General features: G+C 36.6%; 114 protein-coding genes and 1 tRNA gene (2 of these 115 running past the window's edge). 67 read left to right on the forward strand and 48 right to left on the reverse strand.

Features of this window, described 5'->3' with window-relative positions; all coding sequences use genetic code 11:
• Nucleotides 1-331: the 5' portion of an acyl-CoA thioesterase gene (locus PXG98_RS02285; protein ID WP_276388782.1), read on the reverse strand. It extends 152 nt beyond the left edge of the window; the window shows 331 of its 483 coding nt (coding positions 1-331); the start codon lies at nucleotides 329-331; the stop codon falls past the left edge of the window.
• Between the two features lie 110 nt (nucleotides 332-441).
• On the opposite strand from PXG98_RS02285, the gene PXG98_RS02290 reads away from it, so the two are divergent.
• The 4 genes from PXG98_RS02290 to PXG98_RS02305 all read left to right on the forward strand — a co-directional run bounded on the left by PXG98_RS02290 (nucleotide 442) and on the right by PXG98_RS02305 (nucleotide 3,842).
• Nucleotides 442-1,419 carry an NAD(P)H-dependent flavin oxidoreductase gene (locus tag PXG98_RS02290; protein WP_276388783.1) on the forward strand — a complete coding sequence of 326 codons (978 nt, stop codon included), beginning with the start codon at nucleotides 442-444 and terminating at the stop codon, nucleotides 1,417-1,419.
• A 120-nt stretch (nucleotides 1,420-1,539) separates the two neighbouring features.
• A complete protein-coding gene (locus PXG98_RS02295) occupies nucleotides 1,540-2,499 on the forward strand; it encodes a YheT family hydrolase (protein WP_276388784.1) in 960 nt (319 codons plus the stop codon).
• Between the two features lie 41 nt (nucleotides 2,500-2,540).
• Complete coding sequence (locus tag PXG98_RS02300; RefSeq protein ID WP_276388785.1) at nucleotides 2,541-3,023, forward strand: c-type cytochrome; 483 nt, start codon at nucleotides 2,541-2,543, stop codon at nucleotides 3,021-3,023.
• Between the two features lie 120 nt (nucleotides 3,024-3,143).
• Nucleotides 3,144-3,842, forward strand: coding sequence for an SIMPL domain-containing protein (locus PXG98_RS02305; protein WP_276388786.1), 699 nt, complete (start codon nucleotides 3,144-3,146; stop codon nucleotides 3,840-3,842).
• A 52-nt stretch (nucleotides 3,843-3,894) separates the two neighbouring features.
• Here PXG98_RS02305 and PXG98_RS02310 read toward each other — a convergent pair whose 3' ends face one another.
• Together PXG98_RS02310 and PXG98_RS02315 are read right to left on the reverse strand one after the other, a co-directional pair.
• Complete coding sequence (locus PXG98_RS02310) at nucleotides 3,895-5,421, reverse strand: SulP family inorganic anion transporter (RefSeq protein ID WP_276388787.1); 1,527 nt, start codon at nucleotides 5,419-5,421, stop codon at nucleotides 3,895-3,897.
• 81 nt (nucleotides 5,422-5,502) lie between these two features.
• Nucleotides 5,503-6,477 (reverse strand): phytanoyl-CoA dioxygenase family protein, encoded by a 975-nt coding sequence (locus PXG98_RS02315; RefSeq protein ID WP_276388788.1) that lies wholly within the window; start codon nucleotides 6,475-6,477, stop codon nucleotides 5,503-5,505.
• A 136-nt stretch (nucleotides 6,478-6,613) separates the two neighbouring features.
• Here PXG98_RS02315 and PXG98_RS02320 point away from each other — a divergent pair, with 136 nt between their 5' ends.
• From PXG98_RS02320 to PXG98_RS02335, 4 genes are all read left to right on the forward strand, one after another.
• Nucleotides 6,614-7,465, forward strand: coding sequence for an AraC family transcriptional regulator (locus PXG98_RS02320; protein ID WP_276388789.1), 852 nt, complete (start codon nucleotides 6,614-6,616; stop codon nucleotides 7,463-7,465).
• 100 nt (nucleotides 7,466-7,565) lie between these two features.
• Nucleotides 7,566-8,567: an NAD(P)H-dependent glycerol-3-phosphate dehydrogenase gene (locus PXG98_RS02325; RefSeq protein ID WP_276388790.1), complete on the forward strand. Its 1,002-nt coding sequence runs from the start codon at nucleotides 7,566-7,568 to the stop codon at nucleotides 8,565-8,567.
• Between the two features lie 55 nt (nucleotides 8,568-8,622).
• Nucleotides 8,623-9,657 (forward strand): formylglycine-generating enzyme family protein, encoded by a 1,035-nt coding sequence (locus PXG98_RS02330; protein WP_276388791.1) that lies wholly within the window; start codon nucleotides 8,623-8,625, stop codon nucleotides 9,655-9,657.
• Nucleotides 9,658-9,667: 10 nt separating this feature from the next.
• Nucleotides 9,668-10,999 (forward strand): Gfo/Idh/MocA family protein, encoded by a 1,332-nt coding sequence (locus PXG98_RS02335; protein WP_276388792.1) that lies wholly within the window; start codon nucleotides 9,668-9,670, stop codon nucleotides 10,997-10,999.
• A gap of 22 nt (nucleotides 11,000-11,021) precedes the next feature.
• Here the strand turns inward: PXG98_RS02335 and PXG98_RS02340 are convergent, their stop codons facing one another.
• Both PXG98_RS02340 and PXG98_RS02345 read right to left on the reverse strand, forming a co-directional pair.
• On the reverse strand, nucleotides 11,022-12,689 hold the full coding sequence (locus PXG98_RS02340; RefSeq protein WP_276388793.1) for a glycerol-3-phosphate dehydrogenase/oxidase: 1,668 nt from the start codon (nucleotides 12,687-12,689) through the stop codon (nucleotides 11,022-11,024).
• Nucleotides 12,690-12,842: 153 nt separating this feature from the next.
• Nucleotides 12,843-13,199 (reverse strand): hypothetical protein, encoded by a 357-nt coding sequence (locus tag PXG98_RS02345; protein WP_276388794.1) that lies wholly within the window; start codon nucleotides 13,197-13,199, stop codon nucleotides 12,843-12,845.
• Nucleotides 13,200-13,291: 92 nt separating this feature from the next.
• On the opposite strand from PXG98_RS02345, the gene PXG98_RS02350 reads away from it, so the two are divergent.
• The 6 genes from PXG98_RS02350 (at nucleotide 13,292) to PXG98_RS02375 (ending at nucleotide 18,076) form a co-directional block, all read left to right on the forward strand.
• Nucleotides 13,292-13,786 carry a CvpA family protein gene (locus tag PXG98_RS02350; protein ID WP_276388795.1) on the forward strand — a complete coding sequence of 165 codons (495 nt, stop codon included), beginning with the start codon at nucleotides 13,292-13,294 and terminating at the stop codon, nucleotides 13,784-13,786.
• A gap of 143 nt (nucleotides 13,787-13,929) precedes the next feature.
• Nucleotides 13,930-14,406: a CAP domain-containing protein gene (locus PXG98_RS02355; RefSeq protein WP_276388796.1), complete on the forward strand. Its 477-nt coding sequence runs from the start codon at nucleotides 13,930-13,932 to the stop codon at nucleotides 14,404-14,406.
• Between the two features lie 83 nt (nucleotides 14,407-14,489).
• The gene (locus PXG98_RS02360; RefSeq protein ID WP_276388797.1) at nucleotides 14,490-15,029 is read left to right on the forward strand and encodes a 3-hydroxyanthranilate 3,4-dioxygenase; all 540 of its coding nucleotides are present in this window, start codon (nucleotides 14,490-14,492) and stop codon (nucleotides 15,027-15,029) included.
• A gap of 10 nt (nucleotides 15,030-15,039) precedes the next feature.
• The gene (locus PXG98_RS02365) at nucleotides 15,040-15,402 is read left to right on the forward strand and encodes a DUF1304 domain-containing protein (RefSeq protein WP_276388798.1); all 363 of its coding nucleotides are present in this window, start codon (nucleotides 15,040-15,042) and stop codon (nucleotides 15,400-15,402) included.
• Nucleotides 15,403-15,493: 91 nt separating this feature from the next.
• Nucleotides 15,494-17,047: an L-piperidine-6-carboxylate dehydrogenase gene (gene amaB / locus PXG98_RS02370; protein ID WP_276388799.1), complete on the forward strand. Its 1,554-nt coding sequence runs from the start codon at nucleotides 15,494-15,496 to the stop codon at nucleotides 17,045-17,047.
• A 501-nt stretch (nucleotides 17,048-17,548) separates the two neighbouring features.
• Nucleotides 17,549-18,076, forward strand: coding sequence for a hypothetical protein (locus PXG98_RS02375; RefSeq protein WP_276388800.1), 528 nt, complete (start codon nucleotides 17,549-17,551; stop codon nucleotides 18,074-18,076).
• On the opposite strand, the gene PXG98_RS02380 is transcribed toward PXG98_RS02375, so the two are convergent.
• Both PXG98_RS02380 and PXG98_RS02385 read right to left on the reverse strand, forming a co-directional pair.
• Nucleotides 18,071-19,066, reverse strand: coding sequence for an acyl-ACP desaturase (locus tag PXG98_RS02380; protein WP_276388801.1), 996 nt, complete (start codon nucleotides 19,064-19,066; stop codon nucleotides 18,071-18,073). The genes PXG98_RS02375 and PXG98_RS02380 overlap by 6 nt on opposite strands.
• Before the next feature lie 65 nt (nucleotides 19,067-19,131).
• Nucleotides 19,132-19,857 (reverse strand): metallophosphoesterase family protein, encoded by a 726-nt coding sequence (locus tag PXG98_RS02385; RefSeq protein ID WP_276388802.1) that lies wholly within the window; start codon nucleotides 19,855-19,857, stop codon nucleotides 19,132-19,134.
• A gap of 161 nt (nucleotides 19,858-20,018) precedes the next feature.
• On the opposite strand from PXG98_RS02385, the gene PXG98_RS02390 reads away from it, so the two are divergent.
• Nucleotides 20,019-20,963: a carbohydrate kinase family protein gene (locus PXG98_RS02390; RefSeq protein ID WP_276388803.1), complete on the forward strand. Its 945-nt coding sequence runs from the start codon at nucleotides 20,019-20,021 to the stop codon at nucleotides 20,961-20,963.
• Entirely contained in the window at nucleotides 20,964-22,904 is a 1,941-nt protein-coding gene (locus PXG98_RS02395; RefSeq protein WP_276388804.1) for an amylosucrase, read from the forward strand.
• Here PXG98_RS02395 and PXG98_RS02400 read toward each other — a convergent pair.
• Genes PXG98_RS02400 through PXG98_RS02410 form a run of 3 tightly spaced genes read right to left on the reverse strand, consistent with a single transcriptional unit; the run spans nucleotide 22,901 to nucleotide 25,685 of the window.
• Complete coding sequence (locus PXG98_RS02400) at nucleotides 22,901-24,037, reverse strand: ATP-binding protein (protein WP_276388805.1); 1,137 nt, start codon at nucleotides 24,035-24,037, stop codon at nucleotides 22,901-22,903. The genes PXG98_RS02395 and PXG98_RS02400 overlap by 4 nt on opposite strands.
• Nucleotides 24,034-24,795 (reverse strand): SDR family NAD(P)-dependent oxidoreductase, encoded by a 762-nt coding sequence (locus PXG98_RS02405; RefSeq protein WP_276388806.1) that lies wholly within the window; start codon nucleotides 24,793-24,795, stop codon nucleotides 24,034-24,036. Before PXG98_RS02405 ends, PXG98_RS02400 begins: the two co-directional genes overlap by 4 nt.
• 14 nt (nucleotides 24,796-24,809) lie before the next feature.
• Nucleotides 24,810-25,685, reverse strand: a complete 876-nt coding sequence (locus PXG98_RS02410; RefSeq protein WP_276388807.1) for an aldo/keto reductase — start codon at nucleotides 25,683-25,685, stop codon at nucleotides 24,810-24,812.
• Between the two features lie 156 nt (nucleotides 25,686-25,841).
• On the opposite strand from PXG98_RS02410, the gene PXG98_RS02415 reads away from it, so the two are divergent.
• The 13 genes from PXG98_RS02415 to pheS all read left to right on the forward strand — a co-directional run bounded on the left by PXG98_RS02415 (nucleotide 25,842) and on the right by pheS (nucleotide 40,622).
• Nucleotides 25,842-26,843, forward strand: a complete 1,002-nt coding sequence (locus PXG98_RS02415) for an AAA family ATPase (RefSeq protein ID WP_276388808.1) — start codon at nucleotides 25,842-25,844, stop codon at nucleotides 26,841-26,843.
• A gap of 68 nt (nucleotides 26,844-26,911) precedes the next feature.
• Nucleotides 26,912-27,778 (forward strand): DUF58 domain-containing protein, encoded by an 867-nt coding sequence (locus PXG98_RS02420; RefSeq protein ID WP_276388809.1) that lies wholly within the window; start codon nucleotides 26,912-26,914, stop codon nucleotides 27,776-27,778.
• Between the two features lie 3 nt (nucleotides 27,779-27,781).
• Nucleotides 27,782-29,446: a BatD family protein gene (locus tag PXG98_RS02425; protein ID WP_276388810.1), complete on the forward strand. Its 1,665-nt coding sequence runs from the start codon at nucleotides 27,782-27,784 to the stop codon at nucleotides 29,444-29,446.
• A complete protein-coding gene (locus PXG98_RS02430) occupies nucleotides 29,446-30,444 on the forward strand; it encodes a vWA domain-containing protein (RefSeq protein WP_276389255.1) in 999 nt (332 codons plus the stop codon). Before PXG98_RS02425 ends, PXG98_RS02430 begins: the two co-directional genes overlap by 1 nt.
• A 2-nt stretch (nucleotides 30,445-30,446) precedes the next feature.
• On the forward strand, nucleotides 30,447-31,493 hold the full coding sequence (locus PXG98_RS02435) for a VWA domain-containing protein (protein WP_276388811.1): 1,047 nt from the start codon (nucleotides 30,447-30,449) through the stop codon (nucleotides 31,491-31,493).
• A 1-nt stretch (nucleotide 31,494) separates the two neighbouring features.
• A complete protein-coding gene (locus PXG98_RS02440) occupies nucleotides 31,495-32,340 on the forward strand; it encodes a tetratricopeptide repeat protein (protein ID WP_276388812.1) in 846 nt (281 codons plus the stop codon).
• Complete coding sequence (locus PXG98_RS02445) at nucleotides 32,337-34,124, forward strand: BatD family protein (protein WP_276388813.1); 1,788 nt, start codon at nucleotides 32,337-32,339, stop codon at nucleotides 34,122-34,124. Before PXG98_RS02440 ends, PXG98_RS02445 begins: the two co-directional genes overlap by 4 nt.
• A 1-nt stretch (nucleotide 34,125) precedes the next feature.
• Entirely contained in the window at nucleotides 34,126-34,887 is a 762-nt protein-coding gene (locus PXG98_RS02450) for an SH3 domain-containing protein (protein WP_276388814.1), read from the forward strand.
• Between the two features lie 61 nt (nucleotides 34,888-34,948).
• Nucleotides 34,949-35,239 (forward strand): hypothetical protein, encoded by a 291-nt coding sequence (locus tag PXG98_RS02455; RefSeq protein ID WP_276388815.1) that lies wholly within the window; start codon nucleotides 34,949-34,951, stop codon nucleotides 35,237-35,239.
• Between the two features lie 82 nt (nucleotides 35,240-35,321).
• Complete coding sequence (locus PXG98_RS02460) at nucleotides 35,322-36,902, forward strand: SulP family inorganic anion transporter (protein ID WP_276388816.1); 1,581 nt, start codon at nucleotides 35,322-35,324, stop codon at nucleotides 36,900-36,902.
• Nucleotides 36,903-36,934: 32 nt separating this feature from the next.
• Nucleotides 36,935-37,561 carry a carbonic anhydrase gene (locus tag PXG98_RS02465; protein WP_276388817.1) on the forward strand — a complete coding sequence of 209 codons (627 nt, stop codon included), beginning with the start codon at nucleotides 36,935-36,937 and terminating at the stop codon, nucleotides 37,559-37,561.
• Nucleotides 37,562-37,646: 85 nt separating this feature from the next.
• Entirely contained in the window at nucleotides 37,647-39,515 is a 1,869-nt protein-coding gene (locus PXG98_RS02470; protein WP_276388818.1) for a SulP family inorganic anion transporter, read from the forward strand.
• A gap of 87 nt (nucleotides 39,516-39,602) precedes the next feature.
• The gene (pheS, locus tag PXG98_RS02475) at nucleotides 39,603-40,622 is read left to right on the forward strand and encodes a phenylalanine--tRNA ligase subunit alpha (protein ID WP_276388819.1); all 1,020 of its coding nucleotides are present in this window, start codon (nucleotides 39,603-39,605) and stop codon (nucleotides 40,620-40,622) included.
• A 34-nt stretch (nucleotides 40,623-40,656) separates the two neighbouring features.
• Here pheS and PXG98_RS02480 read toward each other — a convergent pair whose 3' ends face one another.
• Together PXG98_RS02480 and PXG98_RS02485 are read right to left on the reverse strand one after the other, a co-directional pair.
• A complete protein-coding gene (locus PXG98_RS02480; protein WP_276388820.1) occupies nucleotides 40,657-41,133 on the reverse strand; it encodes a CYTH domain-containing protein in 477 nt (158 codons plus the stop codon).
• 3 nt (nucleotides 41,134-41,136) lie between these two features.
• Complete coding sequence (locus PXG98_RS02485; RefSeq protein ID WP_276388821.1) at nucleotides 41,137-41,832, reverse strand: Rossmann-fold NAD(P)-binding domain-containing protein; 696 nt, start codon at nucleotides 41,830-41,832, stop codon at nucleotides 41,137-41,139.
• A gap of 27 nt (nucleotides 41,833-41,859) precedes the next feature.
• Between PXG98_RS02485 and dinB the strand changes: the two genes are divergently transcribed.
• Nucleotides 41,860-42,963 carry a DNA polymerase IV gene (gene dinB / locus PXG98_RS02490; RefSeq protein WP_276388822.1) on the forward strand — a complete coding sequence of 368 codons (1,104 nt, stop codon included), beginning with the start codon at nucleotides 41,860-41,862 and terminating at the stop codon, nucleotides 42,961-42,963.
• A gap of 257 nt (nucleotides 42,964-43,220) precedes the next feature.
• Nucleotides 43,221-43,742 (forward strand): PAS domain-containing protein, encoded by a 522-nt coding sequence (locus PXG98_RS02495; protein WP_276388823.1) that lies wholly within the window; start codon nucleotides 43,221-43,223, stop codon nucleotides 43,740-43,742.
• Here the strand turns inward: PXG98_RS02495 and pyk are convergent, their stop codons facing one another.
• The 5 genes from pyk to PXG98_RS02520 form a co-directional block, all read right to left on the reverse strand.
• Nucleotides 43,743-45,185, reverse strand: coding sequence for a pyruvate kinase (pyk, locus tag PXG98_RS02500; protein ID WP_276388824.1), 1,443 nt, complete (start codon nucleotides 45,183-45,185; stop codon nucleotides 43,743-43,745).
• 3 nt (nucleotides 45,186-45,188) lie between these two features.
• Nucleotides 45,189-45,653, reverse strand: a complete 465-nt coding sequence (locus PXG98_RS02505; protein WP_276388825.1) for an IPExxxVDY family protein — start codon at nucleotides 45,651-45,653, stop codon at nucleotides 45,189-45,191.
• A 31-nt stretch (nucleotides 45,654-45,684) separates the two neighbouring features.
• Nucleotides 45,685-46,428 carry a ribonuclease III gene (gene rnc, locus PXG98_RS02510; protein WP_276388826.1) on the reverse strand — a complete coding sequence of 248 codons (744 nt, stop codon included), beginning with the start codon at nucleotides 46,426-46,428 and terminating at the stop codon, nucleotides 45,685-45,687.
• A 7-nt stretch (nucleotides 46,429-46,435) separates the two neighbouring features.
• Nucleotides 46,436-47,686: a beta-ketoacyl-ACP synthase II gene (gene fabF / locus PXG98_RS02515; protein ID WP_276388827.1), complete on the reverse strand. Its 1,251-nt coding sequence runs from the start codon at nucleotides 47,684-47,686 to the stop codon at nucleotides 46,436-46,438.
• Between the two features lie 109 nt (nucleotides 47,687-47,795).
• Nucleotides 47,796-48,029, reverse strand: a complete 234-nt coding sequence (locus PXG98_RS02520) for an acyl carrier protein (protein WP_009778413.1) — start codon at nucleotides 48,027-48,029, stop codon at nucleotides 47,796-47,798.
• Between the two features lie 265 nt (nucleotides 48,030-48,294).
• Between PXG98_RS02520 and purN the strand changes: the two genes are divergently transcribed.
• The 4 genes from purN to PXG98_RS02540 all read left to right on the forward strand — a co-directional run bounded on the left by purN (nucleotide 48,295) and on the right by PXG98_RS02540 (nucleotide 52,448).
• Entirely contained in the window at nucleotides 48,295-48,867 is a 573-nt protein-coding gene (gene purN / locus PXG98_RS02525; RefSeq protein WP_276388828.1) for a phosphoribosylglycinamide formyltransferase, read from the forward strand.
• Entirely contained in the window at nucleotides 48,867-49,499 is a 633-nt protein-coding gene (locus PXG98_RS02530; RefSeq protein ID WP_276388829.1) for a ribonuclease H family protein, read from the forward strand. Before purN ends, PXG98_RS02530 begins: the two co-directional genes overlap by 1 nt.
• A 79-nt stretch (nucleotides 49,500-49,578) precedes the next feature.
• The gene (locus PXG98_RS02535) at nucleotides 49,579-50,505 is read left to right on the forward strand and encodes a PfkB family carbohydrate kinase (RefSeq protein ID WP_276388830.1); all 927 of its coding nucleotides are present in this window, start codon (nucleotides 49,579-49,581) and stop codon (nucleotides 50,503-50,505) included.
• A 44-nt stretch (nucleotides 50,506-50,549) separates the two neighbouring features.
• Nucleotides 50,550-52,448, forward strand: coding sequence for an amidophosphoribosyltransferase (locus PXG98_RS02540; protein WP_276388831.1), 1,899 nt, complete (start codon nucleotides 50,550-50,552; stop codon nucleotides 52,446-52,448).
• 1,113 nt (nucleotides 52,449-53,561) lie between these two features.
• On the opposite strand, the gene PXG98_RS02545 is transcribed toward PXG98_RS02540, so the two are convergent.
• Nucleotides 53,562-54,170 carry a superoxide dismutase gene (locus tag PXG98_RS02545; protein WP_276388832.1) on the reverse strand — a complete coding sequence of 203 codons (609 nt, stop codon included), beginning with the start codon at nucleotides 54,168-54,170 and terminating at the stop codon, nucleotides 53,562-53,564.
• A gap of 117 nt (nucleotides 54,171-54,287) precedes the next feature.
• Between PXG98_RS02545 and PXG98_RS02550 the strand changes: the two genes are divergently transcribed.
• From PXG98_RS02550 to PXG98_RS02565, 4 genes are all read left to right on the forward strand, one after another.
• The gene (locus PXG98_RS02550; protein WP_276388833.1) at nucleotides 54,288-57,392 is read left to right on the forward strand and encodes a UvrD-helicase domain-containing protein; all 3,105 of its coding nucleotides are present in this window, start codon (nucleotides 54,288-54,290) and stop codon (nucleotides 57,390-57,392) included.
• Between the two features lie 7 nt (nucleotides 57,393-57,399).
• Nucleotides 57,400-58,593: a glycine C-acetyltransferase gene (gene kbl, locus PXG98_RS02555; protein ID WP_276388834.1), complete on the forward strand. Its 1,194-nt coding sequence runs from the start codon at nucleotides 57,400-57,402 to the stop codon at nucleotides 58,591-58,593.
• A gap of 113 nt (nucleotides 58,594-58,706) precedes the next feature.
• On the forward strand, nucleotides 58,707-60,071 hold the full coding sequence (locus PXG98_RS02560) for an OmpA family protein (RefSeq protein ID WP_276388835.1): 1,365 nt from the start codon (nucleotides 58,707-58,709) through the stop codon (nucleotides 60,069-60,071).
• A 60-nt stretch (nucleotides 60,072-60,131) separates the two neighbouring features.
• Nucleotides 60,132-62,885: a PD-(D/E)XK nuclease family protein gene (locus tag PXG98_RS02565; protein WP_276388836.1), complete on the forward strand. Its 2,754-nt coding sequence runs from the start codon at nucleotides 60,132-60,134 to the stop codon at nucleotides 62,883-62,885.
• 2 nt (nucleotides 62,886-62,887) lie between these two features.
• On the opposite strand, the gene PXG98_RS02570 is transcribed toward PXG98_RS02565, so the two are convergent.
• From PXG98_RS02570 to PXG98_RS02580, 3 genes are all read right to left on the reverse strand, one after another.
• Nucleotides 62,888-63,601: an SDR family oxidoreductase gene (locus tag PXG98_RS02570; protein WP_276388837.1), complete on the reverse strand. Its 714-nt coding sequence runs from the start codon at nucleotides 63,599-63,601 to the stop codon at nucleotides 62,888-62,890.
• Between the two features lie 50 nt (nucleotides 63,602-63,651).
• Nucleotides 63,652-63,728, reverse strand: a tRNA-Ala gene (locus PXG98_RS02575).
• Between the two features lie 72 nt (nucleotides 63,729-63,800).
• Entirely contained in the window at nucleotides 63,801-64,598 is a 798-nt protein-coding gene (locus PXG98_RS02580) for a universal stress protein (protein WP_276388838.1), read from the reverse strand.
• 48 nt (nucleotides 64,599-64,646) lie between these two features.
• Here PXG98_RS02580 and PXG98_RS02585 point away from each other — a divergent pair, with 48 nt between their 5' ends.
• The 5 genes from PXG98_RS02585 to PXG98_RS02605 all read left to right on the forward strand — a co-directional run bounded on the left by PXG98_RS02585 (nucleotide 64,647) and on the right by PXG98_RS02605 (nucleotide 68,777).
• Nucleotides 64,647-65,147 carry a GNAT family N-acetyltransferase gene (locus tag PXG98_RS02585; protein WP_276388839.1) on the forward strand — a complete coding sequence of 167 codons (501 nt, stop codon included), beginning with the start codon at nucleotides 64,647-64,649 and terminating at the stop codon, nucleotides 65,145-65,147.
• Between the two features lie 9 nt (nucleotides 65,148-65,156).
• Nucleotides 65,157-66,491 (forward strand): MATE family efflux transporter, encoded by a 1,335-nt coding sequence (locus tag PXG98_RS02590; RefSeq protein WP_276388840.1) that lies wholly within the window; start codon nucleotides 65,157-65,159, stop codon nucleotides 66,489-66,491.
• A gap of 19 nt (nucleotides 66,492-66,510) precedes the next feature.
• A complete protein-coding gene (locus PXG98_RS02595) occupies nucleotides 66,511-67,278 on the forward strand; it encodes an enoyl-CoA hydratase/isomerase family protein (protein WP_276388841.1) in 768 nt (255 codons plus the stop codon).
• A gap of 253 nt (nucleotides 67,279-67,531) precedes the next feature.
• Nucleotides 67,532-67,981, forward strand: coding sequence for a 6-pyruvoyl trahydropterin synthase family protein (locus tag PXG98_RS02600; protein ID WP_276388842.1), 450 nt, complete (start codon nucleotides 67,532-67,534; stop codon nucleotides 67,979-67,981).
• 25 nt (nucleotides 67,982-68,006) lie between these two features.
• Nucleotides 68,007-68,777, forward strand: a complete 771-nt coding sequence (locus tag PXG98_RS02605; RefSeq protein WP_276388843.1) for a UDP-2,3-diacylglucosamine diphosphatase — start codon at nucleotides 68,007-68,009, stop codon at nucleotides 68,775-68,777.
• A 1-nt stretch (nucleotide 68,778) separates the two neighbouring features.
• On the opposite strand, the gene recJ is transcribed toward PXG98_RS02605, so the two are convergent.
• Nucleotides 68,779-70,467, reverse strand: coding sequence for a single-stranded-DNA-specific exonuclease RecJ (gene recJ, locus PXG98_RS02610; protein ID WP_276388844.1), 1,689 nt, complete (start codon nucleotides 70,465-70,467; stop codon nucleotides 68,779-68,781).
• Nucleotides 70,468-70,540: 73 nt separating this feature from the next.
• Entirely contained in the window at nucleotides 70,541-70,972 is a 432-nt protein-coding gene (locus PXG98_RS02615; RefSeq protein ID WP_276388845.1) for an OsmC family protein, read from the reverse strand.
• A gap of 39 nt (nucleotides 70,973-71,011) precedes the next feature.
• Between PXG98_RS02615 and PXG98_RS02620 the strand changes: the two genes are divergently transcribed.
• A complete protein-coding gene (locus PXG98_RS02620; protein ID WP_276388846.1) occupies nucleotides 71,012-71,605 on the forward strand; it encodes a carboxymuconolactone decarboxylase family protein in 594 nt (197 codons plus the stop codon).
• Between the two features lie 34 nt (nucleotides 71,606-71,639).
• On the opposite strand, the gene rsmI is transcribed toward PXG98_RS02620, so the two are convergent.
• Together rsmI and PXG98_RS02630 are read right to left on the reverse strand one after the other, a co-directional pair.
• On the reverse strand, nucleotides 71,640-72,326 hold the full coding sequence (gene rsmI, locus PXG98_RS02625; RefSeq protein ID WP_276388847.1) for a 16S rRNA (cytidine(1402)-2'-O)-methyltransferase: 687 nt from the start codon (nucleotides 72,324-72,326) through the stop codon (nucleotides 71,640-71,642).
• A gap of 106 nt (nucleotides 72,327-72,432) precedes the next feature.
• On the reverse strand, nucleotides 72,433-73,122 hold the full coding sequence (locus tag PXG98_RS02630; RefSeq protein WP_276388848.1) for a hypothetical protein: 690 nt from the start codon (nucleotides 73,120-73,122) through the stop codon (nucleotides 72,433-72,435).
• Nucleotides 73,123-73,229: 107 nt separating this feature from the next.
• Between PXG98_RS02630 and PXG98_RS02635 the strand changes: the two genes are divergently transcribed.
• The 7 genes from PXG98_RS02635 (at nucleotide 73,230) to arfB (ending at nucleotide 80,282) form a co-directional block, all read left to right on the forward strand.
• Nucleotides 73,230-73,874: a thymidine kinase gene (locus PXG98_RS02635; RefSeq protein WP_276388849.1), complete on the forward strand. Its 645-nt coding sequence runs from the start codon at nucleotides 73,230-73,232 to the stop codon at nucleotides 73,872-73,874.
• Complete coding sequence (gene alr / locus PXG98_RS02640; RefSeq protein WP_276388850.1) at nucleotides 73,867-74,976, forward strand: alanine racemase; 1,110 nt, start codon at nucleotides 73,867-73,869, stop codon at nucleotides 74,974-74,976. Before PXG98_RS02635 ends, alr begins: the two co-directional genes overlap by 8 nt.
• 78 nt (nucleotides 74,977-75,054) lie before the next feature.
• A complete protein-coding gene (mscL, locus tag PXG98_RS02645; RefSeq protein ID WP_276388851.1) occupies nucleotides 75,055-75,459 on the forward strand; it encodes a large conductance mechanosensitive channel protein MscL in 405 nt (134 codons plus the stop codon).
• Between the two features lie 148 nt (nucleotides 75,460-75,607).
• Nucleotides 75,608-76,606 (forward strand): aspartate-semialdehyde dehydrogenase, encoded by a 999-nt coding sequence (locus PXG98_RS02650; RefSeq protein ID WP_276388852.1) that lies wholly within the window; start codon nucleotides 75,608-75,610, stop codon nucleotides 76,604-76,606.
• Nucleotides 76,607-76,689: 83 nt separating this feature from the next.
• Nucleotides 76,690-78,846, forward strand: coding sequence for a prolyl oligopeptidase family serine peptidase (locus PXG98_RS02655; RefSeq protein ID WP_276388853.1), 2,157 nt, complete (start codon nucleotides 76,690-76,692; stop codon nucleotides 78,844-78,846).
• Between the two features lie 45 nt (nucleotides 78,847-78,891).
• On the forward strand, nucleotides 78,892-79,866 hold the full coding sequence (locus tag PXG98_RS02660; protein ID WP_276388854.1) for an ABC transporter ATP-binding protein: 975 nt from the start codon (nucleotides 78,892-78,894) through the stop codon (nucleotides 79,864-79,866).
• A gap of 11 nt (nucleotides 79,867-79,877) precedes the next feature.
• Entirely contained in the window at nucleotides 79,878-80,282 is a 405-nt protein-coding gene (gene arfB, locus PXG98_RS02665; RefSeq protein ID WP_276388855.1) for an alternative ribosome rescue aminoacyl-tRNA hydrolase ArfB, read from the forward strand.
• Nucleotides 80,283-80,287: 5 nt separating this feature from the next.
• On the opposite strand, the gene PXG98_RS02670 is transcribed toward arfB, so the two are convergent.
• From PXG98_RS02670 to pdxA, 9 genes are all read right to left on the reverse strand, one after another.
• A complete protein-coding gene (locus PXG98_RS02670) occupies nucleotides 80,288-81,130 on the reverse strand; it encodes a fumarylacetoacetate hydrolase family protein (protein WP_276388856.1) in 843 nt (280 codons plus the stop codon).
• Nucleotides 81,131-81,204: 74 nt separating this feature from the next.
• On the reverse strand, nucleotides 81,205-81,666 hold the full coding sequence (locus PXG98_RS02675; protein WP_276388857.1) for a GreA/GreB family elongation factor: 462 nt from the start codon (nucleotides 81,664-81,666) through the stop codon (nucleotides 81,205-81,207).
• Nucleotides 81,667-82,779, reverse strand: coding sequence for an NAD(P)/FAD-dependent oxidoreductase (locus PXG98_RS02680; RefSeq protein WP_276388858.1), 1,113 nt, complete (start codon nucleotides 82,777-82,779; stop codon nucleotides 81,667-81,669).
• A 42-nt stretch (nucleotides 82,780-82,821) separates the two neighbouring features.
• Complete coding sequence (gene accC, locus PXG98_RS02685) at nucleotides 82,822-84,174, reverse strand: acetyl-CoA carboxylase biotin carboxylase subunit (protein ID WP_276388859.1); 1,353 nt, start codon at nucleotides 84,172-84,174, stop codon at nucleotides 82,822-82,824.
• A 76-nt stretch (nucleotides 84,175-84,250) separates the two neighbouring features.
• On the reverse strand, nucleotides 84,251-84,748 hold the full coding sequence (gene accB, locus PXG98_RS02690; protein WP_276388860.1) for an acetyl-CoA carboxylase biotin carboxyl carrier protein: 498 nt from the start codon (nucleotides 84,746-84,748) through the stop codon (nucleotides 84,251-84,253).
• A gap of 24 nt (nucleotides 84,749-84,772) precedes the next feature.
• Nucleotides 84,773-85,765, reverse strand: coding sequence for a beta-ketoacyl-ACP synthase III (locus PXG98_RS02695; RefSeq protein WP_276388861.1), 993 nt, complete (start codon nucleotides 85,763-85,765; stop codon nucleotides 84,773-84,775).
• A gap of 167 nt (nucleotides 85,766-85,932) precedes the next feature.
• On the reverse strand, nucleotides 85,933-86,130 hold the full coding sequence (gene rpmF, locus PXG98_RS02700) for a 50S ribosomal protein L32 (protein WP_276388862.1): 198 nt from the start codon (nucleotides 86,128-86,130) through the stop codon (nucleotides 85,933-85,935).
• Nucleotides 86,131-86,138: 8 nt separating this feature from the next.
• Nucleotides 86,139-86,672 (reverse strand): YceD family protein, encoded by a 534-nt coding sequence (locus tag PXG98_RS02705; protein WP_276388863.1) that lies wholly within the window; start codon nucleotides 86,670-86,672, stop codon nucleotides 86,139-86,141.
• A gap of 71 nt (nucleotides 86,673-86,743) precedes the next feature.
• Nucleotides 86,744-87,799 carry a 4-hydroxythreonine-4-phosphate dehydrogenase PdxA gene (gene pdxA / locus PXG98_RS02710; RefSeq protein WP_276388864.1) on the reverse strand — a complete coding sequence of 352 codons (1,056 nt, stop codon included), beginning with the start codon at nucleotides 87,797-87,799 and terminating at the stop codon, nucleotides 86,744-86,746.
• A 58-nt stretch (nucleotides 87,800-87,857) separates the two neighbouring features.
• Between pdxA and PXG98_RS02715 the strand changes: the two genes are divergently transcribed.
• Nucleotides 87,858-88,448, forward strand: coding sequence for a riboflavin synthase (locus tag PXG98_RS02715; protein ID WP_276388865.1), 591 nt, complete (start codon nucleotides 87,858-87,860; stop codon nucleotides 88,446-88,448).
• 17 nt (nucleotides 88,449-88,465) lie between these two features.
• Here the strand turns inward: PXG98_RS02715 and PXG98_RS02720 are convergent, their stop codons facing one another.
• Both PXG98_RS02720 and PXG98_RS02725 read right to left on the reverse strand, forming a co-directional pair.
• Nucleotides 88,466-89,554, reverse strand: a complete 1,089-nt coding sequence (locus PXG98_RS02720) for an acyltransferase family protein (RefSeq protein WP_276388866.1) — start codon at nucleotides 89,552-89,554, stop codon at nucleotides 88,466-88,468.
• Between the two features lies 1 nt (nucleotide 89,555).
• Entirely contained in the window at nucleotides 89,556-91,364 is a 1,809-nt protein-coding gene (locus tag PXG98_RS02725) for a sodium:solute symporter family protein (RefSeq protein WP_276388867.1), read from the reverse strand.
• 90 nt (nucleotides 91,365-91,454) lie between these two features.
• Between PXG98_RS02725 and PXG98_RS02730 the strand changes: the two genes are divergently transcribed.
• Entirely contained in the window at nucleotides 91,455-92,192 is a 738-nt protein-coding gene (locus PXG98_RS02730) for a sulfite exporter TauE/SafE family protein (protein WP_276388868.1), read from the forward strand.
• Here PXG98_RS02730 and PXG98_RS02735 read toward each other — a convergent pair.
• Nucleotides 92,189-93,046 (reverse strand): endonuclease/exonuclease/phosphatase family protein, encoded by an 858-nt coding sequence (locus tag PXG98_RS02735; protein WP_276388869.1) that lies wholly within the window; start codon nucleotides 93,044-93,046, stop codon nucleotides 92,189-92,191. The genes PXG98_RS02730 and PXG98_RS02735 overlap by 4 nt on opposite strands.
• 152 nt (nucleotides 93,047-93,198) lie before the next feature.
• Here PXG98_RS02735 and PXG98_RS02740 point away from each other — a divergent pair, with 152 nt between their 5' ends.
• Nucleotides 93,199-93,534 carry a tellurite resistance TerB family protein gene (locus PXG98_RS02740; protein ID WP_276388870.1) on the forward strand — a complete coding sequence of 112 codons (336 nt, stop codon included), beginning with the start codon at nucleotides 93,199-93,201 and terminating at the stop codon, nucleotides 93,532-93,534.
• Between the two features lie 7 nt (nucleotides 93,535-93,541).
• Here the strand turns inward: PXG98_RS02740 and PXG98_RS02745 are convergent, their stop codons facing one another.
• Both PXG98_RS02745 and PXG98_RS02750 read right to left on the reverse strand, forming a co-directional pair.
• On the reverse strand, nucleotides 93,542-94,504 hold the full coding sequence (locus PXG98_RS02745; RefSeq protein ID WP_276388871.1) for a sodium-dependent bicarbonate transport family permease: 963 nt from the start codon (nucleotides 94,502-94,504) through the stop codon (nucleotides 93,542-93,544).
• A 31-nt stretch (nucleotides 94,505-94,535) separates the two neighbouring features.
• Nucleotides 94,536-94,829 (reverse strand): hypothetical protein, encoded by a 294-nt coding sequence (locus PXG98_RS02750; RefSeq protein WP_276388872.1) that lies wholly within the window; start codon nucleotides 94,827-94,829, stop codon nucleotides 94,536-94,538.
• 322 nt (nucleotides 94,830-95,151) lie between these two features.
• Between PXG98_RS02750 and PXG98_RS02755 the strand changes: the two genes are divergently transcribed.
• On the forward strand, nucleotides 95,152-96,075 hold the full coding sequence (locus PXG98_RS02755; RefSeq protein WP_276388873.1) for a LysR family transcriptional regulator: 924 nt from the start codon (nucleotides 95,152-95,154) through the stop codon (nucleotides 96,073-96,075).
• Nucleotides 96,076-96,084: 9 nt separating this feature from the next.
• On the opposite strand, the gene PXG98_RS02760 is transcribed toward PXG98_RS02755, so the two are convergent.
• Nucleotides 96,085-97,191, reverse strand: coding sequence for an AI-2E family transporter (locus PXG98_RS02760; RefSeq protein WP_276388874.1), 1,107 nt, complete (start codon nucleotides 97,189-97,191; stop codon nucleotides 96,085-96,087).
• 188 nt (nucleotides 97,192-97,379) lie between these two features.
• Between PXG98_RS02760 and PXG98_RS02765 the strand changes: the two genes are divergently transcribed.
• A complete protein-coding gene (locus PXG98_RS02765; RefSeq protein ID WP_276388875.1) occupies nucleotides 97,380-98,684 on the forward strand; it encodes a YfcC family protein in 1,305 nt (434 codons plus the stop codon).
• Here PXG98_RS02765 and PXG98_RS02770 read toward each other — a convergent pair.
• The 4 genes from PXG98_RS02770 to PXG98_RS02785 form a co-directional block, all read right to left on the reverse strand.
• Nucleotides 98,637-100,856, reverse strand: a complete 2,220-nt coding sequence (locus PXG98_RS02770; RefSeq protein ID WP_276388876.1) for a peptidase domain-containing ABC transporter — start codon at nucleotides 100,854-100,856, stop codon at nucleotides 98,637-98,639. The two genes, PXG98_RS02765 and PXG98_RS02770, sit on opposite strands and share 48 nt — an antisense overlap.
• A gap of 117 nt (nucleotides 100,857-100,973) precedes the next feature.
• Complete coding sequence (locus PXG98_RS02775) at nucleotides 100,974-102,143, reverse strand: HlyD family secretion protein (RefSeq protein WP_276388877.1); 1,170 nt, start codon at nucleotides 102,141-102,143, stop codon at nucleotides 100,974-100,976.
• 129 nt (nucleotides 102,144-102,272) lie between these two features.
• Nucleotides 102,273-103,136, reverse strand: a complete 864-nt coding sequence (locus PXG98_RS02780; RefSeq protein ID WP_276388878.1) for a hypothetical protein — start codon at nucleotides 103,134-103,136, stop codon at nucleotides 102,273-102,275.
• Nucleotides 103,137-103,413: 277 nt separating this feature from the next.
• Entirely contained in the window at nucleotides 103,414-104,367 is a 954-nt protein-coding gene (locus PXG98_RS02785; RefSeq protein WP_276388879.1) for an aldo/keto reductase, read from the reverse strand.
• A gap of 117 nt (nucleotides 104,368-104,484) precedes the next feature.
• On the opposite strand from PXG98_RS02785, the gene PXG98_RS02790 reads away from it, so the two are divergent.
• From PXG98_RS02790 to PXG98_RS02810, 5 genes are read left to right on the forward strand one after another with little or no spacing between them, the layout of a single operon-like run.
• Nucleotides 104,485-104,814, forward strand: coding sequence for a YtxH domain-containing protein (locus tag PXG98_RS02790; RefSeq protein WP_276388880.1), 330 nt, complete (start codon nucleotides 104,485-104,487; stop codon nucleotides 104,812-104,814).
• 1 nt (nucleotide 104,815) lies between these two features.
• On the forward strand, nucleotides 104,816-105,163 hold the full coding sequence (locus PXG98_RS02795) for a hypothetical protein (RefSeq protein ID WP_276388881.1): 348 nt from the start codon (nucleotides 104,816-104,818) through the stop codon (nucleotides 105,161-105,163).
• Nucleotides 105,164-105,364, forward strand: coding sequence for a DUF6327 family protein (locus tag PXG98_RS02800; protein WP_276388882.1), 201 nt, complete (start codon nucleotides 105,164-105,166; stop codon nucleotides 105,362-105,364). It abuts the gene before it with no gap.
• Nucleotides 105,365-105,402: 38 nt separating this feature from the next.
• Nucleotides 105,403-106,221, forward strand: a complete 819-nt coding sequence (locus tag PXG98_RS02805) for a 3-keto-disaccharide hydrolase (RefSeq protein ID WP_276388883.1) — start codon at nucleotides 105,403-105,405, stop codon at nucleotides 106,219-106,221.
• 6 nt (nucleotides 106,222-106,227) lie between these two features.
• Nucleotides 106,228-106,974 carry an SDR family oxidoreductase gene (locus PXG98_RS02810; protein WP_276388884.1) on the forward strand — a complete coding sequence of 249 codons (747 nt, stop codon included), beginning with the start codon at nucleotides 106,228-106,230 and terminating at the stop codon, nucleotides 106,972-106,974.
• Nucleotides 106,975-106,987: 13 nt separating this feature from the next.
• On the opposite strand, the gene PXG98_RS02815 is transcribed toward PXG98_RS02810, so the two are convergent.
• The 3 genes from PXG98_RS02815 to PXG98_RS02825 form a co-directional block, all read right to left on the reverse strand.
• On the reverse strand, nucleotides 106,988-107,362 hold the full coding sequence (locus PXG98_RS02815; protein WP_276388885.1) for a c-type cytochrome: 375 nt from the start codon (nucleotides 107,360-107,362) through the stop codon (nucleotides 106,988-106,990).
• Between the two features lie 122 nt (nucleotides 107,363-107,484).
• Nucleotides 107,485-108,792, reverse strand: a complete 1,308-nt coding sequence (locus PXG98_RS02820; protein ID WP_276388886.1) for a PQQ-dependent sugar dehydrogenase — start codon at nucleotides 108,790-108,792, stop codon at nucleotides 107,485-107,487.
• A 91-nt stretch (nucleotides 108,793-108,883) separates the two neighbouring features.
• Nucleotides 108,884-109,990 carry a Gfo/Idh/MocA family protein gene (locus tag PXG98_RS02825; protein ID WP_276388887.1) on the reverse strand — a complete coding sequence of 369 codons (1,107 nt, stop codon included), beginning with the start codon at nucleotides 109,988-109,990 and terminating at the stop codon, nucleotides 108,884-108,886.
• A 144-nt stretch (nucleotides 109,991-110,134) separates the two neighbouring features.
• Here PXG98_RS02825 and PXG98_RS02830 point away from each other — a divergent pair, with 144 nt between their 5' ends.
• The 3 genes from PXG98_RS02830 (at nucleotide 110,135) to PXG98_RS02840 (ending at nucleotide 112,776) form a co-directional block, all read left to right on the forward strand.
• The gene (locus PXG98_RS02830) at nucleotides 110,135-110,311 is read left to right on the forward strand and encodes a hypothetical protein (RefSeq protein ID WP_276388888.1); all 177 of its coding nucleotides are present in this window, start codon (nucleotides 110,135-110,137) and stop codon (nucleotides 110,309-110,311) included.
• 158 nt (nucleotides 110,312-110,469) lie between these two features.
• On the forward strand, nucleotides 110,470-111,450 hold the full coding sequence (locus tag PXG98_RS02835; protein ID WP_276388889.1) for a sugar phosphate isomerase/epimerase family protein: 981 nt from the start codon (nucleotides 110,470-110,472) through the stop codon (nucleotides 111,448-111,450).
• A gap of 39 nt (nucleotides 111,451-111,489) precedes the next feature.
• On the forward strand, nucleotides 111,490-112,776 hold the full coding sequence (locus tag PXG98_RS02840; protein WP_276388890.1) for an APC family permease: 1,287 nt from the start codon (nucleotides 111,490-111,492) through the stop codon (nucleotides 112,774-112,776).
• Between the two features lie 15 nt (nucleotides 112,777-112,791).
• Here PXG98_RS02840 and PXG98_RS02845 read toward each other — a convergent pair whose 3' ends face one another.
• Nucleotides 112,792-113,472: a class I SAM-dependent methyltransferase gene (locus tag PXG98_RS02845; RefSeq protein WP_276388891.1), complete on the reverse strand. Its 681-nt coding sequence runs from the start codon at nucleotides 113,470-113,472 to the stop codon at nucleotides 112,792-112,794.
• 232 nt (nucleotides 113,473-113,704) lie between these two features.
• Here PXG98_RS02845 and PXG98_RS02850 point away from each other — a divergent pair, with 232 nt between their 5' ends.
• Entirely contained in the window at nucleotides 113,705-114,640 is a 936-nt protein-coding gene (locus tag PXG98_RS02850) for a sugar phosphate isomerase/epimerase family protein (RefSeq protein WP_276388892.1), read from the forward strand.
• 30 nt (nucleotides 114,641-114,670) lie between these two features.
• Nucleotides 114,671-115,343: the 5' portion of a Gfo/Idh/MocA family protein gene (locus PXG98_RS02855; RefSeq protein ID WP_276388893.1), read on the forward strand. Its footprint extends 527 nt past the window's final position; only the first 673 of its 1,200 coding nucleotides appear in the window; its start codon is at nucleotides 114,671-114,673; its stop codon lies beyond the right edge, outside the window.

Here is a 115,343-nt window from a genome sequence, read left to right on the forward strand (position 1 = left end):
CGCCCAGCATTTCCCCATGGGCTAGATTCTTTCCCTTAGCATCATAAAAATTATGTAGATATTCAAAGAATTTACCCTCCTCACTTAATCCGGTTAATTCCAAAGAGACCTTCACAGGCTCACCTAAATATACCTCTTGAAAATAATATATGTGCTCATATAGAACTACTGGTGCCAAATGAAGCTTGTTAAAATCCTGTAAAGACAAACCCCCAACATCCTTAAAAAAAGACATTCGGGTATGACCCATAAAATTAACATAAGCAGAATTGGCCAGATGTTTATTCGCATCTACATCACTCCATCTTATTTCAAAATCTTTAATGTACATAGGTAGTAATCTTTGAATTTATTTTTATGACCTAAAAATAATACAGTTTTACATTTAAGAGATTCTTCTTCCTATTTTTATTGTTATTTTTAGAGAAACAAGAAATTCATATGATGCCAAAACCTGCTTTTATCAAAGAGCTTTCCTTACCTGTAATAGCTGCTCCTTTGTTTCTCATTTCCGGCCCTCAATTGGTAATTGAATGTTGTAAGAATGGAATTGTCGGAACCTTTCCCGCACTTAATCAAAGAAGCAGCGAAGGTTTTGAAGAGTGGCTAATTCAAATTAAATCTAGCTTAGAACAATTCGAGAAAGAAACGGGTAAAAAAGCCGCACCATTTGGGGTAAACTTAATCGTCCATCCCACAAATCCAAGATTGGAAACAGATCTTAAGCTGTGTATTAAACATAAAGTTCCAATAATAATCACTTCTCTAGGGGCAGTTTCGCAGTTGGTTGATGCAGTTCACAGCTATGGCGGGTTAGTCTTTCATGATATCATTAAAAAGAGGCATGCTGAAAAAGCAGCAGATGCAGGGGTAGATGGATTAATTCTTGTCGCAGCAGGAGCAGGAGGGCATGGTGGCACAATAAACCCTATGAGTTTGGTGGCAGAGATAAAAAGCTTTTTTGACAAGACCATTATTTTATCAGGGTGTATCAGTACCGGGAGAGACGTAGCTTCAGCACTTCAAATGGGTGCAGATTTAGCATATATGGGAACCCGATTTATAAATACTTCTGAAAGTAAGGCGCCTAAAGAATACAGAGAAATGATAATTAATGCCGGAGCAAGTGATATTGTATACACTGCGGCTATTTCCGGGGTACATGCAAACTTTCTCGGATCTAGTTTAGCTGCGGCTGGAATTGGGGAAGAAGATCTAAAAAAAGATGTGAAAATTGACTTTGGGAAGGAATTAGATACAGAGGCAAAGGCATGGAAAACAATTTGGTCTGCCGGCCAAGGGGTAACTACCATTAAGAATGTAAGTACTGTGAAAGACTTAATTCTTAAATTAAAAGAGGAATTTAAAAATGCCATCCAGGAGCAGTATGCCAAACTAAAAGATTATCCTAAAGCATAATTAATAAATTCGATAGCGATAAAGTAACAATTAGAGTAACTACAAAAAGAATATTTGCCCAGCCCTATAAAGTCTTATCTCTTTATTTAAAAACTATTTTATAATTGAACATTTCTTTTCATGCCATTGGATCCATCTAATTATGAACCTCAATTTATCTTTAAAAATGGTCATATCGCTACCATTTATGCTGGCATTTTTAGGAAAGTAGAAGGAGTACAACAGATACGAGAACGTATGGAGCTAGAGGATGGCGATTTTCTAGATCTCGACTGGAGTTTTGCACGGGAAAAATCGGATAAAGTAGTTATTCTATTACATGGTTTAGAAGGACATGCGCAACGCCCCTATATATTGGGAAGTGCAAAATATTTTAATGCTAGAGGATTGGATTGTTGTGCCGTAAACTTAAGAGGATGCAGTGGAGAACCTAACCGTCTTTTTAGATCCTACCATTCCGGGGCAACCGAAGATTTAAACGAAGTAATTCTGTATATCTTAAACGATAAGAAGTATCAATCCATATACCTTAAAGGCTTTAGTTTGGGTGGGAATATGGCATTAAAATACCTGGGTGAAAGAAAAGTCTCTCCCTTTATAAAAGGAGCAATAGCGGTATCCGTTCCCTGTAATTTACACGATTCTCTGCTTCAACTTCTCAAACCTCAAAACCTTCTTTATGCTAGACGTTTTATGAAGCACCTACTTGAAAAGTTAGATGCCAAGAAGAAGGCCTTCCCTGAGTTAATCTCATCCTCTGAGATTATAAAAATAAAAAATTTAAAAGACTTTGATGATATTTATACTAGTAAGGCACATGGTTTTAAAGATGCGATGGATTATTATAAAACCTGTAGTTCGGATCAATTCTTAAAAGGTATTAAAACCCCGACTTTGATTATTAATGCCTTAAATGATTCCTTTTTGGGCAACAGATGTTACCCGGTATCAGAAGCCAAAAAAAACTCCAAGCTATTCCTTAAACTCCCGAAATATGGAGGCCATGTAGGATTTCCTGAAACACAAAATCTATCTTATCCGGAAAAAATTGGTTATAATTTTTTAAAGGAGACCTTTTAAAAGAAGCTATTTTATATCTTAGTAGTTCTAATTAATATGTTATGCGGAAAATAATTACCATTTTAGGAGTACTTGCACTTGTAATAGGATGCGGGGAAAAGAAAGAAGAAAAAAAAGACGGCGGTTTTGAAATGAATCGTACAAAAAAGGAAGTAAAACCTGAAGTTACTTCTGAAGAAGTCCCTGTAGATCTTAGTAACAAAGGTATTGGCCCGGTGACCTCCGTTAGCTTCGCAGAAGAAGTAGATACGGATTTGGCTGCAGCAGGAGAGGCAAAATTTAATGCTATCTGTACTGCTTGTCATATGGCAAATCAGCGTATGATTGGTCCTGCCCTTGCTGGAGTATATGAAAGAAGAAGTCCGGAATGGGTAATGAATATGATTCTTAACCCCGATGGAATGATTAAGGAAGACCCTATTGCGATAGCCCTGTTAAAAGAGTACAATAACGCTATAATGCTTAATCAAAATTTAAGTCAGGAAGACGCTAGATCTATTGCAGAATACTTGCGTACACTTTAAGCAATCAAATATTTAATTTAATAAGCCGTACTTTTTAAAAAGTATGGCTTTTTTTTGGCATTGTTATTGGTAATCTTAACCAAATAAAAGTTCTTAGAGATGACACACACTAATCAAATTATGAAAATTAAAAATATCCTGGTTCCATTTTTCTTTCTAATCTGTTTAAAGGGATTTACACAAGGAAAGAATTTTATAGATCAACCCTATTTGGAAACTACCTCCAGAGTAGATAGTCTTGTAATTCCGGATCGGATTTATTTATCCATAACTATTGCTGAACTTGATTCGAAGGGCAAGGTTTCATTAGAAAAGCAAGAGAATCAGATGGAAGCCAAGTTAAATTCGCTTAATATTGATCTTAAAAAACAACTTTCCCTGGCAGATCTCTCCAGCAATTTTAACCAATATTTTTTAAGAAAAAAAGATGTTGAAAAATCCAAGCAGTATATATTATTAGTATATGATGCAGAAACTGCAGGCAAGGTTATCCTTGGTTTAGAATCCATTGGAATCGCTAATGTATATTTACTTAAAGGCGAATATTCAAAAATTGAAGAATTAACAATTAAGCTAAAACAAGAAGCGGTAAAAAAGGCTAAGGAACAGGCCCAGATGATGTTAATCCCCTTAGAACAAACAGTCGGTAAAGCAATTTATATATCGGATTTAAATACTTCCGTGTATAATAGAATACAAGGCAAATCGCAGGTTTTAAGAACTTCTATGGAATCGGATAATTACGAACCTATTCCTATAGAATTTGAAAAAATAAAAGTGGAAACCGCAATTACAATTCGCTTTGCAATTTCTGAGTAACGCTTAATTGCTTCTGTTAAATTAGACTTTTCTTATTTTGAACGAAGTCCCGTTAAGTATCGGTCAAAACCTTATAGGTAGGATCTTCCATTACATTGACGTCTATGATGGAGTCTGCATTGGCCAATAATCCTCTGCAGTCTTTACTTAAATGTCTTAAATGGACTTTTTTTCCTACTTTATGATATCGTTCCGTAATCTTATTTAAGGCCTCTATAGCCGACATATCTACGACCCTACTCTCTTTGAAGTCGATAATCACTTCATTGGGATCATTGAGAACGTCGAATTTTTCATTAAAAAGACTTATAGAGCCAAAAAAAAGAGGCCCGTAAATTTCGTAATGTTTTATTCCCTCATCATCCACAAACTTTCTTGCCCTAATCCTTTTAGCATTGTCCCAGGCAAAAACCAAGGCCGAAATTATAACCCCAACTAAAACCGCCAAAGCCAAATTATGTAGGAAGATAGTAACCAAGGTGACTAAAACCATTACTAAAACATCCGATTTTGGCATTCTGGTAAAAGTTCTGAGACTAGCCCATTCAAAGGTCCCCAATGCCACCATAATCATTAACCCGGTTAAGGCTGCCATTGGCACTCTTTCAATTAAACCTGCCCCAAACATTATAAAAACTAAGAGCATTATGGAGGCAACTATACCAGATAATCTGGCTCTGGCTCCATTTGAAGTATTTATAAGACTTTGGCCAATCATAGCACAACCTCCCATTCCGGAAAACAGACCCGACAAGATATTTGCTGTACCCTGAGCAACTGCTTCTTTATTACCTCTCCCGCGAGTTTCCGTAATCTCATCAATTATATTAAGTGTTAGTAAGCTTTCAATTAAACCAACGCCAGCAACGATTGCCGAATATGGAAAAATGATTTTTAGGGTTTCTATATTAAAGGGAATTTCAGGAATGTGGAAAGGTGGAAAACCTCCTTGAATAGACGCAATATCACCAATAGTCTTAGTGTCAATCCCAAAAAGCATAACAATCCCAAATACCGATAGAATTGCCACTAACGATGCGGGGACTGCTTTACTTAGTCTGGGCAAACCCCATATGATTAACATGGTAAATAATACCAGCCCCAAGAATATAAATAGGGTTGTACCAGATAACCAAGCACCATCCGTAGTCTTAAATTGATCCAATTGGGACAGAAAAATAATTATTGCCAGACCATTGACAAATCCAAAAATTACGGGATGCGGTACTAAGCGCATAAGCTTTCCAAGCCGAAGAAATCCTGCAATTAATTGAAGTATTCCGGCTAATACGACCGCTGCAAATACATATTCCACACCATAGTCTATTGCTAAAGAAACAATAACTACAGCAACAGCTCCGGTTGCTCCAGAAATCATTCCTGGCCGCCCTCCCAGAATAGAGGTAACAAGTCCCATTACAAAAGCTGCATATAATCCCGTTAAAGGGGAAAGCCCAGCTATAAGCGCAAACGCTATGGCCTCAGGCACTAAGGCCAAAGCCACCGTTAATCCAGAGAGTACCTCAATTTTATAATCAACTTTTTGTGAAAAATCGAAAAGATTTAAATATTTCTTCAAAGCCTATTGTATTAAGGCGGCAAAAATAGCATTAAATCTGCCATTTAAGGTGTAAACTCCTGAGATTTATGAGATTCTCAATTACCAAGGGTCTAAACCTAATAATTTCTTTCCCAGTTCACTTAAACTTGCCGTATCGTATTTCGTTTGTTCCCAATTTCTCGGGTCGCCTGGAAAAGCATAACCTTCTGGAGCAATTCGATTTTTCCATGAGTTAATACGCCAATTACGCAACTCTGTATTCTCTTCTTCCGCTGGCATCATGGAAATATACTGCGCTATTCTAACCCTGTCCTTTGACTTATTTGGCCGAATCCCATGAGGCTGTGTACTGTTGAATATTAATAAGTCTCCGGCATTCAATTTTACTTTAACAAATTCCTTCTCTAATCCTGTAGTATCTGGCTGAAAATGATCTCTGTCTTCTGGCTGTGTTAATTTCCAAGTGTCATAATTTCTATAAAGCCACGGAATACATTGGAAACCACCCATATCTTCATCATTCTGATCCGCCAGAGCCAAAACCCCTTGTACGTTCTGCGGTCTTGTCTCGGGGTCGTAATCCCAATGGATAAAACCTTTTCTTTCATGCCCCGGACGTTGCGGGAAATTAAGATTTGCCCGATCTATAGTGACCCATAATTTCTCTGTCCCCCAAATATCAGCAAAGGCCTTATATACTCTGGGCATTTGTCTATTATTCCATAGTAATTGGTGGTTGTAAACCTCTACCATCCCTGTTCCGGTTAATTCTTTCATTTTCATTTCTGCACGTGAGGGGGCATACCATGTACTTGAATCGTCCGGATTTTTCTCATCAAACTCCCAGATAAAGTTAGCCGTTTGTTGGGCTTGTTCTTTGGGCACCGCATTTTTGATAACTATATAACCGTTATGTTTCCAAAACAACCAATCCTTTTCACTTAATACTTTTAGAGGTTCTCCATTGCTTCGGTCATTTAGTCTTTTCTGACTGCTTGTAGCCGTAGACGGATTACCTGGTATTTCTTCATGCGCCTTATTGGCCATTTCTAACTTCTGATCTGTTGCTTTCATTTCTTTTTAATTTATAATAACAATAGTGTAAAATTATTCACATGAAACAATATGAACCACCTTGATATTGATAAAAATTTGTATTATATTGACTTTATTGTACCGTTTTTTTAAAATAAAAGGCAATTTAGTAATAATGGGGGTGAAAATTCAATTAGAAAAAATACGAACAGATGAGCAAAGGTCTTTTCGTTTACTTCATAATCCAAAGCTTAATGACCTGTTTTATTGGCACTTTCATCCTGAATATGAATTGGTCTATATTGAAGGTGTTAAAGGAACTAGACATGTTGGCGATCATATTTCTACATTTTACGGGAGTGACTTGGTTTTAATTGGTTCTAATATTCCGCATTTAAATTTCGATTATGGAATGCAGGATGAATATCGAAAAGAGGTTCTACACATCAGTCCTAACTTTAAATCCAAAATATTTCCTGAAATACCTGAATTAGATAAAATTAATACGCTTTTTGAAAAATCTAAATACGGTATTGCATTTGGTTCTTCAACAAAGAAAGAACTTGGAAGTATACTTAAAAGACTTCATAAACTTTCATCATTTGCACAATTCATGGCCGTTCTCGAAATTCTGGAATGTTTAGCACAGAGCGATGACTATAGCCTACTTCATAATGAACCCGTAAAAAGCAGGTATAATCAAAAACAACAAAACCGCCTAAGGGAAATTTATGCCTATGTTGACGAAAATTATCAAAAAAAGATCGCAATTGTGGAAGTGGCCGAACTATGCCATTTAGAAAAAGCAACTTTTTGCAGGTTTTTTAAAAAGGCTACTGGCAATACTTTTATTTCTTTCCTTAACCAATATCGTGTTAGTCAGGCAAAGAGACTTATTCTTTCAGGAAAGAACATCACAGAATCATGTTATGCCAGCGGTTTCGAAAGTCTCTCTTATTTTAATCGTATATTTAAAAAAATAGCCAATGAGAAACCCTCTAGTTTTAGACAAAGAATTTTAAAGTAAAAATATCCATCAATAGGGCCGTTAATCTATCTTGTGCTTTTGCTCTTATATATTAGGGCAAGACCTTATTTTAATTACTTTTGAAATTATCCTTTACTATATGGAACAAGACATTAAAATTGCGGTAATCGGGGGAGGGAGTTGGGCAACGGCCATCGTAAAGATGTTAACCGAAAACTCCGATGATGTTATATGGTATATGCGAAACAGTGATGCTATTAGCTATATCCAAAAACACAGACACAATCCTAATTATCTGACTTCTGTTGAATTTCAGACGGATCAGCTTTCCTTGACCGATCAGCTTGATAAGGCTATCGAAGAAGCTAATCTCATCATATTTGCTATTCCCTCGGCTTTTCTTGAGGCAGAATTAAAAAAGCTCAGCATTCCTCTAAAAGATAAGATAGTTTTTTCAGCAATTAAAGGTATTGTTCCTGAGACCGGTCTTATTGTTGGAGAGCACTTTCATAAAAATTATGGAATACCAATGAGTAGCATAGGAGTTATAACAGGGCCTTGCCATGCAGAAGAAGTGGCTTTGGAGCGCCTCTCCTATCTAACAATTGCCTGTTCAGATACCACCAAGGCCTCTATGCTCGCCAAACATCTAAACAGTAACTACATAAACACTAAAATTTCAGATGACATTATAGGCACAGAATATGCTGCAATGTTAAAAAACATATACGCTTTAGCCGCCGGAATCGCTCACGGATTAGGCTATGGAGATAATTTTCAAAGTGTTTTAATGAGCAATGCTATTCGTGAGATGAAGCGCTATATCTCTAGGGTGCATAAAATGAAAAGAAACATAAATAATTCGGCCTATTTGGGAGATTTATTGGTGACGGGATATTCCACTTTTAGCCGAAATCGAATGTTCGGCAATATGATTGGAAAAGGATATCGTGTGCAAAGTGCCATGATGGAAATGAATATGGTTGCCGAAGGTTACTATGCCACAAAAAGCGCCTATGAATTGAAAAGTCAGTTTAAGAAAAAAGTCCGGACACCAATTATAAATGCCGTCTACAAGGTTTTATATAAAAATGCCAGTGCAAAGCAAACCTTTAAGGAGCTAGCGGATAAATTAGACTAACTATTTCCTTTTTTTTTGTAGCTTACTACTTCTTTATGGAAGTAGTTTAAATTTTATGAGCAGAATTATTCCCTTTTGTCTAAATCCAAGCATATTATTAATCCTTGTTTATATTCATTTATTTAGCTCTTATTTAATCTCTGGTGTTATAAAAGTGACCCAAGTACAGAAAAACTTGGCCCAAGACACTTTTGCAGACTATTCACAAGAAGTTTCCGGCACAGACATAGTCTTTGAAATGAAAGCTATTAAAGGGGGTATTTTTGCAATGGGCGATGATGAGCACAAGGCTGATGAAAGCCCAAGTCATAAGGTAGAGCTAAGTGATTTTTATATGAGCACTTATGAAATTACCTGGGATCAGTACGAACTGTTTTTAGAAAGGCAAATTGACGGAGTAAGAAATGAAGTAAAAGAGGATCAAATTGCATTAGATGTCGATGCCATAGCCTCGGCTACTCCGCCCTATGTAGATATGAGTCATGGCATGGGGAAAAAGGATTTTCCGGTGGTAAATGTTACCCAACATGCGGCCCTTACTTTTTGCAAATGGCTTAGTGCCAAAACCGGTAAGTTTTATAGACTCCCAACAGAGGCAGAATGGGAATATGCCTGTCGCGCCGGAAGCAACCAGGACTACTCTTTTGGAAATGACGAAAAAGAACTTTCGGCCTACGCCTGGTATGGAAGTAACAGTAATAACAAATACCAAAAGGTTGGAACCAAATTGCCAAATGCCTTTGGACTATATGATATGCATGGTAATGTAGCGGAGTGGACTATGGACGGGTATTCAAAAGATGGGTATTCAAAAACATCTGAAATTTTACAGAATCCATGGACAATACCAATTTCATTATACCCCAGAACGGTTCGTGGAGGTTCATGGATGGATTCTCCCGAAGCTTTAAGGTCTTCTGCTAGAAAAGCTTCAACTCCAGAATGGAAAAGAATTGATCCGCAGATACCGAAAAGTAGATGGTGGCATACGAATGCCCCGATGGTTGGCTTTAGAATAGTAAGCCCAAAAATTACTCCAAGCGAAGAAAAAATAGCCACCTATTGGTTAGAAGCCATTGATGATTTTTAAATACAACAACATGAAAAAACAGCCTAGTAAATTAACTCGAAGAAAATTTTGTAAAAATACAGCCCTTGCAGGAGGAGCTATAATAACCACCCCTTTAGATGCCATATCATCCGCTCATGTCCTTGGTGATGACAGCATAAAAATAGCCCTCATTGGTTGCGGCGGAAGAGGCACTGGAGCTGCGGCCCAGGCACTTAGTACTAAAGAAAATGTGAAACTCGTGGCAATGGCAGATGCCTTTCAAGATCGATTAGACAAATGTTTCAATGTGTTAAGTCAAAAATTTGCCAATACCGATAAAATCGCCGTAAAGGAAGCAGACAAGCATGTCGGTTTTAACGCATATAAAGAAGCCATAGATAAGGCAGACGTGGTTCTGCTTACCACCACCCCCGGTTTTAGGCCGATGCATTTTCAGTATGCTATTGAAAAGAATAAACATGTTTTTATGGAGAAGCCTCTAGCCACAGACGCCCCCGGAATAAGGAGTGTTCTAAAGACAGCCGCTGAGGCAAAAAAGAAAAAACTAAACGTGGTTGTAGGGCTTCAAAGACATTACCAACTAAGTTATCTTGCTTGCTTAGACCAAATTAAAGCGGGCAAAATAGGTAAAATAGTATCCGGACAGGTCTATTGGAATAGTGCTGGGGTTTGGGTTAAAGAAAGGCAGCCCAAACAGACAGAAATGGAGTATCAGATGCGCAACTGGTATTATTTTAATTGGCTTTGTGGGGACCATATTGTAGAACAGCATATCCATAATATTGACGTGGCCAATTGGTTTATTGGCGAATTCCCTATTCATGCTCAGGGCATGGGGGGTAGAGAGGTTCGTGTAGATAATAAATACGGACAAATTTTTGATCATCACTTCGTAGAGTTTACCTATCCATCTGGTGCTGTTATTTCCAGTCAGTGCCGTCATCAAAAGGGTTGTCTGGATAATGTTTCGGAGAGCTTTCAGGGAACCGAAGGGAAGATTTATACCGATTCACAAAACAAGGGAATAATTACTGGTTACGATGGTGAAACCATCTACGAACATCAGGGCGTGGATGATCCCAATCCATATCAGACAGAGCACGATAAACTCTTCGCCTCCATACGGAGCGGTGGTTTAATTAGTGACGCAGAATATTCTGCCAAAACCACAATGACGGCCATTCTAGGAAGGATGGCTACCTATTCTGGGCAACAAATTAGCTTTGATGATGCCCTTAATAAAGGGCGAAGTATTATGCCTGATACTTTCAGCTGGGATAGCTTGCCCAAAGTGGTTCCTGACTCGGAAGGAGCTTACCCTATACCTATTCCTGGTATTACGAAGGTTTTGGAATCTTAAAATGGAGTCTCGGGGTTTTGCTTTAGTCCCTTTCAATAGAGAAATCAGAGTGATCCTTTATTAGTGCTTCCAGTTCATTTTTATAAGATGCAATTTGGTTGGCATCAAGTTCAAATACTGTTTTAAACTCTTTCAGAATAGCTTCTTGTAGATGAGCAATGCTCTCAATATCGAAATACAATCTTCCGGTTCTTCTTACAAAATAGTCGATTGGAGTAGTAGTCATTTCATAACGGATACAGAAGTGAAGCTCGGCTTTGGCCAAACGAATTAGGATATCTTCGTCGGTAAATTGTTTATAGTATTCAAGAATTTTTTCCGCTTGTTTCCCATATGTTGTTACCAAATACCAGGCATCATATGGTTGAAAACCATCATTATTTAATTGGGAATAGACAGTATCAATGTATTTTTTTACATGCTTAAATTTTTTAAACCCGTTCCCGCACAACGGAATTTCTTCCGTAGAGCACTCCACATATGGCAAGCCTTCCTCTTCCTCTAGCTTTCTTGCAATTAGATTAACTGCCCGTTCTGCCATTTTTCTATACCCTGTTAGTTTGCCTCCTGCCATACTTATCAAACCAGTGTCAGAAGTAAAGATTTCATCCTTTCTAGAAAGTTCCGAGGCCGATTTACCTTCCTCGTGTATTAGTGGTCTTAAACCCGCCCAGGAGGACACAATATCTTGCATTTCCAAATTTATCTTAGGAAACATGTTATTCACTGCCGAAATTAAATAAATAGCATCGGCTAAGTCTGTGCGAACATTGTCTTTATCTTTATTAAAATTAGTATCTGTAGTCCCTACATAGGTTACCTTACCTCTTGGAATAGCAAAAATCATTCTACCATCAGGAACATCAAAATATACAGATTGTTTTACGGGGAGTTTATAATGTGGAAAAACAAGATGAACACCTTTGGTTAGATGAAGTCTTTTCCCTTTTTTAGACCTATTTATTTGACGCATTTCATCTACCCATGGACCTGCTGCACTTATCACATGTTTAGCCTTTATCGAAAAGGCTTCCTTAGAAAATACGTCTGTTACTTCTATGCCCGAAATCTTATCGGCACTATAAATAAAATCCTCTACTTTGGCATAGTTTAAAGCAATACTACCGTAGTGCAAACTGGTTTTAATATTTTCAATGGTCAATCTGGCATCATCTGTTCTATATTCTGCGTAGTATCCGGCTCCTTTTACTTTTTTCTTGGGCAGGAGAGGCTCTAATTCTAGCGCTTCTTTTTTCTCTAACATTTTTCGCTTGTCCTCCCCACTTACCTGGGCTAATACATCATAAACTTTCAGTCCTATAGATGTGAGCCATTTACCGTAAGAACCTCCGTCAATTAAGGGCAATAACATTTTCTCCGGAAGTACCAAATGTGGCGCTAGTTTATGTACAATTGCCCGTTCAGAGCCAACTTCCTTAACAAGCCAAAAATCAAATTGTTTTAGATATCGCAGTCCTCCGTGGATTAATTTAGTAGACTTACTACTTGTCCCTGAAGCAAAGTCACCCTTTTCTATAAGGGCAACTTTAAGACCCCTAGAGGAAGCATCCAAGGCAATCCCAGCCCCTGTTATACCTCCTCCAATAACTACTAGATCAAAAACATCCGTCTTTAATTTAGCTATAATCGAACTTCTGTTTTTATTCGTAAATTCTATATACTTTTCCATCCACTAGCAATTTAAAAGCATCGAATCGCTTTTTACAAATCTAAATGAATAAAAAATGGAGGCAAAATAAGGGATATCATTATTAGGTTAAGGGGGATGGTCAAAAATTGTATTCCCTTGAAAAAACCTAAAGAATGGTATTCAAAAATTCTTTTACTGAATATAATTTCGCTCTAAGAAGTAATTAACGATAGCTTCTTTCATCAGAACCGATTGCTCCCCCGCTTTAAGTGGTGGCAAATTTTCCTTTATCGTATAATGAGGCCATCCTTCCTCATCAAAATATTCAAATTCATAATAACCATAAGGTTCCAAAAGCTTGCAAATTGCAATGTGCATTAGATTGATCTTATCATCTTTTTTATAGCTCCTATGATAATTCCCCTTTTCTTGAACTCCAACTAAATAAATTATCCCGTCAAGTTCTAAAGGATCCCCATCACTAAATGTGGAAGATAGCTTCTGTACTAATTCTTCCCATCTATCTTTTAAGACTATATCTCTGCTCATTTACGCTCCACTTCGTTAATTGATAAAACCTTGGTCTTTTTAACCTTTTCAAAGGTACAAATCAATATTCTATCTTTACAAAAACTAATATAATGTCTTTTCTTGATATCCTTTTTGTAGTTTTTTTGGCCTATGGATTATTCAAAGGTCTAAAGAATGGTCTGTTTGTAGAAGTTGCCTCCCTTATAGCACTTATTGTAGGGTTTTATGGGGCAATAAAATTTTCTTATGTGATTGGCGAATATCTTTCGCAAAATATGAGTTGGGATCCAAATGCCATAAAGTTAACCGCCTTTATAATTACATTTATTGCTATCGTAATTGTTGTAGGTTTGGCTGGTAAATTACTTACACAAATTGCCAACTTGGCCATGCTTGGTCTTATTAATAAGATTGCTGGAGGTATTTTTGGATTATTAAAAACTGCCGTTATTCTCGGCACCTTACTCTTTGTTGTTGATGCCGTAGGAACATCTTTTAATCCGTCTGAGACAAATTTGGTTAAAGAATCTATTCTTTATACGCCCTTAAAAAATATTGGCGTGCTAGTCTTTGGAAATGTAATTGATGCATTTTCAGAACTTTAAAAGGTAAAATTGACATTTTGTCGATTTCTTCTCCTTTTTCTCTTACTGATTAAACAATTTTTATAATATTGAGGAGAATACCACCTGTGGTATTTCCCCATTTTATATTACCGTTTTTATCCTGCTTGCAAAGAATACACTATATGAAAATGAGAATAGCATTAGCTGTCTCTATTTTAGTTGTATTATTGGCAGGTTCTTGTAGCTCCGAGTCCCTCGATAATACTCCTATTCCAGAGGCTGTTAGTTTAACGAGCGTTGAACAAGACTTACTGAACATAGTAAATTCCCATAGAAGAAGTTTAGGACACGCAGACCTGTTGTTTAATGAGGTTGCATATGACTATGCGAATTTGCACAACGATTACATGATAGTAAATGGTAGTTTAAGTCATGATAATTTTAGTGCCAGAGCTTCGGGTATTACCAGTAAGGTAAATGCAGAAATGGTTGCCGAAAATGTAGCGAAAGATTATCCCTCGGCCGATTTGGCTTTAGAAAGTTGGCTTAATAGTCCAAGCCACAGAAAAACTATTGAAGGGGATTTTACACATACAGGTATTAGTGTAAAAAAAGATACGAACGGGAAGCTGTACTATACCCAACTATTTTATAGATAATACCAAAAAGAAAGTATTCTTTTTTACCTTTGATAAGATACGAGTAGCATTGTGACTGTCTCTGCTTTCCTAAATATTATCTTATGTCTATTAAAACTCCATTTAATCTCCAGCGGTGGATAGATCAAAATCGTCATCTATTGAAACCCCCGGTAGGCAATAAAAATCTGTACAAAGAATCCGGAGATTATATTGTTATGATTGTAGCGGGGCCTAATGCTCGTAAAGACTATCATTACAATGAAACAGAAGAGCTATTTTACCAAATTGAAGGGACAATCAATGTTCATATTCAGGAAGATGGTATTAAAAAAACATTTGAATTGGGCCCTGGTGATATGTATTTACATCCGGCGAAAATTCCACATTCTCCATCCAGAAGTGCTGGTTCTATTGGTTTAGTGATAGAAAGAAAGAGAAAAAATCTAAAAGGAAAAGATGGCCTCTTATGGTACTGTGATAATTGTAATAATAAATTATACGAGACCTATTTTGAACTAAATGATATTGAAAAAGACTTTCTGAAACATTTTAAACACTTCTATTCCTCCGTAGAGCTAAGGAGCTGTTCAAATTGCGGGGAGGTAATGGAAGTTGACGAAAGGTTTATCGGAAAAGATTAGCATTTATTTTATGGAATTACTGATTACCATCTTACTGATCTTCATACTTCTTATGCATCTGTACTTTTTATGGTTCGAGATGTTTGCGTGGACAACCAAAGGGCCGAAAATTTTCAAAGGCTTTCCAAAAGAACTATTTGTTGCCTCCAAATCTTTGGCTGCAAATCAAGGCCTCTACAACGGTTTCCTCGCGGCAGGTATATTTTGGTCTTTGCTTATAGAAGATGGGGACTGGCAGACCAATATTGCCCTTTTTTTTCTTTCTTGTATTAGTGTTGCTGGAATCTTTGGCGGATTAACCACAGACAAGAAAATATTTTTTGTGCAGGCTATACCGGCCCTGATAACTATTACCCTAATATTGTTCTTCTAATTTTTTATAACATTAGTGTTCTTTTGGATGACTTCATCACAAATATTTGTAATTTTGTGTCAAATATAACTAGACCTTTAAAAGAAGTATTATGACTGCAGTTGCTATGGATTTTGGTATTGATGAAGCCTTGAGGGCATTAGGGATAAAAGATATTAACGACGGGACTTCTACTGGAAGTGATTTTTTTTCCACCGGCGAATTAATTGAATCCCGTTCTCCAGTTGATGGGGCTCTTATTGCCAGTGTTAGAAGTACTACCAAAGAAGACTATAACAAGGTAATGGAAAAGGCCACAGATGCCTTTAAATCATGGCGTAAGAAACCCGCCCCTCAGAGAGGAGAAATTGTCCGACAATTTGGGGATAAACTTAGAGAATTAAAGGAGCCGTTAGGTAAATTAGTCTCATATGAAATGGGGAAATCTTACCAGGAAGGTCTTGGTGAAGTTCAGGAAATGATAGACATCTGTGATTTCGCTGTAGGCTTATCCAGACAACTTCACGGTCTTACCATGCATTCAGAAAGACCAGGTCATAGAATGTATGAACAATACCACCCTCTCGGTGTTGTAGGAATAATTTCTGCCTTTAATTTTCCGGTTGCGGTTTGGGCGTGGAATACGGCCTTGGCATGGATATGTGGTGATGTCTGTGTTTGGAAACCTTCTGAAAAAGCTCCCCTATGTGGTATTGCCTGTCAGAATATAGCTGCTTCCGTTTTTAGAAAAAATATGCTACCTGAAGGAATTTCTAATTTAATTAATGGAGACTTTACCGTAGGAGAATTCTTGTCTACGGATAATAGAATCCCATTATTATCTGCTACAGGTTCCATTAGAATGGGAAAAATAGTAGCCCAGACAGTGGCATCCAGATTGGGTAAATCCCTTCTAGAACTTGGCGGCAACAATGCCATCATAGTAAGCCCGGATGCAGATATAAAAATGACTGTAATTGGTGCCGTATTTGGTGCCGTTGGAACAGCAGGGCAGCGCTGTACTTCAACTAGAAGGTTAATCATTCATTCATCGATTTATAATGAAGTAAAAGATGCCCTGGTTTCGGCCTATAAACAACTTCGCATTGGTAATCCTTTAGATGAAAATAATCATGTTGGGCCCTTAATCGATAAAGACGCTGTAAACATGTATGAAAATGCTCTTACAGAGGTAGTTAAGCAAGGTGGTAAGTTATTGGTAGAAGGAGGCGTCCTTACTGGTGAAGGTTACGAAAGTGGTTGTTATGTAAAACCTGCAATTGCCGAAGCCGATAATTCATATGCTATAGTCCAAAATGAAACGTTTGCACCAATTCTTTATCTTCTAAAATATTCTGAGGACTTAGAAGAAGCAATAGCAATTCAAAATGGTGTTGTTCAAGGTCTGTCTTCCGCTATTATGACCAATAATCTTCGTGAAGCAGAAGCATTTCTATCTTGTGCTGGCAGTGATTGTGGTATCGCCAATGTTAATATTGGCACCTCCGGCGCAGAAATTGGCGGAGCTTTTGGAGGTGAAAAAGAAACAGGTGGTGGCAGAGAAAGTGGATCTGACGCGTGGAAAATATATATGAGAAGGCAAACCAATACCATAAATTATACTACTAGTTTGCCTCTGGCTCAAGGAATAAAATTTGATTTATAAAAAATCCCGTTGTTTCTTCTCAAGGAACAATCAACAGGATTTCCAAACTAACTCAAACTAGAAATAAGAAGAAAGAGCCCCATTTCAATGCCTCATCCTTGTAGGGAGAAATAGGGTGCTCTTTTTTTCGAAATCAAAGATCAAAAATTGAGCCGAATAAACCCAGTGATAGTATGTAGGTTGCCTATATAATTGTATAAACGTCTCTTATAAATGTATAAGTTGTGTTTTGGCCTAATTTTGTTTAATCTTGATATTAAGTTCCCAATATAGACCCGATCGACTAACGAAATATGGGTTTTTTTTAATACATTGTAGTAGATATGTTTTTGTTATGTCCAAAAAATGGACCAACATTCTGGGTTTAATAATATCCATAGCCGTGGGCATATATTTTTTTATTATGTATTGCAGTGCGTGTTACCATGGATACTAAATTAAATGGTTTGGCATGCGTTTAATTTTGTCACCACCAAAGAACAATCAATAATTTTTGAGATTATGGCTTTAGAAACTGTAAATATCTGGTGTTGGATAATCCCCTTATTAGTTGGTGTAATTTCTGCTGTTTTTGGGTTTCTTATTGGAAAATCGCAGCCTTCAAACAGCTTGGAATTAAATGAATTAGAAGCCCTGAGAAGGGAAAAAGCGAATTGGCATAGTAGCTTGGAAGATTGTAAAAGAAATCTGGAAGCTGCCAATATTGCGCTTCAAGAAAAAAAAGACTTTCCTTTCAATCAGGCCTTGGCAAAATCTATATTCGGGAAAAGTATTCGCAAGGATGACTTAAAAATTGTGGAAGGTATTGGGCCTAAAATTGAAGGTCTATTTCACAATTATGACATTAGGACTTGGCAGGAACTTTCCTTAACATCGGTTAAGAAATGCCAGGATGTTCTCGATTCTGGGGGAGATAGATTTAAAGTACACGATCCGGCATCATGGCCAATGCAAGCTAAAATGTGTTATGAAGGTAAATGGAAGGAGCTTTTTAAGTGGCAGGAAGAGCATAAACATGGAAAGCTATAGCATCCCATTCGCTTCTACCCATTTAAATCTAGTACTATCTTCACTTATTTTCATTCTTTCAGCAATACGCTGCAAACGCGAAGGCATAGCCAATAAATAATCTCTGGCTTTCTCCGCTTCATCATTTAGACCCCGCATAGACTCTAAACCCCAACTATCGTTCAATTTGTTAAAAATATCGATATAATCCTGAGAGGTATAAACACCAAGGCGTTGTGCGCAGTTTGAAAAATTTTCAAATGCAACTCCTATACTTTCACCAGATTCTCTTAAAAAGTGTGCTGGCATCACTATTTTTCTTTTCATAATATCGGCATATGCCAACATCATTCCATTGGGATCCTGTCCGAATATTGCCTGTACAAATTCTTTATACGCCAAGTGATGCCTCATTTCGTCTCCGGCAATAATAGAACACATCTTTCCCAATAAAGTGTTCCCTTTTTTCTTCGCCATAATTCCAACCCGCTTGTGGGATATGTTTGTAGCCAACTCTTGAAAACTGGTGTAAACAAAGTTTTTGTAAGGATCTCTATCTGTTCCGATATCAAATCCATCATTAATTAGGTGTTGGGTTGAAATTTCAACTTCGCGCATATTTACTCGTCCGGAGAGGTATAAAAACTTATTGAGAACATCCCCATGCCTATTTTCTTCAGCGGTCCAAGCCCTAACCCATTTAGACCATCCTGTTGGCTCTTCAGAATGTTGGTTAATTCCCTCTACGTCCATTAACCAAGATTCATAGGTAGGAAGTGCTTCTTCCGTGATTGTATCCGCTACCAATGTAACCCAAAAATCATAGCCCAATTCTTTAGCTTCTTCCCTTATCTTTTCTAATTCTTCATAAAAATCTTCACTCTGAGAATCCGGCAAGAAATCAGAAGGCTGCCATATTTTATCGATCGGAATTAAAAAAGAGTCGATAAATCCTGCAACTTTTGGTTCAATAGCCTGCATTACCTCAAGCCTTATATTCTTAGAAGACATATTTGTTTTTTTTTGCAAATTACGGCTTAAAAATGATTAAACAATTTAAGCACTGCTTTAAATTCCTAATTCCTTCCCCTTTCCTTAGGATATAACTGATAGACAGGATCACTTTGCCATATCGTTTTAGAGTCGACATCCATAGCAGAAAGTGGCCCCTTAAAGGCGGCTCCAGTATCCATATTCCATACGTTTGCAGCGAGTACTGGTTTTGTTTTATTAATTCTTGTCACCGGCGTATGTCCTATATATATTTCAAGATAGTTCTTAAGACGTTTTGGATATAAAGCATGTTGAGGGCCAATTGTTGTATCCAGACCTAAAACCATCTCCCAAAGTGTTCTATCCCAATAAAACATTTTAGAAAAATATTCGAATTCAACTCCATTAAGATTGGTAAAACCAGCATGTACAAACAACCTGTTTTTATCATCCAAATGGTAATTCTGAAGACTTTTATAAAAACCTTTATGCGCTTCAATTAGCTTATCACTCTGGCCGGTATAGGAACTTTTCGAAGCCTCTCCCCCGTGAGCCAGCCACATAGGTTTATCCAACCCGTCTTTTAACCAGTCGTAAACCAATTCATCATGATTTCCACGTAAGAATACACAATCAATTGTAGTACTTAGATCTAATAAGTAATCTACCGTTTCTACGGCGCTACTCCAGCCATCTACGTAATCTCCTAAAAAAATTAGTTTGTCCTCTTTTTCTACGCCAATTCGCTCCAAGAGTTGTTTCAGGGCAAGATATCCAGAATGGATATCTCCAATGACAATTGTTCTCATTAGACAAAAATCGTAAAAATGCCACATGAAACGCGTACATTGAGATCGATATTTACTATTATTTTACACTATTTTAAAATTGACTATTATCTTTTTAGCCTATTTCCTTGAGAAGCAAAGTATTTCTCATTATTTTGGGAAACTATTGAATTAATAAGTGCATGAAAGAGGTTTTTTGTATTGGTGAACTATTAATTGACTTTGTTGCCGAAAGACAAGGCAATAATTTATCCGAGGCCAACGTATTTACAAAGAAGGCCGGAGGAGCTCCTGCCAATGTTGCGTGTGCAATCTCCCGTCTTGGTGGTAAAAGTCATTTTATGGGCTGTGTTGGGGACGACCCTTTTGGGGATTACCTACTAAATATTTTATTGGAAGAAGGTGTAGATATATCCTTAGCACAGAGGTCTAGTGAATTTACAACACTGGCATTTGTATCTATTGACGAAGTAGGGGAAAGAGATTTTGTTTTTAGTAGAGGGGCCGACAAAGAATTTAAATACAATTCTACCCTTAAAAATAGATTTCATAAAAACATGGTACATTTTGGTGCGGCAACAGCTTTGTTGGGAGGTAGTTTGGAAGAGGCTTATGGACGCTTTTTATTTGACGCCATTACACACGATGCGTACGTTAGCTTTGACCCTAACTTCAGAGGAGACTTATGGAAGAATAAAGAAAATATATTTATAAAAAAATGTTTGCCCTTTATTGAGAAATCGAACCTTTGTAAATTTAGCCTGGAGGAGGCCAAACTTTTATCTGGTAAAGACGACATTGCAGACGCGTGTGCCTTTTTTCATGATTTAGGGACAAAAACTGTTGCCATTACCTTGGGGGCAGAGGGTACTTTCTTAAGTTCTAATGAGGAAGCCAAACTAATACCCAGTATACCGGTTAAGACCGTTGATACAACTGGGGCGGGGGATGCGTTTATCGGCTGTCTCCTTCAACAAATATCCAGTATAAAGGAGTCTCATGAGAAGTTAGAAGACTTTACGCTTTTAACAAAAATGGTAGAAATTGCGAACAAAGCAGGGGCCATAACTACGCAAAACTATGGAGCTATTCAATCCCTACCAACTCCCAACCAACTAAACGCTTAGATGAATCAAACTTCTCTTCACAAGTTGATGGCAGTACGGGAATTAGAAAGTCTGCCGGTTAAGGATGCCAAAATATTATTCGAGAAAAGGTTTAATTCAAATCTATCTTTAATCCAGAACCTATATGTAGACCTTTATGGAGAAAGAGCCCTAGAAACGAGCTTTCCACACTTATTAGAACTATTGCCAAAATTATTTGCTTCAAGACCAACCTCCCTAAAGCAAAGAGACTTAGAGCTCCTTAAAGACTGTGACTGGTACAAGGCAGAAAATATGGTTGGAATGCAACTTTATGTAGATCGCTTCAATAAGAACCTAAAAGGTTTGCATGAAAAACTACCATATTTTGAAGATCTCGGTGTAAACCTTCTACATATAATGCCAATAAATACCCGGCCAAAAAATGCAAACGACGGAGGCTACGCAGTGAATAGCTATACAGAAGTTTCCAGGGAATACGGTTCTAAAAAGGATTTACACACCCTAATACAAGAAATGCACTCCAGGAAAATGTATCTCATGATGGATTTCGTTGTGAATCATACTTCAGATGAGTTTATTTGGGCGCAAAATGCAAAAAAAGGGCAAGAAAAATACCAGTCATTTTATTACATTTTTCCGGATCGGTTAATCCCGGATGCTTATGAAGAATCTCTCCCAGAAGTCTTTCCTGAAACTTCCCCAGGTAACTTTACCTACAACAAGGAAATGGATAAATGGGTGATGACCGTGTTTAACAACTATCAGTGGGATTTAAACTATAAAAACCCCCAAGTCTTTATGGCTATGCTAAACAATTTAGTTGCGCTTGCCAATTATGGTGTAGATGTCGTTAGGTTTGACGCTTTGGCTTTTTTGTGGAAAAAAATAGGGACGGACTCACAAAATTTACCAGAAGCCCACAAACTTATAAGTCTCTTTAGAATGTGCCTTCAGACCATTGCGCCAGGGGTTATTTTACTTGCAGAAGCGATTGTTTCGCCCAAAGAAATTGTAAAATATTTTGGGGAAGATAATAGAAAAGGTAACGAATGTGAAATTGCTTATAATGCCACTTTAATGGCCCTCTTATGGAATTCCGTGGCTACAAAAAAGACTTCGCTGCTTTATAATAGTCTGCGCAATTTACCTTCAAAACCTAAGGAGGGAACATGGATTAATTACATTAGATGCCACGATGATATTGGGTTAGGTTTTGAGGATAAATATATTTATGAGAATGGCTGGGACGCCTTTTTACATAGAAAATTCCTTTTGGAATACTTTTCAAATAAAATAGATTGGTCTCCTGCAAGGGGCCAAATCTTTATGTATAATCCTAAAAATGGCGATGGGAGAATTACTGGCAGTGCAGCCTCTCTTTTAGGTTTAGAAAAAGGTATTGACGAAAAAAACACCCTACTCATTCGCACAGCAATTAAAAAAATCTTATTAATGCATAGCATTATTTTATCCTACGGGGGTATTCCTATGCTCTATGCAGGAGATGAAATAGGGACACTTAATGATTATGACTATTTAAAGGATCCGGCAAAAAAGCACGATAGTAGGTGGCTGAACAGACCAAAACAAGATTGGAATATTATTAACACAATTAGTGAGACAGATACTCCTCAGGCTCAAATATATTATACCCTGCAATCTCTGATTCGAATAAGAAAAGTGAATCCTATTTTTGCGGATAGAAACAATCTTTTACTTCATTATAACCCAAATCCCCACTTGATTGTATACGAGCGAACATCCAATAATACAAAAAATGTCCTAGTGGTATGCAATTTTGATGAATGGCCACAAATACTTACAACCAATCAGTTGAAGGCCCTTGGTTATTCTACCGAAGAAGGGCTAATAAATCTAATAACTTCAAAAAAATTAGAACTTAAAAGTGCCCTTATTGAACTTGAACCATTTGAATATATGTGGCTTGTTCAGTCTTAATTGTATTTTACTTTGCGCAAGACTCTAAAAGACTCTTTTAAAGATTGGTACACCTCAACATTATACTTTTTAAGAAGAGATTTCGACTTTTCCATATCAATTTTCGCCTCTTCAAAACCATTTAAATAACACAGTAAATGGGTAGCGGGTAAATTTTTTAAGTCTACTTCATCCATGGGTTTTAATTTGCTTTGGTTTTCCAATTTCTTTAGGAGAGCTCTGTTTGAATTAAAAATATGATGCAGCGTTTTTCTGTTAAACTGCGGAGGTTCAAATATTAAGTCGCTATGAATCTGATAGGTAGCCTTATTCGAAAATACTATGACTACTTTTTCCAAGGGATAATACTTTAATTCATCTCCTAAACCCAGTTTTATATACTCGATAATAGTAAAGGTATTGTCGTTATATTCAATTGCCACCTCATCTAGAGCAGAATAGAAAAGTTTCACTTGCTCATTAATTAATTCGATATCTACCCTTGAATAAAAAACCTTTTTATAGGTCTTCTTTTCATGTCCAGCCCAGCATAAGACAAATTGTTCCTTAAATACTTTATAATTGCTTTTTAGGTCTTTATGTCTATGGTTTATAAAATCAATTACCCCGGAAAGTGTTAATTCAATATTATTCCTCGCGTGTTTTTCTATGGTCGCCACTGTCCGGGAGTTAATATCTTTTAATTCAATATTTACAGCCTTAGGCATACTGATGCTGCCTTCCCTAAAAAAAACAGCACCCCCATAATACTTCCATATATTTCGTTTAAGGGTACATACCTCTTCTGAAGAGCGAATTGTAACAAGACCTACTACCTTCCCTTCAGGTAGATGTGGAAATGGAATATTTTCATATGAAATTAGTGGTGGGTTTTGTAAATAAGCATTTACCAAGTTTTGAATTTTACTATCATCAAAAAAATCTACCCCGATTATTGCATTGTCATCATCTTCTACCCCAATTACAATAAACGAATTATTTCTGGGGTTGCTATTTGCCAGAGCACAAACATGCTTCAGGAATTTTGCTTTCCCGGCTTTTTGTCCAATATCTATGCTCCTTTTCTTGTCATAAAAACTATTCTCATCATTATGCGCTAAAAGGTTTTTGACCAAAAGCCGTTTATTAATCATGTAATTTTATTAATAATGGTACTACTAGCCTGCGCTGTTGGCATAACCACCAAATCTGCAATATTCACATGGGCCGGCCTTGTTATAGCAAAGTGTATTATCTCAGCAATATCGGTTGCTTGCAAGGGGGAAAAACCTTGATATACTTTTTTTGCCCTCTCCCTATCTCCTTTAAATCGAACATCGCTAAATTCGGTTTCTACCAACCCAGGATTTATAGCCCCCACTCTAATCCCGGAATAGGGATTCAAGTCAATTCTCATAGCCTTATTTATTGCGTCAACTGCGTACTTGCTTGCACAATAAACGTTTCCTTTTGGGTACACTTCTTTTCCTGCCGTAGATCCAATATTAATTATTTGGCCAGAATTATTATTTATCATTTCTGGAAGAATCGCTTTTGTAACATACAGCAGCCCTTTTACATTGATATCGAGCATAGCTTCCCAATCATCTATTCTAGCCTGGTCGAAGGTCTCCATACCATGCGCATTTCCCGCATTATTTATAAGAATATCAATCCGCGAAAAATCTTCAGGAATACTGCTTATGGCAACATTGACTTCCTCCCGATTTCTTATATCAAAAGTCAGAGTTGTAACCTCAGTATAGGTAGACAATTCATTCTTTAATAGCTCTAATCTTTCTTTTCTCCTTCCGCACAGCACCAGTCTAATATCATTTTTGGCAAATAATTGTGCCGTCGCCCTACCTATTCCACTAGTAGATCCTGTTATTAAAGCAGTTTTTTTTGTCATTTTGAATAATTAATTTACGGTACTTCATGCCCTTGGGAGGCTGTTAATAGGCTAAACCAATCTTCCGTATCTAGATCAATGTTCTGCGCCATTATTGAATCTCCTAATCTTATCTTGTTTGCTGTCCCAACAACTGGTATAACTTTAGCTGGATGTTTTAAAACCCAGGCTAATAATATTTGTGAAGAACTCGCCTCATACTTCTCCTGAAGTTCCAACATAACCTCATTTATTCTTTTCTGTCTTTTATCATTCTCTCTAAAGAAATTTCCTAAAGGACTCCAAGCCATAGCCATGCGATTATTAATAATGCAGTCGTCAAAAGTTCCGTCGTACATAACCTGCGCAGAATTTAAAGAAAATTCAACTTGATTTGCCTGTACGCTTATGGCTTTCTCCAAGAGACCGATTTGACTGGGACTAAAATTAGAAACTCCGAATTGTCTTATTTTCCCTTCCTTTTGTAGTTTTTGGACTGCCTCCGCAATTTCATTCGGTTCCATTAACGGACTAGGTCTGTGCAAAAGATAAAGATCCAAATAATCGGTGTTTAATTTTTGAAGTGAACGCTCTGCAGACCATACAATATAATCCTTTGAATAATTATAGTGTTTTACTCGATTAGACCTTGCCTTACTTACAAATTGAATCCCACATTTAGAAATAAACTGAACTTCATCTCTATTAGTATTACTTTGGAGAAATGCCTTTCCAAAAGCTTCTTCATTTCCATAATCTCCATAAATATCTGCATGATCGAAACTGGTGATTTCATGCTCTTTGCAAAAATCAATTAAACTACACATTTGCGAAGTGGTGAGCTGTTTCCCCCATTCTCCCCAAGTCATAGTTCCCGAAATTATTTTTGAATACTCGATGTTGTTTCTCATAAGCTTGTGAATTTAGCAAATAAATCCCTTAAATACTTCATAAAACTAAGGGTTTTGCCCTTTTTTTAACCAATCATTAACAGCACTTATCTAAATAAATTTTCAATTTGCGCCATACTTTTTAACCAACTACTTTTAGACCAAAAAATTAACCGTATGAATGAAAATATTACTGTAGATATTAGTGCAGTGAATGAAAAAATTTCGCAAGAAAGTGCTTTCATTGACTTACTGATTATGGAGATGAATAAAGCGATTGTTGGGCAACAACACATGATCGAAAGATTGTTAATTGGACTTTTGGGACAAGGACATATCTTATTGGAAGGTGTACCGGGGCTAGCGAAAACCTTAGCCATTACTTCTTTGTCTAAGGCAGTAAAAGGGAGTTTTAGTAGAATTCAATTTACCCCAGATCTTTTACCTGCAGACGTTGTTGGAACCATGATTTACAACATGAAGGTTAATGATTTTTCCATTAAAAAAGGACCCATATTCGCAAATTTTGTGCTTGCTGATGAAATAAATAGAGCTCCGGCAAAGGTGCAATCGGCTTTATTAGAAGCGATGCAGGAAAAACAAGTAACAATTGGCGATGAGACATTTATTTTGGATAAACCTTTCTTGGTTATGGCCACACAAAACCCCGTGGAACAAGAAGGAACTTATCCATTACCTGAAGCACAAGTTGACCGTTTTATGCTTAAAACAGTCATTGACTATCCAAAAATGAATGAAGAACAAATTATCATTCGTCAAAATCTTCAGGGACTTTCAAAACAAATTAAACCTGTGGTTTCTATAAAACAAATTCTTAGCGCGCAACAAGTAGTTAAGGAAGTGTATATGGATGAAAAAATTGAGAAGTATATCTTAGATATCGTTTTTGCTACCCGATATCCTGAAAAATATGATTTAGGAGACCTAAAACCCCTAATAAGTTTTGGAGCTTCCCCGCGAGGGAGTATTAACCTAGCTAATGCAGCCAAGTGTTACGCCTTTATTAAAAGAAGGGGCTATGTGGTTCCAGAAGATGTGAGGGCAGTAGTACATGATGTTTTAAGACATAGGATTGGAATCACCTACGAGGCAGAAGCCGAAAATGTAACTTCAGAGGAAATAGTTAATAGAATTGTAAACCAAATTGAAGTGCCATAAACGTTCAACCTAAAAAGTTTAATGCCTTTAGAGGTATAAGCCTAGTCTACATTAAAGCTTGAACCAAAATGGATACCAAAGAATTACTTAAAAGAGTTCGTAAAATTGAGATAAAGACTCGCCGTCTTTCTGACCATATCTTTGGTGGAGAGTACCACTCCACTTTTAAGGGTAGAGGTATGACTTTCAGTGAAGTAAGACAATATCAATTTGGCGATGATGTAAGAAGCATAGACTGGAACGTTACGGCAAGATATAACGAGCCTTTTGTTAAGGTTTTCGAGGAAGAAAGAGAACTTACTATGATGCTTTTGGTAGATATTAGTGGATCAGAATTATTTGGAACCTCAAATCGGTTCAAAAATGAAATTATCACTGAAATATCGGCCACTTTAGCATTTTCTGCCTTACAGAACAATGACAAAGCTGGTGTAATTCTTTTTTCAGATGAAGTGGAACTGTTTATTCCCCCTAAAAAAGGGAAGAGTCATGTCTTAAGAATCATTAGAGAATTAATAGAGTTTACGCCTAAAAGCAGAAAAACTAATATTGCAAATGCGTTGAAATTTTTGACTAATGTGATGAAGAAAAAAGCCATCGTATTTATTTTATCAGATTTTATGGCTTTAGACTATGAACAGACTTTAAAAATTACGGGTAAAAAACACGATGTTACCGGCATCAGAGTTTACGATAGCCGAGAAGAGAATATTCCAAATTTAGGCGTTGTACAAATGCAGGATGCAGAATCAGGGTCTACAAGATTAGTTAATACACAATCCAAAAAAGTCCGCTCGGCTTACGGACAATATTACAAAGACAGAGTTAACTATTTTAAAGAAGTCTTTGCTAAATCTGGCTGTGGTGTTATTCACAGTAGGGTTGATGAAAGCTATGTAAAAAAACTATTGGGTTATTTTAAACAACGAGGATAAGACTTGAATTTTAGAACTACTAAATATAGCCATAGATTATACGTAAACTCCCTAAAGAGGATTGCCCTTTTAGGAGCTTTACTACTTATGGGTATTGGTGTAAACGCGCAGCAGAAACCGGTACTGATTACTTCTATAGATACTACCCAAATTAAAATTGGGGAACAAATATTATATACAGTCACCGTAGAAACAGATTCTACCTCTGCGGTTCACTTTCCAGAAGGGCAGACTTTTTCTCCTTTAGAAACTGTTGAAGCATTTAAAACGGATACTACGCGAAAAAAAGACAGAATTACACTTCAAAAAATCTACGCCCTAACCCAATTCGATTCTGGAAATTACAAGCTCCCATCACAACGAATTGAAATCGATGGAGTTCCCTACTTTACCGACTCGGCTAGTGTACAGGTAGCAACAATTCCAGTGGATACCGTTAATCAAAAAATGTATGACATAAAGCCGCTAGTAAGTGTAGAAAAAAGCAGTAGTAAACTTTGGCTGTATATTTTATTCGCAATACTCTTCCTAGGACTTATTGGAACAATAATTTATTGGTTTTTTATTAGAAAGAAACCGTTGACTGAAGAAGAAATGGTAGCATTACTACCTCCTTATGACAGAGCTCTGATGGAGTTAAAAAGACTAGAAAATTCCAAATATCTCATACAGGATGAGTACAAAAAATACTATTCAGAGTTAACCGCTATCGTAAGGTCTTACCTGGAAGAAGAAGTAAACATTTATGCCTTAGAAAGTACTACAGATCAATTAATTGAAAAGTTAGAGCTACTGCAGGAAGCCGGGCAGTTAAATCTAAAGCAAGATACCATTAAACAGTTCGAAAGGATATTGAAATCGGCAGATTTGGTAAAGTTTGCTCGTTCAAAACCTCCAACCTCAACCGCAGAAAATGACAGGAAATCTGTAGAAGAAATTGTTATAAAAACTAAGGAAGCAATTCCTGAGCCTACGGAGGAGGAATTAATGCAACAACAAGAATATTTAGAAGAATTAGCCAGAAAAAAGCACAGAAAAAAAGTTCTTTATATCTCTGCTGCCGCAACTATCGCTGTAGTATTTGTACTCAGTAGCTTGGTGGCTTTTAAAGGACCTAAATTAGTATGGGACACTATTACTATGCATCCATCAAAGAGACTTCTTGAAGGAGAATGGATTTCTAGTGCCTATGGCTACCCCCCTATTATTCTTGAAACTCCTGAGGTCTTAGTTAGACAAGAGGTTAAATTAGACCCAGAAACAAAGGCAAATATTAAGGAGTTGCAAGCCTTTATGTTTAATAGTGAGAAAAGTCTTTTAACCATAGGTGCTACCTCCACTACTCTTGCAAAACCGGAAGAACCTGACTTCACAAAAATTGTAGAGGACTTACTCTCCAATTTCGAAAAACAGGGGGCCAAAAATATCATTACAAAGCAAGAAGAATTTAGCACGAAGACCGGTATAAAAGGGATTAAGGTATATGGCAGAGGGAAATTTAAATCTGGAAATTCAAAAGAGCTAGTCAATGGAGAATATACTATCATTCTCTTTGGCGGCAAAGGGTTTCAACAGCAAGTTATTTTGGCGTGGAAAGACGGTGATACCTATGCAGAAGAGATTATAGAAAGAATAGTTAATAAGCTTGAAGTAAAAACGGATGCATGATGTTTGAAAATGTAGAATTTGCAAACCCACAATTTTTTTGGCTGTTATTACTACTGCCATTGGCTATTGCTTGGCATTTTTTCATGCGTAAAGAAGAAAATGCCTCTTTAAAAATCCCGAGTATTGATGGCTTTACTACCCAGGACATCTTACCCAAACTTAAACCACTACTTTTTGCCCTTCGTATTTTAGCACTTGCCGCAATAATTGTAGCAATGGCAAGGCCACAAACCGAAGAGATTTCAACCAGAACTAAAACCACTAAAGGAATAGATATTGTAATTGCTATTGATGTTTCTTCCAGTATGCTGGCAAGAGATTTAAAACCCAATAGACTTTCTGCCTTAAAAGAAGTGGCTGCAGATTTTATTAGAAAAAGACCAAGTGACAGAATTGGTTTAGTGGCATATGCCGGCGAGAGTTATACAAAGACTCCTATTACTAGTGATAAGAGTATTGCCTTGAATGCTTTGCAAGAAATCACCTATGGACAATTAACCGATGGGACGGCAATTGGCATGGGTCTTGCAACTTCTGTAAACAGACTGAAAGAAAGTAAATCTATAAGTAAAGTAATAATTTTATTAACCGATGGAGTAAACAATTCCGGTTTTATTGAACCTAAGACTGCGGCGGATCTTGCTGTTGAATTTGATATTAAAACATACACCATTGGCTTGGGAACTAATGGCAATGCTCTATCACCTGTTGCTTACAATGATGATGGCTCCTATAGATATGGTATGAGAGAAGTAGAAATTGATGAAGATCTGCTAAAAGAAATTGCCTCTGTTACCGGAGGGAAATATTTTAGAGCCACGGATAATGAAAAATTAGAAGCCATTTACGATGAGATTAACAAACTCGAAAAAACAGAAGTTGAAGAGTTTAAATATTATAAATACGAAGAAAAATTTAGACCATGGGTCTTATTAGCCGGGGCCTTCTTGTTATTAGAATGGTTTATGCGAAATACACTTTTTAAGAGTTTTATATAAAGATGATTCAATTAGACGAAAAAATATATTTTTATTTACTCTCCATAATACCCTTTATGGTGATTGTGTATATACTCTTGCGTATTTGGCAAACAAGAACTCAGAAAAAGTTTGCTGCGGCCAATTTATTAAAGAGGCTTGCTCCGAACAAATCAGGTTTCAAAACAGGTCTAAAGTTGGTAACCATGATGTTAGGGATAACTTTTTTAGTTCTAGGCCTGGTTAACCCAAAAATTGGAACAAAGCTGGAAACGGTTAAAAGAGAAGGAGTGGATATAGTTTTTGCTGTAGATGTCTCAAAAAGTATGCTGGCAGAAGATATTGCACCTAATAGAATTGAGAAAGGAAAAAGGTTGGTCTCTGAGATTATTAATCAGTTAGCGAGTGATCGTATAGGAATAATTGCATACGCCGGACAGGCATATCCACAACTGCCAATTACAACAGATTACGGCGCCGCAAAAATGTTCTTACAAAGCATGAATACAGATATGCTTTCCTCTCAAGGAACTGCTATTAATGAAGCTATTGAACTGGCGTCAACTTACTTCGATAATGAACAACAAACAAACAGGGTTTTGTTTATTATTTCAGATGGGGAGGATCATTCGGAGGGGTCTACCTTAGACGCAGTAGAACTAGCTGTAGAAGAAGGTATTAGAATTTTTACCATCGGAGTGGGGAAGGAAAAAGGAAGTCCTATTCCTCTTAAGAGAAATGGTATTGTAGAAAGTCTCAAAAAAGATGCTCAAGGCGAAGTTGTAATTACAAAACTAAACGAGGAAACCTTAGAAGACATTGCAAGCGAAGGTAATGGAGAGTATATAAATGGTTCGGATACCGAAAAAGCAGTAGACTTTATTAAAGATCAGTTAGATCAAATGGATAAGACTGAATTTGAAGCGAAACAGTTTGCAGAATACAAAGACCAGTTTCAATGGTTTCTCGGTATTGGGCTAATATTTCTATTTTTGGATATTTTCCTATTGGATAGAAAAACCGAGTGGTTAAAGAAATTAAATCTTTTTAACGAAAAAGAAATAAATTGATATGAAGACCTATTTTGTACTATTCTTTTTGGTGTGCTTTAGCTCTTATTGTCAGGATGAGGAAAAAACCAAGGAGAAAGCATTACAACTTTCCACAGATATTACCTGGAAGGCAAATAAAGAATTATCAGAAAACAACTTTATCGATGCGGAAGTAAATTATCGAAAAGCTATTTCAAAGAGTGAGGAGAATACGACGGCCCCGTTCAATTTAGGTAATGCCTATTATAATAAAGCAAGTTATTCTGAAGCTTTTGGGCGTTTTAAACAGGCTGGCGAAACGTCTGAAGGGAAACCCATGAAACACAAAGCGTTTCATAATATGGGAAATGTGTTTATGCAAAACAAAGATTATGCAAAGGCCGTTGAAGCCTATAAAGAGTCTTTACGAAATAATCCCCAGGACGAAGAAACAAGATATAATTTAGCTTTGGCAAAAGAACTTCTCAAGAAAGATCAACAAAATCAGGATCAGAATAAAGATCAGGAAAACGAGGATCAAGAAAAGGAAAAGGATAAAAACCAGGACCAACAAGATCAGGGGGAAAATGAAGATGAGAACAAAGGTGACCCTGAAGACAAAGAAAACGATCAGGAAAATAATGAAGGGGATCAGGGGGAAGAGGAGAAAGAAGAAAATAAAACAGAAGAAGGAGATGAAAAGGATAATCAAAATAAGCAGCAAGGAGAAGAAGAACAAAAAAATCAGCCAAGACCTAATCAATTGTCCGAACAGCAAATAAAAAATTTGTTGGAAGCAATGGAAAATGAAGAAAAAAAGGTGAAAGAAAAAATGGATGCTAAAAAAGTAAAGGGCGCCAAAACAAAAAATACTAAGGATTGGTGATAAGAAAAAAACTTACATATTACCTAGCTGTTCTATTTGTCATTTTGATCGCTGAGTTGTCATGGGCACAAGACAAGGATGCAGTAACTTTTGAAGTAGAACTTAGCAAAAATACCTTAGGGATTAATGAAAGATTACGGGTAGATTTTGTAATGAATAAGGATGGTGATAATTTTACTCCACCTGATTTTCAAGGCTTTAGAGTGTTAATGGGGCCTTCTCAGTCCATTAGTTCTTCATGGATAAATGGGGTTCGTACCTATTCGAAAACTTACTCCTACACGCTTGCTCCTACTGCCAGAGGAAGTTTTAAAATAAAGCAAGCTTCTATTACCATAGACGGTAAAGTATATAAATCTTTGGCCAAAAATGTTACCGTTACGGCAGCCGTAGATAAACCAAGTGATCAAATGTCCGTAGACAATATTGCGGCAGAAAATCTTCATTTAGTAGCTGAAGTTTCAAAAATAAATCCTTATTTAAACGAGGCTATAAGCGTTGTCTACAAACTATATGTTAGTCCAACAATTAATGTCCGGGATTTTAGACCTCTGGATAATCCTACGTACAACAATTTTTGGAGTCAGGATATGCCATTTACCAAGTACAATGTACAGAATGGCACCTATCAGGGAAAGTCCTACAGGTACGTAGTTCTAAAACGTGTAGTGCTTTATCCTCAGAAATCTGGAGAACTATCCATCGAACCACTTTCGTTAGATGTTAGTTTGGAAGTTCCTACAAACAGAAGAGATTTTTTTGGAGGAAGAGTCTATTCACAGGCCAATAAGACCGTTTCCGCAGGAAAGCGTGTGATACAGGTTAAACCTTTACCTCTCGAAGGCAGGCCGGCAAATTTTACCGGAGCTGTTGGCGATTTTCAGTTTAATGTCAAAACCACCAAATCTAGCCTCAATGCTTCCGAATCCTTACAGGCTATTGTAGAAGTTAAAGGAAAAGGAAACTTAAAATTATTCCAACTTCCGGAACCTTCCGTGCCTTCTTCCCTAGAGGTTTATGATCCTGAATTTAAGGAGGATGTTAAAACTAGCATTTCCGGCATGCAAGGAAAGGTCAGTGACAATTATACAATAGTACCTTCCTTTAGAGGGAAATATCCAATTCCTGGTATATCGTTTAGTTATTTTGACCCTAAGGCTGAAACCTATAAGACTATAACTTCTGAGGAAATAACCATTAATGTTCTCGAAGGTCCCCTAAATAATTCTGGTTCTTCTTCTGAAGTTGCAAGTGCCACAAAAAAAACAATTGTATCTACCGGTGATCAATTTCGATTTATAAAACTAAAACCAGGATTAAGCACTATTGGAACTAATTATTTCTTTGGGTCTACAAGATTTTATCTTTGGCTTTTTTCTCCCATATTACTTATCCCTCTGGCTATGTTTTTTGTAAGGAAAAGAGAAACAATTGCGAGTGACGTAGTGGGCAATAAAATAAAGAAAGCTAATAAACTTGCTAGAAAATATCTGTCGGAATCTAAAAAGGCGCTTGGGGAAAAAGAATCATTTTACATTGCTCTGGAAAAAGCGCTACACAATTACTTAAAGGCTAAATTAAAACTTGAGACTACTGATTTCAGCAAGGATAAAATATCTAGCCTCTTAATAGAAAGGGAAATAGGTAAAGCAACTGTTGATGCCTTTGTAAACCTATTAAAGAATTGTGAAATGGCCCGTTATAGTCCATTTTCTGATGTACAAATGCAGCAGGACTACGAAAAAGCCAGTGAAACAATTTCTCAAATGGATAAAAAGTTATAGCATGAAGCAATTGGTAGGTATACTATTTCTCCTTTTAGTTCAAATCTCACCTGCACAAGAGAACGAAGCCAGGTTTAATAAGGCGACCGATTCTTATAATGCGGGGGACTATGAGGAGGCTATATCGAGTTATTTATCCATTATAGAAGGAGGTGAACATTCTGCCGCAGTATATTTTAATCTTGGAAATTGTTATTATAAATTAAATCAGATTGCTCCGAGTATTTATTACTATGAAAAAGCGCTTCTTTTAAAACCTCAGGATAAGGAAATAAAGAATAATCTTGCCTATGCTCAAAACATGACGCTTGATGCAATAGATCCCTTACCGGTAACAAGTCTAAACAAAATTTACAACTCAGTGACAAGGCTGCTCTTCTTTGATCAATGGGCCTATTTGGCAGTTTTCTTTGTTTTAGTCTTTGTTATTTCTTATATCTTATTCTATTATTTCAGTTATTCGAATTATAAAAGAATTTCTTTCAGTATTAGCATAGGGGCATTAATTTTCTCACTTGTTTGCATACTTATTGCCTTTTTACAATACCAAGACTTTAATTCAAACAACCCCGCCATTATTTATGCGAATGAAATTGGCGTAAAATCAGAACCAAATAATCGAAGTCCTCAAGTATTTCAATTGCATGAAGGAACCAAAGTTAATGTATTGGATAAACTTAAGGATTGGAGTAAAATTGAATTATTGGATGGTAAAATAGGTTGGGTTCCCTCTTCAGAAATTAAATTGCTTAAAGATTTTTAAAAATCTTTAACACATAGTTAGCAGTATCCTTTTATATTTGTTATTTAGTCAGATGTTTTACATGAAGTCAGTAATTTTTCCGATACTAAGCTGTATTTGGTTATTTGTTGTATTTGTCCCTTCTAGTCTATTAGTTTTTGGGTTAGAAGAGGTATCCTTTATATCCATAAGTTTGGCAGATGAAGATCCAGAAGAGCAGAAGAATAATGACTTTGATGAAGAAACTGTCCTACAAGACTTTAGCCATCTAAAATCATTCACAAAAACACTAAACACTTTGTTTATTATTCCATCAAAGAGTGTGTTTTTTGGAGTACATATACTAGAAGTCTTTTTACCTCCTCCAGAATAGGCTAGACTATTTAATTTTAGTTTTTTTTAAACCCCTCGCAATTAATATTTAATCCTTATTCTAAGGAATAAACCCTTTCTTTATGTTTCGAAATTTAAAAAGTGATTTACCTGCTAGTATTGTAGTTTTTTTTGTGGCCCTTCCCCTCTGCTTAGGAATAGCCTTAGCTAGTGGAGCCCCGTTATTCTCTGGTTTAATTGCCGGTATAGTTGGTGGTATTTTAGTAGGGGCACTCAGTGGATCACAAATAGGTGTTAGTGGTCCTGCAGCAGGTTTAGCCGCAATCGTATTAACTGCTATTGGCACATTAGGGGGATATGAAAATTTTCTCGTAGCAGTAGTTATCGGAGGTGCCATCCAAATTTTATTTGGTGTTCTAAAAGCTGGTGTAATTGGCTACTATTTCCCTTCTTCTGTAATTAAGGGTATGCTTACAGGAATAGGAATAATTATAATTCTTAAACAAATTCCTCATTTTTTTGGTTATGATGTTGATCCGGAGGGCGATTTCGCATTTATCCAGGTTGATGGTGAAAATACCTTTTCTGAAATTGTCAATACGGTGAATTTCATAAGTCCCGGATCTACCCTAATAGCAATTATTGGTCTTGGTATACTTGTATTATGGGACAAGGTCTTAACTAAGAAATCTAAAGTGTTTCGACTCATACAAGGACCATTGGTGGCAGTTATCGTTGGTATTCTTTTTTTCGTAATAACCAAAGACCATAGTCTTTTATCTATCTCATCAGAACATTTGGTAAGTGTTCCAATTCCGGATAGTTTAGGGTCGTTTATGTCTCAGTTTAGTTTTCCAAATTTTTCAGTGATTGGGAGGCCTGAGATATGGGTCACCGGCTTTACAATTGCACTAGTGGCTAGTTTGGAAACTTTGTTATGTGTAGAGGCAACGGATAAATTGGACCCTCAAAAAAGAGTAACTCCAACCAATAGAGAACTATTGGCTCAAGGCGCTGGGAATATTTTCTCAGGATTGATCGGAGGCCTTCCAATTACCCAGGTAATCGTGAGAAGTTCTGCAAATATTCAATCGGGAGGAAAAACTAAATTGTCGGCAATTGTACACGGTTTTTTCTTACTTATATCTGTTGTACTTATTCCGAATTTTTTAAACATGATTCCTCTTTCTGTTTTAGCTGCCATACTATTTATTGTTGGCTATAAATTAGCTAAACCTGCGCTTTTCTTTTCCATGTACAAATTAGGTTGGAAGCAGTTTATCCCATTTACCGTTACCGTTCTGGGAATAGTGTTTACCGATTTATTAATTGGAATTGGCTTGGGACTAGCAGTAGGAATAATTGTAATCCTGATTAAAAGTTATCAAAATTCTCACTTTTTACATATAGAAGATAAGAGTAATGGGGTTCATAAACTAAAAATGACTTTGGCGGAAGAAGTTACTTTTTTTAATAAAGGAGCTATCTTAAAAGAATTAGATGCCCTCCCGCGAGACTCTTTTTTAGAACTAGATGTGAGTAAAACAAGGTATCTCGATAATGATATCATTGAAATTCTGGAAGATTTTTCTCAAAAAGCGATTAATCGAAATATTGTTATTAAATTAATTTCCGAAAGAGGAGTAGTAGAAAATCCGGAAAGCTATATAGAATTTTTTAGGCTTAGACCTAAAGCTAACTAACGTACAAACTTTAATAATCTAAAATATTTATTGTGGAACTTAAAAAAGTATTCGAAAATAACAAAAAGTGGATAAATTCTAAACTCTCAAAAGACAGCGAGTTTTTTAAAGAACTTGGAAAAGGACAAAATCCTGAACTTTTATACATAGGCTGTTCAGATAGTCGGGTAACTGCAGAAGACTTAATGGGTCTGGGACCAGGAGAAGTTTTTGTCCATAGAAATATTGCCAACATGGTTATAAGTATAGACCTGAATGTTATGTCTGTTGTGAACTATGCCGTAGATCATCTCAAAGTTAATCATGTCGTGGTTTGTGGTCATTATTCTTGTGGAGGTGTAAAGGCGGCAATGCAATCGGCAGACTTAGGAATACTAAACCCTTGGTTACGAAATATTAGGGATGTGTATAGAATCCATAAGGCTGAATTAGATGCTATAGAAAATGAGGATGAAAAATACAATCGATTGGTTGAACTGAATGTACAAGAGCAATGCGTAAACCTAATAAAAACGGCTTCTATTCAAAAGGCCTACAGGGATAGAAATTTACAAGTCCACGGCTGGGTTTTTGATATAAGCAGTGGCAAGTTAATTGATTTGAATATTGATTTAGAAGAGGTATTAAAAAATATTATGGGAATATATCACTTAGACTAGTTTATGCTTGCAATGAATTAAGGATTCTCAAATCCATATTTTTTTCTATTATTTAGTAAGTATTGAACAAGTTGAAAGTTGATATATGAGGAGTTTTATCTCAAGTTTTAAAGGAGACTTTTTTGGAGGATTAACTGCTGGAGTAGTAGCTCTTCCTTTGGCTTTAGCTTTTGGGGTATCTTCTGGTTTAGGGCCTAGCGCAGGATTATACGGCGCCATATTCATCAGTTTTTTTGCGGCTTTATTTGGTGGGACAAACACACAAATTTCTGGGCCAACCGCACCTATGACGGCTGTGAGCATGGTAATTATTGCAGATATAGTCGCGCACAATGACGGAAATATAGAGCAAGCCTTACCAGCTATATTAGGAGTCTTTTTAATGGCCGGTCTATTTCAAATAATACTTGGTGTGTTGGGAATTGGAAAATACATTAGATATATTCCCTATCCTGTTGTATCTGGTTTTATGACAGCAATTGGCCTCATAATAATCATTACACAAATTCTCCCAGCCATCGGCTATTATCCTCAGGAGGATTTGAATTATGTTGAAGAATTTAAGCCTGAGGCTGAAGAACTTATTCTGGAGAATATCTTAGAAGAAGAAGCTGAAGAAGGAATATTAGTATTAGAAGATTTTGAAGAAACAATTAATAGATCCAATGAAATAACCGAAAAGTCTATTCTTAAAGAAGCTAGAACACTGGCAGTTTCCGAAGCTTCTGGCGTTATTGGCACTTTAAAGGTTTTTGCAAAAGCATTTAGAAATATTAATTGGCTTGAACTTATCTTAGCTCTAAGTACCATTATTGTTATCTATGGTTTTAAACGAATAACGAAAACGATTCCTAGTACTCTTACGGGCCTTATACTTATCTCGGGCTTAGCCTATGTTTTTGATTTAGATTACAGGACCATTGAGAAGATCCCGGAAGGTTTTCCTGTCCTTAACTTACAAATTTTTTCGAAATTCAAATTTAGTAGTATCTCACCTTATATATTTACCGCCTTAACATTGGCTTTGCTAGGTGCTATAGATTCCTTATTGACTTCCGTTGTAGCCGATAATATGACCAAAACTAAGCACAAGCCTAATAAGGAATTGATTGGTCAGGGAATAGGTAATAGTATTGCGGCACTTTTTGCTGGACTACCTGGTGCTGGTGCTACTATTAGGACAGTAGTTAATATTAACTCTGGGGGAAAAACCAAATTCTCAGGTATGCTTTCGAGTGTGTTTTTACTTCTAATTCTATTAGTGCTAGGTCCTGTAGCCTCCCAGATCCCTGCGGCTGTCCTTGCGGGAATTTTAATTACTGTTGGAATTTCTGTAATGGATTACAAAGGATTAAGAGCAATTCCTAGCATGCCAAAAGACATTACCATCGGTCCTCTTCGTCTTAGCTCTGAAGTAATGGTGATGCTAGTAGTATTAATATTATCAACATTTTGGAATTTAGTATATGCTGTAGGCATAGGACTGGTTATTGCTTCCCTAATGTTTATGAAAAAAATAGGCGATCTCACGGCCAAAAGGTCTGAGGTAAAAGCGCTTCCTAAAGAAAAACTCTGGCCAGATGAAAGAAATTTTCCTATAAATTTAAAAGAGCAGGTTTTCATTAAACATTTAAAGGGGCCTCTATTTTTTGGTACTACTAGCGAATTTTTAGCACTTTCTGAACAAATTCCTAAAACAGCCGAATTTGTAATCCTAAGGCTTGATCTTATGCAGTATATGGATCAATCAGGATTATATGCCATGGAAGAAGTATTATTGGAGTTGAAAAAAAATGATATCACTCCACTTTTTGTGGACATCCTGGACCAACCAAAATACATGATGGAACGTATTGGTATAATCCCAGATTTAGTTCCTCCAGAACATATTTTTGCCAAATTTAGCAAATGTGTTAAATGGATCCAAAAAACCATCAATAGATCCCAAGTATAATTTTCCCTATATTTTTCTTTTAATACCAACCATCAAAGGAATTATTTTAAATTTGCACTTAATTTATCCGTAGTCCTTTAAGAAAAAATGATAGACGAACTAAAAAAACATTTGGAAATAGTAAACAACTTTTCCTCTGATAGCCCAGAGACCATTGAGGCTTTTAGGATTGAATATTTAGGAAAAAAAGGCTTACTAACACATTTCTTTTCTGAATTTAAAAATATAGCTCCTAAAAACAAAAAAGAGTTTGGGCAGACCATCAATGAATTAAAAAATAAGGCTACAAACAAAGTAAACGACCTTAAGCAGCAGCTAGAAAAAAAGGACGGACTAAACAAGGCCTTTAAAGATCTCACGAGGCCTTCAGAACCTCTGGAGATTGGCGCAAGACATCCTATCTCTATTGTAAAAAATCAAATTATTGATATTTTTTCTCGTATTGGTTTTAATGTCTCAGAAGGTCCTGAAATAGAAGACGACTGGCATAATTTTACAGCCCTGAACCTCCCGGAACACCATCCGGCGAGAGATATGCAAGACACCTTTTTCATTCAGACCAATCCCGATGTCTTATTACGCACACACACCTCCTCCGTTCAGGTAAGGTATATGGAAAATAATAAACCCCCTATCCGTACTATTTCTCCCGGAAGAGTCTACAGAAATGAGGCTATATCTGCCAGATCTCACTGTTTTTTTCATCAAGTAGAAGGTCTCTACATCGACAAGAATGTCTCTTTTGCTGATTTAAAACAGACATTACAATTTTTTACAACAGAGCTTTTTGGGAAGTCTAAAATTCGCTTAAGACCTTCTTATTTCCCATTTACTGAACCCAGTGCAGAAGTAGACGTTTATTGGGGACTAGAATCCGAAACAGACTATAAAATGACCAAGGGTACAGGGTGGTTAGAAATAATGGGTTGCGGTATGGTTGATCCTAATGTTTTGGAAAATTGTGGAATAGATAGCAATATTTATTCTGGTTTTGCTTTTGGTATGGGGATAGACAGAATTGCACTTTTACTACATCAGATTTCCGACATTCGCTTACTTAGTGAAAATGATATTCGTTTTTTAGAACAGTTTAAAAGTGCCTTATGAGATGGGATATTGGAGTATAGCTTTTCCTAAATTCTCAGTCTTTAATCCATTGTTTATAAGGAACTTTACTAAGTCTTGAATTGTAATACCTAATTTCTCCTGTTACCTCATCTCCCATCCATGACGGTTTATAAAACACCTCCGCTTCATTATTTAACTCGATCTCTGCCACAACCAAACCTTTATTTTCTCCTTTAAAAACGTCAACTTCAATTATATGCCTATCTGATTTCACATAGTATCTGTCTTTTTCTAAAACACCATCTTCGCACAGATCCAAAAGAGCCCGGGCATCTGTAAATGAAATTTCTCTTTCCCATTCAAACCTGCTGGCGCCGGAACTATTCGATTTACCTTTTACAGTAATATACCCCTTCTTATTAATCACACGAATACGTACCGTTCTTTCTGGGTGTGTATTTAAGAAACCTTGTTTGATAAACTCTTTCTTAAATGCCAAAGAAATATATTCTTCATTATTAACCAAAAATTTCCTTTCAATTTCTAACATAACTCACTTTATTGGGCGTGTTTCGCCTACGTATCTCCTACTCAACTCCACAATTTTATCAGATATTAGTCTTCCTGATGGATAGGTATTATTTGCAAGCCAGATCATGGATTTAGCTATGCACATTGGTTCAATAGATCTAAATTTTCTTAATCTCCCAATTAGTAATGGGTTTACAATATAAAATAAGTGCTTTATAAATTGCTCCATAAGTCTTCTCTCATCCCTAGAACTATCAATCAGTGAGGGTTGAAGAATATATACAAATGGTATACTTAGCTCTAAAATAATCGATTCCATCTCTCCTTTTACTCTATTATAAAAGATTGGGCTGCCAACTTTGGCTCCTAATGCAGATATTACCATAAAAGTTTTAATTTTATTAGATATACATAATCTTCCCGCCGCCACCGGAATCCCCAAGTCTATTTTAATATATTCTTCTTCCTTGGGTGTTTTAGCTTTTGTAGTGCCAATGCAGCAGTAAACCTCATCTCCCAGAAAGTCATTTTTATAATCTAACAAATTAAAAAGATCGATAATGTGTTCCTGTAATTTAAAATGGGTAATGCCTGTAGATCTTCGTGCAAAAACCACAACACTCTTGTATCTAGTATCTGTCAATAATAGCTGCAAAACTAATTCTCCGGTGACTCCGGTAGCTCCAAGGACAATTGCGGTTTTACCCTCATTTTTCATAGACTTAAATATACCTTAAATTTGAATATGCAGCTCCAGGGACCCTTTCGAAAGATTATTCATGTTGACATGGATGCATTTTATGCCTCCGTTGAACAACTAGATTCCCCTGAACTTCAAGGGAAGCCAATAGCTGTGGGGGGTAATGAAATTCGTGGGGTCGTTTCTGCAGCGAGCTATGAAGCAAGAAAATATGGTGTAAAAAGCGCGATGAGTGGGGTTTTAGCCCGAAAGTATTGCCCAAATCTCATCTTTGTAAAACCAAGGTATAATAGATATAAAGAAGTATCAAAAGCTATCAGAGACATATTTCATAAGTTTACCGACCTTGTAGAGCCTCTTTCTTTGGATGAAGCCTATTTAGATGTTACGGAAAATAAAAAGGGAAATCCCTCGGCCACTCTTCTCGCAGAGGAAATTCGAAAACAAATTTATGCTAAAACCAATCTTACGGCATCTGCAGGAATCTCTATTAACAAATTTATCGCTAAGGTAGCTAGCGACTACAATAAACCGAATGGACAAAAAACAGTAACCCCTGAAGAAGCGTTATCTTTTCTAGAAGGTTTAGATATTCGGAAATTCTATGGAATTGGCAAAGTCACTACTCAAAAGATGTATGCCCTTGGTATTTTTACTGGTAAAGATTTAAAAGCGCAGTCTTTAGAATTTTTAGAAGCTCATTTTGGGAAAAGTGGTTCCTTTTACTACAAAGTGGTCCGAGGAATTCATAATAGTCCCGTTAAGTCTAAAAGGCCGCCTAAATCCGTTGGTGCCGAAAGAACCTTTGAAACCAATTTGAGCAGTGAAATATTTATGGTAGATAAGCTTCAAAAAATAGCCAATGAATTGGACAGTCGTTTAAAGAAATCGGTAATTGCTGGACGAACTCTAACTTTAAAAATAAAGTACAGTGATTTTAGCACACAGTCTCGAAGCAAAACACTTCCATTTTATATTTCTGATAAAAGTATGATATTGGAAACTGCCAAAGAACTTCTACTTCAAGACCAACTAGAAAACTCTGTCAGATTACTGGGCATATCCCTGTCTAACTTAAATACTCAAAACCAGAATAAAAATACTATGGAAGATGAAAAAGTATCTGTTCAATTGCGTATCGATTTTTAGGTTTAAAACCATCAAAGTAAAGAACTTACCCTTACTCTTAAAGCATTTTTTCTATAAAGTAAGCTTTTTCTTGTTTATCCTTTTAGGGAATTAAGGTATAATAGAAGTAGTTTTATTAAACAAAACTGTTAATACTATATATAAATTTTACAGGTCTTATTATAATTAGTAGTATTGATAAAAATTGCTATGAAAAAGAATCTCTTAACAACCGGTTCTTTCTTTAAAACACCTAGCCTGGTTTTATAATTTATAGTATGAAAGAATTAATGGAATACGACAATGCGGCATCGCATTTTTATACAAAGCACAATCTTCATTGTTTACCTTTTAATTCTTGGGATATTTCGGGAAGATATTTTGATGAAATCTGTAAAGAGTTCAAAAATCTAAATACTTTAGATTCTCTTGCCAAAAATAAGAAGTGGACCAAACCATTGGCTTTAAAAGCTAAAGTTATGGAAGAAGGATATGTGGTTCTCGTTACGGACGCAGATTTAAGGATTGTCCATGCTACAAATAATATTAAAAAAATGAATGGGTATACCCCAGAAGAAGTCAAGGGTAAAAGACCGAGCATATTTCAAGGGGCCGAGACTAAAAGTAGTAGCAAAGAACTCATACGAGAAGCACTAAGGGAAAAAAGACCTTTTGAAACTGTCGTAATTAATTATAAAAAAGACGGAACCACTTATAAATGTTGGATCAAGGCAGAACCATTATTTAATAAAAAAGGCGACTTAATAAATTTTATTGCTTTTGAAAAAGCGGTTGCTTAATTAAAAACTGCAGGTTTCAATTTCCGTAACTCTCAGTGTATTTACCATCCCCTTATCTTTTATAGGCATGGCCGCAAGGCTAATAAGCATATCTCCCACATCTAAAAACCCCTTTTTACAAGCTATGCTATTTACATCTTCGATAGTTTCATCGGTAGAAACAAACTTATCGTAATAGAATGCCTTCACCCCCCATAGTAAATTAAGTTGGGTAAGTATTCTCTTGTTAGAGGTAAAAACCAAGATATGAGCACTTGGTCGCCAAGCAGAAATCTGAAAAGCAGTGTACCCACTATTTGTTAAAGTAGATATTGCCTTTGCCTTTATTTCGTTAGCCATTATCGCGGCATGATAACACACAGACTTGGTAATATAACGCTTGGTTCTGATATGCGGAGGTTCCTGTGGTACGTTGATAAGATCGGAGCTCTCTACACTGTGCAAAATACTAGCCATTTTTTGAATTACTTGTACTGGATAATTCCCAACAGAAGTTTCTCCAGAAAGCATTACAGCGTCTGCCCCATCCATTACTGAATTTGCCACATCATTTACCTCTGCCCTGGTGGGAGTTAGGCTTGTGATCATTGTCTCCATCATCTGAGTTGCAATAATTACAGGAATTCTGGCTTTCTTAGCCCTTAAAACTAATTGTTTTTGAATTAGAGGAACCTCTTGAGCCGGAACCTCAACACCGAGGTCTCCTCTGGCCACCATTATTCCGTCGCAATAGGAAACAATCTTATCAATGTTTTTTACGGCTTCAGGTTTTTCAATTTTCGCTATTATCGGAATTTTATGTTCTGAATTCTCATTAATCAAATTCTGAAGATCAATTAAATCCTGACTAAATCTTACAAAAGAAAGTGCTATCCAATCCACATCTAAAGAAATTGCAAACAAGGCATCTTGAATATCTTTTTCAGTGAGTGCCGGTAGACTGATATTAGTATTTGGAAGGTTAACTCCTTTTTTTGACTTTAAAGGTCCTCCCTGAATAACCTTGGCTCTTACTTCATTTTCGTTATTGGTTGTAAGAACCTCAAACATAAGTTTGCCGTCGTCAAGTAAGATTCTTTCTCCAGGTTTAACATCTTTTGGAAAACTAGAGTAATTCATATAAACCCTGTCTGCATTACCCTCAAAAGCTTCTCCGGTAACAAATGTAATTTCATCGTCGGGAGAAACAATTACCTCTCCTGCCATAACACCAACTCGAAGTTTTGGCCCTTGTAAATCTCCTAAAATAGCCGTGTAGATTCCCATTTCCTCATTTAAACCACGTATCATATCTACACGTGCTTTGACATCGTCATAATCGGCATGCGAAAAATTAATCCGAAAGACATCAACGCCAGAAAGTATCATTTCCTTAAGAACCTCTTTTTTGCTAGTTGCAGGACCCAAGGTGGCTACAATTTTTGTCTTTTTAATATCAGGCATATTTTATAAAATTAAATTTTGTTTGGATTTAATAGTGCTAACCTCAATTGGATAAGCAGTAATTACTTTGGATATTTTTAAAAGGGATTCCATAAGCCATTCGTCTAAATCTTCTCCTTCTTGCTCTATTTTAAGAAAATAATCCACATCTTTAAACTCTGGCATTAAATGATAAACTGTTGAAGTTTCTTCATTACTAAACAAATCATCTCTTCTTAAGTTTTCTTCTTTTATACTGGTATTGACAATTAAAGACCAGTTTCTTTCATTAATGGCATCTTTCCACTCATAACAAGGGAAAGAGGACTGTCCGGAGATATCAATATCAATAAGCGATCTTTTCAGACGAATATCCAGCATTAAATTAAGTGAATAAGCCAAAGCATAATCTTCCAAGTCACTGTGAATAGCAAAAAGACTGAAGTCTTCTTCATAAAACTCATCCGAAAACTTAAGAGTTGTAATCATGGCCTAGACTAAGTTGTAAATATAATATTAATTATAACTGTATTCTTCCCATTTTATCCTGCAAGGCAAAAAATGCTCTTTTTGAGGCTTTTTCTTCTGCCTTTTTTTTTGATGTTGCTCTAGCCTTGGCCATTACACGTTCATCAATAGACAACTTTACCGCAAAGTGCTTTAGAGCATCATTCCCATTATCTTCATATACTTTGTAGTGAAACTCTTTTTTCTGTTTTTGACACCATTCTATAACCAAACTCTTGTAACTTATTACTTTACCTTCTAATTGTTCAATATCAACATAAGGCTCAATTACCCGTTCTGAAATAAACTTTTCACAATATTTATACCCTTTATCTAAATAAATTGCCCCTACTAAGGCTTCAAAAACATTTCCATGAATATTGTCTCCAAAATGAGATTTAGGAATTCTACTTTCCACATACTTTATTAGATTAAGGTCTTTCCCCAATTCATTAAGATGTTTTCGACTTACTATTTTAGATCTCATTTTAGTAAGATATCCCTCATCCCCATTGGGTACTTTATTATAGAGATAGTGAGAAATAATAGTTCCAAGCATAGAATCACCTAAAAATTCTAGTCTTTCATAATTAAGAGGAATTCCGCTTTTATCTCGTTTATTGGCCGATCTGTGTAAGAATGCCTTTTTATAAATATTTAATGATTTTGGTTTAAATCCTAAAATCTTTGATATCCCTAAAAAAAAATCCCCATCCTCTCTGGAATGGGAATTAAATATATTTGACGGGAAATTCATTATTTGATTAGCTTATTTTTTTAAATATAACACAGGCATTATGCCCTCCAAAACCAAAAGTATTACTCATAGCAACATTTACTTCTCTTTTCTGGGCCTTGTTTAGTGTTAAATTTAAATTTGGATCTATATTTTCATCCACCGTTGAATGATTTATAGTTGGTGGCACCAAACTATGCTGCATACTTAAAATAGAAGCAATCGCCTCAATTGCACCAGCCGCACCCAGAAGATGTCCGGTCATAGATTTGGTAGAATTTATATTGATATTTGGGGCATGCTTACCAAAAACCTCAGTGATTGCCTTTAGTTCAGCAACATCCCCTAAAGGAGTGGAAGTTCCATGTGTATTAATGGCGTCAATATCTTCTGGTTTTAGGTTTGCATCGCGGAGTGAATTCTCCATAACCCTAACAACTCCAATTCCATCAGGGTGTGGTGCCGTCATATGGTAGGCATCACTAGACAATCCTCCTCCTACCAATTCGGCATATATTTTTGCTCCTCTTGCCTTTGCATGTTCATATTCTTCAAGGATTAGGGCTCCAGCTCCTTCTCCTAAAACAAACCCATCTCTTGTTGCATCAAAGGGTCTTGATGCTGTTTCAGGGCTGTCATTTCTTGTAGACAAGGCATGCATCGCATTAAAACCTCCCATTCCGGCAATAGCCACGGCAGCTTCACTTCCTCCTGAAACGACAACATCACAATGACCAAGTCTTATATAATTAAGAGCATCTATCATTGCATTTGCCGAAGATGCACATGCAGAAACTGTAGTGTAATTGGGACCCATAAAACCATGTTTTATGGAGATATGCCCAGGGGCAATATCGGCTATCATTTTAGGAATAAAAAAAGGATTGAATCTTGGAGTACCATCACCGGCAGCAAAATTAAGCACTTCATTTTGAAATGTTTCTAAGCCTCCAATACCTGCACCCCAAATTACCCCAACTCTGAACTTATCGATCTTTTCTAAATCTAAGCCAGAATCTAGAATCGCCTCGTCAGAAGAGATTAAGGCATATTGAGCAAATCTGTCTAATTTTCGTGCTTCTTTACGGTCAAAGTAGTCCGTAGCACTAAAATTCTTTAATTCACAAGCAAACTTAGTCTTAAACTTTTCGGTATCGTAATAGGTAATTGGAGCGGAGCCACTTTTCCCCTCTTTCAAGGCTTCCCAATACTCTTGGATGTTGTTTCCTATTGGTGTTAAAGCACCCAGTCCTGTAACCACAACTCGCTTTAATTGCATCTAACCAAATTTTAATTGATGTTCAACCTACGTGTAAATTAAAAAAAATTATCCATGCAGCACGATTACCACATGGATAATTATAAATCTTTATCAAGAAATCATAAAATTATTTGGCTTCTTCTATATAACTAATAGCTTGGCCAACAGTTGCGATGTTTTCTGCTTGATCATCAGGGATTTGAATATCGAATTCCTTTTCAAATTCCATTATCAACTCAACAGTATCCAATGAATCTGCCCCTAGGTCGTTGGTAAAGCTAGCTTCGGCTACAACTTCGTTCTCATCAACACCTAATTTATCAACGATGATAGCTTTTACTCTTGATGCAATGTCTGACATAATTATTTTGGTTTTAAAAATTTAAATCGTTGGCAAAAATAAAAAACTTTGGTGTAATTACACTATTTGTCGTTAAAATGTGATGTAATTTAAGAAATTTAAACTCAAGTATAAGATAATAGCTCTAATTTTTATACATATCAAATTTATATTAATACGGCTTAAGACCGCCGCAACCCCTAGTCGGTTAGCGAATATTGGGCTATTCTTTTAGTTTATTTCTTCTTTACATATACTTCAAAACAAAAAGAATAAATTTGTCCATATGAAACGAATTATTCTTTTTGCCTCAGGATCTGGCAGTAATGTTGAAAACATCTACAACTATTTTAAAGAAAATAAGGCCATAAATATAGATCTTGTTCTTACCAACAAAAAAGATGCCTTAGTTTTGGAAAGATGCCAAAGACTCGGGATTGCTTGTATGTACTTCAACAAAATTGCCTTCACAGAAAAAGAGATTGTATTGTGTTTACTAAAATCTCTGAATCCCGACCTTATAGTTTTGGCGGGCTTTCTCCTAAAAATCCCGCAAAGTATAGTTCATGCCTTTCCAGATAAAATTATTAATATACATCCGGCATTATTACCTAAATATGGAGGGAAAGGAATGTACGGCCACAGAGTTCACCAAGCTATAAAGGAGAATAACGAAAAGGAAACGGGTATTAGCATACACTTTGTGAACGAAAATTACGATGAAGGCTCAATCATTAAGCAAGTAACTATTCCTGTTCCATCACAAGCAACGGCGGAAGAAATCGGCGCGGCAGTGCACCAATTAGAATACCAATATTTTCCTGTAGTTATTAAAGAGCTATTAGATCAAGACAAGTAATGGCCGATAAAAAACACTATGTAGTATGGAAAGGAAAAAAGCCAGGAATCTATGATTCCTGGAAAGAATGTAAGGCAGCAATTGACGGCTTCAAAGGAACTCAATATATGTCTTTCCCTGATGTGCATTCTGCCAAAATCGCATTTAATAAAAGTTATTCTGACTACAAAGGCAGGTCTAAACAAAAGAAGACCGTTTCCGCTCAATACTTAAAATCAGTTGGGCAACCAAATATGTTTTCCATTTCTGTTGATGCCGCAAGTAGTGGGAATCCTGGGGTGATGGAATACCGAGGAGTGGAAACAAAAAGTGGCAAAGTTATTTTTAAACAAGGACCATTTGAAGAAGCCACGAACAATATTGGAGAATTTTTAGCCATAGTTCATGGTTTAGCGCTCTTAAAAAGTATAAACAGTCCAAAAGTTTTATATACCGATTCGAGAACCGCGATGAGTTGGGTACGCAAGAAAAATTGTAACACAAAGCTAAAACAAAATCAAAAAAACAAAGAAATATTCGCCTTAATAACCAGGGCAGTAAATTGGCTTAAAACCAATACTTATCATACTGAGATTATTAAATGGGAAACTAAAGCCTGGGGAGAAATTCCTGCCGATTTTGGCAGAAAGTAGGGAAGGTCCATTTTGTTTTTAAATCTTCTTTTTTAGCCAAGCAAAAGTGTATCTTTGCCGGATAAATCAAAACCTCTATATGGGTAAATTATTAATCGTTGGAACTGTCGCCTTTGACGCTATCGAAACTCCCTTTGGGAAGACTGATAAAATTTTAGGTGGTGCAGCGACTTTTATTGGCCTCGCAGCCTCCCAATTTGATATTGATATGGCTATAATCTCCATTGTAGGGGATGATTTACCCGAAGAATACCTCGGTATTCTTGCAGCAAAAAATATTGATTTATCTGGAATTGAAGTAATTAAAGGGGGGAAAACTTTCTTTTGGAGTGGTAAATACTACAACGACCTTAATACGCGAGAAACACTTGTTACCGAGTTAAACGTTTTGGCAGATTTTGATCCGGTAGTCCCTAAAAATTATCGAGATTCAGACGTAGTAATGCTAGGTAACTTGCACCCATCTATTCAGTTAAGTGTAATAAGCCAGATGGAAAAAAAGCCCAAATTGATTGTTTTGGATACCATGAATTATTGGATGGATAATACTTTGGAGGAACTTAAGGAGGTAATTAAGAAAGTAGATATTATAACCATCAATGATGAAGAGGCCAGACAGTTAACAAATGAACATTCTCTAGTCAAAGCCGCTAGTATTATCCAAACTATGGGGCCGAAATTTGTAGTAATTAAAAAAGGTGAAAATGGAGCCCTGCTTTTTCATAAAGACAATATTTTCTTTGCACCGGCATTACCCCTAAAAGAAGTTTTTGATCCAACAGGTGCTGGAGATACATTTGCGGGAGGTTTTGTTGGATATCTGGCAGAATCTAAAAATATTTCCTTTAATAATTTAAAGAATGCTGTAATACACGGTTCAAACTTGGCATCTTTTTCTGTAGAAAAATTTGGCACAGAGCGAATGAAGGATCTAGAAAAGTCGGAAGTTAAAAGCAGACTACGACAATTTAAGGAATTGACACAATTTGATATTGAATTACAATAATAAATACGCCTCGTTTTTCGGGGCTTTTTTAATTTATACAAACTATGAGTGATGCTATTAAACACGAATGTGGTGTTTCACTAATCCGATTGCTAAAACCATTAGATTATTACAGGGATAAATACGGCTCTGACTTCTTTGGTGTAAATAAGATGTATCTGATGATGGAAAAGCAGCACAATCGTGGTCAGGATGGAGCTGGTTTTGCAAGTATTAAATTAGATATGTTACCAGGGGAAAGGTATATGAGTCGTGTAAGGTCTATCGCTTCCCAACCAATACAGGATATATTTGATCAAATCAATAATAGAATTAATACCGCCCTTGAAGAACACCCGGAATATATAGGAAACACAGAACTTCAAAAAAAACACATTCCCTATATCGGCGAAGTATTACTCGGACACGTTCGCTATGGCACATTTGGAAAAAACAGCATAGAAAGTGTTCATCCTTTCCTAAGGCAGAATAATTGGATGCATAGAAATTTAATTGTCGCTGGGAATTTCAACATGACTAATGTAGATGAGCTATTTGACAATTTAGTTCAGTTGGGGCAACATCCTAAGGAAATGGCAGATACCATAACCGTAATGGAAAAAATAGGGCATTTCCTAGATGATGCAGTAGCCAAGCTTTACAGGCAAATAAAGAAAGAAGGATTTACTAAAATGGAGGCCTCGCCTTTGATTGCAGATAGACTTAAGGTTGGTAAAATATTAAAAAAAGCAGCAAAAAACTGGGATGGAGGCTATACCATGGCAGGCTTGTTTGGGCATGGAGATGCCTTTGTCTTAAGAGATCCGGCGGGTATTAGACCAGCTTATTATTTTAAAAACGACGAAATTGTTGTAGTTGCTTCAGAAAGACCGGCAATACAAACCGTATTTAATGTCGACTACGATGAAATACAAGAAATTAATCCGGGAAATGCTCTTATTATCAAAAAAAATGGTATCGTAAAGGAGACTCAAATACTTGAGCCAACAGAACGAAAAGCATGCTCTTTTGAAAGAATATACTTTTCCAGAGGAAGTGATAAAGAAATATACCAAGAAAGAAAGAACCTAGGAAAATTAATTTTTCCTCAGATTCTTAAGGCGATAGACGAGGATATCAAAAATACGGTCTTCTCCTATATTCCAAATACTGCGGAAACTTCTTTCCTCGGGATGGTAAAAGAAGCCCAGAATTATTTAAACAAAAAGAAAGAAGAGCAAATATTAACTCTAGGTAGAACAATTAGCAGAGAAGAACTCCATAATATACTGGAGATAAGACCTCGGATCGAGAAAGTAGCTATTAAAGACGCCAAGCTAAGAACATTCATTACCCAAGACAGCAGTCGAGACGATTTAGTGGCGCATGTTTATGATGTTTCTTATGGCTCTGTTAAGGAAGACGACAATCTCGTGATTATAGATGATAGTATTGTACGAGGCACCACCCTCAAGAAAAGTATTTTAAAAATTCTTGATAGACTATCTCCAAAAAAGATAATAGTAGTATCCTCTGCTCCACAGATCAGGTATCCGGACTGTTATGGAATAGATATGGCAAAATTGGAAGACTTTATTGCATTCAAGGCCGCTTTGGCACTGCATAAAGAAAAAAACACCATGCATCTTGTGGATGAGATTTATACTAAATGTAAAAGTCAATTAAATACAGCAGATAAAGATGTGATTAACTATGTCAAGGATTTTTACAAACCATTTTCTGCAGAACAAATCTCCGAGAAAATTGGCCAATTGTTAAGTCATCCTGAAATGAAAGCAGAAGTACAAATAATTTTTCAAACCATAGAATCTTTACACCAAGCATGTCCAAAAAATCTTGGGGATTGGTACTTTACCGGCAACTATCCCACCCCTGGTGGCAATAGAGTTGTTAACAAAGCCTTTATTAATTTTTACGAAGGTAAAAACGAACGCGCATACTAAGTTTTATCGATGAAATGCATAAAATCGTGCATTTCATCGATAATATGTGTTGTTTAACGGCTTTATAGTCCTATAGCCCCCTTGGAGTTTACTTTAGTTTCGCCATAGCATAAGTAGGTTAAGTTCATGGTAAGATTTGGGGCAAAAAAGGTGGAGACTTCTCCACCTTTTTTATTTACTACAACTCCCAATTCTAGCTGTAGGAGTATTCTTTAATAAAAATAGTACTATTAAGCCCTTTTCACTTTTAAACTTATAAACAAGGCGTTTATCTAAATTCTTTCCTGAGGCTGACACTTCCATATATATTTGAAGAACCATAGCATAAGTAGGTTAAGTTCATGGTAAGATTTGGGGAAAAAGGTAGGCGAAAGCCTGCCTTTTTTATTTCGGTTATAGCCGGTCTTCAATAGTTCCAAATATCCATTACACTTATATCATACAAAATTGTTCTGCTTTTCTCTCCCAAGCCATTTAACCCATTTAATAGGCGTTTATCCAATACATTTTTATGATACTATCCCTTAGCTTACTTTCGAAGAACCATAGCATAAGTAGGTTAAGTTCATGGTAAGATTTGGGGAAAAAGGTAGGCAGTAGCCTGCCTTTTTTATTTCCGAAAAAAAAGGTTTTCAATAGTCTGTACTATCCATTTTTCTTACTCCACAAAAAATATATCCCATTTCTCCCTCCCAAGTTCTTTAACCCATTTAATAGGCGTTTATCCAATACATTTTTATGATCCCATCCCTTAGCTTACTTTCGAAGAACCATAGCATAAGTAGGTTAAGTTCATGGTAAGATTTGGGGAAAAAGGTAGGCAGTAGCCTGCCTTTTTTATTTCTGATTATCAAGAATTTATGCCCATTATAGTCTTTATTATAGGGACAAAAGGAGCGGAATAAAGGGTTCAAAAGTCTAAAAATTCACAAATTTTCTTTGTTATTTCTCACAATACCAGTAATTTAGTAATGCCATAGCATAAGTAGGTTAAGTTTATGGTAAGATTTGGGACGAAAAGGGTGGAGACTTCTCCGCCCTTTTCTATTAAAAAAAAAATCATCCAATTTAAATTGGATGATTTTTTTTTAATGTGCGGTATAGCTTCGCTTTTTATTTATTTGCAGCGTACAATTCCGAAACTTTAGACCAATTAATAAGATTAAAAAATGCCTCAACATAGTCTGGTCTTCTATTCTGGTAATTCAAATAATAAGCGTGTTCCCAAACATCCAAACCAAGTATAGGTGTACCACCACACGAAACACCAGGCATTAATGGGTTGTCCTGATTTGGAGTAGAGCATACCTCTACCTTCCCTCCAGGGTGCACACAAAGCCAAGCCCAACCTGAGCCAAATCTAGTTCCAGCGGCTGCACTGAAGGTCTTTTTAAACTCTTCAAATGATCCATATGCTTCATCAATTGCCTCTGCCAGTTGTCCTTCTGGACTTCCTCCTCCGTTAGGTGACATTATTTCCCAAAATAAGGAATGATTATAAAAACCTCCTCCATTGTTTCGTACTGCCCCATTGTCCATATCCAAATTGGCAAGTATATCTAAAATTGAAGAGTTTTCTAATGTAGTATTTGCAATAGCTGCATTTAACTTAGAAGTATAGCCATTGTGATGCTTTGTATGGTGTATTTCCATCGTTCTAGCATCAATATAAGGTTCTAACGCGTCATAGGCGTAAGGTAATTTAGGTAATTCAAATGCCATATTTAGTTTCTTTAATTAATTATTAATCTCCGGTAAATTTACTCTATTTAACATATATATGAACCTAATAATATGTTAAGAACTCTTTAAGATTCCGTAATTTGCAAATAAAAATAAGTGTCTTCTAATCCTTTTAGAATATATAATGCCTCGGCTGGCTCCGGAAAGACCTACCAACTTGTCTCTGAATATCTATATATAATACTCTCTTCAAACAATTCCTTTAATTTTGATCAAATTTTGGCTATCACTTTTACCAATAAGGCAGCCAATGAAATGAAATCTAGAATTCTAGAGCGCTTGTTTGAATTTAGTTCATCAGAAATTCTTGACAATTCAAATGAACTTTTTAAAACGCTTTCTGAGGCGCTTGAATTAGAACCAATTGTGCTGCACAAAAGAGCAAAAAAAACGCTTAAACTTATTCTCCATAATTATGCTTTCTTTGATATTTCTACTATAGACAAGTTTAACTTTCGTCTTTTGCAAACATTTGCTAAAGACCTTAAGCTTCCGCCAAATTTTGAGGTGGTCCTTGACCAGGAACTTCTTCTTACAGAGGCCGTGGAAAGGTTAATAAACAAGGCAGGGAGTGATAAAACCCTGACTGCATTTCTCGTAAATTTTGCTGCCGAAAAAATTGACAATGATAAAAGCTGGGATATTTCTTACGACCTTAACCTCGTTGGGAAGCTACTTTTTGACGAAAAACAGCTGGCCCACTTAAATAGGATTAAGAATACAACAATTAAGGACTTTCAGACTTATATAGAAGTCTTTAACAAATCTATCGGCCAACTCGAAAATGACATGACCTTTGAGGCTCAACAATCCCTTGAACTTATAAATTTTTGTGGAGTGCCATTGGAGGCCTTTAACCGTGGAACACTTCCAAAACACTTTAGATACATAGTTCAAAAAGAATACGGAGTAAAAAAGCTGTATGGTAATAGCTTACTCCAATACTTCCAAGAAGGAAGACTATTAAAGAAAGCCTTCCAATTCCCGGACCCTAATACGGAAATGTTGCTTTATAATAAATATCTCCGTATAAAGGAAATATTTTATCGAAGACTATTCTTAAAAAATGCCTATCAGAACATTGTACCCCTTACTCTCCTAAAGGAAATTCAACATGAAATAGACTTAATACAACAAGAAAGAGATCAAATCTCCATTGGGTTTTTTAATGAAATCATCTCGAAGGAAATACAAAATCAGCCGGCCCCATATATTTACGAAAGATTAGGGGAAAAATACAGGCACTATTTTATTGACGAATTTCAAGATACCTCTACCATGCAATGGTCTAATCTCATTCCTTTGATAGAAAATGCCATGCAAAGCGCAGACCATCTCGGCAAAGTGGGTACCCTTATACTCGTTGGGGATCTCAAACAAGCCATCTACAGATGGAGAGGAGGGGAGGCCGAACAATTTCTTAACCTTATAAATAATGAAGAAAATCCATTTGTTGCGACACCCGTGGTTAGCTCATTAGATACTAACTATAGAAGTAGAAAAAACATTATAGCTTTTAACAATGATTTTTTTCAATGCATCTCTACTTCACTATTGAATAAGGAATATGCAAAGTTATATTTTGACGGAAATAAGCAATTAAATTATGGGAAAGAAGGAGGCTTGGTTCAGATCAGCTTTTTAGAACAACTTCCTGAAGAAAAGGATATTATTTTCTGTGCTACCGTTTTAGATTCTATTTTGCAATCCGTAAAAGAGTCCTATAGCTATTCGGATATGTGTGTCTTAACGCGGACTAAAAATCAAGGTGTGCAAATAGCCAATTATTTAGTGGATAACAATATTCCGATAATTTCTTCAGAAACCTTGCTCCTTAAAAACAACCGAAAAATCCTCTTTCTAATAAATCTGATAAACTTTGTTTTATCTCCAAATGATTACTCCAGAGCGTTTGAAATATTAGAATTCCTGTCCGAACGGAAACATCATAAACACAAATTTATTAGCCAATACCTGCGCCACCTAGACCATTTTCTAAAAATGGAATATGGATTTAATTCTTTCCTTTTCAAACAAAATACACTCTTTGACAGTCTTGAAATCGTTATTAAAAAAATGAACTTAGCACATAGTTCGGATGCTTACTTAAACTATTTCATGGAACTAGTTTTAGAAGTGGAGCAGAAAGATGATCCTTCTATTTTTACTTTTTTAAAGGAATGGGAAAAAGTGAAGGAAAGAATAAGCATCGTTGCTCCGGAAAGTATTAATGCGGTTCAGATAATGACCATACACAAATCCAAAGGTTTAGAATTTCCAGTTGTAATTTATCCTTTTGCCAGCTCAAAAATATTTGATTCTAAAGAAGGCTATCTGTGGATGCCCATTGATGAAATTGACCCCAAAAAAGAATTTCTTATATCTTATAAAGCGGAGGTTGAAAATTATGGAGACTATCCTTCTCTGTTATACAATTCTGAGAAGAGCAAACTTCAACTAGATGCCTACGACTTGTTATATGTTGCACTAACAAGAGCTATAGACAAATTGGTTATCCTAACAGAAGAGAAAAAAAATGTTCAAGCCGAAGGAGAACTAAAAGATTACGGAGATTTGTTCATAAACTTCCTTAAAAATAAAATGCTCTGGAACAGTAGTCAAAACACCTATATATTTGGCAATTTTAACGGCCCAAAAACAAATAATAAAGTACTTCTGTCCCAAAACTTCGTCCCATACTCTCTGACCAATAAGGATTCTAATCGTTTTAAAATTATCACGAAAAATGCTACGGAATGGGATACTATACAAAATGATGCAATAGAACGAGGGAACTTGGTTCATTATGCTTTAGGACTAATCCACACAAAAAAGGATATTGATTCAGCCATCCATCATCTCGTAAAAAAGAAACCTCTGCTTAAGGAAGATATATCAGATTTACGGGAAACGCTCTATAAAATAGTGGAACACCCCTTGTTGAAAACCTATTTTTCATCAAATGTCACCATTAAAAACGAAAGTGAAATAATAACTGAAAATGGGTTAATTTTGCGGCCAGATCGAATTGTGATTCAAAATAATAAAGTGAGTGTCTTAGACTATAAAACAGGCAAAAAATATACGAAATATAAAGAGCAACTCTATCAATACGCAGATACCTTAGTGCAAATGGGTTACGAGGTAGAAAATAGAATACTAATCTATATTGGAGATAAAATAATTACAGAATTCTTATAACGAAAACATGTACGGTAAAATTGAAGAACATTTAAAAAAAGAATTAGCCGCTATTGAAGCTGCAGGTCTATTCAAAGAAGAGAGAATAATTACTTCACCCCAAGGCCCAGAAGTAACTTTGGCCGACGGAAAAAAAGTATTAAACTTTTGCGCCAATAACTATCTTGGACTTTCTTCCCATCCGGAAGTTATAAAAGCAGCTATAAAAACCCTAGAAAGTCATGGATTTGGCATGTCTTCTGTAAGATTTATTTGTGGTACACAGGACATTCACAAAGAACTGGAAAATAAAATTGCAGAATTCTATGGAACAGAAGATACTATTCTTTATGCAGCTGCTTTTGATGCGAATGGAGGCATTTTTGAACCACTTTTAGGTGCAGAAGATGCTATCATATCAGATTCTCTTAATCACGCTTCTATAATTGATGGAGTAAGGCTCTGTAAAGCAAAGCGATACAGATATGCCAATGGAGACATGGAAGCTTTGGAAGCGCAATTAATGCAGGCAGACCAGGACAATTCTCGATTTAAGATTATTGTTACAGATGGTGTCTTTTCCATGGATGGATTATTGGCCCCCCTTGATAAAATTTGTGATTTGGCAGATAAATATGATGCATTGGTCATGATTGACGAATGTCATGCCACTGGCTTTATAGGCGACACCGGGAAAGGAACCCTGGAAAAAATGGGTGTGATGAATAGAATCGACATTATTACAGGCACGCTCGGTAAAGCTTTGGGAGGCGCAATGGGTGGGTATACAACTGCCAAAAAAGAAATTATTTCCATGCTTAGACAAAGGTCCAGGCCCTATTTGTTTTCAAATTCCTTGGCGCCTAGCATTGTGGGCGCCTCCATAAAAGTTTTTGAAATGCTTCAAAACGATACGGCACTCAGAGATCAGTTAGAATGGAATACTAACTATTTCAAAAGCGGTTTAAAAGAGGCCGGATTTGATATAATAGACGGGGATTCGGCCATAGTTCCAGTAATGTTATACGATGCTAAGCTATCACAGAAAATGTCCAACTTGCTGTTAGACAAAGGTATATATGTTGTAGGTTTCTTTTTTCCCGTAGTACCAAAGGGAAAAGCAAGAATTAGAGTGCAGCTTTCAGCGGCCCATACACAGGCTCATTTAGACCTCGCCTTAAAGGCCTTTACGGAAGTAGGACAATTGTTAAAAATTATATAGGAAGCGTATTTTCCTTACAAAAGAGCATAAAAAAATAGGAAATTGATTTTGTTAATAATTTTTAACAACTTACATTTGCAGCTAAATAAACACTTAAACTTAAAATTTTGAACATGAAACAGCTTAGCAGATTATTTGTTGTTGGCCTACTTGTATTGGGGTTTAACAGCTTACAAGCGCAAGACGAGGATAATCCTTGGCAGATTAGTTTTGGAGTCAATGCAGTTGATTTTTATCCTACGAGTGATCTTAGCTCTTGGGGTAATGAATATTTCAATGTAAACGACCACTGGAATATTTTGCCTTCTCTCTCTTATGTTGGTATTAGCCGATCCATAGGAGATGGTCTCTCGGTTGGCGTTAGAGGTTCTATAAACCGTATTGATAAATTTGGAGACGTTGAAGTTCCTGACTTGTCTTATTATGGATTAGACGGAACTATCAAGTACAACTTCATCAATCCTAACGACATGGAAGGTTTCTTCTCTGTAGTAGACCCATTTGTTGAAATAGGTGGTGGTTATACTTGGGTAAGCGATATAGGAGCTGGTACAGTAAATGGAGGTGTTGGTATGAACGTATGGTTCAGCGAGCAAGTTGGTCTTACTTTACAATCTTCTTATAAGCACTCTTTTGAAGATTACTTAAATTCTCATTTCCAGCACATGTTAGGTATTGCCATTAAATTTGGTGGTACAGATACTGACGGTGATGGTATTTACGACAAAGATGATGCTTGTCCTGAAGTACCTGGTTTAGAGATTTTCAACGGTTGTCCTGATTCTGACGGAGACGGTATCGAAGATAGCAAGGACAGATGTCCTAACGATGCAGGTCCTAAAGAATTCAACGGATGTCCTGATTCTGACGGAGACGGTATCCCAGATATTGATGATGCTTGTCCAAATGAAGCTGGCTTAGCTGAATTAAACGGATGCCCTGATGCAGACGGAGATGGTATTGCTGATAAAGATGATGAGTGTCCTAACGAAGCAGGTCCTGCTGAGAATAATGGATGCCCATGGCCAGATAAAGACGGTGACGGAATATATGACAAAGATGATTTATGTCCTGATGTTCCTGGTGTAGTTGCTAACAGAGGTTGTCCAGAAATTACTGAGGCAGTTAGAAAAACATTAAATGACTACGCTAAGACTATTTTATTCGATACAGGTAAAGCTTCTATCAAAGAGCGTTCTGCTGAAGTACTACAAAACATTGTAGGTATCTTAAATGAGTACTCTTGGGCTAAGTTTACTATCGATGGTCATACAGACAGTGTAGGTAGTGAAAGCTTAAACCAAAAACTTTCTGAAGAAAGAGCTTACTCTGTAATGAATTACTTAATCGAAAACGGAGTTGCTTCTAACAGACTGAAGGCTGCTGGTTATGGAGAATCTAGACCAATTGCAGACAATAAGACTAGTTCTGGAAGAAAAACAAACCGTAGAGTTGAAATTAACTTAGTAAAAGAATAATTATAACTCACATAAATAGTAAAAAGCCTCGCAAATGCGAGGCTTTTTTTATTTTTATACATGCGTAGTTTTTTACATCAAGTGACTTCTGATTTATGGGACAAACATGGTTCCTTCGAGAATGTCACTATGATTGTTCCCAGTAAAAGAGCAGGGACCTTTATAAGGGATGGAATCCCTGATATAACTAAGAAGACGGTCTTCGCTCCAGAGATTTATAGTATCGAATCCTTTGTTGAATTAATAGCTAATCTCAGTCTAAGTACCCAGACTATATTACTATTTGAATTATATGAGGCACATCTCTCTGTAAGCAAAGACTCTTCAGAATCTTTTGCTACATTTTCAAGATGGTCTACAAGTATTTTACAGGACTTTAATGAAATTGATCGTTATTTAGTTCCTGCCAAGGATCTCTTCGACTCCTTAGGCTTTATAAAAGAAATTGAGCTTTGGTCGCTAGAATCCAATTCCGTCAAACTAGTACAAGATTATTTAGAGTTTTGGAAGGGACTTTTTAAGCTATACGAGGTCTTTACTGCCAATCTGAAAAGGAAAGGCTTAGGCCATCAAGGTCTTCTCTATCGAGAGGCTATTGCCCAATTAGACGGGTTTCTTGAACAAAATGCTACCACTAACTTTATATTCGTTGGTTTTAATGCCTTAAATAAAGCAGAAGAAAAACTAATTAATACTTTTTTAGCAACAGGCAATGCGGATATTTATTGGGACTTAGACAATAGTTTCTTAGAAGATCCTATTCATGATGCAGGATATTTTATACGACATCATTTTGAAAATTGGAAATTTTACCAAGAAAACATTCCTAAGGGGATAAGCCATCACTTTAGAACTCCCAAAAATATTCAAATTATAGGAGTCCCCAAGAAAGTAGCTGAGGCCAAACTTGTTGGAAGTCTTGTTAAGGAATTATCGACTTCTTTTCCTAATCGCCTCCACAGTACGGCAATTGTTTTAGGTGATGAAAGCTTATTAAATCCCCTGCTTAATTCCCTGCCAAGTACTCCCGAAAAGGTAAATATTACCATGGGTTATCCTTTAAATAAAACCTCTCTAACTGGGCTGTTTCATTCTCTATTTGAACTTTACATATCTCTTGATCCTAAGGGCTGGTATCACAAAAATTTACTCGGTGTTCTCTCACATCCCGCAATACAAGATGGATTGGTATTAGATTCTGGCAATTCTTCCGCAGATGTTATAAATAGCATTAAAAAAGAAAATGCCATCTATATAAATCCTCAACGGTTGGTGAAATTAATGCCAGATGCATCTCCCATAGTGAAACTAGTGTTTTCAGGAGCTAATAGAAGTCCGAAAGGTTTTATAAGAATGCTGCTTGGCCTTATTAATATTTTAAAAGCAAGCTTCGAACAACGTAACAATGACCTAGGACTAGAATACTTATTTAAATATAATGAGATATTTAAGGAATTGGAAGTACTACTTTTTGAATATCCCTATATAAATGATCTAAAATCTTTACACAGTCTTTTTAAAGAACTTATAAGCTCTGAGAGTGTAGATTTTTTAGGAGAGCCCTTGGATGGCCTGCAAATAATGGGCATGCTTGAAAGTAGAAATTTAGACTTTGAAACTGTGGTTATTACCTCAGTAAATGAAGGATTCCTCCCCTCAGGAAAAACGAATACGTCATTTATTCCTTTTGATTTAAAACGTCGTTTTGGTCTTCCAACTTATAAGGAAAAGGATGCCGTTTATACTTATCATTTCTACCGGCTCTTACAACGGGCCAAAAATATACATCTGCTATACAATACAGAGGCAGACGTTGTAAAGGGAGGAGAGAAAAGTAGATTTATTCCACAATTAATTATGGATGAATTTCATGGCAATAATGTGTCCCAAGAGTTAAGAATGCCAGAAATAATTACTTCGACAAAACCAGAGCTTAAAATTGAAAAAGATGCGAACGTAATAGATGCAATTAGCTTGTACTTCGCAAAAGGATTGTCACCTTCTTCCTTAAGCAACTACATTAAAAATCCTATTCAATTTTATAAAGAAAAGATCCTTGGTATTAAAGAAACTACAGAAATTGAAGAAACAATTGCCTTTAACACCCTAGGCACAGTAATTCATAATGTACTCGAGAAAATTTACGCACCGTTTATTGATAAAAACATAGAAATAGAACTTCTATTATTGCAGCTAAAAGAAGTTAAACGACTAGTACAAATTGAATTGCTTAAATTTTTTAAAGAAGACACCATTAAAAGTGGAAAAAATCTTATTGCATCCAGAATTATCGAAAAATATATAAAACGTTTTATACGGTCCGAAATAGCAGACCTCAAGCATAACACTATAAAGATTCTTGCATTAGAAGAAGAGTTGTCTTATACGTTTAAAATAAATGGTAAGCAACAAGAAATAAAACTAAAAGGGATAATTGACAGGGTAGATGAGCGAAATGGGATTAAAAGAATATTGGACTATAAAACTGGAAAAGTAAGCCCTGTAGAGGTTGAAATTACTTCCTGGGAAGATCTAAGGACTAAAGTAGAGCGTGCAAAGGCTTTACAAGTATTGTGTTATTCCCTACTTTATATGAGAAACTATCCAAAAACGAAAAGCCTTCAAACTGGGATAATTCCCATTAAACAAAAAGCTTTGCAACCTTTTCTATTTTGTCAAAAATCTTCGGCGAGAAGCAGGGATAAAAACCATACAGTTACCGAAACTACTTTGAGTGACTTTGAAATTCAATTGAAAGAAATTATAAAGGAAATAGCAGATCCAAGTATCCCATTCGTGAACTTAGAAAACTAGTACTATTTTTTATCCGGTCTACTAGGCCTTACCTCAATTTTACTTGGTAAGGTTCTAGGGTTCATTTGTAATAAGCCCACTACCAAATCTCCAATATCTTCTGGCTGAATTTTCCAATTATCCTTTTCCGAAGGTTCATTATTATTAAAATGTGTAGCCACAGAACCAGGCATAATGGTGGAAACCTTAATGTCGTACTTTCTTAAATCGAGCATTGCCGCCTGGGTAAACCCAACTAGCCCAAACTTAGAAGCATTATATCCTGTCCCTGAAGCAAAAAAATTTGTTCCTGCCAGACTAGCCAAGGTGATATAATAGCCTTTTGAAATTTTCAATGCTTCTACAGAGGCTTTTAGCGTATAAAAGGCACCACTTAAATTCGTATTAATCATGGCATCCCAATCCTTTATAGACAATTCGTCAATAGGAGCAAAAACACCAAGCCCGGCGTTGGCAAGCACTAGGTCTACCTGACCCCATTTATTTAATACTTCATGTACTGCTTTTTGTTCGTCCTTTGGATTAGACACATCACTTTTTATAAGTAAGATCCTATTTGGTGCGTCAAGTACGGTTTCTGCCCTTTCTAAACTATCCCAGTTCCTTCCACTAATGGCAACTTTCATACCAGTTTTGAGCAGGCTTTTGGCTACTCCCAATCCTATTCCCTTGGAACCCCCGGTTATATAGGCCACTTTGTCTTTTAAATTCTGCATGTTTACTATTTTTTATAAAAAAACCCTTCAAAATAATTAAGAAGGGTTATTGGTGGAGAATACCGGAGTCGAACCGGTGACCTCTTGCATGCCATGCAAGCGCTCTAGCCAGCTGAGCTAATCCCCCATTATTAAGATGTTCAAAGGAAATACATTTTAACAAAGATTCAAAGGACTATCTTCGAAAAATTGAGCTTTATTAGTCTTTCTTAACGCTAAGAACCAAAACTGGAATTCTAGCTGAAAACTCGGACTTTAAAATGGTGTTTTTCTCCCATAACTTCTTAAAAAAACCTCTCTTTCTTCTAAATACGCAAAGCAAATCAGGTTTCGATGTTTGTAATTGCTCTAAAGCCCCCAAATAAGTGGTTGCATGTTCCGTAACGGAAAGGTGAGAACAGATATTCATTAAAGCCGTATTTATTTTTAAATCTTCATCTGAATACCCTGGAGTTTTTACAAGCAGTAAATTTACGGTCGAATTAAACTTTTTCTTAATTTCATTTAACGGCTCTAAAATTCGTCGCTGTTTTAGAATTCCCGATTTAAAAGCTGTCAGGATAACATTTATTGGTGTAAACTTAGTGCTCCTTGGAACAACCAAAGTGGGAATATCTGTCCTTTTAATAATTCTTCCAGACGTTGGTCCCAAATAGAGTTCCTCTTGGATGGTATTACACCTAGAAGCTATTATTATTAAATCGATTCCTAATTTCTTATCCAATTCTTTAAGTCCATCTATCAAATCCCCATTGTAGGTGGTAATTTTCATCTCTATATTCTTGGAATCAACCATTCCTATCAGCTCTTGTAGTCTTTTTTTACTACTCTCTTCCACTTTTTTAGAAACATTTGTCAAATCCCCTGCCCCTACTTTTGCTGAAAAAACTTCCATAACGTATATCTTTGATGAAAATTCTGCAGCAAAATCTACTGCATATTGAAGTGTTTCATGAGCATTTGGAGAGGTTCCTATTGGCACTAATATATTCTTCATAAGGACAATGTTTATTTAGATAATTAAAAGCTTAATAAAGATATTCAAATGATTAGACATGCAAAGATACTGGAAATACCTGACATTCTTAAACTTACAGAGGCCTGTGCCAAAGATATGATTCATAGAGGCATATATCAATGGAACGAAGATTATCCTTCAAAAGAAATTTTTAAAATTGATATTTCCAGAAATGAATTATTTGTTTTGGAGGAGGACAGAAATATTTGCGGTATAATTGTTTTAACCCCTTTGATGGATAAAGAATATCGGGATATAATATGGACAACTCCAAATAAGGATAACCTTTATATACATAGACTTGCTGTTTTACCGGAATTACAAGGAAAAGGGAAGGCTCAATTATTAATGGATTATGCAGAAAATTTTGGACGAAAAAATAGATACAAATCGATAAGGCTAGATACATTTAGTGAAAACATCAGAAATCAGCGCTTCTATGAAACAAGAGGTTATAAAAAACTTGGATCCATATATTTTCCAAAGCAAAGTGAATCTCCATTTTACTGTTATGAACTGGTATTATAACTCTCTTATTTGAAAACCAAAGTTACTTTTAAAACCATTAATAAACTGGCTATTCCAGCTACAATAGCCGGAATTGCAGAACCCATTCTGTCTATCACGGATACCGCCATTGTAGGAAATATTAAGACTGATGGATTAGAATCATTAGCGGCAGTTGGTATTGTTGGTGCTTTTTTATCCATGCTTATTTGGATTCTAGGACAGACAAGAAGTGCCATTTCAGCCATAATATCGCAATATCTGGGAGCCGGTAAAATAGAGGAGATTAAAAGCCTTCCTGCACAGGCAATTTTTTTTAATCTTATCCTGAGCATTATTTTACTTCTAGCCACAATATTTATAATCGAAGAAATCTTTGTGCTGCTTAACGCTTCCGGCAAAATTTTAGTGTTTTCGGTAAAATATTACTCTATAAGAGTCTGGGGCTTCCCTTTAACCTTATTTGTATTTGCTGTGATGGGCATCTTTAGAGGACTCCAAAATACCTATTGGCCAATGCTTATTGCAATAACGGGAGCGGTTTTGAATATTATACTCGATTTTATTTTAGTATATGGAATTTCTGATGTTTTAGATCCTATGAACATTGAAGGAGCTGCTTGGGCCAGTCTAATTTCACAAGCCGTTATGGCAATAATGGCCTTCGTCTTATTAAAACAAAAGACCGATGTAAGTCTTCTACCCCAATTACCTATTCATTCCGAATTGAAACGTCTCATTTTTATGAGTTTTAATTTATTTGTAAGGGCATTAGCATTAAATATCACTTTAATCTTAGCCGTAAGAGAAGCTGCATCGCTAGGAGATAGTTCCGTTGGGGGCCATACTATAGCCATTAATCTATGGCTTTTTTCTGCTTTTTTTATTGACGGATATGGCGCTGCCGGTAATATTATGGGAGGCAAGTTACTGGGTGCAAAGGACTATGATGGCCTTTGGCTTCTGGCTAAAAAAATTGTTCTCTATGGGGTATTGATTAGCCTTTGTCTAGTTTCAATAGGCTTCCTTTTCTATCATCCTTTGGGGAGAATATTTTCATCCGACCAGGCAGTTCTCCATTCTTTTTACGGAGTTTTCTATATTTTAATATTAGGGCTACCAATAAACTCTGTCGCTTTCGTTTTTGACGGATTGTTTAAGGGACTTGGAGAAATGAAGTATCTGAGAAATACTCTAATTATTGCAACTTTTCTTGGTTTTATTCCTGTTCTGCTTATAAATAGAGAAGTAAATATGGGCCTTACAGGAATATGGATAGGCCTTTCGGTATGGATGCTCATAAGAGCACTTGCTTTAGTCTGGAAGTTTAATAGAAAATTTCGCCCTCAGATTCAAAAGGTTTAATTTTATTAAAAAAATAAGGATGACCACTAATAGAGTTAATGGAAGTTTATATACCAAACTAGACAACAACATTGCGTTTATAGAATTTGGACACCCCGCAAGTAATTCATTTGTCAAAGAACTTTTGGAAAGGCTTACCGATGAAATAAAAAAAGTTTCTGAAAATGAAGACATTTCCCTAATTGTATTAAAATCAGAAGGTGATAAAGCATTTTGCGCAGGAGCTTCTTTTAATGAATTGCTGTCAATTTCATCCTTAGATGAGGGGGTTGATTTTTTTAGCGGTTTTGCCCACTTGCTCATCGCAATGCGCAATTGCAAGCAACCTATAATAGGGAGAGTACAAGGTAAAGCTGTAGGTGGTGGCGTGGGAATAATAGCGGCTTGTGATTATGTTTATGCCACAGAAAATGCCTCTGTAAAGCTTTCTGAGCTAGCCATTGGAATTGGTCCGTTTGTTATTGCCCCTGCAGTTGAGCGTAAAATTGGAAAGTCCGGATTATCTGAATTAACTCTTGCCCCTACAGAGTGGAAGAACGCTTATTGGGCAAAAGAAAAAGGATTGTACTCCAAGGTCTTTTCCAGCATAAAAGAAATGGATAAAGCCCTAGACCAAAACCTTCAGGCCTTATCAAGTTACAATCCCAAGGCTTTGAGTAATATAAAATCTATGTTATGGGAAAAAACCGAAGATTGGGAAAATCTACTTTTTGAAAGAGCAAGAATTTCTGCAACATTGTCCCTGAGTGAACATACTAAACAAACACTCGCTAGGATTAAGAAGTAATTATTGATTAAATGTATAGTAAAAAACAGGATGAATAAAGAACTATTTTTTCCGCTACTGGCCCTTGTTGTAATTGGGGTATATCTAATAAGACGCTATAGGACAAAGAAACGTTTTAAGCGATAATTTCACTTGGCATCCAAAAAATGCTAAATAGGGGATTTTCGTATTCCCATAATACTAATTGGATGATTTAATTTGGTGTATTTGAAGTTAAAAACTAATGCCTATTTTTGCCTCGGAATAAGAAATTATGAGTAAAATAAGAATTACAAAAGAGTTTAATTTTGAAACCGGACATGCTCTATTTGGCTATGATGGGAAATGTAGAAATGTTCATGGGCATAGTTATAAACTAGCCGTTACAGTCATTGGAGAACCTATTTCAGAACCAGATAATGTTAAGTTAGGAATGGTGATAGATTTTGGAGATCTAAAAAAAATTGTCAAAGAAGAGATTGTAGGGCCATTTGACCATGCTACGGTATTTAATCGGAATACCCCGCATCTGGAGTTGGCAAAAGAATTGCAAATTAGAGGACATAAAGTTATACTAGCTAATTATCAGCCAACCAGTGAAAATATGGTAATTCATTTCGCCGAAAAGATAAAGAACAGACTCCCTAAAAATATAGAATTGTATTCTTTAAAATTAAGGGAAACTGAAACTGCCTTTGCCGAGTGGCACTCCCAAGATAACTAGGTTTTTTTTTCTAACTTTAAAACTGATGAAAAGTGTTATCCTTCCTGAAGGGAAAAAAATATATTTTGCAAGTGATAATCACTTGGGCGCGCCCGACTCCATTAAAAGTCTGTCACGAGAAAAGAGATTTGTTAAATGGTTAGATGAAATAAAAGACGACGCTGCTGCCATTTTTTTATTGGGAGATTTATTTGATTTTTGGTTTGAATACAAAACGGTAGTGCCAAAAGGCTTCACGAGGACTTTAGGTAAACTCGCCGAAATTACGGACAACGGAATACCCATTTTCTATTTTGTTGGGAACCATGATTTGTGGATGAACGGATATTTTGAAAATGAACTAAACATCCCTGTTTTTCACAAACCTCAAGAATTTATAATAGGGGGAAGTACTTTTTTTATAGGTCATGGTGATGGTTTAGGGCCAGGAGATAAGGGATACAAGCGAATGAAGAAGTTATTTACAAATCCGGTTGCGAAATGGTTTTTTAGATGGTTACATCCCGACTTAGGTGTCCGAATAGCGCAATATTTCTCAATAAAGAACAAGCTTATATCGGGAGATGAAGATATCCGCTTCTTGGGAGAAGACAAAGAATGGCTTGTTCAATACGCCAAAAGAAAATTAGAAACCAAGCATACAGATTATTTTATTTTTGGCCATAGACATTTGCCCTTAGATATAGATTTAGGCCATACCTCTACCTATATAAACCTGGGAGACTGGATTAATTACTTTACCTATGGAGTTTTTGACGGTAAGAAATTTGACTTAAAAAAATTTGAGGCTTCCTAGTCTATTTTATATCGCGCAGTTTAAGTTGTAATTGCGATTTACCATTCCACTGATTTTCGTCTAATGAAAATACTGCGCTAAAGTATTTTTTCGATTTAACCATAGTTAATTTACTGCCTAAATTAAAACCAATAGCCGGGAAAATTTTAGAGCCAAATTGTTTAACATCCAGTTTTAGATGTTTCCCGTCTTTTCCAACAGTTCTTGCACTGCCCGAATCACTTAGGTCCTCACTCAGAAATATCGGCCTCATGTTTCCTGGACCAAAAGGGCCAAATTGTTTTATGATTCGCAGCAATCTCGGAGTTACTTCCTGTAGGTTTATTTCTATATCTACTTGTACCTCAGGCACTAAAAGTTCTGGATTAATCGAATTGGCAACAACTTTTTCAAATTGCGTTTTAAAGCCTGCATACTGCTCTTCTTTTAAGGTGAGTCCTGCCGCGTATTTATGGCCCCCAAATTGTTCAATATGTTCTGCACAGTGTTCCAAGGCGTTATAAACATCAAACCCCTTGACCGACCTTGCAGAGGCCGCTAGTTTATTGCCACTCTTGGTAAAAACCAAGGTAGGTCTGTAATATGTTTCCGTTAATCTTGATGCTACTATTCCTATAACTCCTTTATGCCATGAGTCTTTGTATACCACGGATGTAAATCCCTCTTCTTCTTTATTATCCGCAATCATCATTAGGGCTTCATCGGTAATAAGTTGGTCTAGGCCCCTGCGCTCTGCATTAAAGGCTTCTATTTCAGCAGCCATAAATTCTGCAGTTCCCGCATCTTTCTCAATTAATAAATTTACAGCGTTAATTCCATGTTTCATCCTACCAGCAGCGTTGATTCTAGGGGCAATTATAAAAACAACATCTGTTATAGTCAGGACTGGTTTTTTGGCTTCCATTATAATTGCCCTAAAGCCAACTCTTGGATTAGTCCTAATTACTTGAAGACCATAAAACGCCAGAATCCTATTTTCGCCTGTTACAGGAACAATATCGGCCCCTATGGCGGTAGCAACTAGGTCTAAATAAGGAACTAATTCCATAAAATCCCTACCTTGTTTTTGCTGAATGGCCTGAATTAACTTAAACCCAATACCACACCCACACAATTCGTCATAAGGGTAGTTGCAATCTTCCCTTTTCGGATCTAATACTGCAATGGCATCGGGTAATTCCTTTCCTGGTCTATGATGGTCACATATGATAAAATCAATTCCTTTTTCTTTTGCATATGCCACTTGAGCCATAGCCTTTACTCCACAGTCCAAAGCAATTATAAGGGCAATGTCATTGTCTCCCGCATAGTCTATTCCCTTCTTAGAAACCCCGTATCCTTCTAGGTAACGATCTGGAATATATGTGGCTACATTCGGATAAATCTGCAATAAGTAAGAAGATACTAAGGCCACCGCTGTGGTTCCATCAACATCATAATCCCCGTATATGAGAATATTTTCTTCCCTTTCAATGCTCTTTTCGATTCTTTCAATGGCCAATCCCATATCGGTCATTAAAAAAGGGTCGTGAAGATCAGATAACTGCGGTCGAAAAAAACTTTTGGCTCCCTCAAAGGAAGTGATTCCTCTTTGAACCAAAAGCTTTGCAACCAGTTTGTCAACACCGAGATCCTGTTCTATTCTGGCTACAGTTTCCTCATCTGGTTTTGGTTTTAAAGTCCACCGCATGCTTTTAAATTTTACTTATTATAATTCTAGTTGACGAAAATTGGGTGCACCTAAAAAAGTCTTTTAATTGTAACTAACTGTTATGATCAAAAGTTGTTCTAATTTCTAAAGTGGCAAAGCGTCTAAACATTTCCATAACCCCACAGTACTTTTCAACAGATAAATCTACCGCTCTTTGCAGTTTTTTTTCTTCCAATGCCGAACCTTTAAAAACGTAGGTAACCACTACACTGTCGTAATACTTAGGATGTTCATCCGTGAGATTTGCTGCTGTTTCTATATAAAATGCTTCTACATTTAATTTCATTTTTTTGATAAGCATGGCTACATCAAGTCCCGAGCACCCTGCCAAGGCCGAAAGCATAAGGGCTTTGGGCCTAAGTCCATTCCCTGTTCCTCCGTCTTCTCCACCAGCATCAATCTTTAGATTTATTCCCGAAGGGTTATCGCTTTCAAAAGCCATATTTCCCAACCATTTAGTGGTAATTACATTTGTAGTGCTCATATTTTTTTGTTTCTTGTGTGGCATAAAAATACAATCACTATGCCACTTGTACAACCATTAGATGCAAACCACGACCTTGAGACTAAAGCTTTGGCGGACTTCTTCAATGAAACTCTGGGATTTTGCCCAAATTCAGTACTAACGATGCAGCACCGGCCTGAAATATCAAAAGCCTTTATTAATTTAAATAAGGCTGTGATGGCCAATCAAGGAAGAGTTACTTCTGCTTTAAAACGCATGATTGCCTGGGTAAGCAGCAACGCTACCGGATGCAGATACTGCCAGGCACATGCTATTAGAGCTGCAGAACGCTATGGTGCAGAACAAGAGCAGTTAGATAATATTTGGGAATACAAAACGCATTCCGCCTTCTCAGAAGCGGAAAGGGCTGCTTTAGATTTCTCTCTCGCAGCATCGCAAATCCCAAATGCGGTGGATGAAAAAATTAAGGAACAATTATATTTATATTGGGACGAAGGAGAAATTGTAGAAATGTTAGGGGTAATTTCTCTTTTTGGATACTTAAACAGATGGAATGATTCTATGGGAACTACTATAGAAGAAGGTGCTGTAGAAAGCGGGAATCTCTATTTAAGTAAAAATGGATGGGTAAAGGGGAAACACGGGAATTAAGAGCATCTTTACAGAGGCAAATACCTTTGTCTGATTACTTCTTTTTTTCTTTATAGCCGCTTACTATGATTACAAACTCGCCTTTGGGTGGAATATTTGCAAAATGATCCATTACCTCAGCAATACTCCCCCTAATGGTTTCTTCATAAAGTTTGCTGAGCTCTCTTGATATAGATATTAATCTATCTTCTCCAAAGTATTCCTGAAATTGTAAAAGAGTTTTAACTAACTTATGTGGAGATTCGTAAATAATAACGGTTCTCGGTTCCACCGCCAACTCTTTTAATCTTGTTTGCCTCCCTTTTTTAAGTGGTAAAAATCCTTCAAAGACAAAGCGATCACTAGGAAGACCACTATTTACAAGAGCAGGAACAAAGGCTGTTGCACCGGGTAGGCACTGCACTTCGAAACCCTCTTTAATACAGGCTCTAGTAAGTAAAAATCCAGGGTCGGAAATGGCAGGCGTTCCGGCATCAGAAATTATGGCAAGTTGTGCTCCAGCTTTTATTTTAAGTATAATTCCATCAAGGGTTTTATGTTCATTAAACATATGATAACTCTGCATGGGGGTATCAATGTTATAATGAGATAATAGTTTTTTACTTGTTCGTGTATCCTCTGCAAGAATAAGATCTACCTCCTTTAAAACCTTAAGAGCACGTAAAGTAATATCTTCCAAATTGCCAATAGGAGTAGGTACCAAGTATAGTCTGCCACTCATCTAAATTGATTTAATTTTAACAGAAGATAGTAAGAATTCAATACGTTTTTTAACTCGAGAGTCTGGCAAATAGGTATAATTGTATATACTTTAAAAATTAGATAGTCTAAGAAAATCTTCGCTCAACGAGTTTAATAAGTCGTAGCTCGTACTCTTCTTGACCCGCCCAGCCATCATAATCCGGTTTCACCATATTATCTATAAAAGCCTTGGCCCGTTCTTCGGAATCTATGGTGTTAAGTTGTGAAATAACCCTATTAAAATCTTCTGTACTATCGTTAAAAAGATGTTTAACAAAAGCAAGTCTGTCATTTAAACCTACTTCAATTTCTCTTTTTACTAATCTGTCATTTAAGGACTTAGCAGCAGATACGGTCTCTATCTTCCGATCTTTTTCTATTTCGTTAATAGGTTTATCATTCTTTAAAGTTTCTGTTTTGGCTACAAACTCAGCAAACAGCCTGTCTACTTCTTCATTACTAGGCATTTCAGAAACCATTCCTTTTATGGTATCTATCCCCTGGGTGATTATATCCTCCTCATGGGGGTTGTTCTCTGGAACTAATTTATTTTCATTTATCACAGCATTAGCCATTTTTTCGAACTTAGCGGCCAGAATATTCTTAGATACATCGATTTCGATATCATTTAACTTTTCCTCAATAAACTTTAATACTGCTAATTTCTCATAAAGGTTCTTAGCCGTCTCATATAAGCGAGGAATGTCTTCTAATCCTTGAGAAGTAATAATGTCTGTAGACAATTTTACCAGTTCCTCTTTAAGTTTTCTCTTCATTTCTTTTTGTTTACTCTAAAGGGTAAAGGTCTATCTTTTTTAATACTTTTATAATCCAATTACCACTAAAGCATAAATAGGTCTTTACTTTGGTTTAAAATTACAAAATGTTTCTCGAAAACACTGTTAATCATAAAGAACAATTCGGCTGGATAGAAGTCATCAGTGGCAGTATGTTTTCCGGGAAGACTGAAGAACTGATAAGGCGTCTAAAAAGAGCACAATTTGCTAAACAAAAAGTAGAGATTTTTAAACCCATAGTTGATACCAGATATCACGAAGAAAAAGTTATTTCTCATGATGAAAATGAGATTAGATCTACCCCTGTTCCTGCAGCTGCAAATATTAGGTTGCTGGCAGATAATTGTGATGTGGTAGGAATAGATGAGGCCCAATTCTTTGATGATGAGATTATAACCGTTTGTAACGACTTGGCCAATATGGGAATTCGGGTAGTGGTGGCCGGCCTTGACATGGACTATAAAGGAAATCCATTCGGGCCAATGCCTGCTCTTATGGCCACAGCAGAATATGTTACCAAAGTACATGCAATTTGCACCAGAACAGGAAATCTGGCCAATTATAGCTATAGAAAATCAAACAACAATAAACTTGTTATGCTTGGGGAAACCGAAGCCTATGAGCCCCTGAGTAGGGCTGCCTTCTACAAGGCAATTCTAAAAGAAAAAATCAGTAAAATGGAGGTGCAGGCAGAAGAGGTTAAGGAACTAAAAAAAGGTATGGATGCCTAATTTTTCAGAAACTCATTTAGAAATAGACCTCAATGCCTTAGAACACAATTATCGTTATTTGCGTTCCAAACTTAAGCGGGGCACAAAATTTTTAGGGGTTGTAAAGGCTTTTGCATATGGAAGCGACTGTATTGTAATTGCCAAAAAACTAGAGCAGCTTGGAGCGGATTACCTGGCTGTAGCATACATCTCTGAAGGAATTTCTTTAAGAAAAGGAGGGATTCGACTCCCTATTCTTGTGCTGCACGCACAGCCGCAAGGATACCCTTTAATGATTAAGCATTGTCTGGAGCCGAATATTTATTCTCTTCGAGTTCTGCAGAAGTTTCTAGAAGAAGCCAAGAAGTTAAAACAATCAAATTACCCAATCCATATTAAGTTTAACAGTGGTTTAAATCGACTTGGTTTTGGTACTGATGTGATTTCAAAAATCAAAACTCTCTTAAAAGATAGGTCGGAAGTTAATGTTAAATCGGTATTCTCTCATCTCGCTGCCTCAGAGGATGTCTCTGAAGATAAATTTACATTAAGTCAAATAAAACTTTTCCAAAGCCAAGCCAATTTGTTTAGTGAGAATTTAGAATCCCGGCCCTTTAGACACATCCTTAACACTTCCGGGATCCTAAATTATCCAGAGGCACAATTAGACATGGTCCGCAGTGGTATTGGTTTATATGGTTATGGGAATGAAGATAGGTTCGATTCCGACTTAAAAGTTGTAGCTAGCTTAAAAACAATTATATCACAGATACATTCACTACAACCAAATGAAACTGTTGGGTATAATCGTGCGTTTACAAGTGCCCAATCCAGGCGAATTGCTACCTTACCTTTAGGCCATGCCGATGGAATAGGAAGACAATATGGAAATGGAAAAGCTTCCGTCATAATAAATGGTAGCAAAGCACCCATTATTGGAAATGTTTGTATGGATATGATTATGGTAGATATTACAGGTATAGACTGCGACGAAGGCGATGAAGTACTAATTTTTGGAAAAGGGCATTCTGCGGAAGATTTCGCAAAAACCGCAGATACGATTTCTTATGAACTCTTGTGTGGAATTTCCCAGCGAATAAAAAGAACTTTTGTGGGAGACTAGCGCGTTTCATTGGTGCCTATATATACTTTATTTTCATAACTTTATGGAAATATTTAACTAACTATTAAACACAAAACTATGCTAAAGGAATTTAAGAGTTTTATAATGACGGGCAATGTTGTTGAATTTGCTGTGGCTGTAATTATGGCAGGAGCAATGGGCCTTGTAATTAATGGCTTTGTAGCTGATATAATCATGCCAATTGTAGGTCAATTTTCTGGAGGGGTTGATTTTGCAAACCTTAAAATTATCCTTACCGAAACCTCAGGAGTTGAAGGAGAAGCTGGATATATCCCCGAAAATGCTATTAGGTGGGGCGCCTGGGTAAACACAATAGTAAACCTTATTGTTGTAGGCCTGGTAATGTTCTTCATTGTTAAAGCCTATAATAAAACAAAAACTCCACCCGCACCACCGGCCCCCAAAGGGCCTACTCAGGAAGAATTGTTAGCAGAAATTCGGGACCTTTTAAAAAAACAATAGTAAATAAGTAAGTCTTCTGGACTGAAGATGGTGCATTTCTATTAATACATTGTTGGTTTTACAACAAATTGTTATATAATTCTAATATTGCAAATAAAATTTGTACCAAAGTATTGGTTGGAATACCTTTGATAATTAATTTTTTAGAATGAAAATAGCAATCATTGGAGCGACTGGTATGGTAGGAGAGGTAATGCTCAAAGTATTATCCGAAAGGAATTTTCCTTTTAGTGAAATAATGTTAGTGGCCTCTGAAAGATCTAAAGGAAAGAAAATAGACTTTAAAGGCAAGACCCGTACTATTATTGGTATGGAGGAAGCAGTATCTAGTAAACCAGATTTGGCTATCTTCTCAGCTGGAGGAGATACCTCATTAGAGTGGGCGCCTAAGTTTGAAGAAGTCGGTACCACAGTAATTGATAATTCTTCTGCCTGGCGAATGGATCCTTCCAAAAAGCTCATAGTTCCGGAAATAAACGCCACCGCTCTGACAAAAGAAGATAGAATTATTGCCAACCCCAATTGCTCCACTATTCAGTTGGTTATGGTCTTGGCCCCTCTTCATAATAAATATAAAATGAAAAGGGTGGTTGTCTCTACCTATCAGTCCGTTTCAGGTACCGGTGTTAAAGCTGTGAGGCAATTAGAAAATGAAATGGCAGGTGTTGATGGAGAAATGGCCTATCCTTATCCCATTAATAGAAATGCTCTACCGCATTGTGATGTGTTTATGGATAATGGTTATACTAAAGAAGAAATGAAACTAGCCCGTGAACCCAAGAAAATTCTAGATGACAATTCTTTTTCTATTACGGCTACTGCCGTTCGTATTCCAACTTCTGGAGGGCATTCCGAAGCGGTCAATGTAGCCTTCGAAAATGAGTTTGAGTTAGAAGAAGTACGCTCCCTATTGCAAAATTCCCCAGGGGTAATTGTACAAGATAATCCGGTTACTAATACCTATCCTATGCCGGTTTATGCACATAACAAAGATGATGTATTTGTTGGTCGTATAAGACGAGACGAAACCCAGGAAAATACCCTTAATATGTGGATTGTTGCAGATAATTTGCGAAAAGGAGCTGCTACCAACGCAGTACAAATAGCCGAGTATTTGCATGAAAATGGACTTCTTGGCAAAGGATAACTTAAATTTTGTTAAATCGGGGGATGCCCATCTTTTAAGTAGTGAATTTTGTAGTAATTTTGTCCTTTGCTGACAAAAGCACCATGAAATGTCCTTTACCCATACTATTTGTACCCTTATTAGCCATAGGTTGTCAGGATTTTCAAGAACCAAAAAAGAGTCAAGTGAATTATCCAGCTACTGAGAAAAAAATTATAATCGACAATTATTTTGGAGAAGAAGTTAAAGATCCGTTTAGATGGTTAGAGGATGATAATAGTGAAGCCACCAAGGCATGGGTTACTCTTCAAAATGAAACTACTCATGCTTATTTAGAAAACATTCCTTTTCGTAAAAACCTAAAAGATCGTCTACAAGAATTATGGAACTATGAAAAAATAACTACTCCATTTAAGGAGGGAGATTATACTTATTTCTATAAAAATGATGGGCTTCAAAATCAATATGTTTTATATAGGTTTGAAGAAGGGGAAAAAGCACAAGTATTTTTAGACCCCAATAGGTTTTCTGAAGACGGTACAACCTCATTAATGGCCATCAGCTTTACAGAGGATGGAGAATTATTGGCCTATACCATATCTGAAGGAGGAAGTGATTGGAGAAAGATAATTGTAATTGAAACGCAGAACTGCACTATAAAGGAAGACACCATAAAAGATGTAAAATTCAGCAATATCTCCTGGTATAAAAATGAAGGCTTTTATTACTCGAGTTATGATAAGCCGCTGGGCAGTGAACTCTCCGACAAAACAGATCAACATAAACTCTATTATCATAGACTAGGTACCAAACAGTCAGAAGACAAACTAATCTTTGGGGGGACTCCAAGCGAGAAACATAGATATATAACAGCTAAGGTTACAAAAGACAATAATTATCTGTTGATATCCGCAGCCAATTCAACTGCGGGAAACAAACTGTTTCTTAAAAATTTAGTTGAAAAGAATTCTTCCTTGATCCCTATAATTTCTAATGAAGAATCGGACACTTATTTAATTGACAATCGAGGAGCAAATTTGTTCTTAGTTACCAATTACAAGGCTCCTAACCAGAAGATAGTGCAGGTCCCCGCTTCCAGTCCTACTCCTGAAAACTGGATTGATATAATCCCGGAAACAGAATATGTTCTAAACCCTACCAAAGGTGGTGGATACTTTTTTGCGGAATATATGGTAGATGCCAATTCTAAAGTTTTGCAATACAATTATGACGGGGCTTATATAAGAGAAATTCAACTGCCTGGAATTGGGAGTACAAGCGGGTTTAGTGGTAAAAAGGATGATAAGGAGGTCTATTTTAATTTTACTAACTACTACACCCCCGGCTCGTCCTATAAATTTAGTGTGAATTCAGGGCATTACGAGCAATATTGGAGTCCACAAATTGATTTCGATCCGCAGCTATACGAATCAAAGCAAGTTTTTTATCCCTCAAAGGATGGAACCGAAATACCTATGATCATTACCTATAAAAAAGATTTAGATTTAAATGCTAAAAATCCAACCATCTTATATGGCTATGGCGGCTTTAATGTTAGCTTAACTCCCTATTTTAGTATAGTAAACGCCATATGGTTAGAGCAAGAAGGCGTATATGCTGTACCCAATTTAAGAGGTGGGGGAGAATATGGCAAAGACTGGCATGATTCCGGAATAAAATTAAAAAAACAAAATGTTTTTGATGATTTTATCGCTGCGGCAGAGTACCTAATTAAACACAAATATACCTCAAATAAATACCTAGCAATTAAAGGAGGTTCAAATGGAGGCCTGCTTGTAGGTGCTACCCTAACACAACGACCAGATTTAATGCAAGTAGCTTTACCAGCAGTTGGTGTTTTAGATATGCTACGTTACCATACCTTTACTTCCGGGGCTGGCTGGCACTATGACTATGGCACCTCTGAGGACAGTGCCGAAATGTTTACTTATTTAAAGGCTTACTCCCCATTACATAATATTAAAAATGGTATTACTTATCCAGCTACACTTATAACAACCGGAGACCATGATGACAGGGTTGTGCCAGCGCATAGTTTTAAATTTGCTGCTGAACTACAGGATAAACAATATGGAGACAAACCCGTATTAATTAGAATCGAGACTAATGCAGGGCATGGAGCCGGCACACCTGTTAATAAGACAATTGAACAATATGCAGATATTTTTGGTTTTACGTTTTACAATATGGGTTATAAAGAATTACCCAATAAGAAAGTAAACAAAATCTTCAAAGAGTAAATTGAAATCCATAAATAGTTATTTTGAAATACCACAAACCCAACTATGCTCCAAATAAATGATATTTCATTTTCTTATAAAGAAAATCTAGTGCTACATGATCTTAGCTTTTCCGTAAAAAAAGGGGAGCATTTTGCAATTATGGGAGAAAGTGGTTGTGGTAAGAGCACTTTACTACAGCTTATTTATGGTATTTTACAGCCTAATACTGGTAGTATTCGATGGGGTGAACAATTTATTGAAGGTCCCTTGTTTTCTCTGGTTCCCGGAAAACCTTTTATGAAATATATGTCCCAAAGTTTTGATTTGATGGGCGTTACTACGGTTGCAGAAAATATAAGTGAATATTTAACGGTGACGAACCCAGTAGAATTAAAAACCAGAACAAAAGAACTCCTGGAGATGATTGAAATGTCTTCATATGAAAACAAAAAAGTCAAAGAACTAAGTATTGGGCAACAACAGCGAGTTGCGCTGGCCAGAGCTCTTGCCCAAGAACCAGAATTACTACTGCTAGACGAACCTTTTAGCCATATAGATAATTTTAAAAAGAATAGTCTAAGAAGAAGTCTTTTTGCTTATTTAAAAGAAAAAAAAATCACCTGTCTCACTGCCACCCATGACCATCAAGACATACTTCCATTTGCGGATAGGGTAATGGTACTAAAGGATAAAGGGATTATAGCTAATAAGCCAATTATGGAGCTTTATAAAAATCCCAAAGAATTATATGTTGCTTCCCTTTTTGGTGAGGCCAATTCTATTCCGATAGAAGTTCTAAAATCCTATGCCAACACAAAAAGAAGAATTATTGTCTATGCCCATGAGTTTAGGATTTCATATAGTTCAGGCTTGCCAGCTAAGGTTATTCAATCGTATACTATGGGAAGTTATTACTTAATTAAGGCTTTAAGTTCAGATATTGACGTTTATTTTCATTCAGATAAGGACATATCTCCCGAAACAGAATTATTTTTGAATATCCCTTTAGAGGTTATTAATTTACGCCTCAGGGAGTAAGAGGAAGAAAAGTGAATTGGAATCAAATAGTAAAAGAGCTCAAAATTAAGGCCACCCCAAGTGGTGGCCCCGGAGGACAGCATGCAAACAAAGTGTCGACCAGAATAGAAATTAGCCTCGATATTCCTAATTCTCTTGGACTTAATGAAAAAGAGAAGTCGAGAATAATAAACTCGAAACTCCTAAAATTAAGTAATCAAAACTGTTTAATAGTTCAATCGGGAGAAACTAGAAGTCAGGCAAGAAACAAAGAGATAGGGATAAAAAGAATATACAACTTATTAATAGAGGCCTCGCATATCCCAAAGGTTCGTAAAAAAACTAGTCCTTCAAAAGCATCTGTAGAAAAACGGTTAAAAACAAAAAAACACCTTTCAGACAAAAAAACTAACCGACAAAAACCCGATTCTTTATAATTTTTCTACGCAGAAACCGTATTTCTTAAAGTCCCAATCCCTTCTATACTAATTTCAATTATATCGCCCTTTTTTAAGGTGAATTCAGAGGTGGGTACCACTCCCGTTCCCGTCATAAGATAACTGCCAAAGGGAAAGCTGTTTTCTGCATATAGGTAATGTACAAGATCTTCGAATTTTCGCTTTATCTGATCTATCTTAATCTTACCATAAAAAGCCTCTACAGAGCCTCTACGGATTCTTAAAGATATAGTGGTGTCTTTAGACAGGGAATCTTTAAGAACCAGAATACATGGCCCAATTGCGGCAGAACCATCATAACTTTTTGCTTGGGGCAGGTATAAGGGGTTCTCTCCTTCTATGCTTCTAGAACTCATATCATTTCCGATGGTATAGCCTACTATGGTACCCGAAGAAGTAATAACTAATGTTAGTTCAGGTTCTGGTACGTCCCAACTAGAATCTCTGCGAATTCTTACATGCCCCTCAGGCCCAATTGCTCTATACCCCAATGCCTTAAAAAACAATTCCGGTCTTGCGGCATCATAAACACGGGCATAAAAGTCGCTTCCTCCTGTATCCTTAGATTCTTCTTCTCTACCTAACTTACTGCTATAATAGGTTACACCACTAGCCCATATTTCCTGATTTTTACCAATAGGGGCTAATATTCCTGCCCTTAAATAAGATTGAGAGTCTTCTAAAGGGGTTCTTTCCTTTGCCAAAGCAAGTAAGGTTTCATACAACTCGTCTCTGTTAATCAAGGCTTCCCATTCCATACCTTCAATTAGGTAAAAATCTTGTTCCTGTTCTAGCAAAATTCCTTTTATATGCTTGTATAATTTCATGCCAATGATTTGTTTTAGAGAAATAATTATCTCTAACTATACTAAAAAAGAGAATTCTTAGCTAATCATCCTCTTTATTTGACCTTTAAAATACTACTTTTAACTCCGTTAAATTCAAAAAAATCTCCCTTTTGCTTCCCAAGTAACAAAATGCCAATGGGACTTTTTACTGAGATACAATATATTTCATCCTGCCCTAAAGTAAAGCATCCGGAAGGAGTTGCAATATAAAAATTATTATTAGTGGTATGTACCAAACTTCCAAGCCCTATTCTTTCACTTGTCTCATTCGGGTCTATAGAACGTAGTATTTTTTGCATATTTTCTGCTTGCCTTAGTCTTTCGCCTATTTTTTCTCTTTCTATCTGCAACATTGCCCTTCCTGTTTCATGTTTATCACCAGCTGTACTCTTGGTTTCAGAAGTTAGTCCTTCTTGAACATCTTTTAGGCTATTTTGAATAGTCTCTAACTTCTTACTTACTACCAGCTCGCAAAATCTATGTAGCTCTCCTTTTAAGTCGTCTTTATAAAGCATCTAGGTAATATCTGCTATTTTTTTTCCAACTAAACTCCCTATAGCAATCCCCATTCCTCCCAATCTTACACCGCAAAATATTCTTTCGGAAATTTGTTTAACAATGGGTTTTTTTTTGTTACCAACACCCATAATCCCACTCCATCTTTGATCAATTTCAAAGTTGATTCTTGGCAGAATAACATCTCGAAGTAGTCTTTCCAGGTTTTCCTGTACCAGGGTGGTCCGGCCAAATTCTATCGTCTCTTCGGCCTTAAAATCTAAGTTCCTGCCCCCGCCAAAAAGTATACGATTCCCAATATTCCTGAAATAATAGTAGCCTTCTTCCAAGTGAAAACAACCTTTTATTGGTAAACCAGGAATTTCTTTTGTAATTAAAACCTGAGCTCTTGCAGGTTTTATATCCTCATTAAAAAATTTACCTGCAAATCCGTTGGTTGTAATTACAAGTTTTTCCGAAATAAATTCAAAGGAATTAGTTTGAATCTTAACCCCGAAGGTTTTTTCTTCGAAGGATAACACCTCTATAGCATTTAATATTTCAATTTTCGCTTTCCGGGTTTCATTGAGCAAATTCTTCATCATTTTTCCCGTATCTATTTGACCCTCGAATTTATTGGTGATATACTGATCTTGAATACCTGTAAAACCAAATATGTTTTGGCTCACCTGGAAAGGACTTTCTCTATATATTGGTCTTAACAAGTTGTTTATGTTTTGCATTTTATCCAGGCAGTTATCCAAAAGATTTTCTTCTTCTTTTAAAAATAACTCATGACCCCCTAGTTGTTCGTATTGTATTCCTTTATCACCTAAAGTGTCTCGCAATACTTTTATACCTTCCCATCTCGACTTTACAAGTTGAAAGACTTCCTCTTCACTATGAAAATTTAAATCACTCAGAATTTCAGAAATGCTTCCAAAACATGCAAATCCCGCATTCTTTGTGCTAGCTCCCTGGGGCAAAACCCCTCTTTCTAAGATTAATATCTTGGCCTCTGGGTATTTTTTAGACAATTGCAGGGCACAATTTAAACCAACTATACCACTTCCAATTATTGTAATATCAATATTGGAAAGCCATGTTGTTTTTTCCCAATAGCTTAATTCCATAGTATTAAAAAAAAACTCCAGCAGCAGCTGGAGTTGTAAATCTTATTCTTCTGGTTTAGGATTCATTTTAAAGTCTTCCATAAATTTGGTCGTGTAGTTCCCTGCCAAATAATCTGGATTATCCATTAATTGTCGATGAAAAGGTATTGTCGTAGCAATCCCTTCAATTACAAATTCATCGAGCGCCCTCCTCATTTTATTAATCGCTTCTTCCCTAGTCTGGGCGGACGTAATTAATTTGGCAATCATAGAATCATAGTTAGGTGGAATGGTATACCCACTATAGACATGCGTGTCTAAACGGACACCGTGACCCCCTGGGGTGTGTAGTGTAGTAATTTTTCCTGGAGAAGGTCTAAAGTCATTATATGGATCTTCAGCATTAATCCTACATTCGATAGCATGGAGTTTTGGTGTGTAGTTTTTACCAGAAATAGGCACACCTCCCGCCACTAAAATTTGTTCCCTAATAAGATCGTAATCTACCACCTGCTCCGTTATGGGATGTTCTACTTGAATTCGTGTATTCATCTCCATGAAGTAGAATTCCCTGTGTTTATCTACCAAAAACTCAACCGTCCCTGCTCCTTCGTATTTTATATACTCTGCAGCTTTAACAGCAGCTTTACCCATCTCTTCTCTTAAACTATCCGTCATAAAAGGTGAGGGGGTTTCTTCGGTTAGCTTCTGGTGTCTTCTTTGTATGGAGCAATCCCTTTCCGACAGGTGGCAGGCATTTCCGTATTGGTCTCCAACAATTTGTATTTCAATATGTCGGGGTTCTTCAATAAGCTTTTCCATGTACATTCCACCATTACCAAAAGCCGCACTCGCCTCTTGTACTGCGCTTTCAAATGCCGCCTCAATATCTTCTTCTTTCCAAACCGCTCTCATTCCTTTACCACCTCCGCCAGCAGTTGCTTTAAGCATTACGGGGTAACCCATTTTTTTGGCGTCCTTTTTGGCATGTTTTACATCCTTGACCAAACCTTCAGACCCCGGGATAGTAGGAACTCCTGCCTTCTTCATCGTTTCTTTTGCAGTGGCCTTATCTCCCATTTTATCGATATGTGCTTCCGAGGCCCCGATAAATTTTATTTCATGTTCTGCACAAATTTTAGAAAACTTAGAATTTTCAGATAAGAATCCATATCCTGGGTGTATAGCATCGGCATTGGTAATTTCCGCAGCCGCTATAATATTAGGAATTTTAAGATAGGATTCACTACTTGGTGCAGGACCTATGCATACCGCTTCATCAGCAAACCTAACGTGCAGACTTTCTTCGTCTGCTTTGGAATAAACAGCGACTGTTTTAATGCCCATTTCTCTGCATGTTCTGATAATACGCAATGCTATTTCTCCTCTATTGGCAATAAGTATTTTTTTAAACATAACTTAATTTATAGAATTCTAAAAAGCTAATTCCGAAAGCGGATAAGATTTAAATTGATTATTCAAAACACTGAATTTAGGATGGATCAACCAAAAATAAAGGCTGATCAAATTCTACAGGAGAAGAGTCGTCAACCAATACTTTAACAATTTTACCAGAAACTTCAGACTCGATATCGTTAAATAACTTCATTGCCTCTATCACGCATAAAACATCTCCTTGAGCGATAGTAGACCCAACTTCAACAAAGGAAGGTTTATCAGGAGAGGGCTTTCTATAGAAAGTCCCGATAATTGGTGATTTGATAGTTATATAATTTGATTCTTCGTCAGAAGAAGCAGCTTCAGTTGTTACTTCTGGTGTTGCGGGTGCTTGCTGAGGCGCAGGCGGATTCATTAACTGGGCTGCCGGAGCAGCGGCAACTGGAATTTGTTGAACATAGGCAGTTTCCTGTGTGTTGCCCAAAGCACCCGTGCGTATGGTTATTTTGATTTCTTCTGTCTCTAGTTTAACTTCACTAGCTCCAGATTTTGCCACAAATTTAATTAGACTCTGAATTTCTTTAATATCCATTTAGTTCTTATTTAATCGATTTTATTAATTATAGGCCCATTTCAAATATATTGACCCCCATGTAAATCCGCCTCCAAAGGCTGCAAAGACCAAATTATCTCCTTTTTTCAATTGCTTTTCGTAGTCGGCAAGCAGGAGTGGTAATGTCGCAGAGGTTGTATTTCCGTATTTATCAATATTCATCATGACTTTGGAAGAATCTACATCCATCCTCCTGGCTGTTGCATCAATGATTCTTTTATTTGCCTGATGGGCTACTAGCCAGTCCACATCATCATGTGAAAGACTATTCCTATCCATTATTTTAGCGGCTACATCTGCCATGTTTGAAACAGCAAACTTAAATACAGACTTCCCATCTTGGTAAACGAAATGTTGTTTGTTTTTAACCGTTTCCTCGGTGGCCGGTAAGATAGATCCTCCGGCTTCTATTTTCAAATATTCTCTCCCTGAACCATCAGAGCGGAGGAATTCATCCTGTAAGCCAAATCCTTCCGTATTAGGTTCAAAAAGTACCGCCCCTGCACCATCTCCGAAAATTATGCAGGTAGTTCTATCTGTATAATCTAAAATAGAGGACATTTTATCTGCACCTATTAGAAGAACTTTTTTATATCTTCCAGATTCGATGTATCGAGCAGCAGTTGACATCCCGTAGAGAAAATTCGAACATGCAGCCTGCATATCAAATGCGAAAGCATTGGAAGCGCCAATTTTAGCAGCAACATAAGCACTAGTTGACGCTACTGGTAAATCAGGCGTAGCAGTTCCTACAATGACTAAGTCTATTTCTTTAGTATCAATATTTGCTTTAGAGATAAGCTCTTCAGCCGCTTTTATTGCTAAATACGAAGTACCCTTACCCTTGTCTTTAAGGATCCTCCTCTCTTTTATACCTGTTCTGGTAGTTATCCACTCATCGTTGGTGTCTACCATGGTTTCCAACATTTTATTGGTTAACCTAAATTCTGGTACATAAGCCCCTACAGCTGTAATTGCTGCTGTTATCTTACCCATATTACGTTTGGTTTTTATCGAGAAACCTTTAAAAATGGTCGAAAATCGTTGAAAATTAATGATTTTTTAGGACAAATTGAGAAAAATGACGATTTAATAGAATTAAATCTATTTCATAAAAAAACTCCCAACTAAAAAATTGGGAGTTATATCTAAAGTAAACTCGATTACGCAGTTTCTTCTTCTGTTTTGTCAATCAGCACTTGTCCTCTGTAATACAATTTCCCTTCATGCCAGTGCGCGCGATGGTATAAGTGAAGTTCTCCCGTAGTAGGATCCTTGGCAAGAGTTGGAGCAACTGCTTTGTAGTGTGTTCTCCTTTTGTCTCTTCTAGTCCTAGATATTTTTCTTTTAGGATGTGCCATAATGTAATCTATTTATCCGTTAGTAAATTTTTTAATGCGTCCCATCTGGGATCAATATTGTCTTTATTCTTTTGTTCGTTCTCTTTTGGTTGTAATTCTTCTAATTTTTTTAATGCTTTTGAGTCTAAAGTACCATCGGTTACACCTGGATGAATTAGTTTTGAAGGTACTGCCAAAACAATCATCTCATATACATACTGGGCAATATTAACTTGATGCTCCCCATGTGGTATAATCAAAATTTCGTCATCGTCGTCGTTATACTCTTGTCCAAACTTAACTAATAACTCTAAATCCGCTTCAAGAGGCTGATCATAGGACTCATTCGTTAGATCACAGTTTACATTAACCAAGCCTGTGGCTGTCATCTCAAATTCCAATACGGTCGACATACGGTTTAGTACAACTCTTAACTTGAGTGTTACATCATTAAACTCGTTATAATCAAAAGATTCAAAGAACGTTTTATCTAAATCAAACTCAAACTTGTGCTTCCCTTGTTTTAATCCCGCAAAAGGAATTCTGTATTCCTTATTCTCCATCTGTTAATACACTAGATTAAGGCGTGCAAAGATACTTTTTTTTTCTAAAACACCAATAAAAATAATCATTTCTAATTCCCTTTCCGAATTGGCTTTTGTTTAAGTAAAGGATTTTTATTTAAATCTGTATATTCCTGCCTCTTCTTGAAGATACTTATTGCCATAAACAATGCCTCCTTAAACGAACTTGGATCGGCTTTCCCCTGTCCAGCTATTTCATATGCCGTGCCATGATCTGGGGAAGTTCTAACCTTTGATAAACCTGCTGTATAGTTAACACCTTTTCCAAAGGAAAGAGTCTTAAAGGGTATTAGGCCTTGATCGTGGTACGCTGCCAATATCGCATCAAAATTTTTATGCCCTTCACTTCCAAAAAAACTATCTGCGGCATAGGGCCCAAACACCAATTCGCCTTCCTCTGAAAGTGTTTTAATCGTTGGCTTTAGGACATCTTCATCCTCCGTACCTATTACTCCGTTATCTCCACTATGTGGGTTAATCCCCAATAATGCAATTTTTGGTTTTCTAATCCCAAAATCCATTTTTAAGGACTTGCTAATAATGCTAACTTTTTTTCTGATTAATTCTGCTGTAATAGCTGTACTTACCTCTTTTACTGCAAGATGATCGGTAAGCAGGCCAATACGCAAACCATCTGTCACCATAAACATTAAACTCTCTCCCTCCAATTCCTGAGCCAAATAATCCGTATGCCCTGGAAAGTTAAACTCATTCGATTGAATATTGTTCTTATTTATTGGCGCCGTTACCAAAACATCAATGCTTCCAGCCTTTAAGGCTTTTACTGCAGATGTCAAGGATTTGATCGCATAGGTTCCCATGTCCTTTGAAAGCTTGCCATATTCAATTTTTGGGATCTCTTGCCAAACATTTACCACATTAATTTTCCCGTCAATGGCTTTAGATGCTTCTCTAATTCCATTGTAGTTTAGAACAATCCCCAAATCTGACTTCTGTTTTGAAATAGTTTTATTCGAGGCAAAAATAACAGGAGTGCAAAATTCGGTCATTCTGATGTCTTCAAATGTTCTTAAAACAATTTCGCACCCAATCCCATTTAAATCTCCTATTGAAATTCCTACCTTAATTTTTCCTTTTTCCTTCATGCAATCAATAGCTTTATTTCTACTTTTACATGGCAAAACTACTTATTTTAAACGACACATGTTTACAGGTATAATTGAAACTTTAGGAAGTGTATCTGCACTTGAAATGGAAGAAGGAAATCTTCACATAAAAATTCGATCCAGTTTAGCGGATCAATTAAAAATAGACCAGAGTGTTTCACATAACGGGGTATGCTTAACAGTAGTCGACGTTGCTACTCCATTTTATTCGGTTACCGCCATAGAGGAAACCTTGTCTAAGACAAACTTGTCTACTCTAAAAGAAGAGCAGCTTGTAAATTTAGAACGAGCCATGATCATGGGTTCAAGATTGGATGGTCATATGGTTCAAGGCCATGTAGATCAAACGGGTATATGTGAAAAAATAGAGAGAAAAAATGGTAGTTGGATTTTTATGTTTACCTATGATGCAAGCCTGAACCATTTAACTATCGAAAAAGGATCCATAACCGTCGACGGCGTTAGTCTTACGGTCATAGATTCGGCTAGAAGTAGTTTTAGTGTAGCAATTATTCCCTATACTTATGAAAACACCTGTTTCCATACATATGAGGTTGGGACGGAAGTAAACCTAGAATTTGATGTAATTGGAAAATATGTAAGTCGATATATGGGGTTAAAACCATAAGTTCTATCCTCTTTTGTTTACACCTTAATAAATATCTTTTTTTTATACATAACATAAGCCAGCATTAAGTAAAAAGAAACTACGGCCAAAGCATAAAGTAAGGAAGATAATTCTAGAGGTAAAGCTTTATAAACAAACACATTATTAAATATCCATTGATGTATACTAGTATTCTCCTGGACTTTTATAGAATAAAAAAGTTTAGTTATAAAACTAGATAAGAAGTATACGGTAATGGCATTTGCTCCAGCGTACCTAAAAATACTGCCAAATTTAACCCCTTTTACATCGGTTAAGTAATAAATAATTGCCAAGGTAATATTTGCCCATCCGGCGGTAACTAAAACAAAGCTGCTAGTCCACAGTGCCTTATTTATAGGGAACCACGTATCCCAGAGGTGGCCAAGTAGTAATAAAATTATTCCCATAAGTGCCAATAAAAAGGTTTTGTTTTCACGTTTTGATAGCAAAAGCAGGCCTGTAAAAATCCCCATTAGTGACGTAGCTATTGAAGGGAGTGTGCTCATAAGACCTTCCGGGTCGTAATCGGCTTTATACATATGCGATCCAAACACTTGTAAATCTATGAAATTTGCCCAGTTATTAGAGGCTCTCTCAAAGCTTGGCGCCAAACCATTTATGGGAATAAAACCCATCCATAACCAATAACCCAAAAGAAGAGCTACACAAATGCCCAAAAGTGTTTTCCAATTGAAGTTTATATATAGTATTGAGGCGAAAAAGAAAACAACCCCAATCCGTTGTAAAACACCTGGAAATCGAATGGAATCAAAATCTTTTAAAAATGGAAAAGCTATCGTAAATGCTCCTAAGAACAGACCTAAGCCTATTAATTTAAGGGCTCTTATGGTTATTTTTTTGTACGTTTTTTTATTCGCTTTTTTATTCTGGTACGCAAAAACTATAGATGTCCCAACAATAAATAAGAAAAAAGGAAAAACAAGATCAGTAGGGGTGTAGCCATGCCAAGTGGCATGTAAAAATGGAGGATAAACATTAGACCATGTGCCCGGAGTATTTACCAATATCATTAAAACAATGGTTAAGCCTCTAAAAATATCAACTGAAATAATTCTTTCTTTCATCTTAAAGTATATTATCCTTCATTTTATTCCATGCTTTTATCAGCAAATATCCTGAAACCACAGCGATTACAGATAGTATGATTGCGGAAGTACTCCAACCATAAATCCAATATCCGGTAGCAAACATCAAAGAGTAAACCAATATCACTCCTAAAAGCATGGCTTTAAGTCCGGACGGTACACTCCATTTCTCTCCTGAATCGATTTCAATATTATCTTTTTCTGCGTCTTTTACTACTTTACTCCATCCGGGTCCGCCAGGTTGAATTCTTTTATAAAAAGACCTCAATACTTCATTTGATTCTGGCTTGGTCGTAAATGTCGCAATTAACCATATGGATGTTGTTATTAGCATTACAAATGGAATTTCCCCCCAACTAGGAAAGATTCCGGAATCTACAGAAAACAACATAGCCCCTAAAGGTGTGGCCTTAAGTAATATCGATAAAATTCCCGAGGCAAACATGGCAGAAATTTCTGTCCATGCGTTTATTCTCCACCAGAACCATCGAAGAATAAAAATTAGTCCTGTTCCGGCCCCAAAAAGTAAAAGTAATTCAAAGATTTGTTGCGCATTTTGCATTGCCAAAGCAAGAAAGGCGCTTAATACCATTAATACCACGGTAGATATTCTCCCAACTGCAACCAATCTTTTTTCTGACGCATCAGGATTAATTTGTTCTTTGTAAAAGTCAAAAACAATATAGGAGGATCCCCAGTTCAGCTGGGTTGAGATAGTACTCATATATGCAGCAATTAACGAAGCTAAAACTAGTCCAAGTAATCCGCTTGGTAGTTTCGTTAACATGGCTGAATACGCCAAATCATGTCCCAATTTTCCCTCCGCAACATTTGGAAAAGCTTCAGAAATACTAGCAATATCGGGGTAAACCACTAAAGAAGCCAAGGCTACTAAAATCCAGGGCCAAGGTCGAAGGGCATAGTGCATAATATTAAAAAAGAAGGTCGCTCCAATAGCATGATTCTCGTTTTTTGCGGCCAGCATTCGCTGTGCAATATATCCGCCTCCTCCAGGTTCTCCTCCGGGATACCATGAGCTCCACCATTGAACAGCAAGGGGCACCACAAGAAGTGTTATAAACATGTTTGTATCGCTAGCGTCTGGCAAAATATCTAATTTAGAGGATACCAATGGATTCGCCATCATAGCCTCAATCCCACCAACCTCTGGGATATTTATTAGGTAATATGCCGCTCCTATTGCACCGCCCATGGCAACAAAAAAGAGTAAAAAATCGGTATAAACCACCCCTTTAAAACCTCCCAAAGCACTAAATACTACTGTAATAAGCCCTGCGCCAATTACGGTTTGCCAATCTTCCAGGCCTAACATAATTCCTCCGATTTTTATGGCAGCCAAGGTAACCGCAGACATTGTAATAACATTAAAAATAATCCCAAGGTAAACTGCCCTGAATTTTCGCAAAAACCTTGCAGGTTTCCCGCCATATCGCAACTCGTAAAACTCCAGATCTGTCTTTACATTAGACTTACGCCATAATTTGGCATATACGAAAACCGTCAGCATACCCGTCAAGAGAAAACACCACCATCCCCAGTTTCCTGAAACTCCCTTATCTCTAACCAAATCTGTTACTAGATTTGGTGTATCTGTAGAAAATGTAGTAGCCACCATCGACAAACCAAGTAACCACCAAGGCATGGTTCTTCCGGAGAGAAAAAATTCGTTGGAATCCTTGCCCGACTTTTTAGAAACATATATTCCAATAAGTAAAACAAGAGAGAAAAATCCAATAATTAGTGTGTAGTCGAATGTACTAAGTTCCATAGTTTGGTTTTGGTTTAGGGATAAAGATATTATTTTTTAAGATACATTTGTCTGATATAACAAAACACTACAGCTCATTTAATTGAAATTTTGGAATTAAGCGACACTACTTGGATTATAGCTTTAATAGCTGCCGTTATTCTCGGTATTTCAAAAGCAGGAATAAAGGGTATTGGAATTATCATTGTGACCTTAATGGCTTTAGCATTTGGCGCAAAGGAATCTACCGGTTTAATGGTTCCTCTTTTAATTGTAGGAGACATATTTGCCGTTGTGTATTACAATAGGCATGCCCAATGGAAATATATAATCCGTTTTTTACCTTGGATGATACTCGGATTGCTTATTGGTGTTTTTGTAGGCAAAGACCTGCCTGAGAATACTTTTAAGTACGGTATGTCTGCGATAATTTTGGCCAGTGTCGTTCTGATGTATTGGTGGGATATCAGGAAGTCTAAGTCTGTGCCCAGCCATCCCGCCTTTGCAGGTTTTACTGGTATTATGGCGGGTTTCACCACGATGATAGGAAACCTTGCAGGGGCGTTTTCTAACATCTATTTCTTGGCAATGCGATTGCCTAAAAACGTATTTATAGGAACAGCGGCTTGGCTCTTTTTAATAATAAATACGATTAAACTTCCTTTTCACATTTTTATTTGGAAAACCATTACAAAAGAAAGCCTCCTGATTGATCTTAAGTTAGTACCCGCAGTTCTAGTAGGCCTCTTTTTGGGTATTCGACTAGTGAAAATAATAAGGGAAAGATTTTATCGAAAAATGATTCTGATACTTACCGCACTTGGGGCTATTCTTATCCTTTTCCGCTAAAAACTTAGCAACGCAAATACAGGGAAATGATCAGACGGGTATCGCATATCTTTAGAATCGCTCAAGATGGCATATTTTTGAAGCGTTATTCCTTTCTTAGAAAGAAATAAATAATCTATTCTTCTGTTAACCGCTTGATTAAAATCAAAACCATTATAGGTCCCAATTGGTCCAAAAGCTTCCTCTCCTGCCAATAAATGGGCATCGTGAAATATGGTATTTAGGAAAGCTATTGTTTCATTATCCGGTTCCAGGTTGAAATCGCCCATCAGAATTACCGGGAGATTTTCCGTATTTAGCTTTGAAATCTGATCTGCTATTAACCTTGCACTTTCTTTTCTAGCCAATTCCCCCTGATGATCAAAATGTGTATTAAAAACAAAAAATTTTGTGCCTTCCTCTTTTAATTCGAACATCCCGTATGTACATACCCTATTATAGGAAGCATCCCAGCCCAAAGATGGTTTGTTCGGGTTTTCCGATAACCAAAAGGTATTAGCACTTAGTAAATCAAGGACTTGCGTGTCGTAAAAAATAGCACTGAATTCTCCTTTCTCTTCCCCATCCTCTCTTCCTTTTCCTATATATTCGTATCCCGGCATTCCATCTTTTACTGCTTCAAGCTGATGCTTAAAGCCTTCCTGTGTGCCAAATACGGATGGTCCATAAAACTTTAATTGTCCAATTAAAAAATCCTTTCTTTTGTCCCATCTATTGTCTAAATCGGAAGCCACATCCAATCTCAAATTATAGGTGATAATTTTCAACTCTTGGGAAGATAGCAGGCCGCACATAAGAAATAAAACTAAAAAAATACTAGATGATCTATTAAAACTATTGTCTATGTGTATCATTAGAACTGTATTAGGGAAAATGAATAAAGAGTTTAAACTTTTTTATGATTATACTGAGAAAGTCTCAAAGTAATTGGTCTTAATTTTATTACCTTGTGTTCTTATACATTTTAAGGTTTAAAAAATACCTACCAACTCATTAAATATACAATATGGATTTTAATTTAGCAGAAAAACTGGCCATTGTTAAGGCAATAGATGAGGTAATACTTGTTGATGGGCAAGTTAAGAAAAGTGAAATAGACCTTCTAACCCAATTGATGAATATTTTAAAATTTGATCGGGTATTAATAGAAGAAGCAAGAAATATCACTGCAAAAGAATGTATGCATATTCTAAAAGGGATGCCAGAAAATAAAAAGCATGCTCTAGGAGTAATGTTAAATGAAATGGCTAATGCGGATGGTGAATTCAATGAGGCAGAATATCGATTAATATTTAATATAATGCTCGAGGCAGGAATTGAAGTTGATCACAATCCCGATTAATCTGAATTCAAAAATTTTGTATTAATAACAAATACCAAGGCATACCAAAGGTGATATTAAATGGGAATGTTATCGCGAGAGCCATCGGTAGATACAAACTTGGATTAGCTTTTGGCACTGCCAATCGCATGGCGGCGGGTACTGCAATATAAGACGCACTAGCTGCCAGTATTGCAAATAAAAATCTATCTCCAACTTCTTGTGTAAAACTACCTGTAATCCATGCTATCAAAGAACCATTTATTAACGGGATAATAATCGCAAAAACAAAAGCAAACCAGCCCTTCTTTAAAAAATCTGTTAGTTTCTTTCCACTAGTAATTCCCATATCTAACAGAAAAACAGCTAAAAACCCTTTAAAAATATCCGTGGTAAAAGGCTCAATTCCACGAGCCTGCTCATCACTGGCTAAAAACCCGATTATTAAACTTCCCATAATCAGAATAACGCTACCATTTGTAAGAGAGTGATTAAGAATACCTTTAAGGGAAAATTTATTATTGCAATTTTTTTGAAAGATTGATATTAATAACACCCCTACAATTATTGATGGTGCCTCCATAAGCGCCATAACGGCAACCATATGACCCCCAAAATCAATATTTTCCATTTCGAGAAAAGACACTGCTGTTACAAAGGTAACTGCGCTCACCGACCCATATGCGGCGGCAATAGCTCCGGAGTTTTCGACACTAAATTTTCGTCTTAAAATAAAATATGTATAAAAAGGAACAACTACAGCTAATATAATTCCAAATACCAGGGACCATAAAATCTGTAGATTTAGTTCACTGTGCGACAATTCTAAACCTCCTTTAAATCCAATAGAAAACATTAGATATAAGGAAATAAATTTAGAGGAGTTTTGGGGAATTTCCAGATCACTTCTAAGCTGAACCGCTAGGATTCCAAGAAAGAAAAAAAGAAGCGCTGGATTGGATAGGTTATCAACCAATAAATGTAAATCCATAAAAGAAGCCTAAAGGCAAAAGAGAGATTACTTAAAATACCTTTTCAGGGGTTTTAACTAAGGTAACCTCTACTCTGCTATTTAAGCTTAAGGTATATCCTTTGTCTCGTGCTTCCAGTATAATTTCTTTTACTAAGTTCTTGGAAGCTTTTAATTCTTCGATTCTTTTAAGAGAATGAGACATATCTCCGCCGAACCTTTCCTGGTTGCTGAGCATTTGAAGGTTGTGGAATTTTATTTTATCCCCTATTAATGAGAATAATACATCTGCGGCTTCTACCGGTGTGAATTCTCCTTCTACTAATTTAAACGATTGATTCTCCATATTTAAAATACTATTTAGTTTACTTTATTGAGTGCCTTAATTAAAAGGATGCAGAACAAGATTGCCCCAGCGATTAAAAGTTGGTTCATAAAAATCATATTACTATAGAATGACATTGTGAGGACTGTTATATAAACAAGGATTGAAAAAACGATTCCAAAATTTGATGTTGAGTAAGAGTCCTTCTTTCTTCTTACTGATTGAAATTTTATTTCTGCCATACCCTTTAAGAAATTTGTTGTCTTATTTATCAATGCAAAGTTGCTAATTGTTTTTCATAAATTTTTATTTATATTTATTATCACATACATAATTTATTTTTATGAATTACACTTTACATCAGCTTCAGATATTTTTAAAAATAACACAGCATCAAAGTATTACTAAGGCATCTCAGGAGCTTCACCTAACGCAACCAGCTGTTTCTATTCAACTGAAAAATCTACAAGACCAGTTTTCTATCCCCCTAACCGAGGTGGTGGGGCGCAAGCTTTATGTAACCGATTTTGGGAAGGAAATAGCTGTAGCGGCAGAGAATATTTTAAACGAGGTAAATGCTATTAATTACAAGACCCTTTCGTATAAAGGGCAACTAGTTGGCAGATTAAAAATTGCAGTAGTATCTACCGGTAAGTATGTAATGCCCTATTTTCTTTCTAATTTCATGGAAAAGCATAATGGCATTGACCTTACCATGGACGTTACCAATAAAGCAAGTGTAATTGAAAGTTTAGAAAAAAACGAAGTAGACTTTGCCTTAGTATCCGTTTTACCTAAACAATTGAAAATTGAAACAGTTCGTTTAATGGAGAACCGTCTTTTCTTGGTAGGGAAGAAACAACTTAATAGAAAACCGTTTAAAAGTAAAAAACAGTTTTTTGAAGAAATCCCCCTTATATACAGGGAGGTCGGTTCTGCGACTAGAAATGCCATGGAAACCTTTATAAATAAAAATAAAATTCCTATTTATAAAAAAATAGAACTAAAGTCGAATGAAGCGGTCAAACAAGCTGTTTTAGCTGGACTTGGATACTCTATTCTTCCTTTAATAGGTATTAAAAACGAATTGAAAAACGGAGATTTAGAAATTATAGAAGTTAAGGGGTTGCCTATAAGAACACATTGGAATCTAATATGGTTAAAATCAAAAAACTTATCCCCAGCAGCAAGTTCTTATTTACAATATTTAGAAGATGAAAAAAAGCAAATTATTTCAACCGACTTCGAATGGACTAATAGCTATTAAAAACCCCATTTATAATGGCTGCTCTTTATTCCCATCTTCCTTCGGCTTTTCAATTTTTTTAACGGGATCAATATTCTTACCCATTTCTGAAAATAGAATAGCATAGGGACTAAATTTGGGGTTTCCTTCTAAAATTATTTTTATTACGCCAACTGTGGGAATAAACAAAATCATTCCTGAGACTCCCCATATGGTGCCGCCAACTACGATTGCCAAAAACACAATAAAGGCATTGACTTTCATCTGGTCTCCAACTAGCCAAGGTCTAAACACATTATCCTGTAAAAAGTTTACTATAAATAACGCAATAAAAATAAACAATGGCACCAGCGAACTTTCTTTGGTTAGGATTGCAAAGAGCATTATTACCACTAGCCCAATGGCATTTCCCACAAAAGGGATCAGGTTAAGAATTGCCAAAAAGACCGCAAAAAAGACGGCAAATTGAAGGCCAAAAATTAGAAATACCAAATAGTTGGTAAGCGCAGACAATAAGGTTAAGACCATAAGGCCAAAAATATAACTTCTAATAAGTTTTAATGATTTTCTAAATCGTTCTTTCATCTCCTTCAATTCCGTTTCGTCTGTAATATTCTTTTGAAAAAAACTAGGAATTAAATCTCTGTAGTAAAGGATAAAAAATAGGAAGCATAAAATAAGTACAATGGCCCAAATTTCTAATCCTAGTTCAGAGATAAATGAAAATATTGTTTTACTATGGGTTTGGACCCAATTCCCCACAATATTCTTGTCAATTTGCTCTGGCATATCGATTCCAACTAGCCGTAATGTATCTGAAAGTTCCTGGATTCTTTCTGATACTCTATCGTTAATAGAAGGTAAGTTCCTAAATATTCGGCGCACCTCCTTAAAGAAAAATAGTCCGATAAGAAAAATCCCTCCAAGTATAAAAAGGATATATACAAATACAATTAGTCCTCTATTCCACCTAGTCTTATCTTCCAGCTTTTGCACAATCCCAATACTAGCCAAACCAATCAGCAAGGCCCAGGCAAGTGGCACTAAAAAGGATTTCCCTAGAACCATCCCTAGAATAATAAACCCCAAAATGATTAATCTAAGGGTAATCCTAAACAGAGGTGAGTTATTTTCCATTAAATGAATTTACTGTTTTTACTTAAATATGGGTCAATTGATCAAAACAAAATATAGTTTTACTCCTCAAAAAGCAGCTAAATAGTCTTTGTCTGATATTATTGCTATAAAAACTCTACCTTGTTAAATTCATCACCAACCAATTTTCCGCTTTTTCCATGAAAAAATTTCCAAATGCCCTAGTAATTATGATTAGCATAATCTTTATTGCTACTATTTCAACCTATATTATTCCACAAGGAAAATACGAAAGAAAAATCTCAGAGGTCAGCCAGGAATTAAAAGTTGTTCCAAATTCTTTTTCCCTAGTTGAAGCTCCCTCGGTAAGTATTGCTGAAACATTCATGGCCATTCCCGAAGGCATAATACTGCGGGCCGATGTCATTGCGCTAATATTTCTTATTGGAGGAAGTTTCTTTGTGCTTGAAAAAACTGGGGCATTACACAACGGGATAGCCTTTCTAACTGAAAATTTAAAGGGCAAAGAGGAGATTGCTCTAATTGTTGTTTCTCTGGCTTTCCTTGCCGGTGGTGCTTTGTGTGGCCTGCAGGAAGAAATAATAGCCATGACCCCTGTAATGCTATTTCTCTGTCACAGAATGGGATATGATTCTTTTGTTGCCATCGCCATAAGTTTTGGATCGGCAATTTTAGGAGCATCGTTTAGTCCTATAAATCCATTTGCAGTAGTTCTTGCTCAGAAAGAAACCAATTTAGAATTCTTATCTGGTAGCACCTTTCGACTAATGGCCATGGGCTTGGCCTTTGTATTATGGATGATATTAATTATCAGATATGCCAATAGGAACAGGATATCAAAATCTGTCGATAATTTAAATAGTAAAACCAAGCTAACCAGAAAGACCATAGGCATTTTTGGTGTTCTGGGATTAACATTTATTGTATTAATCATTGGAATTCTTCAATATGATTGGGGCTTCAATGAAATGTCTGCCGAGTTTTTTGCAATGGGAATCCTAGTAGGCATTCTTGGAGGGTTAGGAATAAACGGTACAGCGGAAGCCTATACCGAAGGTTTTAAAACCGTAGCCTTTGCGGCCATAATAGTTGGATTGTCGAGCAGTATTTCTATTATTCTCGAGAAAGGGTTGATAATTGACAGCGTAATTAATGGTTTGTTTACACCTCTGCAATATATGCCAAAAAGTATCTCTGCAGTTTCTATGTTTCTTTCTCAAGCCGTTCTTCATATTATAGTCCCTAGTTATTCCGGGCAAGCTATATTAACTATGCCTATTTTGGCGCCATTATCTGATTTAATAGGGATTTCTCGGCAGGTATGTGTCTTAGCGTATCAATACGGGGCTGTTATGATGGACCTATTAATTCCTACCAATGGTGGTCTAATGGCAATTCTCTCTATTGCAGGAATTCCATTTAACAAGTGGTTTGGATTTGCTTTTAAATTAATGCTTCCATTATTTCTATTTGCCGCTCTGACGATAATCGTTAGCGTCTATATAGCCTTCTAAAGAAGGAAGTCTAAAGGTTAAAGATTTTGGCAATTGTGAGTGCCACAATTTATGATATTGCCCTTTAACTGCTAATAGATCTTCGTGGGTACCCTGTTCTGAGACCCTTCCTTTGTCTAAAACAACAATCTTATCGGCATTAGCTATTGTGCTTAGTCTATGTGCTATTATTATTACTGTTTTGTTAGTGCGCCTCATCTCTTTTATGGCATTATAGACCTGTTTTTCGGCCATAGAGTCTAGAGAAGAGGTAGCCTCATCAAGAATTAGAATCTCCGGTTCTTTGTACAAGGCTCTTGCAATCGCTATACGCTGTCTTTGCCCTCCTGAAAGAGAAACACCATTCTCCCCAAGGTAGGTGTAATATCCTTCAGGTAATGTCTCAATAAATCCTGTTATATCAATTGTTTTACAAATTTTATCTATTTTTTTGGTGTCCGGATTAAAGTCTCCTACAGCAATATTTTCTATAACATTCCCAGCAAATAAATCTATTTTTTGGGGCACAACGGCTATTAGGTGCCTTAAACTGGATTTTTTGAACATGTTGATATTCATTCCGCCAAGACTAATTTGTCCGTTTTGAACAGAATATATGTTTTGAAGTAAAGAAGCAAGTGTAGTTTTTCCACAACCGCTTTCTCCGACCACAGCAGTTACTTCTTTATGATGAATACATAAATTTAGTTTTTTGAAAACCCTCTTTCTACAGCCGTATCTAAAGTCTACACTTCTAAATATAATATCCCCAACTAATTCTCTTTGAAGTCTTATTTTTTTCATTTCATCTTCTTGTTCAAGATCGATAATTTCAAATAATCTATCCGCGGCAATAAGGGCATTTTGTATATCTCTATTGGAGTTAATAAGATAAACAAGGGGGCTTGTAAAATATCCCATTATTGCATAAAAAGACATTAATTCCCCTGGCGATATCTCTTGTTCTAAAACAAAATAAGAACCCGTCCACAGCAATACTATAGTTGATAGTTTAGAAACTGCACTACTACTGCTATTAGAAAAAATACGGTTTAATGAAGAATGGTAGCCGGTTTTCATCAGGCGTATAAACCTTGTTTCTGTCCTGAGGTTGGCAAAGTCTTCCAATTGAAACTTTTTAACGGTACTTATTGTATTGAGAGATTCCACTAATTGGCTTTCCAAACTAGCAGATTCTTCCATAATTCTGCGTTCCGTTTTTTTGTTTAAAAAGTTCATCAAATAGTAGATTCCAAAATAAATAGGAATAAATGAGCAAATTACAAGAGCTAGTTTCCAGTAATAAGTAAACATTAGAACAAAAGAAAAACCAATAATCAGACAATTTACGGTTAGGTTTAAGGCAACGCCATTAATAAAAGTCCTTATTTTAATTGCATCGTTTAATCTGGAGATAATTTCTCCTACGCGCATAGTATCAAAGAATCGCTGTGGAAGTTTTAATAAATGCCTATAATAGCCTAAAATAAGTCGGATATCTATTTGCTGCCCAGTCTTTAATAGAAATACGTCTTTAAAAGCGCCAATTACGATTTGAGCAAACCAAAGCAAAACCATCAGCATACCTAAAATGTTTAGAAGACTCCTATTCCCTCCAACAAAGACAAAATCTGTTAATTTTTGAATATATATGGCGGTAGAAAACCCTAGCAATGTATATATAACGGAAGCAAAAAGAGCGTGCAATAGAATCCATTTATGTGGTTTAAGCAAAATCCACAGTCTTGAATAAACAGATATTTTTAGGCTTCTTTTTTCAAACTTTTCCCCTGGAGTAAGTAAAATAAGAACCCCTGTCCACTGTTTAGCAAAACCCTCATAGGTCCAATTATGAAATTCCCCATCTGCCGGATCCATAATCCTAACACTTTTTTTACCCGTCTTGTATATTACTATGAAGTGATACATCACCCTATTAATTAGCATATGGGAAATACATGGTTTGGGGACGTATTTTAAACTAGCTAGATCTGCCTTAACTCCTTTTCCCTCAAAACCAAACTTAGCAGCAGCTTCAATCAGACCAAAGGCATTTGTTCCGCTTTTATCGGTCCCGGCAATTTGCCTTATTCTTGAAATGGGAATATGTAAGTTGTAGTGCTCAAAGACAGATGCTAAACAGGCTGCCCCACAATCTGTAGTATCGTGCTGTTTAACTCTTTTTTTGGCCATTGTCTTATATTAATAAATCTTCGGCAAACCCTTTTTTTGAATAAACCTCTGGGCCGCAGTTTTATAAAGATCATGTTGAAGGGTGCATTTGCTTTGCAAACAATAAAATCCTTTTTGCTAAAAATCCGCAAGTTTAAAATCTTGCGAAGAAGGGTATAACCAATCTTCCAATTGATCAAAAAGCAATTCCCATAAAGACCTTTTACTAAGAACGAAATGTACCGTAACAGTCATTCCCTTTTTCAATAATCCCTTAAATCCATTTTTTAGGGTTAATGTATTCTTAAACATCTCGCATTTTACCAAGAAAAAAGGGGTGTCCCCGTTAAACTGAAGATCACGACCTATTTCTGACACCCGACCAGAGATGGTTCCCCATTGGTTGTAATTGAAGGCATCTACTTGAAATTTTGTTTTCATATTTTCCCTAATTAGTCCAATGTCTAATGGGCTCACAAAGCATTCAACTATAAGGCTATTTTCGGGTGATATCTCCGCTATTCTAGTCCCAGAAGTGACATAATTGCCAGGGGAAACCGCGATAACTTTGTTTAATGTGCCATTGGCAGAGGCCGTAACATAGTGCTTTTTTATTTGTTCTTTAGTTTTATTCCTATCCATTCTTATCTGTCGCAATCTATGATTTTGCGTTTCCAGATCCTTTTCGCAAGATTCTCTGAACTCATTTAGTTGTTGTCGAGATTTTGAAAGAACGGTTTCATACACATATTTCGCTTCCAAATACTCTTTTTCTGAAACAACGCCTTTTAAAAACAAATGCTTCTGCCTCTTTAATTCTGTTTCTGATTTTATTTTTTCTAAGAAGACCGACCTCATTTTTTCTAAAAATATCGAAGTCAATTTTTGGTATTTGGAAGATCGTAATCCTTGTGTATCAATATTTTCTTTACTAAGGAGAGCTTCCAAGTCTATTTTCAATACCGATATGATTTCCATTTCTTGCTTTAATAAGAAATCTCTTTCTTGAAGAAAATTGCTGTTTAAAACTAGGAGTGTGTCACCCATATAAACTCTAAGGTTATTTTGTAGGTTACTATGAAGAACTTTTGCAGAAACAATAACGTATAGATCTTCTTTAGAAATATCTGACCTAATTACTCCTTTTGCAGAAGAATAAACATCTACTTTTAACAGAGGTAATAAACAAATCCCCAGAATCATTATAAACAGCAATACCCCCAAAAACCATACGGATTTCGTACGGTGTTTAAATAAATATACTTCAGAAGTATTTTCTAATATTTCCTTTGGAAATACTTGTTTCATCCCATCAAAATATTTTCAATTATTTCAAAAAATCATAGGTCTGAAACTAATGGCTTCAGCCGCAATATATTTGCAAATTGAAAAAATTTATGCCTCTGAGGTGTGAATATTTTAGGATGGTAATATCTATTAGTCGAAACAATCTATGGTACTGTTAATAGCGGAATTTTCAATGGCTGTATTCTTGTTTATGGACGTCTCAAAAAGCATTGCCTTATCTATGGCATGGCCAGAAGATCTTGCGGAAATTTCCATTTTATATATGCCTGCTGCTCCAAACTCCACGAAAATATCATGCGCATTATTGTCATAGGTAGATGCCTGCCATTTAAAATCAAGATTATTGCCACTTCTGTACACTTTAAACCACCCTTCTGCCCCGGCACCTTCAGGATTCGGAGATTTTCCACTTCCTTTGGGGTATACTATACTCGTTCCTTTTTTTCCATAAAAGTCAGCAGCATCTGGGAATCTCAACCAAGTATCATTATGGTCGGTTCCACTATTGCCCATAACAACAGCTGAATGCCAAATAAATTGATAAGTTCCAGGCTTATCGATCTTTAGATTGTATGTTACCATGCCATTACCAGGACTACCTAAATACTGATCTCCCTCCCAAAACATATAACCTTCACCAGAGGTCATTGCACTAATATCCTCTAGACTCCATGGCGATGTAAAAGCCTCATTTTCAAATTCGAAAACAACCAAGCCATCTTTTTCGCTAATCATTTGATTCTCTACGGAGCAGGGCAGTTCTTCCTGTTCTATTTCATTTGGATTATCATCTTCCACTGATTCATCCGATATTGCTTCTTCCTCTTCAGACATATCGGGATTAGATTTTGTATCTACCAATTCGCTATCTATCGCTTCCTCTAAACTATCCTTAGAACAGGATTGAAAAACAAACACTAAAGAAGATAAAAAAAGAATGGTGTAGAAAGAAAGGGGAGAATTATTTAGCTTTTTCATTTCGAAGTAGGTCATTACTAAATGCTTAAACGCTTATATAAAAACGCTTATTATTCTCAAAACGCTATATTCGACAAAATGAAGAGCAGCCTGCATATTACTGATGTCGTATAATACCAAAAAAGCAGATGATATCATCTGCTTTTCTAAACTAACTCAAACTATATAAAATAAGAACGTTTCCTTTTAATAAGGTTCCCCAAAAATAAGGGGGATTTGCAAGATAGATGTTAATTTAAGGGAAACAATAGGTTACTATTATGAGTGTTTTAGCGGTTCAAAAAATGGCAAATCACAGAGATAAAATTTGTTCTACTTCATTGACTTCCAATTCATTTAAGACAAGCGAACCCGCTATTACTGTTTCTTTTATTTGTCTTGCATCTCGTGCACCAACAATCGCCGCTGTAACCTCGTCTCTCCGAAGGACCCAGGCCAAAGACAATTGAGCCATACTAATGCCTTTCGCAGTGGCAATTTCCTTTAGTTTTTCTACTTTTTTAAGGTACTTAGAGATTTGTGGCTCCAAAAAAAACGGATTACGACTTCTCCAATCGGATTGGGGTAGATTAGAGGCTCTCTCTCTGCTAAATTTCCCGCTTAATAGTCCTGCTTGCATAGGACTATAGGCAATAATGCCAATTTCATTAATTTTACAATAAGGCATCACTTCTTCCTCAACCTCCCTTTTAAGCATACTATAGGGTGGTTGTAAGGAGGCAATTGGGTGAATTGCCTGTGCCTTTTTTAGTTGTTCTAAATTGAAATTTGAAACCCCCCCATAACGTACTTTTCCCTCTCTTATTAAATCTGCAATGGTTCCCCAACCTTCCTCTATTTCTTCGGCTGGTTCTGGCCAGTGAATCTGATAAAGATCAATAACTTCAATTCCAAGACGTTTTAGACTGGCCTCCACTTCCTTTTTTATACTTTTCCTTTTCAATGACTTACCTATTTCTAGGCTATTATCTTCCCATACACGACCACATTTTGTAGCAATGATCACCTCTTCTCTTCTACCTTTAATAGCCTTCCGTATCACCTCTTCTGAATGACCATGACCATAAATTGCAGCTGTATCAATCCAGTTTATTCCCTCTTCTATGGCTGCGTGTACTGCCTTGATAGAGTTAAGGTCTTTTTGAGGGCCCCATCCAAATTTCCAGTCTCCTCCTCCCATGGCCCATGTTCCCAAGCCAATAGGAGTAAGGTAGAGTTCTGAAAAGCCAAGTTTCCTTTTTTCCATTTTTTGTTGTTTAAAAACCTTTGTCCCCGTAATTTACTACATTCCCTTCTCGAATAAAAGCCATTTTTGTATATTTAAAAACTATTACTATCCCATTTAACCATAATACAGGACTATATGAATAACTCAGGAAATGCCTTAATAGGACTAATAGCTGGAACTGCAATAGGGGTTGCTCTAGGGGTGCTTTTTGCGCCCGATAAAGGCGAGAATACAAGAAAAAAGTTAGCTGAAGAAGCCGCCGCTGCCAGAGCCAGTCTGGAGGATACCGCAATAGAATTAAAGGAAAAAGTTAGCGATACCATGAATGCTGATGCTGAAACCTTAGAGGCCAGAATGGAAAGCTTGGTTTCTGATGTGAGTTATAAGGCAGACGATATTATATCGGCCTTAGAACAAAAGTTGGCAGATTTAAAAACAAAGAATAAAAAACTACAAAAAAGCTAATATGGGCCTTATTGAGTCGCTGGGAGATCATGCAGAAAAAGCAGTAGATTTAGGCGAAGATTATCTAGTAAAAACGCAGGAATATTACGAGTTAAAAATATTCCAGCAACTGAGCAGTACTACGAGTATCTTCGCTAAAATTGCCGTTATAGGAAGTCTTGTTTCTTTAGGGTTTTTACTCCTCCTTGTTGCTTCAACAATTGCCTTGGGGAATGCCATGGGAAACATAGTATATGCCTGTTTAATAAACGCTGGGGTTTTATTTTTCCTTGCCTTTGTACTATATCTACTAAGAGCTAAGATAGACAAGTCCATTGTACAAAAGATGTCTAAACAATTTTTCAATTAAATGAAATCTTATAACAATTTTGATGAGATTGAACACGATCTAAAGCGCCTAAATTTAGAGCGCCAAATTGCTTTAGAAAAACTAAAAGGAATTCAGTACACTATAAAGGAGGATTTACAGCCTCCTAATTGGCTCAATCTGCTTTTTTCAATAGCCAAAAAATATGGAGCCTACTATTTTATTCGCAAGGCATTAAAATAAGACCTTAGGAAATTCTTTAACCATCTAATCTAGTTCCAATGCTTCCAATTTATCTTTTACTATTATTCCTCCAAGGGACTACCCAAGCCTTAGATATAGAAAATTTCTCTTTTAATCAAAGCTTAAACCCAGACTATTTGGCTAGTAGTGAAAATAGGGTATGGATTCCAATTTTTAATGGCAAAGATTTAGATGGTTGGGTTGTGAAAATTAATGGTTTCCCATTAGGGGAAAATTTTGGAAATACTTTTAGCGTTTCCGATCATATATTAAAGGTCAGATATGATGCGTATGGCGATAATTTTAATAAAAGATTTGGAGCTATTTACTTTAAAAAGAAACTGCGAAATTATCGTTTAAAAGTTGTCTACCGATTTGTTGGTGAAACAGCTCCTGGAGCACCGGAGTGGGGGTTTAGAGATAGCGGAGTTCAGTTTTTTTGCCAATCTCCGGAATCTGTTAAGATTGATCAATTATTTCCAGTCTCATTAGAGTACAATCTACACGGAGGAGATGGTTCGGCTGAGAGGCCTGTTGGGCAGGTTTGTGCTAATGGTATCTTTATTGAAATTGATGGTAAGAAAAACGAATCATACTGCACCGACCCAACTGTAAAACGGACTTTTCACGGGGATCAATGGGTGAATTTAGAAATTGATGTAAAAGAGGGAAAGATTCAACATTTTGTGAATGGGGAACTACTACTAAGTTATTCCAATCCTACGTATAATCCAGAACATGAGATCAGCAAGACGCTTATCCCAAATGAAGATTTAGTTTTAGTAGATGGCTACATCTCACTGCAATCTAATAGTCATCCAATAGATTTTAAAACAATAGAATTAATAGAATATTAGATTAAAATGACAAAAAAGATTGCTCTTGTTACTGGTGCAGGTACTGGAATTGGCAGGGCAGCGGCAATTGTCTTAGGGAAGGAAGGTTGGTCTGTGGTATTAACAGGACGGACAAATGAAACTTTAGAACAAACCGCATCTTACATAAAGAATTCGTCCACCACAATAATCCTTTCCGATATACGAGACCCAGAAAGTGTTGAAAGATTATTTAATGAAATCACCACTTTACACGGCAGATTAGACTTCTTATTTAATAATGCGGGGATCAATGTCAAATCCGCTCCAATAGAAGAATTTCCGCTTTCGGATTGGGAAAATGTAATAGACACCAATTTAAATGGAGCTTTTTTATGCTTAAAGCAAGCCTTTAAAATAATGAAAAAACAACATCCTATTGGAGGTAGAATTATAAATAATGGCTCTATCTCTGCACAAACTCCCAGGCCTTTTTCTGTGGCATATAATGCAAGTAAACACGCTATAAGCGGCCTAACAAAATCGGCGGCATTGGAAGGAAGAAAATATAATATTTGTTGTGGTCAAATAGACATTGGTAATGCAGAAAGTGATATGACTCAAAAAATGACGCGGGGAATTCTACAGGCAGATGGTTCATTACAAAAAGAGCCTACCATAGAGGTTGCGCATGTAGGAAACGCAATTGCCTATTTAGCAAACCTGCCATTAGATGTTAACATTCCTTTTTTTACCATCATGGCCAACCAAATGCCCTTTATTGGCAGAGGTTAATTATCCTCATTTCTCAGTTTGGAATACTTGCCCGAACTTCTTTTACATCCTGCGCGTCAATGGGGCTGGCATTGTTGCCAAAACTATTTCGGATATAAGTGCCTACCTCTGCAATTTGCTCGTCGCTTAAAGCCCTGAAACTCGGCATAACATTAGCATATTCAGAATTATTCAATTCTAAACCGTCCGCAGAGCCATTTAAAATAATTTTAAGGAGTCTGTTCTCGTCTCCTAAGACATATTCTGTTCTTATCAGGGGAGAATTTAATCCGGGTACACCACTTCCATTAGACTGATGACAAATTAGACAATATTTATTGTATACGTCTTGTCCTGCTTCCATTTTTAGTGATAGCTTACTAGAGCTTAGTGCCTTTTTTGGACTCACGGTCGCTTTGTTTTCTTCCTTAGGGATTTTGTTCCTGTCAGATGGTTTACAACTATAGAGCACTACAAAAAATAGCAGCACTAAAGGAACGCTTCTTGCAACACACATAATTACCTAGCCCACTATCCTTTGTACATTATTCTAAAAATTGCACCTCCAGCATCGTCCGAAACATACAAAGAACCATCCGGCCCTTGTGCCAGACCTGTAGGTCTGTGCTTAGCCTCGCTCGGAGAGGCAATTTCATCTTTTCCAGCAAAGCCATCTGCGAATACCTCCCAATCTCCACTCGGTTGTCCGTTTTTAAAAGGCACAAAAACCACCATAAATCCTTCTTGTTTTTCAGGAGCTCTGTTCCAAGACCCGTGAAAAGCAATGAAGGCGCCGCCCTTATATTTTTCCGGAAACATATCGCCCGTATAAAATAGTAACGCGTTAGGTGCTAAGTGAGCAGGAAAAGCAACTATTGGATCTATAGCGTCTTCGCCTGCAGTTTTTTCTCCGTCTCCACCATATTCCGGAGCCAGTATTTTTGCTTTTAAGTTCTGATCATAATAGATATATGGCCATCCCGCATCATCACCTTCTTCTATTACATAAAGTGTTTCGGCAGGCAGTTCTGCCGAGGTTTTCGTATCATATAAATCAGGGAATAAAGTACTTAACATATCTCTTCCATGCTGTGTAACACATAGTTTGTCTATATCTTTATTCCAATCTAGACCTATAACATTTCTTAAGCCAGTTGCATATCTTTTACCTTCCGAATAGGATTGCATTAATTTGTCTTTCCTAAACTGCCAAATCCCTCCGGCAGAATCTAAAATCGTACAGGGCATCATTGCAGGAGAGCCTATGGTTCTATCTTCAACCTGGCAGGCATTAGAGGGGGCGCCAATATTAACATATATGTTCCCATTCTTGTCAAGCGTAAAAGGTTTATCTGCATGGGTTCTACCGGCCACCAAACCCGTAACCAAGGTATCTATCTCTGTCGGTGATACTACGGTGCCATCAGAACCTAATGGATAACGAAACACCTCTTGATATGAAGAAGTATATAAATAGTCTTCGTCTAATCCAATGCCCGTACCCCCATAGTTTCCAAAACCACTTCTTTTATCCATCAGACCGTCTCCATCAGTATCTTCCAGGTAAATCACTCCTTTCTCATCAATTGGTTTGCGAAGTTTTGCATAAATACCCCCTTTGGAGTTTACTGCTATGTGTCTAGGCTTTTCTAATGAATCAATAACTTTTAATACCCCAAATCCTTCAGGTAAAACCAGACCCTCATTATTAGGGCTCATTTTTAATCCAACTACTTCTTCTGTTTTCTTCACATCAGTCTTGCATCCCATAAGAACTAGGAAACTTCCAAGCATACATAAAACAAGAGGATAAACAATGATCTTTTTAAGTCTCTTCATTTGATTAAATTATAAAATTATTAAAAAAGGTACCTATGAGAAGGCAGCATTGATGTAAAAATAAGGCATAATTAAGACTTTAGATAAAAGGTTAGTTTAAAAGAACTTTTTGCCCTGTTTTAGCTGCCTTAAAGATGGCATCAATAATTTTCATGTCCTTTACCCCTTCTTCGCCATTAACCGGTATACTGGGTTCCTTGCCTTCCAGTATTATGCCAGCCATCTCGTCCATTTGAACCGTTTGGTGTGCAATGTGTTTAAAGCTCAATTCTCCTTTGTGTGTTCTTGCTTTTATTGGGCCGTAACCGGTAGAAGGTTGCATTTCAGCAAATCCATCTATCCCATTTAAATAAAAGCGGTCTAAATGATTTACAGCATAGGTAGATAAGCAAGAAGCAACTGCCCCTCCCGGGAAGCCCATTTGGAATTGAATGGTCTCGTCAATGCCCTCTTTAAATTTAACCGGGTCGTTTTTTGTTTCCTGCGCAGTTACCCAAAGGGGTTCTTCTCCAATCATATAGCGCGCTCCATTAATAGAATAGATGCCAATATCCATCATTGCCCCTCCTCCTGAAAGCTTTAAATCTAATCTCCACTGATTCGGGTCTCCAATTATAAAACCGGATTGTCCTTGAAAAAAGATAATCTTACCAAATTCATTTGCTTTACGCATGCGTACAATTTCTAAGGTATTTGCTTCAAAATGCATGCGATAACCAATTAAAAGCTTGACCCCAGCATTTTTGCAGGCATCTACCATCTGTTGACCCTCTTTCGCATTAACCCCCATTGGCTTTTCACAAATAACATGTTTACCAGCTTTGGCAACACGTACTGCCTGCTCCGCATGCAAACCATTTGGGGTAATTATATATACCGCATCGATATCGGGATTATCTTTTATCGCATCAAAATTTTCATAATTATAGCAGTTCTTTGACTCCACCTCATATTCCGATTTCCATTTCTCTATTTTAGAGGGTGTGCCACTGATAAGACCTGTAATCTTAGCTTTTTTGCAGTCGTCCATCGCCTTGGCGACCCTTGCTGCGTAACTCCCTAGCCCCATAATTGCGACTTTTAAAACTGGGCCATCATAAATATTATCTTTTGCATAAAGATCCATTGTGCTATAAACCAATGGGATACCCATTAATCCTGTTGAAGTTTTTTTGATAAATTGTCGTCTAGATGCCATAGTTTATTGGGTTTACTGAAAATATTTGTTTTGTTATAACTAGATTACTGACTTTCAAATAGATGACAAATAAAATGGCTGTTAATAATTTGTTAAATTCACGTAGATTTTGTAGTTTTAGACAACCATTAAGCTTTGTCAAGCATGACCAATTTTGAAAAACTTTTCGCTGCACGAATCCTTTCGGCAATTCTAATTCTAACCATTTTAACCCTTGGCGTAATTTTATATGAAAATTATGCTCCAGAGATTTTCAAGGAGGTAGAACATACTTTAGCAGTTTCCATGGGCACTTTTAACTCGAGTGTGGCTGTTAGATAATTTAGAATATCCCTCTTTCCCATAAGCTACTTCATCATCAAGAAAGGCTACTTGTTTGTTTTATTTACAATCTAGACAAAACGGTTTTTCATTGAATTTGCTATAAAAACTTGAAGATAATCCTATCTTTAAGAACGAATAATCAAAAATCCATAAAGTTGAAAAAAATAATTCAAAAGAGCATTTCTAGAAGAAAAGCTATTCAAAGCGGTCTGCTATTAACTATGGGAAGTATAACGAGTACGTTTTATGGCTCCGAATTAAAGTCCCTTGGTAGACCTTCAAAAGAAAGACGGGATTTACCTTTTAGAATTAGTTTAAATACCTCTACACTAATTCATTACAACTTAGGTGTAGATGAACAAATTAGGATGGTGGCAAAAGCTGGCTTTGATGGCGTAGAATTATGGATGCGAGATATTATGACCTATTTGAGTAATGGAGGCACTGCTTCGGAACTAAAGTCTCTTCTAGAATCCAATAATCTGCTTTTGGAAAACATCATTGGTTTCTCAAAATGGTGTAGCGATAAAGAAGAAGAACGGGACGAAGCCCTAGAACAGTTAAAGAAAGAAATGAGCATTATCGCCGAAATGGGGGGTAAATTTATTGCAGCCCCTGTCCAAGGAATTGATGCTATTAATCCTGACAAATACCAGGAGTATGCAAAAAGATATAGACGTATCTTAGACTTGGGCGATAGCACTGGTGTTACCCCTATTTTGGAACTTTGGGGAATGGGTGCCTTAAACAAGGTGGCAGATTGCGCACAGATCGCAATTTCTTCAGGACATCCTAAAGCAAAAATTCTATTAGACTTTTACCATGTATACAGGGGCGGAAATTCCTGGGAAACAATCGACTTTTTAAATGGTGCTATATTACCGGTAATGCATATGAACGACTATCCGGCTTCTCCTTCCTTTAACAAGCTAAACGACGGTGATAGAGTATTGCCTGGTGAGGGAATTTGCGATTATAACAGTATTATTCCAAAAATGTACGAGGCAGGTTTTAGAGGAGGTTTCTCTGTTGAATTGTTTAACAAGGGATACTGGGAAAGCATGGATGCCGAAACCATGTTAAAAGAGAGTTATGAAAAGTCCTTAAAAGTATTGTCAACGGCTATGAATATCTAAATTTCTCACGATGACTATCTACTTCATATTTAAAAATAATTGAAGTCCCCGAATAACAAAATTGGATGGAGAGTTGCCACTGCTTTGGTGATTGCCAACATGATAGGCACTGGTGTCTTTACGAGTTTAGGTTTTCAACTTCTAGATATTCAGAATACTTGGTCCATTCTTATTTTATGGTTAATGGGGGGAGCGATGGCTTTAATAGGAGCTTTTTGTTATGCTGAAGTGGGTTCGAACTTTGAAAAATCCGGAGGGGAATACCTCTTCCTCTCTAGACTTCTTCATCCTCTAATTGGTTATTTATCCGGATGGGTCTCTCTAATTATAGGGTTTGCAGCTCCAGTTGCCCTAGCCTCAATGGCCTTAGGAGCATATTTCAGTAATGTTCTTAGTATTTCTCCAGTGCTTATTGCCATTATGGCCATTGTAATGATCTCATTAATTCACTCTTTTAATCTCAATGTAAGTAGTGTATTTCAGTCCTATGCCAGTTGGTTTAAGGTCTTATTAATTCTTCTTTTAATTCTTATTGGTTTTTACATTTCTCCGGAAGAAACGGCTATTGATTTATCGTCTTCCTGGACTAATGAAATTACCTCCTCGTCTTTTGCCATTGCATTTGTCTATGTAACCTATTCCTATACCGGCTGGAATGCCGCGGCTTACGTTATTGATGAAATAGATCGGCCCCAAATAAACTTGCCAAAGGCATTAATAAGAGGTACGTTACTAGTAACTTTTCTATATGTTCTTTTGCAAATGATGTTTCTTAAACACGCATCCTTGGAAGAACTTAAGGGAACCTTGGATATTGGGCATGTATACGCGAGCAATTTGATGGGTAGTCAAGGAGCAAAAATGATAAACTTATTGATTTCTTTTTTTTTGATATCTAGTATTAGTGCAATGATTTGGGTTGGCCCAAGAGTCTCGATGGCAATGGGAGCAGATTACAAAATTTGGCGATTTTTACAAATGAAAAATCAAAAAAACATTCCTGTTAGAGCCATTTGGATACAGGGAGTTATTAGTATTATTTATGTTTTAACGGGAACTTTTGAAAGTGTGCTATTATATTGTGGTTTTATCTTACAGCTAAGTGCTACCCTGACGGTGGGCAGCGTTTTTGTATTACGAAAAAGAAAGCTGTCTAGTAGCTCATTTAAATCGCCATTCTACCCAGTATTACCCTTGCTTTTTATTCTTTTTAGCCTTTGGATTTTTTCCTATCTGATTATAGACAAACCACTTGAATTTTTTATTGGCCTATTTATCTTAGGAATAGGTGTTGCCAGTTATTTTGTAAATAAGAAATACTTTTAAGATTTTACGGGAGACTTATAGCTTACTAACTACCATATAAATTAGTTTGTTTGGTTTCATTCCGTAATCGGCTATTCCCTCCTTCTCTTCGTATAATAGTACTTGAAATCCTCCTGCCTCTTCAAACATTTGTTTTATAGAATTTTCTTCGCAGCCAAAATCTGATCTACCCATTTCAACCCCAGCATCTCTATGAAAAAATTCGAAGACAAATAAACCTCCAGGAACTAGAGCTTCCCTAAGTTTTGGTACAATTCCTTCAATCTGCAAACATCCTCCATATAGCCAGGTAATTAAATCCCACTTCGAAGACCCATAGGAATAAGTATCAAAACTTGCTATTTCCGTATGTAAGCTAAGATTATTTTGTTTTGCCTCTTTCTGCGCATATGCGAGGGCTTCATCTGCCAAATCGAAGCCACTTACTACCCACCCTTTCTTCGCAAGATAAAGAGCGTTGCGTCCCTGACCCATAGCTACGCACAAAGCACTCCCAGGGTTTATACTGCTTGCTGTCTGTGCCAATAAGTTATTGGCATCTTTATTAAAAATGTAGTTTTGGTTGTCTACCAAGCTCCTATTCCAACGTTGTCTAATACGTTCGTTTCTCGCTTTAGTTTCCTCATCAATCTGCGCAAATGCAGAGGCGCTAGCAAATAGAAATAAAACTATTAGTTTTTGGAGATAGTTCTTCATGTTATCCGGTTTAAGTTGCATATAGTATTTATCTAAAGATAATTAAACTGGACCGTACTCTTGGCCTTAAAACTCCAGTGTAAAATCGTATAAATATTCGTTAAGAACAGAAAGACGTCAATTTAACTTGTACGTACAAGTTAAAATTTATATTTTTACGAGCATTGGATACGACCTTTAATAAAAAATCGTAATTTATTGAATCCTAAAAGCCATCAAGTACCAAAGACAAATGAATGTTAAAAAATCAGTAGACAGACGGGAATTTCTATCAAAAACAGCTTTGGCTTCGGCCGCTGTTCTTTTTGGGTCTACATCAGGTAGAAGTCAAAAACTATTCTCTTCCGCTTCTAAACATATTCCCATCTTTGCTCATCTATGGGTATATGCGAGTAAATTTCCTCCAAACTGGGACTGTACTCCAAACCTGGAAACAGTCTTTTCAGACCTTAGCTATGCCGGAATTGAAGGGCTCGAATTAATGGAGGCAAATCTTAGACACGACGATGCAGTTATTAGAATAGGCGAACTTATAAAGAAATACAACCTAGCTGTTTCTGGTTCTTCTTATGGGGTAGGCTTAAGTCTTTTCGACAAAGATCAACACCAGAAAATCTTATCAGATATTAAAATTATCATTCCGCGCCTTAGCAAACTTGGAGGAAAAACCTTTGGAATTTCAGTAGGTCATTCAAAAGCACCAAAGACAGAAGACCAATTTGATGCCCAGGCTGACATATTAATAAAAATAAGGTCTATTTGTTCAGACCAGGGTATCATTGCTAACTTACACAACCATACCTATGAGGTGGAAAACGACCTTTATGATTTAAAAGGAACTTTGGCGCGCATTCCGGACTTTAAACTTGGTCCGGATATTAACTGGTTGATTCGTGCAGGAATTAATCCTGTAGAGTTTATAAACACTTATGGCAAGCAAATTGTTTATCTGCACCTTCGAGACCAATACGCCGATGGTATATGGACAGAATATTTGGGACAAGGCGATACAGATTTTAAAAACATTGCCAAGGCTCTGAAAGGAGTAGGTTTTGAAGGTCAGGCGGCCATTGAATTAGCCTTCCCTCAGGATTATAGCCCAAAGAAACCTTTAAAGGAAGACTGGAGGATAAGTAGAGAATTCGTACAAAACACTTTTGGATGGTAGGCATCCAAAGTTAAAAGAATCATATACACTATGAAAATTGCAGTATTAGGGTCTGGATTTATAGCTCGTTTTTACGCAGAATCCTTGCATGCCCAAAGAAGAAAAGACGAGGTGGTAATGGTATATTCACGCAATATAGCAAATGCCAAGAGGTTTGCCAACGACTACGGCTTACCGCATTATAGTACCTCTATGCAAAAAGCTATTGAGCATTCCGAAGTAGAGGTGGTCCTAATAGCACTCCCAAACCATTTACATGAAGAGGCGGTTAGGCTCTGTGCCTTGGCCAAGAAGCATGTGATCTGCACAAAACCCTTAGGACGAACTGCTAAAGAAGCCAAACGGATGCTCGACCTCGTGGAAGAAGCTGGAATTTTTGGAGGATACTTAGAAGACTTATGCTATACCCCAAAATTTCTGAAATCTATGGAAAGTGTCAAGCGAGGTGATGTTGGACGCGTCTTATGGACCAAATCAAGAGAAGCGCATCCTGGTCCACATAGTGATTGGTTTTGGGATAAAAATAAATCAGGTGGAGGAGCAATTATAGACCTTGGTTGCCATTGTGTTGAAATAAGCCGAAATTTTATTGGTAAAGACATTAAGCCAATAGAGGTAATGTGCTGGGCCGATACTCAAGTGCATCCCATTGAGGCTGAAGATCATGCCATTGGATTGGTAAAGTACGCAAATGGCGCTATTG

The sequence above is a fragment of the Eudoraea chungangensis genome (assembly GCF_029360665.1).
GTDB lineage: Bacteria > Bacteroidota > Bacteroidia > Flavobacteriales > Flavobacteriaceae > Eudoraea > Eudoraea chungangensis.

Bases quoted from the DNA above. Each gene is read 5' to 3' on its own strand.
- PXG98_RS02380 (WP_276388801.1), bottom strand. From the start codon at position 19,066: ATGTCTTCTAAGAATATAAGGCTTGAGGTAATGCAGGCTATTGAACCA.
- PXG98_RS02505 (WP_276388825.1), bottom strand. From the start codon at position 45,653: ATGATTACAACTCTTAAGTTTTCGGATGAGTTTTATGAAGAAGACTTC.
- PXG98_RS02715 (WP_276388865.1), top strand. From the start codon at position 87,858: ATGTTTACAGGTATAATTGAAACTTTAGGAAGTGTATCTGCACTTGAA.
- PXG98_RS02850 (WP_276388892.1), top strand. From the start codon at position 113,705: ATGAATGTTAAAAAATCAGTAGACAGACGGGAATTTCTATCAAAAACA.
- PXG98_RS02405 (WP_276388806.1), bottom strand. From the start codon at position 24,795: ATGACAAAAAAAACTGCTTTAATAACAGGATCTACTAGTGGAATAGGT.
- PXG98_RS02795 (WP_276388881.1), top strand. From the start codon at position 104,816: ATGGGCCTTATTGAGTCGCTGGGAGATCATGCAGAAAAAGCAGTAGAT.
- pdxA (WP_276388864.1), bottom strand. From the start codon at position 87,799: ATGAAGGAAAAAGGAAAAATTAAGGTAGGAATTTCAATAGGAGATTTA.
- PXG98_RS02495 (WP_276388823.1), top strand. From the start codon at position 43,221: ATGAAAGAATTAATGGAATACGACAATGCGGCATCGCATTTTTATACA.
- PXG98_RS02790 (WP_276388880.1), top strand. From the start codon at position 104,485: ATGAATAACTCAGGAAATGCCTTAATAGGACTAATAGCTGGAACTGCA.
- PXG98_RS02470 (WP_276388818.1), top strand. From the start codon at position 37,647: ATGAGGAGTTTTATCTCAAGTTTTAAAGGAGACTTTTTTGGAGGATTA.
- PXG98_RS02670 (WP_276388856.1), bottom strand. From the start codon at position 81,130: ATGAAATTATACAAGCATATAAAAGGAATTTTGCTAGAACAGGAACAA.
- PXG98_RS02580 (WP_276388838.1), bottom strand. From the start codon at position 64,598: ATGAAGAATATATTAGTGCCAATAGGAACCTCTCCAAATGCTCATGAA.
- PXG98_RS02845 (WP_276388891.1), bottom strand. From the start codon at position 113,472: ATGAAGAACTATCTCCAAAAACTAATAGTTTTATTTCTATTTGCTAGC.
- PXG98_RS02335 (WP_276388792.1), top strand. From the start codon at position 9,668: ATGAAAAAACAGCCTAGTAAATTAACTCGAAGAAAATTTTGTAAAAAT.
- PXG98_RS02655 (WP_276388853.1), top strand. From the start codon at position 76,690: ATGAAATGTCCTTTACCCATACTATTTGTACCCTTATTAGCCATAGGT.
- PXG98_RS02605 (WP_276388843.1), top strand. From the start codon at position 68,007: ATGAAAAGTGTTATCCTTCCTGAAGGGAAAAAAATATATTTTGCAAGT.
- PXG98_RS02820 (WP_276388886.1), bottom strand. From the start codon at position 108,792: ATGAAGAGACTTAAAAAGATCATTGTTTATCCTCTTGTTTTATGTATG.
- PXG98_RS02660 (WP_276388854.1), top strand. From the start codon at position 78,892: ATGCTCCAAATAAATGATATTTCATTTTCTTATAAAGAAAATCTAGTG.
- PXG98_RS02315 (WP_276388788.1), bottom strand. From the start codon at position 6,477: ATGAAAGCAACAGATCAGAAGTTAGAAATGGCCAATAAGGCGCATGAA.
- PXG98_RS02680 (WP_276388858.1), bottom strand. From the start codon at position 82,779: ATGGAATTAAGCTATTGGGAAAAAACAACATGGCTTTCCAATATTGAT.
- mscL (WP_276388851.1), top strand. From the start codon at position 75,055: ATGCTAAAGGAATTTAAGAGTTTTATAATGACGGGCAATGTTGTTGAA.
- PXG98_RS02765 (WP_276388875.1), top strand. From the start codon at position 97,380: ATGATTAGCATAATCTTTATTGCTACTATTTCAACCTATATTATTCCA.
- PXG98_RS02570 (WP_276388837.1), bottom strand. From the start codon at position 63,601: ATGCAGAATTTAAAAGACAAAGTGGCCTATATAACCGGGGGTTCCAAG.
- recJ (WP_276388844.1), bottom strand. From the start codon at position 70,467: ATGCGGTGGACTTTAAAACCAAAACCAGATGAGGAAACTGTAGCCAGA.
- PXG98_RS02520 (WP_009778413.1), bottom strand. From the start codon at position 48,029: ATGTCAGACATTGCATCAAGAGTAAAAGCTATCATCGTTGATAAATTA.
- PXG98_RS02630 (WP_276388848.1), bottom strand. From the start codon at position 73,122: ATGAAGAGAAAACTTAAAGAGGAACTGGTAAAATTGTCTACAGACATT.
- PXG98_RS02345 (WP_276388794.1), bottom strand. From the start codon at position 13,199: ATGAGCAGAGATATAGTCTTAAAAGATAGATGGGAAGAATTAGTACAG.
- PXG98_RS02595 (WP_276388841.1), top strand. From the start codon at position 66,511: ATGACCACTAATAGAGTTAATGGAAGTTTATATACCAAACTAGACAAC.
- kbl (WP_276388834.1), top strand. From the start codon at position 57,400: ATGTACGGTAAAATTGAAGAACATTTAAAAAAAGAATTAGCCGCTATT.
- PXG98_RS02780 (WP_276388878.1), bottom strand. From the start codon at position 103,136: ATGACCTACTTCGAAATGAAAAAGCTAAATAATTCTCCCCTTTCTTTC.
- PXG98_RS02450 (WP_276388814.1), top strand. From the start codon at position 34,126: ATGAAGCAATTGGTAGGTATACTATTTCTCCTTTTAGTTCAAATCTCA.
- PXG98_RS02615 (WP_276388845.1), bottom strand. From the start codon at position 70,972: ATGAGCACTACAAATGTAATTACCACTAAATGGTTGGGAAATATGGCT.
- PXG98_RS02770 (WP_276388876.1), bottom strand. From the start codon at position 100,856: ATGGCCAAAAAAAGAGTTAAACAGCACGATACTACAGATTGTGGGGCA.
- PXG98_RS02325 (WP_276388790.1), top strand. From the start codon at position 7,566: ATGGAACAAGACATTAAAATTGCGGTAATCGGGGGAGGGAGTTGGGCA.
- PXG98_RS02480 (WP_276388820.1), bottom strand. From the start codon at position 41,133: ATGTTAGAAATTGAAAGGAAATTTTTGGTTAATAATGAAGAATATATT.
- PXG98_RS02535 (WP_276388830.1), top strand. From the start codon at position 49,579: ATGGGTAAATTATTAATCGTTGGAACTGTCGCCTTTGACGCTATCGAA.
- PXG98_RS02805 (WP_276388883.1), top strand. From the start codon at position 105,403: ATGCTTCCAATTTATCTTTTACTATTATTCCTCCAAGGGACTACCCAA.
- PXG98_RS02800 (WP_276388882.1), top strand. From the start codon at position 105,164: ATGAAATCTTATAACAATTTTGATGAGATTGAACACGATCTAAAGCGC.
- pyk (WP_276388824.1), bottom strand. From the start codon at position 45,185: ATGCCTGATATTAAAAAGACAAAAATTGTAGCCACCTTGGGTCCTGCA.
- pheS (WP_276388819.1), top strand. From the start codon at position 39,603: ATGATAGACGAACTAAAAAAACATTTGGAAATAGTAAACAACTTTTCC.
- PXG98_RS02295 (WP_276388784.1), top strand. From the start codon at position 1,540: ATGCCATTGGATCCATCTAATTATGAACCTCAATTTATCTTTAAAAAT.
- accB (WP_276388860.1), bottom strand. From the start codon at position 84,748: ATGGATATTAAAGAAATTCAGAGTCTAATTAAATTTGTGGCAAAATCT.
- PXG98_RS02485 (WP_276388821.1), bottom strand. From the start codon at position 41,832: ATGAAAAATGAGGGTAAAACCGCAATTGTCCTTGGAGCTACCGGAGTC.
- PXG98_RS02385 (WP_276388802.1), bottom strand. From the start codon at position 19,857: ATGAGAACAATTGTCATTGGAGATATCCATTCTGGATATCTTGCCCTG.
- PXG98_RS02350 (WP_276388795.1), top strand. From the start codon at position 13,292: ATGTCTTTTCTTGATATCCTTTTTGTAGTTTTTTTGGCCTATGGATTA.
- PXG98_RS02410 (WP_276388807.1), bottom strand. From the start codon at position 25,685: ATGAGAAACAACATCGAGTATTCAAAAATAATTTCGGGAACTATGACT.
- accC (WP_276388859.1), bottom strand. From the start codon at position 84,174: ATGTTTAAAAAAATACTTATTGCCAATAGAGGAGAAATAGCATTGCGT.
- PXG98_RS02340 (WP_276388793.1), bottom strand. From the start codon at position 12,689: ATGGAAAAGTATATAGAATTTACGAATAAAAACAGAAGTTCGATTATA.
- PXG98_RS02360 (WP_276388797.1), top strand. From the start codon at position 14,490: ATGTCTATTAAAACTCCATTTAATCTCCAGCGGTGGATAGATCAAAAT.
- PXG98_RS02735 (WP_276388869.1), bottom strand. From the start codon at position 93,046: ATGATACACATAGACAATAGTTTTAATAGATCATCTAGTATTTTTTTA.
- PXG98_RS02720 (WP_276388866.1), bottom strand. From the start codon at position 89,554: ATGAAAGAAAGAATTATTTCAGTTGATATTTTTAGAGGCTTAACCATT.
- PXG98_RS02620 (WP_276388846.1), top strand. From the start codon at position 71,012: ATGCCACTTGTACAACCATTAGATGCAAACCACGACCTTGAGACTAAA.
- rpmF (WP_276388862.1), bottom strand. From the start codon at position 86,130: ATGGCACATCCTAAAAGAAAAATATCTAGGACTAGAAGAGACAAAAGG.
- amaB (WP_276388799.1), top strand. From the start codon at position 15,494: ATGACTGCAGTTGCTATGGATTTTGGTATTGATGAAGCCTTGAGGGCA.
- PXG98_RS02395 (WP_276388804.1), top strand. From the start codon at position 20,964: ATGAATCAAACTTCTCTTCACAAGTTGATGGCAGTACGGGAATTAGAA.
- PXG98_RS02545 (WP_276388832.1), bottom strand. From the start codon at position 54,170: ATGGCATTTGAATTACCTAAATTACCTTACGCCTATGACGCGTTAGAA.
- PXG98_RS02750 (WP_276388872.1), bottom strand. From the start codon at position 94,829: ATGGAGAATCAATCGTTTAAATTAGTAGAAGGAGAATTCACACCGGTA.
- PXG98_RS02320 (WP_276388789.1), top strand. From the start codon at position 6,614: ATGGGGGTGAAAATTCAATTAGAAAAAATACGAACAGATGAGCAAAGG.
- dinB (WP_276388822.1), top strand. From the start codon at position 41,860: ATGCAGCTCCAGGGACCCTTTCGAAAGATTATTCATGTTGACATGGAT.
- PXG98_RS02600 (WP_276388842.1), top strand. From the start codon at position 67,532: ATGAGTAAAATAAGAATTACAAAAGAGTTTAATTTTGAAACCGGACAT.
- alr (WP_276388850.1), top strand. From the start codon at position 73,867: ATGCCTAATTTTTCAGAAACTCATTTAGAAATAGACCTCAATGCCTTA.
- PXG98_RS02530 (WP_276388829.1), top strand. From the start codon at position 48,867: ATGGCCGATAAAAAACACTATGTAGTATGGAAAGGAAAAAAGCCAGGA.
- PXG98_RS02390 (WP_276388803.1), top strand. From the start codon at position 20,019: ATGAAAGAGGTTTTTTGTATTGGTGAACTATTAATTGACTTTGTTGCC.
- PXG98_RS02830 (WP_276388888.1), top strand. From the start codon at position 110,135: ATGACCAATTTTGAAAAACTTTTCGCTGCACGAATCCTTTCGGCAATT.
- PXG98_RS02565 (WP_276388836.1), top strand. From the start codon at position 60,132: ATGCGTAGTTTTTTACATCAAGTGACTTCTGATTTATGGGACAAACAT.
- PXG98_RS02435 (WP_276388811.1), top strand. From the start codon at position 30,447: ATGATTCAATTAGACGAAAAAATATATTTTTATTTACTCTCCATAATA.
- PXG98_RS02290 (WP_276388783.1), top strand. From the start codon at position 442: ATGATGCCAAAACCTGCTTTTATCAAAGAGCTTTCCTTACCTGTAATA.
- PXG98_RS02305 (WP_276388786.1), top strand. From the start codon at position 3,144: ATGAAAATTAAAAATATCCTGGTTCCATTTTTCTTTCTAATCTGTTTA.
- PXG98_RS02355 (WP_276388796.1), top strand. From the start codon at position 13,930: ATGAAAATGAGAATAGCATTAGCTGTCTCTATTTTAGTTGTATTATTG.
- rsmI (WP_276388847.1), bottom strand. From the start codon at position 72,326: ATGAGTGGCAGACTATACTTGGTACCTACTCCTATTGGCAATTTGGAA.
- PXG98_RS02785 (WP_276388879.1), bottom strand. From the start codon at position 104,367: ATGGAAAAAAGGAAACTTGGCTTTTCAGAACTCTACCTTACTCCTATT.
- PXG98_RS02650 (WP_276388852.1), top strand. From the start codon at position 75,608: ATGAAAATAGCAATCATTGGAGCGACTGGTATGGTAGGAGAGGTAATG.
- PXG98_RS02420 (WP_276388809.1), top strand. From the start codon at position 26,912: ATGGATACCAAAGAATTACTTAAAAGAGTTCGTAAAATTGAGATAAAG.
- PXG98_RS02415 (WP_276388808.1), top strand. From the start codon at position 25,842: ATGAATGAAAATATTACTGTAGATATTAGTGCAGTGAATGAAAAAATT.
- PXG98_RS02455 (WP_276388815.1), top strand. From the start codon at position 34,949: ATGAAGTCAGTAATTTTTCCGATACTAAGCTGTATTTGGTTATTTGTT.
- PXG98_RS02810 (WP_276388884.1), top strand. From the start codon at position 106,228: ATGACAAAAAAGATTGCTCTTGTTACTGGTGCAGGTACTGGAATTGGC.
- PXG98_RS02745 (WP_276388871.1), bottom strand. From the start codon at position 94,504: ATGGATTTACATTTATTGGTTGATAACCTATCCAATCCAGCGCTTCTT.
- PXG98_RS02300 (WP_276388785.1), top strand. From the start codon at position 2,541: ATGCGGAAAATAATTACCATTTTAGGAGTACTTGCACTTGTAATAGGA.
- rnc (WP_276388826.1), bottom strand. From the start codon at position 46,428: ATGAATTTCCCGTCAAATATATTTAATTCCCATTCCAGAGAGGATGGG.
- PXG98_RS02695 (WP_276388861.1), bottom strand. From the start codon at position 85,765: ATGGGTAAGATAACAGCAGCAATTACAGCTGTAGGGGCTTATGTACCA.
- PXG98_RS02430 (WP_276389255.1), top strand. From the start codon at position 29,446: ATGTTTGAAAATGTAGAATTTGCAAACCCACAATTTTTTTGGCTGTTA.
- PXG98_RS02635 (WP_276388849.1), top strand. From the start codon at position 73,230: ATGTTTCTCGAAAACACTGTTAATCATAAAGAACAATTCGGCTGGATA.
- PXG98_RS02375 (WP_276388800.1), top strand. From the start codon at position 17,549: ATGGCTTTAGAAACTGTAAATATCTGGTGTTGGATAATCCCCTTATTA.
- PXG98_RS02440 (WP_276388812.1), top strand. From the start codon at position 31,495: ATGAAGACCTATTTTGTACTATTCTTTTTGGTGTGCTTTAGCTCTTAT.
- PXG98_RS02365 (WP_276388798.1), top strand. From the start codon at position 15,040: ATGGAATTACTGATTACCATCTTACTGATCTTCATACTTCTTATGCAT.
- PXG98_RS02775 (WP_276388877.1), bottom strand. From the start codon at position 102,143: ATGAAACAAGTATTTCCAAAGGAAATATTAGAAAATACTTCTGAAGTA.
- PXG98_RS02400 (WP_276388805.1), bottom strand. From the start codon at position 24,037: ATGATTAATAAACGGCTTTTGGTCAAAAACCTTTTAGCGCATAATGAT.
- fabF (WP_276388827.1), bottom strand. From the start codon at position 47,686: ATGCAATTAAAGCGAGTTGTGGTTACAGGACTGGGTGCTTTAACACCA.
- PXG98_RS02755 (WP_276388873.1), top strand. From the start codon at position 95,152: ATGAATTACACTTTACATCAGCTTCAGATATTTTTAAAAATAACACAG.
- PXG98_RS02740 (WP_276388870.1), top strand. From the start codon at position 93,199: ATGGATTTTAATTTAGCAGAAAAACTGGCCATTGTTAAGGCAATAGAT.
- PXG98_RS02585 (WP_276388839.1), top strand. From the start codon at position 64,647: ATGATTAGACATGCAAAGATACTGGAAATACCTGACATTCTTAAACTT.
- PXG98_RS02825 (WP_276388887.1), bottom strand. From the start codon at position 109,990: ATGGCATCTAGACGACAATTTATCAAAAAAACTTCAACAGGATTAATG.
- PXG98_RS02330 (WP_276388791.1), top strand. From the start codon at position 8,623: ATGAGCAGAATTATTCCCTTTTGTCTAAATCCAAGCATATTATTAATC.
- PXG98_RS02460 (WP_276388816.1), top strand. From the start codon at position 35,322: ATGTTTCGAAATTTAAAAAGTGATTTACCTGCTAGTATTGTAGTTTTT.
- PXG98_RS02560 (WP_276388835.1), top strand. From the start codon at position 58,707: ATGAAACAGCTTAGCAGATTATTTGTTGTTGGCCTACTTGTATTGGGG.
- PXG98_RS02760 (WP_276388874.1), bottom strand. From the start codon at position 97,191: ATGGAAAATAACTCACCTCTGTTTAGGATTACCCTTAGATTAATCATT.
- PXG98_RS02725 (WP_276388867.1), bottom strand. From the start codon at position 91,364: ATGGAACTTAGTACATTCGACTACACACTAATTATTGGATTTTTCTCT.
- purN (WP_276388828.1), top strand. From the start codon at position 48,295: ATGAAACGAATTATTCTTTTTGCCTCAGGATCTGGCAGTAATGTTGAA.
- PXG98_RS02540 (WP_276388831.1), top strand. From the start codon at position 50,550: ATGAGTGATGCTATTAAACACGAATGTGGTGTTTCACTAATCCGATTG.
- PXG98_RS02675 (WP_276388857.1), bottom strand. From the start codon at position 81,666: ATGCTTTATAAAGACGACTTAAAAGGAGAGCTACATAGATTTTGCGAG.
- PXG98_RS02705 (WP_276388863.1), bottom strand. From the start codon at position 86,672: ATGGAGAATAAGGAATACAGAATTCCTTTTGCGGGATTAAAACAAGGG.